89 protein-coding genes, 1 pseudogene and 1 riboswitch (1 of these 91 cut by a window edge) are annotated in these 91,163 nt (G+C 51.8%); of the genes and pseudogenes, 40 read left to right on the top strand and 50 right to left on the bottom strand.

Translation table 11 applies throughout. The features are described 5' to 3' along the window. From BW941_RS12485 to BW941_RS12505, 5 genes are all read right to left on the bottom strand, one after another. Positions 1-1,245 carry the 5' portion of a carbon-nitrogen hydrolase family protein gene (locus BW941_RS12485; RefSeq protein WP_076516537.1) on the bottom strand. The gene continues 279 nt to the left of window position 1, outside the view, so the window shows 1,245 of its 1,524 coding nt (coding positions 1-1,245); the start codon lies at positions 1,243-1,245; the stop codon falls past the left edge of the window. A 190-nt stretch (positions 1,246-1,435) separates the two neighbouring features. Next, positions 1,436-2,914 carry a carbohydrate-binding domain-containing protein gene (locus BW941_RS12490; RefSeq protein ID WP_076516539.1) on the bottom strand — a complete coding sequence of 493 codons (1,479 nt, stop codon included), beginning with the start codon at positions 2,912-2,914 and terminating at the stop codon, positions 1,436-1,438. After that, on the bottom strand, positions 2,911-3,612 hold the full coding sequence (locus tag BW941_RS12495) for a DUF4956 domain-containing protein (RefSeq protein WP_084188918.1): 702 nt from the start codon (positions 3,610-3,612) through the stop codon (positions 2,911-2,913). Before BW941_RS12495 ends, BW941_RS12490 begins: the two co-directional genes overlap by 4 nt. Before the next feature lie 77 nt (positions 3,613-3,689). After that, positions 3,690-4,412, bottom strand: a complete 723-nt coding sequence (locus BW941_RS12500; protein ID WP_076516543.1) for a polyphosphate polymerase domain-containing protein — start codon at positions 4,410-4,412, stop codon at positions 3,690-3,692. Position 4,413: 1 nt separating this feature from the next. Further along, positions 4,414-4,917, bottom strand: coding sequence for a lamin tail domain-containing protein (locus BW941_RS12505; RefSeq protein ID WP_076516545.1), 504 nt, complete (start codon positions 4,915-4,917; stop codon positions 4,414-4,416). A 395-nt stretch (positions 4,918-5,312) separates the two neighbouring features. Here BW941_RS12505 and BW941_RS12510 point away from each other — a divergent pair, with 395 nt between their 5' ends. Further along, positions 5,313-7,343: a metallophosphoesterase family protein gene (locus BW941_RS12510; RefSeq protein ID WP_245820102.1), complete on the top strand. Its 2,031-nt coding sequence runs from the start codon at positions 5,313-5,315 to the stop codon at positions 7,341-7,343. 65 nt (positions 7,344-7,408) lie between these two features. Here BW941_RS12510 and BW941_RS12515 read toward each other — a convergent pair whose 3' ends face one another. Further along, complete coding sequence (locus BW941_RS12515) at positions 7,409-8,281, bottom strand: LysR substrate-binding domain-containing protein (protein WP_076516547.1); 873 nt, start codon at positions 8,279-8,281, stop codon at positions 7,409-7,411. A 113-nt stretch (positions 8,282-8,394) separates the two neighbouring features. Between BW941_RS12515 and BW941_RS12520 the strand changes: the two genes are divergently transcribed. From BW941_RS12520 to BW941_RS12530, 3 genes are all read left to right on the top strand, one after another. Next, positions 8,395-9,516, top strand: coding sequence for an S-(hydroxymethyl)glutathione dehydrogenase/class III alcohol dehydrogenase (locus BW941_RS12520; protein WP_076516549.1), 1,122 nt, complete (start codon positions 8,395-8,397; stop codon positions 9,514-9,516). 17 nt (positions 9,517-9,533) lie between these two features. Further along, on the top strand, positions 9,534-10,367 hold the full coding sequence (gene fghA, locus BW941_RS12525; RefSeq protein ID WP_076516551.1) for an S-formylglutathione hydrolase: 834 nt from the start codon (positions 9,534-9,536) through the stop codon (positions 10,365-10,367). A 149-nt stretch (positions 10,368-10,516) separates the two neighbouring features. After that, a complete protein-coding gene (locus BW941_RS12530) occupies positions 10,517-10,960 on the top strand; it encodes a hemerythrin domain-containing protein (protein WP_076516553.1) in 444 nt (147 codons plus the stop codon). A gap of 44 nt (positions 10,961-11,004) precedes the next feature. Here BW941_RS12530 and BW941_RS12535 read toward each other — a convergent pair whose 3' ends face one another. Continuing rightward, positions 11,005-12,390 carry an aminotransferase-like domain-containing protein gene (locus BW941_RS12535; protein ID WP_076516555.1) on the bottom strand — a complete coding sequence of 462 codons (1,386 nt, stop codon included), beginning with the start codon at positions 12,388-12,390 and terminating at the stop codon, positions 11,005-11,007. Between the two features lie 113 nt (positions 12,391-12,503). Between BW941_RS12535 and ccoG the strand changes: the two genes are divergently transcribed. The 3 genes from ccoG (at position 12,504) to BW941_RS12550 (ending at position 16,266) form a co-directional block, all read left to right on the top strand. After that, the gene (gene ccoG, locus BW941_RS12540; RefSeq protein ID WP_076516557.1) at positions 12,504-13,826 is read left to right on the top strand and encodes a cytochrome c oxidase accessory protein CcoG; all 1,323 of its coding nucleotides are present in this window, start codon (positions 12,504-12,506) and stop codon (positions 13,824-13,826) included. 123 nt (positions 13,827-13,949) lie between these two features. Further along, a complete protein-coding gene (locus tag BW941_RS12545; protein WP_076516559.1) occupies positions 13,950-14,462 on the top strand; it encodes a hypothetical protein in 513 nt (170 codons plus the stop codon). A 121-nt stretch (positions 14,463-14,583) separates the two neighbouring features. Next, the gene (locus tag BW941_RS12550) at positions 14,584-16,266 is read left to right on the top strand and encodes a class I SAM-dependent methyltransferase (protein WP_076516561.1); all 1,683 of its coding nucleotides are present in this window, start codon (positions 14,584-14,586) and stop codon (positions 16,264-16,266) included. Between the two features lie 143 nt (positions 16,267-16,409). Here the strand turns inward: BW941_RS12550 and mtnC are convergent, their stop codons facing one another. The 15 genes from mtnC to dksA all read right to left on the bottom strand — a co-directional run bounded on the left by mtnC (position 16,410) and on the right by dksA (position 33,101). Continuing rightward, positions 16,410-17,117: an acireductone synthase gene (gene mtnC, locus BW941_RS12555; RefSeq protein ID WP_076516563.1), complete on the bottom strand. Its 708-nt coding sequence runs from the start codon at positions 17,115-17,117 to the stop codon at positions 16,410-16,412. 7 nt (positions 17,118-17,124) lie between these two features. Next, on the bottom strand, positions 17,125-17,670 hold the full coding sequence (locus tag BW941_RS12560; protein WP_076516565.1) for a 1,2-dihydroxy-3-keto-5-methylthiopentene dioxygenase: 546 nt from the start codon (positions 17,668-17,670) through the stop codon (positions 17,125-17,127). Positions 17,671-17,677: 7 nt separating this feature from the next. Next, positions 17,678-18,322, bottom strand: coding sequence for a methylthioribulose 1-phosphate dehydratase (locus tag BW941_RS12565; RefSeq protein ID WP_076516567.1), 645 nt, complete (start codon positions 18,320-18,322; stop codon positions 17,678-17,680). Positions 18,323-18,336: 14 nt separating this feature from the next. Then, on the bottom strand, positions 18,337-19,341 hold the full coding sequence (gene mtnA / locus BW941_RS12570; RefSeq protein ID WP_076516569.1) for an S-methyl-5-thioribose-1-phosphate isomerase: 1,005 nt from the start codon (positions 19,339-19,341) through the stop codon (positions 18,337-18,339). 291 nt (positions 19,342-19,632) lie between these two features. Continuing rightward, positions 19,633-21,291: a glucose-6-phosphate isomerase gene (gene pgi / locus BW941_RS12575; protein WP_076516571.1), complete on the bottom strand. Its 1,659-nt coding sequence runs from the start codon at positions 21,289-21,291 to the stop codon at positions 19,633-19,635. A 118-nt stretch (positions 21,292-21,409) separates the two neighbouring features. After that, positions 21,410-21,790 (bottom strand): aspartate 1-decarboxylase, encoded by a 381-nt coding sequence (gene panD / locus BW941_RS12580; RefSeq protein WP_076516573.1) that lies wholly within the window; start codon positions 21,788-21,790, stop codon positions 21,410-21,412. 119 nt (positions 21,791-21,909) lie between these two features. After that, a complete protein-coding gene (gene panC, locus BW941_RS12585; RefSeq protein WP_076516575.1) occupies positions 21,910-22,770 on the bottom strand; it encodes a pantoate--beta-alanine ligase in 861 nt (286 codons plus the stop codon). Next, a complete protein-coding gene (panB, locus tag BW941_RS12590) occupies positions 22,767-23,576 on the bottom strand; it encodes a 3-methyl-2-oxobutanoate hydroxymethyltransferase (RefSeq protein WP_076516577.1) in 810 nt (269 codons plus the stop codon). The genes panC and panB overlap by 4 nt, the downstream gene beginning before the upstream one ends. 60 nt (positions 23,577-23,636) lie before the next feature. Continuing rightward, a complete protein-coding gene (folK, locus tag BW941_RS12595) occupies positions 23,637-24,131 on the bottom strand; it encodes a 2-amino-4-hydroxy-6-hydroxymethyldihydropteridine diphosphokinase (RefSeq protein WP_076516579.1) in 495 nt (164 codons plus the stop codon). A gap of 5 nt (positions 24,132-24,136) precedes the next feature. Continuing rightward, entirely contained in the window at positions 24,137-25,504 is a 1,368-nt protein-coding gene (gene pcnB / locus BW941_RS12600) for a polynucleotide adenylyltransferase PcnB (protein ID WP_076516582.1), read from the bottom strand. Positions 25,505-27,176: 1,672 nt separating this feature from the next. After that, positions 27,177-28,580 (bottom strand): sigma-54-dependent transcriptional regulator, encoded by a 1,404-nt coding sequence (locus tag BW941_RS12605; protein ID WP_076516584.1) that lies wholly within the window; start codon positions 28,578-28,580, stop codon positions 27,177-27,179. Beyond that, positions 28,577-31,507, bottom strand: coding sequence for a sensor histidine kinase (locus BW941_RS12610; protein WP_076516587.1), 2,931 nt, complete (start codon positions 31,505-31,507; stop codon positions 28,577-28,579). The genes BW941_RS12605 and BW941_RS12610 overlap by 4 nt, the downstream gene beginning before the upstream one ends. Beyond that, complete coding sequence (locus BW941_RS12615) at positions 31,497-31,676, bottom strand: hypothetical protein (RefSeq protein WP_068439288.1); 180 nt, start codon at positions 31,674-31,676, stop codon at positions 31,497-31,499. Before BW941_RS12615 ends, BW941_RS12610 begins: the two co-directional genes overlap by 11 nt. Before the next feature lie 50 nt (positions 31,677-31,726). Then, the gene (gene gluQRS / locus BW941_RS12620; RefSeq protein WP_076516589.1) at positions 31,727-32,605 is read right to left on the bottom strand and encodes a tRNA glutamyl-Q(34) synthetase GluQRS; all 879 of its coding nucleotides are present in this window, start codon (positions 32,603-32,605) and stop codon (positions 31,727-31,729) included. A 61-nt stretch (positions 32,606-32,666) separates the two neighbouring features. Continuing rightward, positions 32,667-33,101 (bottom strand): RNA polymerase-binding protein DksA, encoded by a 435-nt coding sequence (dksA, locus tag BW941_RS12625; protein WP_076516591.1) that lies wholly within the window; start codon positions 33,099-33,101, stop codon positions 32,667-32,669. Positions 33,102-33,311: 210 nt separating this feature from the next. Between dksA and BW941_RS12630 the strand changes: the two genes are divergently transcribed. Together BW941_RS12630 and sfsA are read left to right on the top strand one after the other, a co-directional pair. After that, positions 33,312-34,508 (top strand): pyridoxal phosphate-dependent aminotransferase, encoded by a 1,197-nt coding sequence (locus tag BW941_RS12630; protein ID WP_076516593.1) that lies wholly within the window; start codon positions 33,312-33,314, stop codon positions 34,506-34,508. Further along, entirely contained in the window at positions 34,508-35,218 is a 711-nt protein-coding gene (gene sfsA / locus BW941_RS12635) for a DNA/RNA nuclease SfsA (RefSeq protein WP_076516594.1), read from the top strand. The genes BW941_RS12630 and sfsA overlap by 1 nt, the downstream gene beginning before the upstream one ends. 62 nt (positions 35,219-35,280) lie before the next feature. Here sfsA and BW941_RS12640 read toward each other — a convergent pair whose 3' ends face one another. From BW941_RS12640 to BW941_RS12650, 3 genes are all read right to left on the bottom strand, one after another. Next, on the bottom strand, positions 35,281-35,598 hold the full coding sequence (locus BW941_RS12640) for a Rieske (2Fe-2S) protein (RefSeq protein WP_076516596.1): 318 nt from the start codon (positions 35,596-35,598) through the stop codon (positions 35,281-35,283). Between the two features lie 349 nt (positions 35,599-35,947). Further along, positions 35,948-36,733: a Crp/Fnr family transcriptional regulator gene (locus tag BW941_RS12645; RefSeq protein WP_076516598.1), complete on the bottom strand. Its 786-nt coding sequence runs from the start codon at positions 36,731-36,733 to the stop codon at positions 35,948-35,950. Positions 36,734-36,830: 97 nt separating this feature from the next. Further along, a complete protein-coding gene (locus BW941_RS12650; RefSeq protein WP_068439304.1) occupies positions 36,831-37,178 on the bottom strand; it encodes a pentapeptide repeat-containing protein in 348 nt (115 codons plus the stop codon). Positions 37,179-37,233: 55 nt separating this feature from the next. Between BW941_RS12650 and BW941_RS12655 the strand changes: the two genes are divergently transcribed. Beyond that, complete coding sequence (locus tag BW941_RS12655; RefSeq protein WP_076516600.1) at positions 37,234-39,621, top strand: DNA polymerase II; 2,388 nt, start codon at positions 37,234-37,236, stop codon at positions 39,619-39,621. Between the two features lie 26 nt (positions 39,622-39,647). Beyond that, positions 39,648-40,616, top strand: coding sequence for a magnesium transporter CorA family protein (locus BW941_RS12660; RefSeq protein ID WP_076516602.1), 969 nt, complete (start codon positions 39,648-39,650; stop codon positions 40,614-40,616). Between the two features lie 26 nt (positions 40,617-40,642). Here BW941_RS12660 and BW941_RS12665 read toward each other — a convergent pair whose 3' ends face one another. Continuing rightward, positions 40,643-41,884, bottom strand: a complete 1,242-nt coding sequence (locus BW941_RS12665; RefSeq protein ID WP_076516605.1) for a cytochrome-c peroxidase — start codon at positions 41,882-41,884, stop codon at positions 40,643-40,645. A gap of 187 nt (positions 41,885-42,071) precedes the next feature. Here BW941_RS12665 and BW941_RS12670 point away from each other — a divergent pair, with 187 nt between their 5' ends. The 5 genes from BW941_RS12670 to BW941_RS12690 are packed head-to-tail and all read left to right on the top strand — an operon-like array spanning position 42,072 to position 48,704. Next, entirely contained in the window at positions 42,072-43,667 is a 1,596-nt protein-coding gene (locus tag BW941_RS12670; RefSeq protein WP_076516607.1) for an imelysin family protein, read from the top strand. Positions 43,668-43,674: 7 nt separating this feature from the next. Then, positions 43,675-45,129 (top strand): di-heme oxidoreductase family protein, encoded by a 1,455-nt coding sequence (locus BW941_RS12675; RefSeq protein ID WP_076516702.1) that lies wholly within the window; start codon positions 43,675-43,677, stop codon positions 45,127-45,129. Beyond that, positions 45,130-46,299 (top strand): DUF1513 domain-containing protein, encoded by a 1,170-nt coding sequence (locus BW941_RS12680; RefSeq protein WP_076516609.1) that lies wholly within the window; start codon positions 45,130-45,132, stop codon positions 46,297-46,299. A 6-nt stretch (positions 46,300-46,305) separates the two neighbouring features. Then, entirely contained in the window at positions 46,306-47,433 is a 1,128-nt protein-coding gene (locus BW941_RS12685; RefSeq protein WP_084188920.1) for an imelysin family protein, read from the top strand. Positions 47,434-47,474: 41 nt separating this feature from the next. Then, on the top strand, positions 47,475-48,704 hold the full coding sequence (locus BW941_RS12690) for a porin (protein ID WP_217693598.1): 1,230 nt from the start codon (positions 47,475-47,477) through the stop codon (positions 48,702-48,704). On the opposite strand, the gene BW941_RS12695 is transcribed toward BW941_RS12690, so the two are convergent. The 4 genes from BW941_RS12695 to gpmI form a co-directional block, all read right to left on the bottom strand. Continuing rightward, the gene (locus BW941_RS12695; protein WP_245820103.1) at positions 48,695-49,561 is read right to left on the bottom strand and encodes a divergent polysaccharide deacetylase family protein; all 867 of its coding nucleotides are present in this window, start codon (positions 49,559-49,561) and stop codon (positions 48,695-48,697) included. The two genes, BW941_RS12690 and BW941_RS12695, sit on opposite strands and share 10 nt — an antisense overlap. A gap of 14 nt (positions 49,562-49,575) precedes the next feature. Beyond that, positions 49,576-50,958: a S41 family peptidase gene (locus BW941_RS12700; protein WP_076516708.1), complete on the bottom strand. Its 1,383-nt coding sequence runs from the start codon at positions 50,956-50,958 to the stop codon at positions 49,576-49,578. Positions 50,959-51,073: 115 nt separating this feature from the next. Beyond that, on the bottom strand, positions 51,074-52,195 hold the full coding sequence (locus BW941_RS12705) for a murein hydrolase activator EnvC family protein (RefSeq protein ID WP_076516614.1): 1,122 nt from the start codon (positions 52,193-52,195) through the stop codon (positions 51,074-51,076). A 17-nt stretch (positions 52,196-52,212) separates the two neighbouring features. Continuing rightward, entirely contained in the window at positions 52,213-53,748 is a 1,536-nt protein-coding gene (gene gpmI, locus BW941_RS12710; RefSeq protein ID WP_076516616.1) for a 2,3-bisphosphoglycerate-independent phosphoglycerate mutase, read from the bottom strand. Positions 53,749-53,922: 174 nt separating this feature from the next. Here gpmI and BW941_RS12715 point away from each other — a divergent pair, with 174 nt between their 5' ends. Both BW941_RS12715 and secB read left to right on the top strand, forming a co-directional pair. Next, positions 53,923-54,336, top strand: a complete 414-nt coding sequence (locus BW941_RS12715) for a rhodanese-like domain-containing protein (protein WP_068439323.1) — start codon at positions 53,923-53,925, stop codon at positions 54,334-54,336. A 20-nt stretch (positions 54,337-54,356) separates the two neighbouring features. Continuing rightward, the gene (gene secB / locus BW941_RS12720; protein ID WP_076516618.1) at positions 54,357-54,821 is read left to right on the top strand and encodes a protein-export chaperone SecB; all 465 of its coding nucleotides are present in this window, start codon (positions 54,357-54,359) and stop codon (positions 54,819-54,821) included. Positions 54,822-54,890: 69 nt separating this feature from the next. On the opposite strand, the gene trmL is transcribed toward secB, so the two are convergent. Further along, entirely contained in the window at positions 54,891-55,355 is a 465-nt protein-coding gene (gene trmL / locus BW941_RS12725) for a tRNA (uridine(34)/cytosine(34)/5-carboxymethylaminomethyluridine(34)-2'-O)-methyltransferase TrmL (protein ID WP_076516620.1), read from the bottom strand. Positions 55,356-55,536: 181 nt separating this feature from the next. Here trmL and BW941_RS12730 point away from each other — a divergent pair, with 181 nt between their 5' ends. The 17 genes from BW941_RS12730 (at position 55,537) to BW941_RS12810 (ending at position 73,888) form a co-directional block, all read left to right on the top strand. Continuing rightward, positions 55,537-56,481, top strand: coding sequence for a type IV pilus biogenesis protein PilM (locus BW941_RS12730; protein ID WP_076516622.1), 945 nt, complete (start codon positions 55,537-55,539; stop codon positions 56,479-56,481). After that, positions 56,465-57,151, top strand: a complete 687-nt coding sequence (locus BW941_RS12735) for a hypothetical protein (RefSeq protein WP_076516624.1) — start codon at positions 56,465-56,467, stop codon at positions 57,149-57,151. Before BW941_RS12730 ends, BW941_RS12735 begins: the two co-directional genes overlap by 17 nt. Continuing rightward, complete coding sequence (locus tag BW941_RS12740) at positions 57,148-57,813, top strand: hypothetical protein (RefSeq protein WP_076516626.1); 666 nt, start codon at positions 57,148-57,150, stop codon at positions 57,811-57,813. The genes BW941_RS12735 and BW941_RS12740 overlap by 4 nt, the downstream gene beginning before the upstream one ends. Beyond that, positions 57,806-58,129, top strand: coding sequence for a general secretion pathway protein GspB (locus tag BW941_RS12745; RefSeq protein ID WP_139325839.1), 324 nt, complete (start codon positions 57,806-57,808; stop codon positions 58,127-58,129). Before BW941_RS12740 ends, BW941_RS12745 begins: the two co-directional genes overlap by 8 nt. A 10-nt stretch (positions 58,130-58,139) precedes the next feature. After that, positions 58,140-59,741 (top strand): pilus (MSHA type) biogenesis protein MshL, encoded by a 1,602-nt coding sequence (gene mshL, locus BW941_RS12750; RefSeq protein ID WP_175607908.1) that lies wholly within the window; start codon positions 58,140-58,142, stop codon positions 59,739-59,741. A gap of 1 nt (position 59,742) precedes the next feature. Then, positions 59,743-60,624, top strand: a complete 882-nt coding sequence (locus BW941_RS12755) for an ExeA family protein (RefSeq protein ID WP_076516633.1) — start codon at positions 59,743-59,745, stop codon at positions 60,622-60,624. A 10-nt stretch (positions 60,625-60,634) separates the two neighbouring features. Then, the gene (locus BW941_RS12760; protein WP_076516636.1) at positions 60,635-61,684 is read left to right on the top strand and encodes a tetratricopeptide repeat protein; all 1,050 of its coding nucleotides are present in this window, start codon (positions 60,635-60,637) and stop codon (positions 61,682-61,684) included. Positions 61,685-61,687: 3 nt separating this feature from the next. Beyond that, a complete protein-coding gene (locus tag BW941_RS12765; RefSeq protein ID WP_076516638.1) occupies positions 61,688-63,403 on the top strand; it encodes a GspE/PulE family protein in 1,716 nt (571 codons plus the stop codon). After that, a complete protein-coding gene (locus tag BW941_RS12770; protein WP_076516640.1) occupies positions 63,403-64,620 on the top strand; it encodes a type II secretion system F family protein in 1,218 nt (405 codons plus the stop codon). The genes BW941_RS12765 and BW941_RS12770 overlap by 1 nt, the downstream gene beginning before the upstream one ends. Positions 64,621-64,721: 101 nt before the next feature. Continuing rightward, positions 64,722-65,225: a hypothetical protein gene (locus BW941_RS12775; protein ID WP_076516643.1), complete on the top strand. Its 504-nt coding sequence runs from the start codon at positions 64,722-64,724 to the stop codon at positions 65,223-65,225. 17 nt (positions 65,226-65,242) lie between these two features. Beyond that, the gene (locus BW941_RS12780; RefSeq protein WP_076516645.1) at positions 65,243-65,710 is read left to right on the top strand and encodes a prepilin-type N-terminal cleavage/methylation domain-containing protein; all 468 of its coding nucleotides are present in this window, start codon (positions 65,243-65,245) and stop codon (positions 65,708-65,710) included. Between the two features lie 7 nt (positions 65,711-65,717). Continuing rightward, positions 65,718-66,182 (top strand): pilus assembly FimT family protein, encoded by a 465-nt coding sequence (locus tag BW941_RS12785; protein ID WP_076516647.1) that lies wholly within the window; start codon positions 65,718-65,720, stop codon positions 66,180-66,182. Positions 66,183-66,197: 15 nt separating this feature from the next. Next, positions 66,198-66,683, top strand: coding sequence for a type IV pilus modification PilV family protein (locus tag BW941_RS12790; protein ID WP_076516649.1), 486 nt, complete (start codon positions 66,198-66,200; stop codon positions 66,681-66,683). Beyond that, positions 66,683-67,510 (top strand): type II secretion system protein, encoded by an 828-nt coding sequence (locus tag BW941_RS12795; RefSeq protein WP_084188922.1) that lies wholly within the window; start codon positions 66,683-66,685, stop codon positions 67,508-67,510. Before BW941_RS12790 ends, BW941_RS12795 begins: the two co-directional genes overlap by 1 nt. Further along, positions 67,500-67,925, top strand: a complete 426-nt coding sequence (locus BW941_RS12800) for a hypothetical protein (protein WP_076516652.1) — start codon at positions 67,500-67,502, stop codon at positions 67,923-67,925. Before BW941_RS12795 ends, BW941_RS12800 begins: the two co-directional genes overlap by 11 nt. Before the next feature lie 185 nt (positions 67,926-68,110). Further along, the gene (locus BW941_RS12805; RefSeq protein WP_076516654.1) at positions 68,111-71,269 is read left to right on the top strand and encodes a DUF6701 domain-containing protein; all 3,159 of its coding nucleotides are present in this window, start codon (positions 68,111-68,113) and stop codon (positions 71,267-71,269) included. Then, positions 71,270-73,888: a DUF6701 domain-containing protein gene (locus BW941_RS12810; RefSeq protein ID WP_076516656.1), complete on the top strand. Its 2,619-nt coding sequence runs from the start codon at positions 71,270-71,272 to the stop codon at positions 73,886-73,888. A 38-nt stretch (positions 73,889-73,926) separates the two neighbouring features. Here BW941_RS12810 and glnG read toward each other — a convergent pair whose 3' ends face one another. Together glnG and glnL are read right to left on the bottom strand one after the other, a co-directional pair. Beyond that, positions 73,927-75,357 (bottom strand): nitrogen regulation protein NR(I), encoded by a 1,431-nt coding sequence (gene glnG, locus BW941_RS12815; RefSeq protein ID WP_068439358.1) that lies wholly within the window; start codon positions 75,355-75,357, stop codon positions 73,927-73,929. Beyond that, positions 75,354-76,436, bottom strand: a complete 1,083-nt coding sequence (glnL, locus tag BW941_RS12820; protein WP_068439361.1) for a nitrogen regulation protein NR(II) — start codon at positions 76,434-76,436, stop codon at positions 75,354-75,356. The genes glnG and glnL overlap by 4 nt, the downstream gene beginning before the upstream one ends. Before the next feature lie 137 nt (positions 76,437-76,573). On the opposite strand from glnL, the pseudogene BW941_RS18125 reads away from it, so the two are divergent. Continuing rightward, positions 76,574-76,675 (top strand): annotated as a pseudogene (locus BW941_RS18125) (hypothetical protein); the annotation flags it as partial. Positions 76,676-76,698: 23 nt separating this feature from the next. Here BW941_RS18125 and BW941_RS12825 read toward each other — a convergent pair. Beyond that, the gene (locus BW941_RS12825) at positions 76,699-77,250 is read right to left on the bottom strand and encodes a DUF4124 domain-containing protein (protein WP_175607909.1); all 552 of its coding nucleotides are present in this window, start codon (positions 77,248-77,250) and stop codon (positions 76,699-76,701) included. A gap of 99 nt (positions 77,251-77,349) precedes the next feature. Between BW941_RS12825 and dtd the strand changes: the two genes are divergently transcribed. Together dtd and BW941_RS12835 are read left to right on the top strand one after the other, a co-directional pair. Further along, complete coding sequence (gene dtd / locus BW941_RS12830) at positions 77,350-77,784, top strand: D-aminoacyl-tRNA deacylase (protein WP_068439365.1); 435 nt, start codon at positions 77,350-77,352, stop codon at positions 77,782-77,784. Positions 77,785-77,917: 133 nt separating this feature from the next. Continuing rightward, positions 77,918-78,295: a SirB2 family protein gene (locus tag BW941_RS12835; RefSeq protein ID WP_076516658.1), complete on the top strand. Its 378-nt coding sequence runs from the start codon at positions 77,918-77,920 to the stop codon at positions 78,293-78,295. An 80-nt stretch (positions 78,296-78,375) separates the two neighbouring features. On the opposite strand, the gene BW941_RS12840 is transcribed toward BW941_RS12835, so the two are convergent. From BW941_RS12840 to BW941_RS12850, 3 genes are all read right to left on the bottom strand, one after another. Then, positions 78,376-80,004, bottom strand: coding sequence for a methyl-accepting chemotaxis protein (locus BW941_RS12840; protein ID WP_076516660.1), 1,629 nt, complete (start codon positions 80,002-80,004; stop codon positions 78,376-78,378). A gap of 98 nt (positions 80,005-80,102) precedes the next feature. Further along, a complete protein-coding gene (locus tag BW941_RS12845; RefSeq protein ID WP_245820104.1) occupies positions 80,103-80,762 on the bottom strand; it encodes a 2OG-Fe(II) oxygenase in 660 nt (219 codons plus the stop codon). Positions 80,763-80,850: 88 nt separating this feature from the next. Continuing rightward, a complete protein-coding gene (locus tag BW941_RS12850) occupies positions 80,851-81,444 on the bottom strand; it encodes a TMEM165/GDT1 family protein (protein ID WP_076516664.1) in 594 nt (197 codons plus the stop codon). An 81-nt stretch (positions 81,445-81,525) separates the two neighbouring features. After that, positions 81,526-81,641, bottom strand: a riboswitch (yybP-ykoY riboswitch). Positions 81,642-81,758: 117 nt separating this feature from the next. Between BW941_RS12850 and BW941_RS12855 the strand changes: the two genes are divergently transcribed. After that, positions 81,759-82,820: a zinc-binding metallopeptidase family protein gene (locus tag BW941_RS12855; RefSeq protein WP_084188926.1), complete on the top strand. Its 1,062-nt coding sequence runs from the start codon at positions 81,759-81,761 to the stop codon at positions 82,818-82,820. A 32-nt stretch (positions 82,821-82,852) separates the two neighbouring features. Then, complete coding sequence (locus tag BW941_RS12860; RefSeq protein ID WP_068439377.1) at positions 82,853-83,200, top strand: hypothetical protein; 348 nt, start codon at positions 82,853-82,855, stop codon at positions 83,198-83,200. Here the strand turns inward: BW941_RS12860 and BW941_RS12865 are convergent. From BW941_RS12865 to BW941_RS17865, 13 genes are all read right to left on the bottom strand, one after another. Further along, a complete protein-coding gene (locus tag BW941_RS12865; protein WP_076516668.1) occupies positions 83,197-83,577 on the bottom strand; it encodes a peptidylprolyl isomerase in 381 nt (126 codons plus the stop codon). The genes BW941_RS12860 and BW941_RS12865 overlap by 4 nt on opposite strands. Positions 83,578-83,680: 103 nt before the next feature. Continuing rightward, positions 83,681-84,193: a paraquat-inducible protein A gene (locus tag BW941_RS12870; RefSeq protein WP_076516670.1), complete on the bottom strand. Its 513-nt coding sequence runs from the start codon at positions 84,191-84,193 to the stop codon at positions 83,681-83,683. Then, a complete protein-coding gene (locus BW941_RS12875) occupies positions 84,190-84,543 on the bottom strand; it encodes a HopJ type III effector protein (RefSeq protein WP_068439383.1) in 354 nt (117 codons plus the stop codon). The genes BW941_RS12870 and BW941_RS12875 overlap by 4 nt, the downstream gene beginning before the upstream one ends. 102 nt (positions 84,544-84,645) lie before the next feature. Further along, positions 84,646-85,134 (bottom strand): NlpC/P60 family protein, encoded by a 489-nt coding sequence (locus tag BW941_RS12880; RefSeq protein ID WP_217693599.1) that lies wholly within the window; start codon positions 85,132-85,134, stop codon positions 84,646-84,648. A gap of 3 nt (positions 85,135-85,137) precedes the next feature. Further along, positions 85,138-85,692 (bottom strand): YbhB/YbcL family Raf kinase inhibitor-like protein, encoded by a 555-nt coding sequence (locus BW941_RS12885; protein ID WP_084188928.1) that lies wholly within the window; start codon positions 85,690-85,692, stop codon positions 85,138-85,140. 43 nt (positions 85,693-85,735) lie between these two features. Beyond that, positions 85,736-87,094, bottom strand: coding sequence for a hypothetical protein (locus tag BW941_RS12890; RefSeq protein WP_076516674.1), 1,359 nt, complete (start codon positions 87,092-87,094; stop codon positions 85,736-85,738). A 144-nt stretch (positions 87,095-87,238) separates the two neighbouring features. Beyond that, entirely contained in the window at positions 87,239-87,853 is a 615-nt protein-coding gene (locus tag BW941_RS12895) for a MarC family protein (protein WP_076516676.1), read from the bottom strand. A gap of 93 nt (positions 87,854-87,946) precedes the next feature. Then, the gene (locus tag BW941_RS17860) at positions 87,947-88,102 is read right to left on the bottom strand and encodes a hypothetical protein (protein ID WP_175607910.1); all 156 of its coding nucleotides are present in this window, start codon (positions 88,100-88,102) and stop codon (positions 87,947-87,949) included. 152 nt (positions 88,103-88,254) lie between these two features. Beyond that, positions 88,255-88,638 (bottom strand): hypothetical protein, encoded by a 384-nt coding sequence (locus BW941_RS12900; RefSeq protein ID WP_076516678.1) that lies wholly within the window; start codon positions 88,636-88,638, stop codon positions 88,255-88,257. A gap of 93 nt (positions 88,639-88,731) precedes the next feature. After that, positions 88,732-89,037, bottom strand: coding sequence for a hypothetical protein (locus tag BW941_RS12905; RefSeq protein ID WP_076516680.1), 306 nt, complete (start codon positions 89,035-89,037; stop codon positions 88,732-88,734). Further along, on the bottom strand, positions 89,034-89,522 hold the full coding sequence (locus BW941_RS12910) for a hypothetical protein (protein WP_076516714.1): 489 nt from the start codon (positions 89,520-89,522) through the stop codon (positions 89,034-89,036). The genes BW941_RS12905 and BW941_RS12910 overlap by 4 nt, the downstream gene beginning before the upstream one ends. A gap of 96 nt (positions 89,523-89,618) precedes the next feature. Further along, positions 89,619-90,731 carry a hypothetical protein gene (locus BW941_RS12915; RefSeq protein WP_076516682.1) on the bottom strand — a complete coding sequence of 371 codons (1,113 nt, stop codon included), beginning with the start codon at positions 90,729-90,731 and terminating at the stop codon, positions 89,619-89,621. Between the two features lie 103 nt (positions 90,732-90,834). Continuing rightward, a complete protein-coding gene (locus BW941_RS17865; protein WP_175607911.1) occupies positions 90,835-90,975 on the bottom strand; it encodes a hypothetical protein in 141 nt (46 codons plus the stop codon). Between the last annotated feature and the right edge of the window lie 188 nt (positions 90,976-91,163).

The following is a 91,163-nucleotide window of genomic DNA, read 5'->3' on the forward strand; positions in this document are numbered from 1 at the left end:
ACGCGCGTGAGCGCAATGGCGCACACGCAGATAGCTGTTTTTGGTATCCGTCCAGAATGGAACAAACAGAATCTGCAGACCTTTCTCCGCCATCAGACGAGACAGTTCAGGGAACTCAACGTCGTAACAGATGAGAATTCCCACTCGCCCGGCGTCCGTTTCGAAGACATCTAACTTGTCGCCACCACGGATGACCCAGTCATTCTTTTCATGCGGAGTGATGTGAATTTTCAGTTGTTCATCGACGCGACCACTGCGATGGCAGAGGTATGCCGCATTGTAAATATGCCCATTCTTCTGCAGCGGCATCGAGCCGGTAATGATATTGGCGTTGTATTCAACGGCCATACGAGACATGGCGTTGAGTATTTCATCGGTATAGCTTGCAAGATGACGGATGGCCTCAGTTTGTGAAGACTGTGGCCCCAGGGCCATTAACGGTGCGTTAAAAAACTCTGGAAACAGAATAAAATCGGACTGATAGTCTGAAACGGTATCGACGAAAAACTCGACCTGCTTCAGCAGCTCTTCCAGAGATTCAACGGCGCGCATCTGCCACTGCACTGCGCCAACGCGAACCGTTGTTTTGCGCTGATCCAGCACAATATCCTGAGGTTCGTAGAGGATGTTGTTCCATTCAAGCAGCGTTGCGTAGCCGACCGATTCAGAGTCTTCCGGAAGGTATTTTTTAAGTAGACGCTTTACCTGAAAATCATTCGATAACTGGAATGACAGAATCGGGTCGTAGATCTCTTTGGTATCGACTTTCTGAATAAACTCCATCGGCGACATGGTGTCACGATAATTGTGATAACTCGGGATGCGGCCGCCGGCGAGTATGGCCTGAAAGTTATACTGGCGGCAGAGGTCTTTACGTGCGTCGTACAGACGGCGTCCAAGACGCAAACCACGGTGAGATTTCTTAATAACAACATCAAGGCCATACAAGGCATCACCTTCCGGGTCGCTGGAAATCACGTCGTTGGTGCCCACGATATCTTCATAGGTATGTGGGTTTGAGAAACGCTTGTAGTTCACCTGTACCGACAGGGCGATACCGACGAGGACGTCACCGTCCATGACGCCAATCTGTCCCTCTGGAAACTGATCGATCAGTCGCTTGATTGTATGAGTGGGCCAGGCACCACCCAGCTCAGGATAAGCCTCGTCCATCAGGACTTTGATGTCTGGATAATGATCCAGTGTCAGGTTGCATAATTCCAGCTGTAGACGTTCTGATGCCATTTGAATACTTCTCTGTCGGATAGCGCAAACAATAGACCTCAAATTTAGCAGGAATATCCGGAGGCTACCTCTGAATTATGCAGAGAGGGGCCGGATTGCGTAGCCAGTTACGCGAGCCAGAAACAGAGTCGGAATAATAAACAAGAGCGGAGTAAGCCATAAAAAAGGGCTCCGAAGAGCCCTTGGTCGATTATTCAGGACGAGGCGGACGCTCATCATCACTGCGGAACTGCCACCATGCTCTTTCGCCTCTTGGTCCACGCGGCCCGCGTCCGGCTTCGCCGTGCTTGGTAATCACTGATTCCAGAGTCATGCTGGCGATCTCTTTATCGGCAACGGTGACTGTGTACGTCTCACCGTTTTTCAGCTGAGCCGACGAATAGGTCAGTGACTGGAAATTGCGTGGAGCGACATAGTCCAGCAGTTGTTCGCCGTCAGCCGCTGTGATCACGAAATGATCGCCTTTATTTAACGCCTCATCGAGATTGATCTGCATAATCGGCTGCGATGAGGTATCGGACGGCGTTTGCGCCATGCCTTTGCTGCCATGAGCGATCAGGGTGCCGCCAGTCAGATTGAATGTACCGTCGACATCGATATAACCATCACCCTGACCAAGAGGGCCGTTCACTATCAGGGTGCCGCCGGTCATTTCCGCGTGCCCGTTCGAATCGAAACCGTCCCCCGATGCATGAATGACGATGTAGCCACCCTGTATGCTCAGAAGGCCATCAATCGCTTTACCATGACCACCTGGGCCGCCCGGACCACGACGCTCTCCGCTATCGCGGGCAGCTTGTCTTGCAGCTTCTTCTGCTGCTTTTTCTTCGGCGGTTTTCTTAATCGTGACGTTAAAACCGTCGTCCTTGGAGTTCACCTCAATATTGCCACTGTGAATCGTGACAAAACGACCTTCAATGGCTTCGTAGGACTGGGTAATACGCAGGTTGCCACCGCGGATATCGACTTTATTGGCAGCCATGATGCCGTCGTCACCGGCACTCAGAGTGACATCGCTATCTTCCAGATTCACAAAGCCTTTGTCTTCACGTTCCAGATTGTCGGATTTAATCGCGTCACCACCGGCCACAATATTCACAACCGAGCGGCGGATATCGACGCTGTCTTTGCCACGGATACCTTCGTCTTTTGCTTCGACTGTCAGGGTAAGGTTACGCAGATCCAGATCGTCTTTTCCGACGATGGCATCTTCACGCTGCCCCTTGACAGTCAGGGTGGCACCCTTCGCGCCTTCGATGCGTAAATCTGCACGCGAATACAGCGCGCCCTGTGGTTCATCGCTACCGACGCGTCCTGTGCTATCAGCAATCAGGTTGGATGTGTTTTCTGCAAGGCGCAGGGTGACATCACCGGATTTTTTTACATGCAGTGCAGCACTCTGTTTGCTGGTCAGCTGCGCATTATTCAGTAGCAGCGTGATTTCCTCATCGCCAGCATCAATGACGACAGAGCGACCTGCGCTGTCGCCGGACAGGCTGTACTCACCACCGCGTGAAATAACGATGCTGTTTTTTTCAATCTTTACTGCACCTGCAAGTGCTTCGGGCTGGCTCAGATTGATATTCTGGGTGGCAGCGTGTGCAGCGCCCGAGGCAATAGCGATACTGGCAAACAACGCACTGTAGCTGAATATTGAAAGAGGTCTCATTCTGCAAATTCTCCATGACTTGATAGAAGGGTACAGGTCGACACGCCGTTACTGGCTCGCAATGCATCCAGTAACGGTTCGTGTTGATCGGCTTTAACGCGCACTTCAATGACCTTTTCGATCAGCTTTCCTGCCGCGTTATTTTTAATGGTGTCGGAACGAATAAAGTAATTTTGCACCTGCTGTTTGTTTTCCAGATGCGCTTTAATGTCTGGCCATTGTCGACTGTCTTCGTATTTCATAATCAGCATGTAAGATGGTTCGAAATTCATGGAGCGTGATAGTCCCCACAGCACCGTGGCAATAAACAGACTGGCGATAATAGAAAGTTGGTAATACTCCACGCCGTTGGCGATTCCGACGGTGATAGACCAGAAAATAAAGGCGGTATCTCTGGGGTCTTTTACGGCAGTACGGAAGCGGATAATCGACAGCGCACCAATCATGCCGAGTGACAGCATCAGGTTTCCGCTGATGCCAATAACGATGGCGTTAATCGCGATGGCGACCATGACCAGCGTGATATTAAAGTTCTTCGAATACAGCACACCGTTGTAGGTCTGGCGGTATACCCAATAGATAAACATGGCCATAACAAAGGTGGCCGACAGCGAGATAAATATCTGTAACGATCCAAGCGTCGAGTCCAACATCAGTTGGCTTGAGTCGAATAGGGAGCTAAGGTCTGTTGGTGTCATAGTATTGTTTTGTCAGTCAGGTTCTATATCGGTTTTCAATTTGAGTGATCAATGTGAGTAACTCGTAGTAGCAAAGGCTACGCGCTATAAAACTCACGCATATGCATACGCCCGAGGCAATATTTGCTGATGGCTTGTGCCGTCGTACCGTTTAAGCGAAATATCTGAGGAAACCAGCTCGGCAGGCAGTGGTTGAACTTCACTTCCATAATGATGGTGTCGCCACGTTGAATCTGTTCCATTTCTAACTGGTCAGAAAATAAATCCGTTTCTTCGGTGCTGATTCTCAAGTTCATATCGAATGTGACGCGGATATCGTTGTAGTCCATCAGATAGACTTCACGGTCGTAGTCGATCATGGCGGTCGGGCGGAAATATCGGCGCTTAAGATCAAAGAAGATCGAACGCGCACTGTTTGACTCCATATCCAGCAGCCAGTCGTATTCGCCGTCGATCATCTGGTAAGCCTGATCTCGCGATATCCGTACCGAACTTTTATCAACAAACTGATTGTGTTTACGTTTGCGTTCTAACTTGGCCCACTGCTGATCCGGTGAGTAGACGCGGATACGGTATTTATCCCGTTCTTCAATACCATCCAGCTTGTCTTCGACGGCTGTATTCAGGATGTCGTCGAAATAAAGGCTGCGGATAAAGTACCCGCGCTCGTTCGTCTGATTCGGGTCGCGTTCCATCAGTTCAGCCAGAATCGATCGTGCGTATTCGTAATCCGCATGGCTGACAAAGAACTTGATTTCGTGGCGCTTTACGGAAAGCGCTTTCGCTTTGAGCATCGTCATATCAGTTCTGCGACAGTGCCGAGTCCTGGTAGAACACTTCGGTGATACCGGGGTCGCTGGTTGGGCGCCCCATGGTGAATCGGCCCTTATAGCCAGGTGGTGCCAGTAAGGTCATTCGATCGAGTCGTCGTTTACCATCAGGCGCTGTCAGAACCAGCGTCTCGCCGTTACCGAGGTTAAAGTTCAGGATCGCACTGCCAAATGGCGCAGTATCGGAAGATTTTCCAAATACCCTCAAGGTGTCGTGCGACTCAATGATCCAACCACTGGTGAACTGCCACTTAGTCGGATCGTCGATGTCGTCAGAGAGAAAGTAACCCTTCAGGCTAATGCTGTTCAGGGTTGGGTTATACAGATCAACCCAATCCTGCTTGTCGTTATTGGTAAACGAGGATTCCTTTATGTAGACGCTTCCCGCAGCCTTATTCTGTGTCACCCAGAAGAGTACTGGTGTAAGAACACATGAAATCAGGAATATCACCTGGATAGGGTGGATGCGAGTCATAAAGCTTCTACAGCATAAGTGGGTAAGCTGCAGTATTTTATTGCAATTAAGAATAATTCGTATTTATTTTTGTATAGAAGTGTGGGACGTCAGAGCGTTCAGTTAATAAATTGCGTTCTGCTGCTGGAACACATAAATGCTTGTTTCTTTGAATTATAGTCTCAGGAATGTCATACAAGCCGTGCTACGCGCGTTTACGCCTTTGTTATGTCGATAAGGTGACAACAACAGTCTGTTGCGAATAAAAATCAGTTATTGATGACATTGCATCAGTGCTTGTGCTCGTTTCCTTATCAGCAATCTGGCCTGTATGGATGTTAGGGGCGACCTGGCTGTCATAGAAACGACATTGCCTGTGGGCTTACTGAGTCCTCCAGAAATTTGGGGGACAATCCATGAATAATTCTAAAGTAATGGCTCACCTGGGCCTGTTGGCTGCCGCAATGGCACTGACAGCTTGTGGTGGCGATAGCAACAACAGTAGTAACAACACTGAAACACCCGATACCAGTCTCGATACGCCAGTCGTCGAAGCTCCACAGACAGAGGAGCCTCAGAATGAAGACGTCACCGAAGAAGCGCGTTTCGGTGCTTTCACGGTAGGCGTACTGCCAGATACTCAGGGTGGTTCAGACGCAACCGGGCAGGCCCATGTGGCGATGCACCCGATGGATGAGGTGCTCAAGCATCAGCTGGCAGCGGGTGTGGATCTGGTGATACCAGTAGGTGACCTGACAGACAAAGGCTCTGCGGTTGAATGGGAAGAGTGGACCAGCGTCGCGCGTCCGTACAAAGCGCAGGGCATGGAATTTCTACCAGTAATGGGTAACCACGAACTCAATTACTCGTACACCACCGGCTGGATTAACGCCATGCGTGAATTCATTCCGGAAGATGCGGTGCATATGCCGGGCTATGAATGGGTGAACTACTACGTTATCCGCGAAAACGTTCTGATCATCGGCCTCGCGTACTACAACCTGCCGCTGGCGATTAAGTGGATCGAAAATGTGGTCGAAGAAAACCGGGAAAACGTCGATCACATTGTTGTCGCCAGTCACGATGGCCTGATCGGTGCGAAATACGGTCTGACTCGTGAACAGATCGTCGAAGGCACGAAAGATGACGACTGGGTATACAGTGTCGCAGACGAAATTCGCGCGTTCTTCTCTGAACACGATGTGATTTACGTTCAGGGCCATGAGCACCAGTACCAGCGCTCACTGATTGCACGTGATACTGCGCAGACAGCGTTTCCGTCTGGTTCTACGCCTGAAGGCGGTAACTATCGCATGAATGTGTACACCCAGATTCTGTCAGGCAACGCATCATATAAAGGTTATGAATTCCGCTACGGTGAGCGTGAGCTGGTGCAGATGATCGTCTCTCAGAAAAACGCCACCATGAGTAAAGGTTCAGATCATTTTGATGTGAATTCAAGTGTGCTCGCGTTTGATAATGACCGTGTCGATTATTCGTCTTACTACGCTGAACATACGGCACAGAACAATAATGCCGATCAGGACTTCGATGCAGACTGGCATCTTATGGATCAGTTCAGCCGAACTACCAATCGCTGTGAAACCGTTATCTATCCGAACAATATCCCAGAGGGCACCCGTGCTGTGATGGTGTTCCAGCCGAGTTATGTGACGGACCACTGTCTGGCTGATGACGGCTCCTCGGCACGTCTGGTCGGCGGTACCAACGATACATTTAACCGCACGGATACCCGCACTCGTGATATGGGGTATACGCCCGGCTTCAGCCGTGCTGAAACACTGACTGACCTTACCCGCCTCGCCTATCAGTGGCTGTATCAGTATCACGAAAGCTGGACGCCAAACCTGAACTCCGGCATGCGCACTATTCCTGACGGCGAAGCAGGCGAACTGCTGATTCCGGAAGTGACCGTTGACCTGAAGGAGCATGTGACTCTGAGCTGGACGCCTGCCACTGACGCAACGGCTTCTGACATTCTTATTGTGTCAGGTACTCAGAACCAGACCGGAATGTATCAGGGCGACTACGGTGAACCAAAAGATATGCAGGCTGACACAGGTCTGACTGTGAAAGACGGCGACGGCAACGACATGGCGAAGCCAGCTGTGGTGCTGCCAGCCACAGCCACTGAATCCTGGGACATCTCTGACGCTGTGTCTGACCCTTACGCCGTTGCCTTTACCGCATCAGCAGGTGTGTCGGGTGGCAGTGTGATTCTGGCGCAACACAATGGCGAAGACTGGCAGCCTCTGGCTGATGCCAGTTGCATCATCGATGGTATGTGGCTGGAAAGCTATGTCGACACGCCGCCAGCGCGTGAAGGTGCCTGTGCTGAACAGCCGCTGCTCGGTTATGACAGCGACGACAATATCTGGTGGACGGTATTGAACGAAGACGCCGAGCTGGCTCTGATCAGCCGTTAATAGCCGGTATACGTTGCTAAAGAGAGAGCCCCGGTACGCCGGGGCTTTTTTATTTTCGTTAGAGGTTATTGCCCCAGATGCTCCGTCAGATACGTCAGTAACACCCGCACTTTCGGTGACAGCTGGCGACCCGGCGGATACAACGCCGAGATGCTTTCTTTTTCTGGGCGGAAAGGGGTCAGTACCTCAACCAGCTCACCTCGTTTTAATGCGTCACCCACGTAATGGTTCGGCAGCTGAACAATGCCTAAACCTCGCATTGCAGCATCGCACAGGGCTTCACCACTGTTGCATCTCAGGCGTCCATTCACCCGCAGAATGCGCTCACCCTGTTCATCGCGGAATCTCCAATAATCCAGCGTGCCGACAAGGCAGTTGTGATTGCGAAGCGCGTCGAGTGTCTCAGGAATGCCAGCATCATCCAGATAGGCCTGCGACGCACAGGTAAATAGCTGACGACTGCCCAGCCGTCGCGCGACCAGGTCCGGGGTATCAATTTTGCCAAGCCGGATCGCAATATCGTAGTCGTCGGCAATCAGATCCATCTTCTGGTTGGTCAGCTCACAGTGCAGGCGTATATCCGGATACTGCTCCAGAAAAGCATTTAACACTGGCGCCAGCTGGCGCTCGCCGTAGGTCACTGGGGCCGTCAGACGGATTAACCCCTGCGGCACACTCTGAAGCTGCTGCACCGCATGCTCCGCGCCCTGCAAAGCTTCTATTAACGGGCGACAGGATTGATAGTAGAGCTGTCCGGCTTCGGTCAGGTGTACGCGTCTTGTCGTCCGGTACAGCAGTTTGATGCCCAATCGCTCTTCCAGCATACGGACCTGACGGCTCACCTGTGCGGTTGAGATTGAAAGCTCAGCCGCGGCCTTGGTGAAGTTCTGCGATTCAGCGACCGCGACAAATTCGTTCACGCCTTGCCAAAGGTTCATTGTTACCAATATGTAATAGTGATTTTATAGAAAGCTAGATTATCTCTATTTGGTAACGAACTACAATGTTCGCAGTTAAAACACCGAATTCCGGAATAATAAGGAGACCTCCCATGTCCGAGACTATTACCTGTCGTGCTGCCATTGCGTGGAAAGCCGGCGAGCCGCTGTCTATTGAAGAAGTTCAGGTTGCACCGCCCAAAGCAGGTGAAGTCCGTGTGAAGATTGTCGCGACTGGCGTTTGCCACACCGATGCTTTTACATTGTCTGGTGATGACCCTGAAGGTATTTTCCCTGCGATTCTGGGCCACGAAGGCGGTGGTATCGTTGAGTCCGTCGGCGAAGGCGTGACCAGTGTGAAAGTAGGCGATCACGTGATTCCGCTGTACACCGCAGAGTGCGGTAAGTGTAAGTTCTGCCTGTCCGGCAAAACCAACCTGTGTCAGGCGGTACGGGAAACTCAGGGCAAAGGTCTGATGCCAGATGGTACCAGCCGCTTCAGCCAGAACGGCAAGCCGATCTTCCATTACATGGGTTGCTCGACTTTCTCTGAATACACGGTACTGCCGGAAATCTCACTGGCCAAAGTAAATCCAGAAGCACCTCTGGAAGAAGTCTGCCTGCTTGGTTGTGGTGTCACGACCGGTATGGGCGCCGTGATGAATACTGCCAAAGTAGAAGAGGGTGCGACTGTCGCTATTTTCGGTCTGGGTGGTATTGGTCTGTCGGCGGTTATCGGTGCGACCATGGCAAAAGCATCACGCATCATTGCCATCGATATTAACGAAAGCAAATTCGACCTGGCGAAACAATTGGGCGCGACCGATTGTATTAACCCGAAAGACTACGACAAACCGATTCAGGAAGTCATTGTTGAACTGACCGATGGTGGCGTCGACTACTCGTTTGAATGTATTGGTAATGTTGACGTTATGCGCTCTGCGCTTGAGTGCTGCCACAAAGGTTGGGGGGAGTCGGTCATTATTGGTGTTGCCGGTGCCGGTCAGGAAATTTCTACCCGTCCGTTCCAGCTGGTGACCGGGCGCGTCTGGAAAGGCTCCGCTTTCGGCGGAGTAAAAGGCCGTTCTGAGCTGCCGGATTACGTCGAACGTTATCTCGCTGGCGAATTTAAGTTGAGTGATTTTATTACGCATACCATGCCACTGGATGACGTTAATGAAGCCTTCCACCTGATGCACGAAGGTAAAAGCATCCGTACCGTACTTCATTACTGAACCCTGGGTATTAAGTCATGGAAAAAGTCAGCGAAAACCGTTGTTTTGACGGTCGTCAGCTACAGTTTACGCACCGTTCTGCGGTGCTTAACTGTGAGATGCGCTTCGGTATTTATCTGCCTCCGCAGGCTGAAGTCAGAAATGTACCTGTGCTCTACTGGTTATCTGGCCTCACCTGTACCGATGAGAACTTCACTCACAAAGCGGGTGCGCAGCGCGTGGCGGCCGAATTAGGTATGGCGATTGTGATGCCGGATACATCACCTCGCGGTGAAGGCGTACCCGACGACCCTGACGGCGCTTACGATTTTGGACTGGGCGCAGGTTTTTACGTGAATGCGACCGAAACGCCATGGTCTGAACATTACAAGATGTACGATTATGTCGTTAAAGAATTGCCTGAACTGATTGAAGCCGAATTTCCGGTGACGGATAAACGCGCTATCAGTGGTCATTCAATGGGTGGTCATGGTGCGATTATACTGGCGTTGAATAATCCGGATCGCTACACCAGTATCTCCGCCTTCAGCCCGATCTGTAATCCCATGGATTGCCCTTGGGGCGAAAAAGCGCTGGGTAATTACCTTGGCGCTGATAAGGCTGCCTGGGCGAAGCACGACGCCAGTTATCTGGTTCGTCATGCGGATAAGCAATTACCTTTGCTGGTGGATCAGGGACTTGCGGATAACTTCCTCGTCGAGCAGCTGAAGCCTGAAGCGCTGGAAGCAGCCGCCGCAGAATCCGGCTACGCACTGAAGCTCCGTCGTCATGAAGGGTATGACCACAGTTACTTTTTCATCTCCAGTTTTATTGAAGAGCATCTCCGCTTTCATGCGAAATACCTCGGTTGAGAATCTCGCATGAACCTTCTCTGAGTGTTTTCTCAGAGCTTCTCTTGCCCGGCATTGCCGGGCTTTTTTTTTGAACTTTCTGATTCTTATCGCAACTGAATTAAGGCAACCGCGATAAATTTCAGGAAGCATCAATTCAGGAGAACACCATGAGCACGATATTTGAAAAACTACGTGAAGACCATGAAGTACAACGTGAACTGATGAATAGCATTGCATCTACTTCGGGTGATGAATCGGTCAGAAGAGAGCAGATGAAGCTACTTAAAGAAGAATTGACCGAACATGCTGCCGCAGAGGAACGCCATTTTTATTCAAAGTTAATGGCGCACGATAATAGCCAGGATAAAGCGCGCCACAGCGTTGCAGAGCACAAAGACATCGATGATCTGGTAGAAGAGCTGGAAACTATCGACATGAGTAGCCCACAGTGGCTGCAAAAGTTTAAAGACCTGAAGCATCTTGTCGAACACCATCTCGAGGAAGAAGAGCAGGAAGTTTTTCAGGTGGCAGGTAAAGAACTGACCGATAATCAGAAAGAAGTTCTGGCTGAAAAATACGACAACGATATGGAGCGTCGTCGCAGCGCCTGATATCAGGTACTGAGTGTCTTAACTGAGCTAACTATCTGAACCAGCTAGCTGAGTAACTTACCGATCACCGACAGAGCCTTCTGTCGGTGGTCATTCCAGGGGTGTGCGAAACTCAGGCGAAGGTAGTTACTGAATTTATTCTTTGTTGAAAAAAGTGCCCCAGGTGCGATAAAAACGCCCTCGTTTTTCAATTTTGAAAACAAAGCCGAAGTATCCTGATCCGGCTCAAGTTCGATCCATAAAGTTAAACCTCCCTCCGGGACCTCAACATTCGTAACTGCAGTCCAGTCACGGACATGATTTAAGAGGTGTTCGCTTTGTTGGCGTAAGCATTTCTGTTGTCGTTTCAGATGCGAATCGTAGTCCCCATTGGAGATAAACTCCGCAAGCCCGTTCTGTACGCTTAAAGGGCTGGCTAATTGAGTAACCAGCTTTAATTGCAGTAATGCCTGTTGCCAGCGGCCACCACTGATCCAGCCGATGCGCAGGTCTCGGGATAAAGACTTTGAGAATGAGCTACATAGAATGACACGCCCAGACTGATCCAGTTTCTTAAGTGGATCAGGCGTATACGAAAGCGCCGTATCGGCATAGATATCATCTTCAATCACCGCAAAGTCCTGCTGTTCTGCTAGCTGCAAAAATTGCTTGCGCGCCGGATCAGGCATGACTGCCCCCGCGGGTGTCGAATAGCAGGGGGAAACGATACAGGCTTTAACTGGCCACTTTTCTGCGGCCTGCTGTAAAGCATCGACTGACATACCTGTCAGCGGTGATGAAGGGATTTCTATCACTTTTAACTGTAACTGCTCCAGCAGTTGAAGCGCACCATAAAATCCGGGTGACTCTACAGCGACTACATCACCGGCTTTGCAGGTCGCCATTAGTGCAAGAAACAAAGCATTCTGACACCCGGAAGTAACAATGAAATCTTCGTAAGTAAGTTTACAGCCGCGGCGCAGATATCGCATGGCGAGCTGCTCACGAAGAATGACCGAGCCCGAAGGGTCATCGTAGTAAAGGTGGCTTTGACCGCGTTGGCGTCGCATTACGCGATTGATTGAGCGGTTTAATAACTCCAGCCCTTGTGTGTTTTCACCTCCGGCGCCGGGTACTAAATCAAAAGCCGCTCCATTTTGCATTAAGTCCATCAGCAATGGACTGACCCTGGCGTTAACGGGTGCAGCCGGGCGGGGTGTGGCTGACACGGGAGCCCCGCGTTCAGTAACGTAATATCCAGACCGAGGTCTTGCGGCAACCAACCCGCGCGCCTCCAGGCGGCTCAGCGCGTGCAGCACAGTCCCCTTCGCAAGATCATGTCTCTCGCATAACACTCTTACAGAAGGCAGCCTGTCGCCGGCATTCAATCTGCCTTCGACTATCTGCTCAGCCAGTAAGTCTTCGAGAATCTGATATTGATGAATCTTCATAAGGTTAACTGTACCACTTAAATTTTATAAAAGTGTGCCTTTTGTGGTACAGATAGGGCGCGTACCCTCACCTCAGCATAGAGAGAAAGCTGTAATCTGAGGAGGTAACAGGTATGCAAAGAATTCCAGCACTGGATATTACTCCCGCTCAGTCCGGAGAGAAGATACACGTACGGTTATTCTCCGGCCGCTTTCAGACACTGCGCCGCCTGATCAGCTGGCCGCTGCTGCTCGCATACTTTGGCCTTGCCTGGGTCAACATCAATGGGCAGCAGGCGTTACTGTTCTCGATTGAAGACCGCAGGCTATATTTCTTTGGCACCCAATGGGGCTGGCACGACTTCCCGGTACTTGCGGGTGTACTCATTATCGCTGCCATTGCGTTATTTGCGGCATCGGCTGTGGTGGGCAGAATCTGGTGTGGTACAGCGTGTCCGCAAAGTGTCTGGACCTGGCTGTTCCTGCGCGTCGAAGAAGTGACCGAAGGCCCAGCCTGGACGCGTAAGCGCATGGATGAAAAAGGCCTCACCACAGAGCAACGCCTGCGCAGGGTCAGTAAACATGCACTTTGGTTACTGTTGGCCGCCGCGACTGCCATCACCTTCACCGGCTACTTTGTACCTGTTCGTGAATTAGTGCCTGAAACCCTACTGGGTGAGGCGAGCCTCACAACAGGCATCTGGCTCATCACCATGACAGCACTCACTTACCTGAACGCGGGGCTGGTGCGCGAAAAAATATGCCTGCATGCCTGCCCGTACTCGCGCTTTCAGAGCGTTATGTTCGATGACAACACCCGGACCGTTACCTACGACAAAACACGAAGCAGCGACTGTATTGATTGCAGCCTCTGCGTACAGGTATGCCCAACGGGGATCGACATTCGCGATGGCCTGCAGGCTGCCTGCATCGACTGCGGTGCCTGTATTGATGCCTGCGATAGCGTCATGGATAAAATTAAAAAGCCGCGAGGACTAATTACCTACAACTCGGTAGAAAAGATCCGCACGGGTAACAGCCCTATCCTGCGAACACGCACTCTGGCCTACGGCGTAGTGATTAGTGTGGCTGTGGTTGTTCTGGGTAGTTTTATAGCCCAGCGGGATAGCATCGTCGTTGATATCCAACGCGACCGCCAACAGCTTTACTACCAGACGGTGAACGACCAGACCTGCAACAGCTACCAGCTCGAAGTTGAATACTTTGCACCGGGCAGCCACCGCGTCGCTGTCGCGATACAAGGCCTGAAACAGGCCCAACTTTCGGGGCCTGCAACACTGCTCGTGCCAGAAAATGGTGTCGCAACGCAGCAATATCAGGTGTGTGTGGACACAGCGGCGCTGAGTCGCGGTGCGTATCGCAGTGATATTGAGTTTGTAATTGCGGCAGGCGATGAAAAGGTGGTGCGAGGGACGACGTTTATTGTGGGTCGATAGCCTGATTGCGCCATCATTTAGGGGACGTCCTATTCCCTGTCGCAGAATGCCAGTTTTCAATTGCTGTTAAGTCTCAGTTCTAACAAACTGGATTCACGAAAAGCGTTACGCAGGGAGAAAGCGATGTGTAAGAAACTAGATGGATTCGGAAATGCAAAGCTACCAACCGGATATGGAACAGTATCCTGCAAGGTCACCTTAAATGGCCATGAATTGGGCGTATGCTGGAGTAAACAGACAACCTATTGCGACGGTACCGAGCATGCGGAAGATGCTGTATGTGATCACATGCAAAGCATTTTGTTCGGCTTAGATGGTTTCCAGATGCCAGAAGGGGTAGTTGCGGATATCCGGCATGTTAGAACTCATGGAAACAATGAGTTAGAGATAACTGAATTGACAGCATCTCCATGTTCATCTTCTACGAACCCCAAGACTTCTTCTAAGCCAGATACTGTAGGGTGCACAGAACGACTGATCGAGTTGAAAAACATGTGGGAGAGTGATGGCTATAAGCTGACTATCTCAATTGAAGCAGATCATTTATATCAGCCCCGTATTAGGGGCGCTAAGGCTGCTTCCGTTGAAGCCGCCAAGGCTCTTATTGCTGCTGGAATCAGCATCAAAGTCGGTTAACTTTCAGCGTGCTGTAATGATCCAGAAGTGACCGTATCAAGCTGAGGTTGAGGCATGTTATACATAACGTCAATCGTCAGGTAGAGTGTTTCGAGTGAGGTAGTAAGGAGTATCACTCGTAATGGATGACCAAACGGCGAAGTTCTATAGCCATAATGTCAGCGATGTAATTAGTCGCTACGACGCCATCGATAGCCCGATATCGAAATATTTTTCACTGGCCTTTCCAAAGCCGGCTTCGCAGATTCTGGATGTTGGTTGTGGTTCTGGACGTGACCTCCGTGCACTGCTTGCTGCTGGGTATAATGCATTTGGAATCGAGCCTGTCGAAGAACTCAGGCGGGCTGCAATTCAACGTTATCCATCTCTTTCCAGCTGCCTTTGGTCTGGTGTACTTCCTGGGTTTTCAGTAGACGAGAAATTCGATGGCGTAGTGTGCAGTGCTGTCCTTATGCATATTCCTCAAGGGCAGCAGCTAGAGGCATTTCTCGATATCAGAAATCTCCTGAAAGTAGGAGGTCGCTTACTACTCTCGATTCCCGCTACCAGAGATGATCTCGATGAAGACTTCCGTGATCCTGATGGACGACTCTTTGTTCCTACTGATCCAGAACGAATTCGCTTAATTGCTGAACAGATTGGATTCACATTTATCAGTCATACTCAAGACACTGACAGTCTCGGTCGCCCTGGGTATGCGTGGAATACTCTGATTTTTGAGAAGTCCACTGAGGCTAATCGTCCTTTAGATCGCATTGAATCTGTACTAAGAAACGATAGAAAAGTCGCTACTTATAAACTGGCTTTACTTCGGGCATTCTGTGATATCGCAGAGCGTGATGAGAATGCAGTGACCTGGTTTCCGGATGGTTATGTTGGGATGCCGATTGAAGCTCTGGCAGAGTGTTGGTTAGCGTATTACTGGCCATTGGTCACGGCGCCAGTGCATATTCCGCAGAGCACTACCGATCATTCAGGTTCAGCGAGAGCGATTACCTTCCGGAGCGAGTTGGGTGAGTTAAGTCGTTTATGTCAGGAATATTTTGATCCAGATCCTGATATCGCATACACCTTATTTACGCTGGCATGGAAGAAGGGAACTCTGTCTAACGATATTGCCCGTAAATTGCGGCTTACCTTTTCTGCTATCAGAACCGCTCTGAGAGATGGTCCGGTTAAACATGCTGCTCAAGGAGGAATGTTCCGATATCAGTCCGGGCAGGTAATGCTGCAGGTGGATCTATGGCGGGAATTTTGTCTTTCCAGTCATTGGATCAGAGACTCTCTGATTCTACGTTGGTCAGAGCTTTGTGAAAAATTCTCAGCGACTAACGACCCTGCGATTCAGCGCGGTGTGACTTTACCTTATCTGCTGAAAGAAGGCTTACCTGAGCGCGAGCAGGGTATCGCCCGGCGTATGTATGAAGAGCGTGAAAACCTATCCTGTGTCTGGAGTGATAAGAAAATCACTTTGGCAACCATGGACGTAGATCATGCGTTGCCGTTCTCTCTCTGGCGCAATAACGATTTGTGGAATCTTTTGCCTGCCGCACGAAAAGTGAATAACGAGAAGCGGGATAAAATTCCGACACCTGAGCTTTTGCGCAGTCGAAAAGAGGCTATCGTCGACCTCTGGCAATTTGCTAATGAGGTTGAGCCAAAAGTCTTTCAGTTTGAGGTAGAGAGGACTTTAGGTAAGTTCCATAAGTCGTGTTGGGAGCAAGAGCTTTTTCAATATATGTCTGAGCGAGCAGCTGTGGCGATATATCGGCGTGGCGAGACTGCGTGGAATTATGGTGCTTGAGAGCAATTCAGGTGTGCACTGCAAACCCCATGGTTTATTCGAGAGGTTTCTTGATTACCAAAGCCGCGTCGGGGATATGATCCCCTCTCACAAGGGAGGCGCGGTAGGGTGCGCAGTGCGCGCATCAAACCAGTAGAAGAATCTCAGATCTCTGCAAAACCCTTCACGGCTTTATGCTCAGCATCCGCCGGTATGCCGTCTTCACGAACCAACCACACAGTCTGCATTCCGGCTTCTTTCGCGGCATCCAGTTCTTCTTTGATGTCTGACAAAAACAGCACGTCTTTGGCGTTTAATCCGGCGTGTGTTTTCTGCAGTTCAGCAAGGATATTCCGATAAGACTGAGTCTCGCGTTTGCCGCCCATCAAGGTATCGAAATGGCCTTTAAATAAAGGCAGCAGGTTGCCATCCTGCGAGTAGCCGAAGAAGAGTTCCTGGGCTTTTACCGAGCCTGAGGAATAAACGTACAGTGGCAGGCCGCTGTCGTACCATTTTTTCAGGTATTCGGTGGCGTCCGGGTAGATGTGCGCTTGGTAGTCGCCATTTTCATACCCGGTTTTCCAGATCAGGCCTTGCAGGGCTTTGAGTGGGGTGGCTTTGCGGTCTTCGCTGATCCATTGCATCAGTTTGGCGATGAGTGCATCCGTATTGTCTGCATTAATTGCGTCACCGTCTTCTGCAGCGAGTTCTGCCGTCTGTTGCAGGGCGGTCTGAACTTTTTCGTCGTTAATATTTTCTTTTACGAACGCGGGCAGGTGGTCTGCCGCGTACGGGAAAAGTACGTCTTTAACGAAAGAGATCGAAGACGTGGTGCCTTCGATATCGGTCAGGATCAGTTTGACGTTCTGCATAGCGGAATCAGTTTTCTAAACGGTTAAAGCGGTCGGCAATATCGCTGCCGGTGAAGTTCGCGACCCAGCCTTCCGGGTTGTTGAACAGGCGGATGGCGATAAAGTTCGGGTTCGGGCCCATGTCGAACCAGTGGGTGGTGTTCGCTGGCACGCTGATGAGGTCGCCTTGGGTGCACAGCACTTCGTAGACTTTTTCGCCGATGTGCAGGGTGAACAGGCCTTCGCCACCGACGAAGAAACGTACTTCGTCTTCGCTGTGGGTGTGTTCGCTCAGGAACTTCTGACGGAATTCGCCTTTCTGAGAGTGATCGGCGCTGAGGCTGATAACGTCCACCGTCTGGTAGCCATCGTTTTTCTTCAGGCGGTCGATGTCTTTCTGGTAGGCCGCGATGACCTCTTCTTGTGGCGCACCCGGCTCAAGTTCTGCGTCGGTTTCCCACTGTTCGTAACGCACACCAGCTTCTGCCAGTTTTGCGGCCATTTTTTCTTTGTTGTCGGTGGTGAACAACAGGTTGGTGACGTCGTGGTCTGTGTATACGCGGAGTACGCTCATAGTGGCCTCACGGTTGGCGTATTTTTAATAATTCGAGTTGGTAACCTAACAGGTGTTCGAGCGCCTCAAGATGGCGGTAACACTCTGCGAGTTCTTTGCCCCAGGTATAAACCCCGTGGCCACGGATCAGGTAGGCATGTCCCTGACCGTGTTCCTGCATATGCGTTTCTACCTGCGCAGACAGGCGGTCGATGTCCTGATCGTTTGGAAAAATCGGGAAGGTGACGATACCTTCGTGGGTGGTCTCGCCAGCGAAAGCTTTCTGCAGTTCCCAGCCAGTAATGCTCAGGCTGTTTTCTTTCCAGATCTGCGACAGTAACACGACGGTCGGTGAGTGCGTATGCAGCACGGCGCCGATATTGCCATCGCGTCGATACAGTTGCGTGTGCAGGCCGGTTTCTGCCGAAGGCTTACCTTCTGACAGTGGTTTGCCGTCCATGTTCACCGCCAGAATATCGGCTGGGGTCAGCTCGCCTTTGTGTTTGCCGGAGCTGGTGAGGGCACAGACGTCTTCGTTCAAGCGTACAGAGTAGTTTGAGCTGGTGGCGGGCGACCAGTTGTTACCGTAGAGAATACGGCCGTATCGGCAGAGTTCTTCGGCGGCTTTCTGGAAGTCTGCCTTGTTGAATGCGGCTTTGTTGTAAGCAGTCATAAGTCGCTACCTGCTCAGCTGTTGACCATAACGGCGATATTTTCCACCGTTGGATTTTCGACAAAGCCTTTCTCGGTCACGATAGCGTCGATCAGCTCCGCCGGTGTAACATCGAACGATGGATTGATCGCTTCACAGCCTTCTGGCGCAATTGGCTGGCCGTTAAGAGACGTCACTTCTGACATCGGGCGCTGTTCAATCGGGATGGCATTGCCGCTGTCGAGTGTCAGGTCGAAAGTCGTGGTCGGTGCGGCAACCATGACTTTCATGCCGTGGTGTTTGGCTAAAACTGCCAGGCTGTAAGTACCAATTTTGTTGGCAACGTCGCCGTTGGCGGTGATGCGGTCGGCACCGACAATCACCCAGTCTGCGCCGTTAGCACGGAACAGTTGCGCGGCTGCGCCATCACACACCAGTTTCACCGGAATATTATCCTGCATCAGCTCCCATGCGGTTAAGCGTGCGCCTTGCAGCCAGGGGCGGGTTTCACCGGCGTATACCTGGGTGATTTTTCCGTCGGCGTAGGCCGAGCGGATGATGCCCAATGCGGTACCGTGGCCACCGGTTGCCAGTGCGCCTGTGTTGCAGTGGGTGTAAATGCGGCTGCCTTCTTTAATCAGCGAAGCGCCAAACTGCCCCATAGCCAAATTAGCAGCGATGTCTTCTTCGTGAATCTTTTTCGCTTCGGCGACCAGTGCGTGTGGGTCTTCGGTACCCAGGCTGGCCATGCGCTCCAGTGCCCAGAACAGGTTAACGGCGGTTGGGCGGGATTCTGCCAATACTTTATAGGCTTCGCCAAGATCACGGCCGTTTAAAGCATCCAGTGCGTAACCGTAGGCGGCGGTGATACCGATGGCAGGTGCGCCACGCACGACCATGTCACGGATGGCATCAGCAACATCATTGGCGGTGGTGTATTCATGCACTGTGTGAGTGTGCGGCAGTACGCGCTGATCTAAAAGATGCAGCGATTGGCCGCGCCATTCGATGGCATGAAACGATGATGAATGCGCTGTCATAGGTAACACCAGACCGAGGGGTTAAAGCGCCGCATTTTACACCGGTTCAGCTTAACTTGTCGTGTGTGTCGCTGCCGCATGTTGGACTCCACCACCGCGGAGGTGATCGCGGTCTTGGGTGAAGCATGAAGCGGCCCTTGTTGGCATGGGCGCCGGCAATAAAATTATTGCGGAGGTAACAACTGCGCCAGAATGGCTGTTTGCAGCCTTTGCCAGCAGGGATGCTGGCACAGAGTTTACAGGGATGTATTTACAACGTGCTGCACTCAGACATTCTGGGGGTGTTCCGGGTTACAGAAGCTTCTGCATGCGATGGAAGGCGTTAATCAGACCATTGGTCGATCCGTCGAAACCGTCCGGCGCGCTTTGTGATTCCAGAGCATCGAGTACTTTGTTGCCGAGCTTTTTACCCAGCTCCACACCCCACTGGTCGAATGAGTTAACGTCCCAGAGCATGCCCTGTGCGGCAACTTTATGCTCGTAAAGCGCAATCAGTGCACCAACCACCTGAGGCGTCGATTTCGGGAAGTACAGCGTGTTGGACGGGCGGTTACCCGGAATCACTTTATGTGGCGCCAGCACCATGGCTTCGGCTTTGCTCATGCCTGAAGCAACCAACTCTTCGATGGCTTCGTCTTCCGATTTGCCCTGCAACAGCGCCTGGCTCTGCGAGAGACAGTTAGATACCAGCATCGCATGGAAGTTATCAATCGGGTTGTGACTGTTCATCGGCATGATGAAGTCACAAGGCGAGAAGTGCGTGCCCTGGTGCAACAGCTGGTGGAACGCGTGCTGACCATTGGTACCCACACCGCCCCAGATCACCGGGCCGGTGTTGTAATTCACTTTGCTGCCATCAATGGTCACGCTTTTGCCGTTACTTTCCATATCAAGCTGCTGCAGGTGCGCAGGCAGTGAGCGCAGGTAGTGATCGTACGGCAGGATGGCGTGTGAGTTCACACCGAAGAAGTTAACGTACCAGACACCCAGCAAGGCCATGATGACGGGCATATTGTGTTCGAGTGGGGCCGTGCGGAAATGCTCATCCATCAGGTAAGCACCGCGCAGCAGGTCGCGGAAGTTATCAATCCCTATGGCCAGTGCCAGCGGAAGACCGATGGCCGACCAGAGCGAATAACGACCGCCGACCCAGTCCCACATCGGGAAGATATTCTCTTCAGAAATACCAAACGCTGTGGCTTTTTCGACGTTTGAAGACACCGCGGTGAAGTGCTTGCACAGGTCGCCTTCGGTACCGCCGTTATCAAGGAACCACTGTCGGCAGGCATTGGCATTCTTCAGGGTTTCCTGAGTACCAAAGGACTTCGACTGGATAATAAACAGGGTGGTCGCTGGATCAAGTCGCTTCAGAATCTCAGTAATGTGCGAGCCGTCGATGTTGGCAAGGTAGTGAATGTTCAGGCGGCTGTCCCAGTAGGGCTTGAGCGCGCTGGAGGCCAGTTTCGGGCCGAGGAACGAACCACCGATACCGATGGATACCACGTCAGTAAAAGGCTTGTTGGTGTAGCCGCGCCATTGGTTACGACGGATCTTCCAGCAGAACTCTTCCATGCGATGAACTGTCTCGCGGATCTCTGGCATGATGTTTTCGCCGTCGACCATGATGTCGCGGTCGCCGAAGTTACGCAGAGCGGTGTGCAGTGCCGGACGGTTTTCGCTGCGGTTAATGGTTTCGCCATTGAACATGGCTCCGATTTTCGCTGGCAGGTCCTGCTCACGGGCAAGGCTCAGCAGCAGAGACATGGTGTCTTCGGTGATGCGGTTTTTGGAGTAGTCGAGGGTCAGGCCTGCAGCTTCAAGCTGGAAGGTGTCAAAGCGGTTGGGGTCTTCGTTAAACCAGTCACGCATGTGGTGATCACTGATGCGGCTGTAGTGTTCCTGAAGGTCTTTCCACGCTGCTGACTGCGTCAGGCTTCCTGTGTATCCCATTGGTTTTCCTGCACTTTTTCCGTAATTATTGAATTGAGTATACGGTGTGGGTAATCAACGGGCAAAAAAAGACCGCCCGGAGGCGGCCTTTGTGGTCAGTTTGGCAGTGATCGTGTGATCAGGCCACCTGAACCGGAATGTCGAAGCTGGTGTGGCTGACAGTGTTGTCTTCGTTCATGTACACCATCTTTGGCTTAAAGGTTGCCAGTTCTTCTTCGCTGTAGTTGCCATAAGCGCAGATGATGATGCGGTCGCCAACACTGGCGTGGTGCGCAGCTGCACCGTTTACAGAGATAATGCCTGAGTCGTCTTCGCCACGAATGATATAGGTGGTGAAGCGCTGGCCGTTATCAATGTTGTAGATCTGGATTTGTTCAAACTCACGCATGCCCGTTAGTTCGAGCAGCTTGCCGTCAATGGCACAAGAGCCTTCATAATTCAGCACAGAGTGAGTCACACGTGCCTGGTGAAGCTTGGCTTTCAGCATGATGGTTTGCATGGGTAAACCCTTCAAGTTCTCTGTTCGGACAATCCAAATCCGCGTTGAAACACGTGTTTCTGGCGGCTGTCTGAACTGTTCATTTTCTGGCCTATAGGCGTAAGGCGCGGAAGTATGCCCTAAACAATCCCGCGATTCAACGTTACGACCAGATTATCAATAAGGCGCGCATTGCCTAAAAATGCTGCCCCCAGAATGACCACCTCGGCAACCCCTGATACCGCTGGGCTCAGGTCTGTGGCGGATCTTACTTCGACATAGTCTGGGCGGAATCCGCGCTCTTCAAGGCGAAGACTAGCCGCGCTCAGGCTATTTTCCAGTGACTCACCGGCGTTCAGTGCGTCGGCAATTTCGTTCAGTGTCTTGTAGAGTCCGGTGGCAAGCTGGCGCTCTTCGTCCGTCAGGTAGCCGTTGCGTGAACTCAGGGCCAGTCCGTCTTCCGCGCGGGCAGTCGGGACGGTGACCACCTCCACTGGAATACACAGGTCGTTGACCATTTTCTTGATCACAGCGACCTGCTGGAAGTCTTTTTCACCAAAGAAGGCGGCATCAGGCAGTACCTGATTAAACAGCTTGGTGACCACCGTAGAAACGCCATCGAAGTGCCCTGGGCGACTGCCACCGCACAGGCCTTCAGAGACCACTGGCACGTGGACAATGCTTTGCTCGTCCTGGCCGTTCGGATACATCTCGTCGACGTCCGGTGCGAACAGCAGGTCACAGTCGGCCGCAGCGAGCTTTTCCTGATCCTGTGGCAGGGTGCGTGGATAGCGCTGTAGATCAGTTTTGTCGTTGAACTGGAGCGGATTCACGAAAATGCTGCTGACGACGTAATCGGTCTCAGCGTTGGCGCGATCAACCAGGCTGATGTGGCCCGCGTGAAGGTTCCCCATCGTCGGTACGAAACCAATACGTTTTCCGCTCATACGAGCGTTGCGGACGTGTTCCCGCAGTTCGGCAATGGTATGGACGGTGATCATGCATCGAATCCATGTTCTGGGGCCGGGAAGCTGCCATCGCGGACTTCGTCAGCGTAGGCTTTGATCGCCTCTGGCACATTGCGGCCACCGGTCATGTAGTTTTTCACAAACTTCGGGATGTGCTGAGTATTGAGGCCCAGCATGTCGTAGCAGACCAGCACCTGAGCATCTGTGTCTGAACCTGCACCAATGCCGACGACAGGTACGTTAACCGCTTCTGTAATGCGCTTCGCCAGAGGGCTGGGAACACACTCAAGCAGGATAATATCGGCCCCGGCTTCGGCCAGAGCAATGGAGTGCGCGACCATGGCGTCGGCTTTCTCTTCTTCACGGCCCTGAACGCGATAACCGCCCATTTTGTTAACTGCCTGCGGCGTAAGGCCGAGGTGGGCACATACAGGTACGCCCTGACGAGCCAGGCTTTCTACAAGTGGCACCAGCCAGTCATCGCCTTCGACTTTAACCATGTGAGCACCGGCCTGCATGACAGCACGAGCGCTGTCTACGCCTGTTGCTATATCACCGTAAGTCATAAATGGCAGGTCGGTCATGATCAGTGCCTGGCGTTCAGCGCGGGCGTTACCACGTGCTACAGCAGCCGTGTGATAGACCATTTCTTCCAGTGTGACTGGAATCGTACTGGTCTGGCCCTGAATTACGTTACCGAGTGAATCACCAACCAGCAGAGCCTCAACACCTGCATCGGCGGCCAGTTGGGCGAAGGTGGCATCGTACGCGGTCAGTACAGAAAACTTCTGACCCTTGTCTTTCATGCTTTGTAACGTGCGGATGCTGATAGCGCTCATGCTGTTTGTTCTCCGGTAATCCCGATACGCGGGTAATGGGCGTATGGTGCGGATTGTGGGTTATAAGTCAATAACGGGCGATTGCAACTTGTGCAGATCGCCGTCAAATTCAGGCTGGATCTGACTGAGCCTTTGCCCGTCAGGTAAGGTGAGATCCGGCGCAATCTCCAGTAATGGGGTCACCACGAAAGAGCGGTTCGCCATTTCGTGGTGAGGAAGATTCAGGCGTTCTGAATTCAGTGTTTCATTGCCGTACAGAAGGATATCGAGGTCGATGCAGCGTTCGCCCCAGTGGCGGTGTTTTATCCGGCCCTGGGTCTTTTCAATCGCCTGCAGGGCATCGAGGAGATCCAGAGGCGCCAGAGTTGTCTCAAGTTCGGCGACGGCATTCACGTAGTCGGGCTGATCTTCAGGGCCAAGCGGCGCGCTGCCATAAAGAGAAGAGCAGCGGATGAGCTGAGTCTCTGGCAGAGCTTTCAGTGTTCGCAGGGCGATATGAATCTGCTCGATGGGCCCGTCGATGTTAGCCCCAAGCCCGATATAAACCGTGGTCATTGGGGTCAGCTACGGTTGTTATTGCCGTTGCGACGACGACGCGGGCGACGGCGGCGTTGCCCATCATTGCGCTCGCCTGCACCATCGTTGCGTCTGTCGTGTGAACGACTCGCGGCTGGTGGATGGTCTTTCTGGATTTCGGTCCAGAAATCACACAGCTCTTGCAGGTCTTCGCCGGACTGCTGACGTAGCAACAGGAAGTCGTAAGCGGCACGGAAGCGTGGATGCTGAGTCAGCTCGGCAGCTTTGCGGCTGCGTGTTTTCGGCAGGCGTAGCTGCATTTCCCAGATTTCACGCATCGGAATCGAGAAGCGTTTTGGAATCGCGGTCGCTTTCACCTGTTCCTGAAGCACCTTGTCGGCGGCTTTCTGTTGGGCAGGGTGGGGCGCCATGCCATCGTCTTCGTACTTCTGACGCACTTTATTCAGCTGCGGCCAGAGCAGTGCAGCCAGGAAGAAATACGGTGTTACCGACTTACCCGACTGAATACGGGCATCGGTGTTACGCATGGTGTTCTCGATCAAAGACACGGCGTAATCGTCTTCCTGCATGCGTTGTTCCGCAGACGGGAACAGAGGTTCGAACAGGTGATAGTCACGAAGCATGCGCACAGTCTCCAGTGCGTTGCCTGCCAGAATAAGTTTCAGAGACTCTTCGAACAGACGCGCTGCAGGGATCTGAGTCATCAGTGGTGCCATGTCGCGAATCGGCGCGGCCGTTTTCGCTTCGATGTCGAAGCCAAGTTTTACCGCAAAGCGGATGGCACGGAGCATGCGCACCGGGTCTTCCCGATAACGTGTTGCCGGATCACCGATGAGGCGGATCTGCTTGGCTTTCAGGTCTTCCCAGCCGCCAGCGTAAGAGTGCACACTGAAGTCATCGATGTTGTAGTAAAGGGCATTGATAGTGAAGTCGCGACGCATCGCATCTTCGTCTTTGTTACCGTAGACATTATCGCGCAGGATCATACCCTGATCGCCCTGGCGGGATACTTTGTCCGAATGTTCGTCAGAGGGCGGGGCGCGGAATGTCGCGACTTCAATGACCTCGCGGCCAAATACCACATGAACCAACTTAAACCGACGACCAATCAGGCGTGAGTTGCGGAACAGAGCATTAACCTGCTCTGGCGTCGCATCCGTCGACACATCGAAATCTTTAGGTGACAAACCCAGAAGGTTATCGCGGACACCTCCACCCACCAGATAGGCACCATAGCCAGCTTTACGCAGTCGATAGAGCACCTTAAGCGCAGGCTCACTGATGTTTGTGCGGGAGATAGAATGCTCGTCGCGCGGAATCACACGCAGCTGTACATCGTCAGCATCGGCTTTCTGGCTGAACAGTTTTTTGACTCGGTTGATCAGGGTCACGATAGAAGTGGTTCTCTGGTTAATCTGCGAGCGAGTTTACAGCTAAGCCGGAGCGGACACAAAGTAAACAGTTGAGGCTGGCCCGGAGGGGAGGTAGCAGACAAAGAAAAAGCCGCACTGATTGGGGCCAGTGCGGCTTTCTGAGTCGGGTTGTGCCGGATGTTGTTATTGTTATGCCCGACTACCATGTCGACAGATGTTTTGAATGGGCATCCCCTGCCTCATTTTTTATTGTTGTTGTCGGCGCTCAATGCGCATTCAAAACATTTGTCACCCAGGCCTTTGTTATTTTTATTGTTGGCCCTTCTTCTCTACCCGATCCCTTCGGAAGCACTTTGTTATTTTTATTGGTGCGCTTCGTTTTGAGATCTTGTTGAGGCGTCGCATTTGTTATTTTTATAGTTTGCGTTGCTCTCTGATGAATATAAAGCGAATGGTGTGCCAACTTTTAAAAATCTATATTTATCAATGACTTACGTTTCATTGTCCCGGTTTTTGAGTTGTGCTGTGGCCCGAAGTGTTACGAAAGATTACGAATTGTGTAACCCACAGGTAACAAACTTCAGGAAACGTAACACTGAGTAAATGTTCAATCAGCCTTACGCCGGATGCCACTGAAGAGTAAACCGTCGAGAGGGTATGAAGAGGTCGGATCGGGTAGGGCGAATTTCAGGCAATAAAAAAGCCGCAGGTGCGGCTTCTTGGATTCTTTCTGCAGTCTTTGTTTGGACGCCTCTGTTATTTTTATTGTTAGCGGCCCAACTGTCTTATTTTTCTCTGATCTTCCGTACTTCTTATTGTTTGTGAAGGGGTCCTTCACTGGGCTTGCTGATTATTTTTATTGTTTGCGTTTCAGCGGCAAGCCCGGCAGTCCGACTTTGTTATTTTTATTTGTGTCGTCCTGCTGTACGTAAATTAATGCCAAGACCGTGCCAGTTTTTAAAAGTCTTTATTTTTCAATGGGTTATGGTTTTTCAATGGCGGGCGTCAGGCGCATTTTTACAGAAAGTGTTACGTAACATTACGCTGACATATGTCTATTGGTAACAGTTGGGCGAGTGGGGTAACACTTTAGTCGAAGTGTTCTGCCTGGGGTAACAAAGTCGTTACCGATCGGGAATGATTGCTGAGTCGGGTGCTGATGCCTGACGGACAGGCAATAAAAAAGCCGCTCAGGCGGCTCTTCAGGGGCGTTATTCTTATTATTCTGTGCTGCCACAGGTGTCATCGTCGTTTTGAATAGGCAGAGCTTCTGTTTTTATTCTTGTTTTGTCTCTGCTCATTCGAAACTAACAATGGTGGCCATTGTCATTTTTGTTATGAGGTTGGGAATTACCGGCGCTTTGTTATTTTTATTAGTGCGCCTCCCGCTTACCGGCAGTGTCTCTTTGTTATTTGTATTGATGGACACCAGCTCAGTACTGTCTATAAAGCTAAACTCGTGCCAGTTATTAAAAATACAATAAAAACAATGAGTTACGAAATTACACTTGTCTATAATTATAGACAGTTAGACTAAAGTGTTACGAACTGTGAGCCATTAGGTAACAGTTTTGATACCTGAGTAACACTCTGTAACTGGATTTGATACATACGTAACAGAAAAGACGAAAGGCTGTCCCGAAAAGAGTATGTACGAGCAGGGGTAACAAAAAGAGTGGCCGAGCTGGAATCAGCGGCCACCTTTTTTGCGTGGAATGCCAAGGCGCTGGCGACGTTCCCACAGCGATTTACGTGAGATTCCCAGCTTTTTCGCCAGTTCGGTCTCGGTCATGGACGCTTCGTTCTCGAGTACGAAGTGCACAAAGTAATCGTCCAGTGACAGATCACCCTGCTGCTCGTCGTTCTGGTCCGTAGGCTGGTATGGGTTGTCTTCGACCAGGCTGTTACGCATGGAGTCACTTATGTAACGATCAGGGCTGACTTCGATGCCCAGCAGGTCAGGTTCAACCTCATCAGACTCAGCGAGGATGACAGAGCGCTCAACAGCATTCTCCAGCTCGCGCACATTGCCGGGCCAGTGGTAATCACGAATCGCTTTCAACGAGGCATCGTTAAAGCGCATCGGCGCCTGAGCCATTTTCTCACAGGCGCGTGCCAACATAGCGGTGGCAATTTCAATGACATCTTCACCGCGGTCACGCAGAGGCGGCAGGTGCAGTTCCATTACGTTGAGGCGATAATACAGATCTTCCCGGAATTCGCCTTGTGAGGAGAGTTCTTTCAGATTGCGGTGCGTGGCAGCGACGAGGCGTACATTTACCTTCTGGCTTTGCACTGAACCGACACGGCGAATTTCGCCTTCCTGCAGAACGCGTAGCAGCCGCGCCTGAGCTTCAAGGGGAAGCTCGCCGATTTCATCCAGAAAAAGGGTGCCGCCATCCGCGGCTTCAACCAACCCCTGGCGCTGAGCGGTCGCACCGGTAAATGCGCCTTTCTCATGGCCGAACAGTTCGGACTCAATCAGGGTTTCAGGGATTGCCGCGCAGTTTACGGAGATCAACGGCTTGTCAGCGCGCCGACTCTGATTATGAATTGCTTTGGCCACCAGTTCTTTACCGGTGCCGGATTCGCCTTGAATCAGCACAGTGGCGTCTGTTGGAGCAACCTTGGCGATCTTTCGGAACAACAGCTGCATTGGCTCGCAGCTGCCGATAATCCCGGTTTTAGAGGATGGCACTGGCTCTGGCAGGTCATCCAGCGTGTCTGTCACTGCATCGGCAGTTTCTGTGCGCATTGCCAGGATACGCTCGACCGCCTGAATCATTTCGTCGTGATCAAAGGGTTTGGCAATGTAATCAACCGCGCCGAGCTTCATGGCATCGACGGCAGAACGCAGACTGGCGTAGCTGGTCATGATCAGAACCGGCACTTTTCCTGCGAGCTCAATAAGGTCAGTGCCATGGCCACCAGGCAGTCTCAGATCGCTGATGATCATGTCATAGCTGGTCAGGTCGAGCGCTTTGGCGGCATCGACAGAGTCTGCTTCAGTCACTTCATGATTATGGCGAGTTAACAGGCGACGCACCGCGTTGCGGATAATAGCTTCGTCTTCTACGACCAGAATATGACTCATGAATGGTGATCCGTTAACTCAGGTTGTTCACAACGTGGAAGACTGACTGTAACACAGGTTCCGCGTCCGCTGGCCAATGGGCTGTCGATTGCGATGTGACCGTAGTGCTCTTCAATGATGCTGTAGACTAGTGATAGTCCCAGTCCTGTCCCTTTACCCACGTCTTTGGTGGTAAAAAATGGCTCAAATATATGATCGAGCGTTTCCGCCGGAATGCCGTGTCCGTCATCGATCACGCGGATTCTGACCTGCTGTTCATCCATATCGCCCTGAACCCAGATGGTGCCGCCGGCTTCGGAGGCATCGCGCGCGTTACCCAGCAGGTTTACAAACACCTGCACCAGACGCTGAGCATCTCCCATAGTCATCAGTTCGGGCGGGCAGTCGTTAATAAAATTGATGTCCTGACTGCGCTTACTCAGCTTAAGAAGCTGGATGGCTTCGTTGATACAGTAGGTGGCGTCGACCGGCTCGTGTTCTGTGCTGTGATGTCCGGCGTGAGAGAAGTTCATTAGCGATTGCACGATTCGGGTAACACGCTTGGTCTGTTCCTGAATCTGGTCGGCCATTTCCAGTAATTCCGGGTTGTCGGTCTCGTAACGCATGCTTTGCGCCAGACAGTCGATCCCCGTGATTGGGTTGCCAATTTCGTGGGCGACGCCGGCAGCAAGACGACCGATCGACGCAAGGCGCTCACTGTGCATCAGCTCTTCTTCAAGGAGCTGAGTCTCAGTCTGGTCCTCAAGCAGAATAACGGTACCGCCGGGCTGGCTGCCGCTGGGTTGCAGAACGGCTTTGTGCATACCAAACCAGCGTGGACGACCGGCACTGTCGACCCGGTGCTTGTGTTTGTGCATGGCGTGGCTGGTCAGGAAGTCGGTCAGCATCGGACCCCATGGAGAAGGCAGACGACTGACGTGCGAGCCCGTCACTTCACGGGACTCGGTACCCGTCAGTTGCGACATGACCTGATTCCACATCAATACTTCGCCATCCGGAGCGAGTGAGCATACCCCCATAGGAAGGCGCTCAAGTGTCTGGCGGTGATAACGGCGCAGGTTATCGAGTTCGCTGGCAAGACCGCCCAAGCGGCTGTGGAAACCTTCAAGGCGCTGTTCCAGCTGGAAGATGTCTTCGGTCAGCTCAACGTCTTTCTGGAAGGGCAGATAGCGGTTCACCAGATCGTGAGCAACCGTTGGGCCCATCAGACCTGAGAGGTTGGCCTCCAGTCGGGCACGCAGGCGGCGCAGAGCGTACGGTCTGTCTTCGTAGGACGGAAGCTCAAGATCATCTAACGCCTGATAGACTTCGCGTTCTGCGACGTAGCGTCCCAATGACGGTGTTAACGCATTGATGACTTCATTGGTGTTTACCGCTTGCAGAGGCAGACGCGATGGGCGTGACACGTTATCAATTGAGCAGGCATCCGCGGCAGACTGCTCTTCGGCGCTGCGTTTGGTGCTCAGGCTGATAATGACAAACAACAGGAAATTGATACCAATCGCAGTGATGGCTGATAAGTGCCAGTTGCCTTCATCGGTGGGCGGTAAGAAGAACGGGATTTCCCAGCCCAATGCCAGCTCACAGAACGGCAGTAACAGACCATAGATCCAGGTGACGGTGCCGACGACCAGACCGACGATAAAGCCTTTACGGTTGGACTGAGGCCAGTAGAGCAAGCCGAGAATACCGGGCAGGAATTGCGAGCAAGCAACGAACCCGAGAATGCCCAGCTGGCTTAGATCCAGATCAGAGCCGACGATGCGGTAGAAGCCATACGCCAGTAACAGGATTACCCCAATCAGTGAGCGGCGCATCCACAGCAACCAACGATAGAAATCGTAGCGTGGTGCAGGCTTATAAACCGGGAGCACCAGATGGTTGAGGAACATGGCCGCGGTCGACAGGGTGGTAACAATGATGATGCCGGACGCAGCCGCCAGGCCGCCGACGAAAATCATTACGGTCAGAAATTCAGATTCCAGCGCCAGGCCAATGCCCAGTGCGAAGTAGGAAGGGTCACTGTCGACGTTCAGATAGTAGCCAGCCCACAGAATAGGTGGCACCGACAGGCTCATGATCAGTAGAAAAAGTGGAAAGCCCCAGCTCGCATGCTTGAGTGCCCCAGGGTTGGTATTCTCGGTGAAGGCCATATGGAACATGTGAGGCATCGCCACCGCAGCCGCAAAGAACATCAGCAGCAGGGTTCGCCATGGGCCATCCTGAAGTCTTACCTGTTCGCGTGCGAGCTGGGCCTGATTGTCTGATAACCACTGTTCCAGGCCGCCGACTTCAGGGAATACGCCAAACAGAACCACGCCGCCCAGCACAAGAATGGCGACCAGCTTCAGAACGGATTCAAAGGCAATGGCGAACACCAGCCCTTCGTGTTTCTCACGTGGAGACACATGGCGCGCACCAAACAGAATGGCGAACAGGATCATGATCAGACAGTAGGCCAGTGCCAGATTCTCAACCGGCCATTCGCGGTTCAGCAGATAAAGCGTATCGCCGATGGCTGTGATCTGCAGCGTCAGCATCGGGATCACAACCGCCAGCATGATCAGGGAGACGGTGATCCCTGCCCACCGCGACCTGTAACGGAAGGCAAGTAAGTCAGCCAGAGAGCTTAGCTGGTAGGTCCGGGTGATCTGCAGAATCGGCTTAAGCAGAATCGGGGACATGACAAAGGCCCCGGAAATACCCATGTAGTAGGCGAGGAAGCCATAACCGTATTGGTTAGCCAGACCGACAGAGCCGTAAAACGCCCAGGCGCTGGCATAGACACCCAAAGACAGCACATACACCAGAGGGTGGCGTACCCAGGCGCGGGGTAGCCAGTTGCGCTCGACGGCATAGGCCGCGAGAAAGAGAGAAAACAGATAGCCAACGCCGAGGAGCGCCAGCTGACCAAGGCTAAACGTCATCGTTGTCCTTCTGCTTGCTGTTAAACCAGATGTAGAGAGCAATCAGAAGCGCCCAGATACCGAATGGACGATACCAGGCGGCACGGTCGTCGAGCCACCAGTCCATCATGACTGGAGAAATAAGATAGATGCCAACCAGCATCAGCAGACTGAGGCGATAATCGTACATTTAGCGCTCTGGGTGTTTGGTTGCCCAGAGGTTATCACACCAGACGCTGATTATGTGCGTTGAAATGGCCCGGGCGCAGGCATGGATTGCTCGCCTTTCAAGGGCGCGGGGTTCCAGTGACTGACAGCCCAGTTTAAGAGTTCGTCCGCTGGCGCACCAAACAAGGTTTGTGGGGGCGACTGGCGTAGCCAATGCAGGGCCTGCCACAGGGTTTCACCTATGTGTGCATCAGCGAGTGGCAGAGCCAGATTCTGTTTACTCAATTTCTGGCCGTTCTGCTCGACGGCCACAGGAATGTGACTGTAATGGGGAATGCTGAGAGACAATGCCTGTTGCAACAGATACTGACGAACGGTGGAGTCGATCAGGTCGATACCGCGAACGACGTGGGTAATTTCCTGTGCGGCGTCATCGACGACGACGGCAAGCTGGTACGACCAGAAGCCGTCTCGGCGACGGATAACAAAATCGCCGATTTCATCTGCGAGGTCATAGCGGTGATCGGGTTGCAGGCCATCATGCAGGCTGGTTGCGCCGCCGGGGCACAGAAAGCGCCAGGCGAAATCATGATCGGCGGGTGGTGGGCAGACGCCCTGATGAAGTTCTCCACCAAGCTGCTTGCGGGAACAGGCACAGGGAAAGGCATCGCCCTGATATCGCAGTTTATCCAGCGCCGCCTGATAGAGTTCACCGCGCTCGCTTTGATAAACAATGTCACCGTCCCAGTGCAGACCATAGGCATCAAGAATCCTTAGAATCTCAGCAGAAGCTGTCGGATCTTCGCGGGGAGGGTCGAGATCTTCGATGCGGACCAGCCACTGCCCATGACAGTGTCGTGCATCCAGATAGCTGGCGAGTGCAGCCAATAAAGAGCCAAAATGAAGAGGCCCGGTCGGGGAGGGAGCAAAACGCCCGATGTAATCAGTCATAGATGTGTTCCGGCAGGCAGGTCATCGCTGCCCACCGGTCACTGAACTAAAGCGTCGGAGCTTATACGCCGAGTTGCTTTTCCTTGATCTCTGCAAGGGTCTTGCAGTCGATGCACAGGTCAGCAGTCGGGCGTGCTTCAAGGCGACGAATACCGATCTCAACGCCACAGGCAACACAATAGCCGTAGTCGTCTTTGTCGATCAGATCGATGGTCTTCTGAATCTTCTTCAGCAGCTTCCGCTCGCGATCACGGGTACGCAGTTCAAGGTTGAACTCTTCTTCCTGGCTGGCACGATCATTCGGGTCAGCGTAGTTGTTAAGTTCGGTCTGCATGTGCTCTTTTGTGCGGTCAACTTCTTCCATCAGCTCCTGACGCCAGTTGCCGAGGATTTTGCGGAAGTGATCCTGTTGCGCTTCATTCATGTACTCCTCGCCTTCTTTCAGGTCGTATGGAGTAAAGTCAGACAGGGCAAATTCTTTTTTCTCTTGCGGCATTTCTCTTGTGCCTCACCTGTTCAAATAATAGTCACGCATCAGCGCTTTTCTGAGCTATGCATCAGATGCGCAAAAAATACAAGGCCGGGAAACTATCAGATAACATCGCCAGCGCCAATACTTTTATGTGTTCATTTGTGAGTTCATATCCTGCTGTGCCAACACCTAATCTGGCACAATAGCCCATAAATCTTCAAAAATTTGAGAACTATGTCATCAACTTCGAAAAGAAGTGGCGAAATTAAGCCGTTTCAGGTCATGGCTATTCTGGCAGAAGCGCAGGCTCTGCAGGCCGCAGGACATGACATTATCCACCTTGAGGTCGGTGAACCAGATTTCACGACGCCGGAGCCTGTAACCGAAGCAGGTATTGCTGCCTTAAGAGCAGGAAAAACGGGATATACACCGGCACTGGGCCTGCCTGAGCTGCGTGAAAAAATCGCGCACTATTACCAATCGCGGTTTGGCGTCACCGTGCCCGCATCCCGTGTGGTACTGACGCCCGGTGCGTCGGGGGCATTACTGCTACTGACGGCAGCGAGGTTAAACCCGGGTGATCAATTGATGCTGGCTGATCCGGGATACCCGTGTAACCGACATTTCGCGCGCGTGTTTGAGGCTCATGGGCAACTGATCCCGGCAGGTCCTGAGCAGAAGTACCAGTTGACGGCGGCCGATGTCGAAAGGCACTGGCAACCATCGACTCGTGCTGCGTTGGTGGCGAGCCCTGCGAATCCGACGGGCACCGTCCTGTCTCTGGATGAATTGTCACATCTATCTCAAACCGTCGCTAAGCAGGGCGGCGAGCTTTGGGTCGATGAGATTTATCAGGGGCTGAACTTCGGAGCCGGTGAAGGCGGCGGAGCTGAAACCGTATTGTCAGTCGCCGACGATGCAGTCGTGCTGAACAGTTTTTCCAAATTCTTCGGCATGACGGGGTGGCGTCTGGGATGGGCTGTCGTACCTGAATCACTCGTTCCCGTGCTGGATACTCTCGCACAGAATCTGTTTCTGGCGCCACCTACACCGGCCCAGTACGCCGCGTTAGCCGCCTTTTCTCCAGAAGTCATGGCGACATTAGAAGAGCGTCGGCAGATACTGCACGAGCGCCGCGATTATCTGCTGAGCGTATTGCCTGAGCTTGGTTTCAAGGTGCCAGTGGTCCCTGAGGGAGCATTCTACGTCTATGCGGATGCCAGTCGTTTTACCGATGACAGTCTGGCGTTCTGTGCGCGGCTTCTGCGTGAAACGGGGGTTGCCATTACGCCGGGCGTGGACTTTGGCGAGCATCGTGCTGGCGAGCATGTGCGCTTCGCTTTCACGACCCGTATTGAGCGCTTACAGGAAGCGATAGGGCGCCTTGCTGATTGGTTGCCAGAATACGTTGCTGAACAGGGTGGTCGATAATGCAGTACGAATTACCTCTGATCGAAGGCACTCTGATTAAGCGTTATAAGCGCTTTCTTGCCGATATCCGTTTGCAGGACGGCTCCGAGATTACGGTGCATTGCCCGAACACAGGTTCGATGAAACGCTGCGCTGAGCCGGGGAGTAAAGTCTGGATTTCGGACAGTGCGAATCCGAAGCGTAAATACCGCTACACCTGGGAATGGGTCGAAGTCGATGGCAAGTACCGTATTTGCGTGAACACCTCCCGTCCTAATCAGATCATTGGTGAGGCACTCGAGGCCAGAGCGATAGAAGGCCTTACTGACCATGACTCACTGCAGCGGGAGCCCAAAGTCGAGGATGGTCGCCTCGACTTCTGCCTGATGTTTGAAGACGGTCGCCGGTGCTGGATTGAAGTAAAAAGTGTCACTCTGCTCGAAGAAGACAATGGTCTTGGCTGCTTTCCGGACGCAGTAACCGACCGCGGACGTAAGCACTTGCTTCGCCTGCAAGCCCTGAAAGAAGAGGGGGACCGGGCGGTACTTCTGTTTTGTGTGCCTCACGAAGGTATTCGTGAAGTGACCGTGGCAGAGCATATCGACCCCAGGTACGCTGAGGCGTTACGTGCGGTGGTGGCTTCGGGGGTTGAAGTGATGGCGGCGGAGGTCAGCTTCGCCGACGATGATTCAGGACTTGAGGTGTGTGGCGTATTGCCAGTAGTGCTCTGACAGTACTTGGAGAGCAATTTGAGAGTCATTTGAGAGCACTCTGATGTATTTCAGGTTACGGGTCACAGTTCTATCCAGATATCGTCATCGCGCACTTCGCAAGGGAGTGGCGTGAGCGACTGGCCGGTGCAGGGGCCGGATACACAGTAACCGCTTTCGATCAGAAACAGCGCGCCGTGCATGGCGCACTGAATCAGCCTGCCATCCGAATCCAGAAACTGATCTGGCATCCATTCAAGGTTTACGCCCAGATGCGGGCAATGATTACGGTAGGCGTAAAGAGTGCCTTGTTGGCGGACTATAAAAAAGGAATGTCCGTCGAGTTCAAACCCACGGGACTGACCTTCTTGCAGGTCGGAATCTTTGCAGATGGCTGGCACAGTACGTCCTGTTACTTCTTTTGATCGTAAGAAATGCCGCAACGATGTTGCCTTGCGGGATATAAAAACCGGAGGGCTATTCTAGCAAGTCGATCTGACAAGCGGGCAAAAAAACGCCCCTCGACTCTTCGTGAAAAGATAGAGGGGCAAAGCAACCGTGATTAGCCTGGCCTCTCGGCCAGTGATGAGAGAGATCATCATTCAGACCATGTCAGAATGCTGAACATCGCTGGTGATGAGCCAGCGACAGGATTCATACTAGGGTAGGTTCTAAATGCAGTCAAGAATAATTATCATTTAGTTTTGTAAAGAGTATGTCAAAGACGTTTCTTTGACCGGAGAGCGCCTTTCAGTGCTGCTCCAGTACCTGCTGGTTCATCATATTGATGCGTCGTGCCAGGTTTTCAATCAGGTTTACCGCAGCCTGCGGCTGAGCCTTGATCAATACGGTGAAGTCCTGCTGCGGCACAGCCATCACGGTACACGCCGTGGAGGCGATGATGGATGCTGAACGCTTTTCGCCGGTAAACACCGCCATGGCCCCAAAGACTTCATCTTCACCCAGTTCGCCGACAGACACCCCGTCAACAATGACATCAGCATTGCCGCTGATGATGGTGTACACCATATCGGCATCGTCGCCTTGTTGAATAATGGTATCGCCCGCTGAAAAGTTCAGAAATCCGGCCGCAGGCTTGAGCTGCTCTTTCGACAGAGCGCCAAGGCGTTCTGTCAGTAGCGAATTGAGGGTGACCAGGTAATGGCTCCAGCAGTGCTGGCGGCGCTTATCGTTGTAGATATGAAGCAGAAAATCATCGCGATTGATGGGTTGTAGTTCGACATAGCCATCGGTCATGAGTGTTGGTGATGGCAGGTGGAACGACTGACTGATTCCGATCAGGTCGCCTTCTTCACAGGAGAACAGGGTATTTTCGTTGCTGCAGATATTGATGATGCCATCTTTAACAAGGAACAGGGTGTCTTCGTCAAAGTGCTCGTAGAGGTCATCCACTGATTCAAAAGTGACAGTATTCTGCGTGTAAGCGAAACCCAGCAGCATCTCTCTTGCGAGTTGCTGCAGCCGGGGGGAGTTCGCTTCAAATCCTGTCGCGGGTTCAGTTCCATTCTGATACATGGTGCCTCTCTTGCTTCTGTGAGCAATTCGTTGATGACACTACTTTACCCGATTCGGCTGAGATGTAAGCAGCCTCAGTCGCTCAGTGATAACTGAGTCACATATTGCTCGTGTGGCGCAAACGTGTCCCCATTGTCACTGATAAGCGGATCTCTTCGGCGCTCAGTTCGGGCGGGAAATAGCAACCGCTGATTTTTGCATCCGCCAGACTCGCGCCTCCGAGTTGGCAGCCCCGGAAGTCGATACCACGCAGATCCGAGCCGCGGAAATACGTATCTGTGAGGTCCATACCGGATACGTTGAGCTTACGCAGATCCAGACCTCGAAGATCACACCCGGTAAGATCACAGGACTGCCCGGACTCGCGCGCCTGATTAAAGCCCTCGACGTTATCGTCGCGCAGCATCAAATACATCGGGTCCTGACTGATTTGAGGTGTGGTCATGCAGTGGCTCCTGAAATACACTTTGATGCTCTCAGTATAGGCACTGGTTCTGACATTGCTTTCCACACCGCTTCCCGCATTTCTTCTCAGCAGTCGCTGGCAGGATGAGGGCGATACAACACAACTGATTTTCTGGTGGGCGACTTCCGAAGGCGCCGTCCGTACCTGTATCGAACAGCCCTGCGTTTGCTTTATTCCGGCGAAACACAGGGGGCGTGCTGAAGAAGTTATATCGGCCCTTGGCTGGCCCATTACCTTGCGGGAAGTTAGCTTAAAGCTGTTCAGTCAGGAACAGGCCGTCGCCTGTTATCTTCCTTCTGCTTACCTTTACCGCTGGCGCGATGTCCTGAGCGACCAGAAAATTCAGGTTTATGAGTTGGATATCCGCCCCACCGATCGGTATCTGATGGAGCGTTTTATTGCCGGGTCGGCTCAGATACATGGTGGGGAGTGGACGTCTTTCTCGCAATCCGCTACCTGGCACTCTGCGAACGGTGTGCAGCTTACTCCTGGTGATTATCGTCCGGAACTGCGTTACCTGTCGGTGGATATCGAAACTTCGTTCCCGCGCACGGACGAGCCTGACCGGCTGTTTTCTATTGCTTTTTATGCACCTGATTTCTCTCACGTTCTGATGATCAGTGACCAGGAAGGCGATAATCAGGAAGGCGATAACTATGAAGCCGTTGCCGATGAGCCTGCGTTACTGACACGTTTTCTGGATGTCATCGCAGAGTATGATCCTGATGTGCTGATCGGCTGGAATTTTATTCAGTTTGATATGGCGTTTCTTAAGCGTAAGTATGCCGAGCACGATATCCCGTTTGCCCTTGGTCGCGATGGCAGCCTGCTCGACTGGCGCCAGTCTGCACAGAACCCGGATCGTATTTTCCTGCACACGCCAGGGCGGGTGATCCTCGATGGAATAGAGTGTCTGCGTACGGCGACCTGGCAGTTTGATAGCTTTGCGCTTGATGACGTTGCTGACCAGCTTCTGGGCGAAGGGAAGTTACTTCATGGCGAAGAGCGCGGTGGTGATATCGAGCGGCTGTTTGTTGAAAATAAGCAGGCGCTTGCGGCTTATAACCTGAAAGACTGTGAACTTGTCTGGCGTATTTTTGAGCACACGGATTTGTTCAGTTTTCTGGTTGAGCGCTCGCGCATGACGGGTCTGCTGATGGACCGTATGGGTGGCTCTGTTGCCGCCTTTGAATACATGTATCTGCCTCGCATGCACCGGGCTGGCTGGGTTGCACCCAATATGGGGAACGGTTACAGCGCGGAAAAAAGCCCAGGCGGCTATGTTATGGACTCACAGCCGGGCTTGTTCAGGCATGTACTTGTGCTGGATTTTAAAAGTCTCTACCCCTCTATTATCCGGACATTCTGCATAGATCCGGTTGGTTTGATTACAGGGGAGCATGCGCCGGCTGAAGAGGTTATTCCCGGATACTTTGGTGGCGTATTTCATCGGGATCAGCACATTCTTCCTGATTTAATCCGACATCTTGGTGAGCTCAGGGAGGAGGCAAAAAAGCACAATAATCAGCCGCTTTCTCAGGCGATTAAAATCATCATGGCGTCGTGTTACGGCGTGCTGGGGTCTGACGGATGCCGCTTTTACGATACAAGACTGGCGGCCTCAATCACCAAACGTGGTCATGACATTATTCAGCGAACAACGGCTTATATTGCTGAGAAAGGCTATCAGGTTATTTACGGCGATACTGACTCGGTTTTCGTTTGGCTGCGTCAGGACCTCGATGATCACGAGGCCGATAAGCTAGGGCATCAACTGGCTGAAGATATTAACCAGTGGCTTTCCATTGAACTGAAAAACGAATTCAGGCTCCAAAGCTATCTGGAACTCGAATACGAAACGCATTACCGACAGTTCTTTATGCCGTCCATCCGCGGTGCCGAAACTGGAAGTAAGAAGCGCTACGCTGGCATCAATGCGAGTGATGACCGATTAGTATTTAAAGGCTTAGAAGCGGTGCGGAGCGACTGGACACCGTTGGCTCGTGAGTTCCAGAGAGAGTTATACCGCCGGGTGTTCTGTGGCGAGCCCTGGGGACAGTGGCTAAAAAATCAGGTCGGTGAACTTTTTGATGGCAACGCAGATGACATGCTGATATATCGTAAGCGCTTGCGACGACCATTACCTCACTACCAGAAAAGCAGGCCGCCCCATGCGAAAGCCGCGGCGGTGATGGATCGTTGGCTGGAGACCCAGAGACGTCCTCCCAGATATCAGGACAGGGGAGGTTGGATCAGTTATGTCATGACAGTGAACGGGCCAGAGCCAGTAGAGGTGCGACAGTCGGCCATCGACTATGACCACTATCTGGAAAAACAACTTAAACCAGTAGCTGACTCTATCTTTCAGTTTACTGGCCATAATTTTGATCAGGAAGCCGGCCAGCAGCACCGACTGTTCTGACCGACAGAATAACGACAGGAAATACTATGATCAGATGTATGCTCGAAAGTAGCGACGGTTCAATCCTTACTGGTGGTTCTGAATTGCTGATTGAGTGGCAGCGTAACCGTGAGGGTAAGTTCTGGCTTGATATTCAGGAAGAAGATACGTCCGGTGAGCGCAAGTTGCTGGAAAAACTGGGCCTGCATACTCTGGCCGTACAGGATGCCCAGCGTGATCGACATCCACCTAAACTCGAAGAGTTCGATGATTTTACTTTTGTTCTGTATCGCGGGATTGCCAGCTTCAATGCAGAGTTAGTGCATGACTCTCAGAATATTGCGTTTTTTGTTGGTGATAACTTCCTCGTTACCCGTCACCCTAAACCGGCAGTCAGTATTGAGAAGCTGTTTTCTGAACAAGGCTCAAAGTTACTGAAACAGGGGCCGGGGTTTCTTGCACTGCGAATTATGCATACGTCGGCGGGGTTGTACCTTGATGCGCTCCTTGAGTTCGAAGAGCGCCTGAGTGACATCGAAGATGCGCTGATGAATGATGGTAACGATGATCTGATGCGTGAACTGGTGACTTACCGAACGCGCCTGGTAAAGCTACGTCGCTTGTTCAATTATCACCGTAATATTACCGATGAACTGCGCAGCGATGAGTACCTTGCTCTGAATTATAAAGACGATCCGATGGGGCACGCGATCACAGATCTTCATGATCGATTTGATCGCCTGTATACGCTCGCGGAAATTTTCTACAGCATCAGCGGTGACTTGATTGACGGTTATATTTCGATAGCTTCTCATCAGCTGAACCGCACTATGCAGGTACTGACGGTGATTACTGCGATCTTTGTTCCTCTCGGGTTTCTGGCGGGGCTCTATGGCATGAACTTCGAGTACATCCCTGAGCTTAAAATAGAAAATGGCTACTTTATTTTATTAGCGGCCATGGGCTCAATCGCGGTGGGCTTGCTGGCACTGTTCCGCAAAATACGCTGGCTGTAATGCTAATCGGGTGTGGACTCGGGTGGTCAGAGTCCACATTCTTCGGCATCTTCGGGAAGCAGGTGTTCGTACTGCTCATCAGTCAGGCTATAAAGGAAGCAGACCACCCCTTCGATATCGTTCTCACTCAGAGCTGTGCCCTGACGTAGCTCCGGAAAACTCACGTTTGCGGCGACTTCAGGTGCCGCCCATTCCACACCGGTTTCCGGGTTTATGCCGTTAGTTGAGTTTGTCAGGTGGCGGTCGTAAAAGCGGATGACGGTATCCAGAGACTGAAATACTCCATTGTGCATGTAGGGCGCTGTGACGCCCACATTGCGTAAGGTAGGCACCCGGAACTTACCTTCCAGCTCACTCGTATCAGGCTCGTCTGAAACAGCGTCGATGGCAGCAAGACCCGTATCAGTGAAGCCTTCATCACTGCCGTTTGCTGTGCGAAGTCCGGTATTTACCGGGACACCAATATTGTGAAACTCGTAATTACTGAATGTCTCGCCTTCATTGCCATTTGGCCGGAGCTGGTGGCAGGTTGCGCAGTTTGTAAACTGCTGCGAGAAAAAGCGAGCCTTGCCCAATGCTGCTTTGGATACCGGGCTGTATTCGTATTCGCCGCGGAGGAATTTGTCGTATTTTGAATTGAAGGGCGACATGTCAGCGCTGCGCTCAAACGCTGCAATGGCCTGAGTCATAGCAAGATAGGCCTCGTCGATATCATCAAAAATGTTGGCGCCGAAGAGTTCAGTAAAGTTTTCTTCGTAGCTGACATTTTCTCTCAGGCGAGCGACAACAGTGGCCTTGTCGGGCATATTCATCTCGACCGGATTCAGCGGTGGGCCGCCGGCCTGATCTTCCAGTGTCGCTGCCCGGCCATCCCAGAACTGGCCACCTATATAACCAACATAGTCTTCCCTTGGGCTGTTAAAACGTTGATGGGTACCGTAGGTGAATTCCGGGATGCTGGCTGAATACAGCGCGGTTGGCGTATTCCGGTCGCCGAGAGACACGCCATCATCACCGACGGAAGCAGAGCGCACGTTGCCGCTGCCATTGATAGACGGGTCTGTGAACGCATGATCCGGGTCGTGGCAGGTCGCGCAGGACTGTGTGCGGTCAAGTGAGAGGTTGGTGTCGTGGAACAGGGTTTCGCCCAGTGCGATCAGTTGATTCTCAGAGTCTCCCGCTGAAGCGGAGTCAGAGCTTCCGCTGCCCCCGCAAGCCGTTAACAGCGCCGGAAGCAGCAACGCCAGCGTTAGCAACTTCAGCTTCATGTTCCACACCATGTACACATCACTAGTTACAACTATTTGAGTCATTGATCAGAGTACTGAAATAATAGCAGATGATAGTGATTTAAATCATGAAACGGGTTACGTTTGTTATTGAAAGTAATTCGCATTGAGTTTACTGTACTCTCACTTTTCTAGCCCCAGTGGCTCTCAGATGATGGAGTAACGTATGAAGCTTTCTCGACTGGCGATCGTTGTCGCGGCCGGATTCACACTGGCTGCCTGCGGTGGCAGCAACAGCAGCAGCACGGATGACATTCTTAACCTTGATAACGTAGGTAAGGTACTGGAAACCAACGCCGACATCGCCTACGCCGCCTATCAGGATTCGGTAACGACCGCTCAGGCGCTGAAAGCGGCCCTGGCTACCTTCCGTGCTGATCCGAGCGAAGCAAACCTGCAGGCAGCGAAGCGCGCCTGGCTGGTAGCTCGTGAGCCATACGGTCAGACTGAAGTTTACCGTTTCCGTAACAGCCCGATTGACTCGACTGATTACAGCAGCGAAGACGGCCCTGAAGGGGCGATAAATGCCTGGCCTTTGGGTGAAGCGCTGATTGATTATGTGAAAGTCCTTGATACTGAGATGAACATCAGTGCTGATTTCGGCACAAGCCAGATTGGCGTAACTGACAACGAAGTGTCAGGTTCTAATGGTCGCGTTGGTGACGAAAACGTGACTGACGATGGGACACTCTACGAAATCACCGCCGAAGACTACGATGAGTCCGACAACATCATCTCGCGCACCGATATCGAGATCAATGCAGACCTACTGGAAAAATCGGCCACTGCCGAAGATGAGCATGACGTGATCTCCGGCTATCACGCGATTGAATTTCTGCTCTGGGGCCAGGACCTGAACAGAGAAGGTAACACCACCGACGGCACTGATCGCGACGAAGCCGTCAAAGTTCTCGATGTAGAAGATGCGGAAGACGAAAACTCTTTCTACGCAGCCGGTGGTGATCGTCCTATTACAGACTTTCAACCGAGCTATTACGATGCCGAGACCGCTGCTGAAAGTGAAGGTCTGGTTGATGCAGCTTACGATTCTGACGTCGAATCTCACCGTCGTCACAGATTCCTCGAAGTCGCCGTTGATAAGCTGATCGCTGACCTTGAATCTGTTCGTGATGGCTGGGCGCCGGGTGCGACTTACCGCACCGCATTTACTACAGTCACCAACGAAGCTCAGGCAAAACAGAAATTAACTGAAATTCTGACCGGTATGGGTACGCTGTCTGAAGGTGAACTGGCGGGTGAACGTATGCAGATCGCTTTCTCTGCGAACTCTCAGGAAGACGAGCACTCATGTTTCTCTGACAACACGCACCGTGATATCTGGTTGAACGCAGAAGGCGTGTCAAACAGCTACTATGGCGAATACGCAGGGTATGACAGCACGCTGAATGGCGTTGATGATGTGACCACCAACGCGGTAAATGGTTACGGTATCGATGACTGGCTGAAGGATTCTGGTGAAGCTGAACTCGCAGCAGAAATCGCAGTGGCCCTGGCGGCGACCGAAACTCAGTACGTTGCCATTGATACTCAGGCGCGTGCTGGGTCCCCGTTTGATGTTCAGATCATGGAAGAAAACGCAGAAGTTTCCAGTGCGGTGGCACAAGCCATTATTGCCCTGAACGCTCAATCGGCATTGATCGCAGATATCGCTGAAAAAGCAGGTATCGACGGATCTGTCGTCGTAGACCCTGAAGCGTCGGCGTGTGATACCGAAGACCCAACCGCGAGCTGTGACGAGTAAGTCTGCCGTGGTAAATAAAAAGCCGGCGCTTCGCCGGCTTTTTGCGTTAGCAGCGGCCAGTTCTGGGCTGGCCGCTCTGACGCTTCTTGTTGGTTGTAACGACAGTAGTACGCTGGATCAACAGATTCTGGCGGGCGGTGTTGCCACCTATTCAACGACGCACCTGACCCGCTTCGATTTACCCGCTCCGACGCTCACGGACGGAGAAAAGGCGGATTTTTATGCTGGGCGCGCGTTAGCACATCAGCCGTGGGTGAAGGCACCGACAAGCACGACCGCGCGCGATGGCCTGGGGCCGTTGTTTAATGCCCGCAGTTGCCTTGGCTGTCATATCGAAGGTGGACGCGGCACATTGCCTGCCGACGACACAGAAGCGGTCTTTACTGCCTTTGTCCGTCTGAGTATTCCCGGTGAAGAGCCGCAACTGGGTTCTGTGCCTGAACCCACTTATGGTCAACAGATTCAAACACAAGCGACGGGCCTGATGGCGCAGCTGGGGTTACCTCCCGGTCCTGACGACCTGAAACCTGAGGCTGACCTGAGGATTGACTGGCAGTATCACTCGCATACCTATCCTGACGGCAGCGTGGTTGAATTGCGAAAACCTCAACTGGATTTGCGCCAGTTAAGTGATGGTGCGCTGCATCCAGATACCTTGTTCAGTCTGCGTCAGGCACCAGGCATGTTTGGGACCGGACTGATTGCAGCCATTAAACAAGCCGACATTGATGCTCTGGCTGATCCGTCTGACACTAATAAAGACGGTATTTCAGGTCGGGTTAACCAGGTATGGAGTGCCTCTGAACAGACGATGGTTCCTGGTCGCTTCGGCTGGAAGGCGAATCGCCCCGATCTTGAAGTCACTGTCGCCGCCGCGTTTGCAGATGATATCGGTATTTCTAATCCGCTGTTTCCTTCGCAACCCTGCACTCGAGCCCAGCTTTTGTGCCAGCAACAACCTAATGGCAATAATTCGGATGGCTTCGAAATTCCTGCTGATTTATTAGAGTTAGTCGTCGAATTTCTGCGTCACACCGGAGCGCCTGCTGCACGCCTGACTGAAAAGCATAACGCTGGCCAGATGGCGTTTAATCTCGCTGGTTGCCAGCAATGTCACGAGCCCTCGTTCACGACCTCTGAAAATGCTCCTGCTTCACACCTTGCGGGTCAACGTATCTGGCCATACAGTGATTTTCTCCTGCACGATATGGGGCCTTTGCTGGCTGATGAGCGACCTGACTTCCAGGCGACGGGCTCTGAGTGGCGAACGGCGCCTTTGTGGGGGATTGGGCTTCAGAAAACCGTGGGGGCAGACCTTTCACTACTGCACGACGGGCGAGCCCGTAGCGTTGAAGAAGCGATTCTTTGGCACGGTGGAGAAGCAGCTAAAGCGCGGGCTCTTTTTGAGGCTATGTCTGCAGATACCCGGCGACAACTGATCGCCTTTGTGGAGGCGCTCTGAATGGCGACGTCTGACATGATGACGAGAAGGCAGATCCTGAAATCAGGCTTGTTCGGCAGTACGGTTCTTTTACCTTTGCATGGCCTTGCTTTGGGTCATTCCTCTTCGGTGATGGAGAGTGAATATTGGGGCTCAGCAGTTCTATCTGAGGATCAGACCGGATTTGCTTCTGTATCCCGCAATCAATCGGCTGCCCTTGAGCAAACGGCATTTCGTGGTCACGGGGTGTGCCTGAATCCTACAGATAAAAATAGCCATTCGATACTGATGATGGCTCGCCGTCCGGGCAGTGAGGGAATTATTTTTGACCTGGCGACTGGCGAAGAATTATCGCGCTTTTACGCGCTCCCTGAACGTCAGTTTCAGGGCCACGCCTGTTACAGTGAAGATGGCTCAGAAATATACGTGACACAAACGATATTTTCTCCCGGCCACCCTGATCACGGCAAAGGCATGATCAGTGTTCGTGATGCCAGAAACTTCGTTCAATTACGTGAGTTTGAAACGGGCGATCCCGAGCCCCATGAAGTGCTGCCTATGCCTGACGGAATACACCTTGTCGTTGCTAACGGTGGTCGTTTTCCGGGACAGGATGGGCGAAGTAACGACGCCACAGAGATGAGCTCGTCACTGGTGATCATCGACAGAACTACTGGAGAAATCAGTCAGCGCCACACCCTGACGGAGCCGAAAGCAAGCATCCGTCATCTTGCCATCAACAAGGAGGGCAGTGTGGTTGCTGCTTTGCAGGTGCAGCGTCAGGCGATGAAAGACACCAGACCCCGCCCCTTAGCAGCGGTGCTGACATCAGCAGGACACTTCGACTATTTACCCGCCCCGGGAAACCTGTGGTTGGGAGCACATGACTATATGGGCAGTGTTGCGGTACATGCTTCTACAGATATTGCCTGTATGACGACCCCGAAAGGGAATTTCGCTGCTTTCTGGCATGTGAGTTCGCATACGTTATTGGGTTACTTTCAGATGCACGATGTATGCGGTGTGTCTGTCAGCGAATTAAATGATTGTTTTGTGCTGAGTAATTCCGCAGGCGAATTACGATTTATTGATCCCGTAACCCAACAAGAAAATACATCGCTACGCCAGAGTTATTCTGATCTGCGTTTCGATAACCATTTATCTCAACCCGTGATAATCCGAAAAGGCTGACCAACTTTGAATAAGCCAGAAACATTACTCAACTGCGTCCGTATTGATGACGGGTACCGCAGACATTATTTCAGGACCGCAGCCGCGATATTACTGGCTGGACTGCTTACCGCCTGTGGCGGTGAGCGCAAAAATGATCCGCTGGTCCTGACAGATGACACACTGAATACTGCATTGACGCGTATCGTTGATCAGACCGTCATCCCCAATACGCAAGCCTTTGCCGAAGATGCGGAGGCTCTGGTTGTCGCCGCCTCCAGTTTCTGTAATGCCCCGAACACAGATGGGTTGCAACAGACCCAATCAGCCTGGGAGGCGAGCAGTACTGGCTGGTATCGTATTCTGCCATTTTTGTTCGGGCCACCAGACGATAATTTACTGACCCCCGGTTATCTCTTTATCGACTCGTTGCGCCAGCGTGGAAACGATTACACCTCAACTATACGTACGGAAATTAATGAATCTGTATCTGGTAGCGAGCCTCTTAATGGCGCCTATTTTGATGGTCTGAGTTTTACCAAGGTAGGACTGTTGGCCTTAGAAGTCGCTCTATTTGAAGACGCCTCCGAAAGCTCAGCTGACTCAGACATCGTTGCTGGGTTTATTGCCCATCCCCGACGCTGTGACTACCTGGAGGGCTTGGCTCAACTGCAGGCCGAGTACGCCAATGACTTTTATCAGGGGTGGACAAGTGATTATCAGAACTCCGGTGAAGCTTACCGTGAGCGCTTTCTTCGCGGCGCGACGGATGATGGCTCGGCGCCACTCACACTGCTTCTCACCAGTGCGCAGGAGCATCTGAATTACCTGAAACAGCGCACAGTGGCTGATCAGGCAGGCCAGATATCAGGTATAAGCTCGGCACTTATGCAGGCAAGTATCGAGGCGACTGAAGCCATTGTGGAGGGTGACCAAGGCTCCGTTGTGACTCTTGCCTCGCTTATGCTGGCAGCTCAGGAGGAGTCGGCATTATTGTCTGTACGCGATAATTTCGAACGTGCTTATGAGGCGATTGATGACCAGAGTAATCTGGATTTTTATACCGCTGCCGGATTGTTAGATGGCAATTTTAAACGAGAAATTCCCGATGGCCTGGCCGTAGAGTTAGGTATTAATTTCAGTGATGGCGATTAATAAATTGCACCTTCGCTACGATCAGATACAGGACATACACAATGAAAATGAACACGAAAAAACAAGCGCATTTTTATAAGCCGATGCTGACGACACTGTCTGTCGCTATTATGACAATGTCAGGACTGAACGCATCTGCACAGGAAGCAGGGGATGAACCGGTTTCACGCGCAGAGCTGGAACAGCGTATTTCGGAGCTTGAGTCTTTGTTAAATGAGAGGCTGGGTGCTCTCGCAGATACCATGGATGAAAACCTGGCGCAGGAGTCGACGAAGCAGGTTCATCTTGGTGGTTATGGTGAATTGCATTACAACAACCTGAGTACTGACGACGAAGATAAGCGCCAGATAGATCTGCATCGACTCGTTCTGTTTATCGGTTACGACTATTCCGACTCGATACGCTTTGTTTCTGAATTTGAAGTTGAGCACACCCTGGTCAGTGGCGGTAGCCAGTACGGCGCGGTAGAAATTGAGCAGGCCTATATTGAAATGGATGTTCTTAACGGTGCCCAGTTCCGTACTGGTGTTATGCTGATGCCTATCGGTATTGTCAACGAAACACATGAGCCGCCGACATTTTACGGTACCGAGCGTCCCATCATAGAGACCACCGTCATTCCATCGACCTGGTACAGCGCGGGTATCTCGCTGTCAGATACTCTGGATAACGGTCTGAGCTACGATGTTCTGATCACTGAAGGATTTAAAACCGAAGACCCGACCACCAATGACGCGGCAGACCCCTTTGACCTGAAAGCTGGCAAGCAGAAGTCGTCTTATGCTTCAGTATTTGACCCAGCGATAACGGCTCGCCTGCGTTACCGTGGAATTACCGGCCTCGAGATTGCGGGTTATACACAGTACCAGCCAGACCTTGATCAGAGCGCTGAAGAGTCTTACGCGGACTCTGCATTACTGCTGGGCGGTCACGTTATTTATACCCTCAAAGACACAACGTTTACGGCACTGTATGCCCGTTGGGACCTGGAAGGCGATGCCGCCGAAGAAGCAGGAAAGTCCGAGCAGTATGGCGGCTATGTTGAGGTATCTCAGCGCTTAGGCGAAAAGTGGGGCGTGTTTGCCCGTCAGAGTAACTGGTCGCAATCTGAGGATGATAGCGCTGCTCAGACTGATTTTGGTGTGAATTATTATCCGCACCCTGACGTTGTATTTAAAGCGGATGTTCAGATGCAGAACGACGACGCCGAAAGTCGCGGTGATATTAATTCAGGCAGTGGTTTCAATCTTGGGATGGGTTATCAGTTCTGATAACTCAGGTCGTTAGGCTGAGCCTCTGTCTTGTTTTTCACTGGCAGAGGCAACCGCAGCTCGAGTCGGGACCTCAATTCAGCGTTATCGGCTGTGTGAACAGGATTCAGCCATGCCTCTTCCTGAAGATGTTGATCAGCTCGGGTAATAATCACTTCATCGGATGCGATCAACTCGGGTAAAACGACTTCGAGAAAATCGAGTGTCTCAGGGTAAGGGTGACCGATTAAAATGGCGCTGCCTTTACGCTCTGCAATATCCATTGCGCGTTGAAACTGAGCAAAAAGACCGTCAAGACTGCGATCATTATCGAGAAAAACATCGCGCCGGTCGGTTGGTATTCCCGCCTGCAGGGCTTCACTCTCGGCCACGCTCAAGGGGTTTGTGAGGCTGTCTATAAAATAGAGTCCACGCTGCTGTACCACCTTCATAATACTGTTCATGGCAGTCTGGTCGGCGGTAAGAACACTGCCCATGTGGTTATTCACGCCTTGCACATGGGGGATGGAATCCAGACTTTCTGTCAGTGTTTGCTGCAGTTCTTCAGGTGTCATCTCCTGTGTCAGAGCACCCGGCCCCAGGGCTGCACCTGTGGCGTTAGCCATAGGGGCGTGGAGCATGATTCCTTTATTATTTTCTGCGGCTATGCGGGCGAGACGCGCTGCATGTGGGGTGTGAGGGAGAAACGCCAGTGTTACCGGGCCAGGAAGTGCGACGGCACGATCACCTAATGGGCCGTTATTACCAACGTCATCAATGATAATAATCAGTGTAGGAGTGGCGAGCACCGGTGAGGAAATAAAAGCGGTGAGAGTCAGTAAAAGCACAGCAAGTGGCTTTTGAATGATGTTTCTCACCGCGCGGACCATCCTTATTCAGCAGTCGTACTGCTTTTGGTTTTTTTCGGACTAAGGATGGTGACACCACGGAGCAGTGTGTGTGCTTCATAGAGCTGAAAATCACGACGAATCAGGTCATCGCTTTTATTTTCATTCTTAGCGTCATTTTTAGCGTTATTCTTACTTTCAACATTGCTCTCTGAGGCGGCTTTGCTGTCCGGATTCTCAAGGTGCCCCGGAAGATCTGATTCCTTGTAGTACTGCTGCTCGCTCGGCGTTACTTCGCTTTGCTCGACAACGATATCCGGCACAATGCCTTGTGCCTGAATTGAGCGGCCGTCAGGCGTAAAGTAGCGGGCGGTGGTCAGCTTGACAGCGGCGGTCTCTGAGACTGGCAATACCGTCTGAACTGAGCCTTTGCCGAACGATTGAGTACCAACAATGACGGCACGGCTGTGGTCCTGCAGGGCTCCGGCAACAATCTCAGAAGCCGACGCTGAGCCACCGTTGATCAGTACAACGATTGGAATATCAGGCATCAGAGTATCAGAGCGCGCTTCGTAGCGGACATCTGACATGGGCGAACGACCTTCCGTGTAAACAATCAGACCTTCAGAAATAAAGGTATCAACGACTACGACGGCCGCCTGTAAGACGCCGCCAGGATTATTACGCATATCCAGAATCACGCCGTTCAGGTCGGTATCGTTCTGCCAGGCGCGCAGAGCTTCCTGGAGTTCAGAACCGGTGTTTTCCTGAAACTGGGTGAGACGAACATAGCCGATTTCGCCGTCGAGCATTTCGGTGCGAACACTGGCCACTTTGATTTCAGCGCGTTCAATGGTGAAGCTCAGTAGTTCGGCTTCTCCTTTACGGCGCACTTCTAAGGAAATCGGCGTGCCGGGTTCGCCACGCATCAGTTCAACAGCATCGCTCAGTGACAGACCCATGACGGGTTCGCCGTCGAGGCTGACAATAAGGTCTCCAGCCCGGATGCCCGCGCGCTGTGCCGGGGTATCGTCGATCGGCGTAATGACACGGACCAGGCCATTTTCCATACCGACTTCAATGCCCAGTCCTCCGAATTTACCTGAGGTGTTTTCCTGAAGGTCGGAAAAGTCGTCTTCCTGAAGATAGGCAGAATGGGGATCGAGCGAATTAAGCATGCCTTTGATCGCGTTGTTGAACAGTGTCTGGTCATCGACCTCTTCAACGTACGAGCTGCGGATGCGTTCGAATATTTCGGTGAACGTGCGAAGATCCTGAAGGGGCAGTTCCTGCTGGATTTGCGGGCTGCTTTCAATTGCCGACTGGTCCTCAGTGATATCTACTGCGGTCTCTTCAGCGATACCTGATAACGGCATAAAGATGACTGCACTGGCAATCAAGGGGCGGAGCAGATGTTTCCTTAGCATGTTCACTCGCTCTGTATAACGTGCCGCAAGCATGGCACAAAACTGTCTGGCTGTTAAGAATGGCCTGTTCTGAGGCGTTTTGCTTAACAATTCTGTTTCTTTCTGACGTAATTCTTCAGCCGCGTTTCAGCCAGGCGGCAGGGTCCTGCGGTTGACCTTTATGACGAATCTCAAAATAGAGGGCGGCACTTTGTTGGCCGCCACTTTTTCCGGCTGTGGCAATAATTTCACCGCCATTGACCCAGCTGCCAACGTCCCGGAGCAGGGTCTGATTATGCGCATAAAGACTGAGGTAGCCATCGCCGTGGTCAAGAATTAACAGCAGGCCAAATCCTCTTAACCATTCAGAAAACACGACCCGGCCATGGTGTATCGCGCGGATATCGGCACCTTCCCGTGTGCCTATCTTCCAGCCTTCCCAGCGTGCATTGGGGCCGTTGCGGTTGCCAAATGCAGCGAGCACCGGGCCGGCAAGTGGTCGGGGGAGCTTGCCACGCATCTTACGGAAAGGGACTTCATCGTTATGACGTGGACTGTTACTGACCAGTGTTTCAACTTCGGCCAGCAGAGATTCAAGTCGTTTGCGGTCAGCTTCACGCTGTTTCAGGCGTTCACTTTCGCTGCTCATCTGGCGATCAAGCTTAGCGAGCAGAGTCTGTTGTTCTGCACGGCGCTTCTCGAGTTGCTTGTTTTCCCGGGTCAGGCGCGCATCACTTTGGCGGAGCTGTTCTTCCTGCTCTGCAATTAATACTTCCAGGTTATCCAGCCGGTTAAGTTCGGCAATTGTTTCGCTGAGGTTCTCGAGACGGGCACGGTTAAAGTAACCGAAGTAGCGGGTCATTCGCTGGTTCTGGGCCGGATCGTCCTGAGCGAGCCAGAAGCGTATGGCTGCCTCATCGCCCATCTGTCGGGCAAGGCGTATCTGTTCACTTAATAGTTTCTGGTGGCGGTTACGGAGCTGACGAACCTGAGCCTGCTCCGCCTGGAGCTTTTTTAGGCGAATCTGCTCCTCACGCAAACGAGCGCGGGTGGCTTCTATCTCTTTGATCTGCGCAGCGATTTCCTGATCGGATTTGCGCAGTCGCTGTTGCAGATCATCATGCTCTTCACGGGCTTCCGTGAGCCAGCTTTGCAGCTTTTTGATTTCGGCCTTGATCTGATCCAGACGTGCCTGATCATCAGCCTGAACGGTCAGACTGATGATCATAGTGAGGACTACAACAACAGAACGTAGCATGAGGTCTTCAGTTTGGATTACTTGGTCAGTAGCGAAACACCGGTCATTTCAGCCGGTTGCTCAACGCCCATAATGTCCAGCAGGGTAGGTGACACGTCACACAGGCGTCCGGTGTTCAGGCCGCCTTCTGCGCGGTTATGGACGTGAATCAGGTTCACTGGTCCGGTGGTGTGCTGAGTCATCGCCTGACCATTTTCATCCAGCATTTGCTCAGCATTGCCGTGGTCGGCAGTAATCAGGCATTCGCCACCTACTTCCAGAATCGCGTCAGTTACTTTCTGCAGGCAGTCATCAATGCATTCCGCGGCTTTAACAGCAGCGTCGTAGACACCAGTGTGACCGACCATGTCGCCGTTTGCATAGTTACAGACGATCAGGTCGTAGCCCCCATTTTTGATGGCGTCGACCAGTTTGTCGGTGACCTCTGGGGCGCTCATTTCGGGTTGCAGGTCGTAAGTGGCAACGTCTGGTGACTTCACAAGAATACGGGTTTCGCCGTCGTACTCCTGTTCGCGACCACCTGAGAAGAAAAAGGTCACGTGGGCGTACTTTTCAGTTTCAGCAATACGCAGCTGCTTCATGCCTTTGTCAGAAACGTATTCGCCAATGCCATTCACCAGCTTTTCTGGTGGGAAAGCACAGCTGGCTGGAATGTCAGCGGCGTATTCCGTCATCATGACGTAGTCGCACAGGGCAGGGCGAGCCTGGCGTTCAAAACCTTTGAATGTATCGCCTTCAACGAATGCGCGGGTGATTTCACGGGCGCGGTCAGGGCGGAAGTTGAAGCAGATGATGGCATCGCCGTCTTCCACTTTGCCCGGCTGGTCGCCAATCACAGTCGCTTTAACAAACTCGTCGTTTTCGTCACGCTCATAGGCGGCTTTCAAGGCATCAACACCTGTAGGTGCTGAGAATTCGGCCTGACCGAGTGTCATCGCATTGTAGCCCTGCTCGACACGATCCCAGCGGTTATCGCGGTCCATCGAGTAGAAGCGACCAATCACCGTCGCAATGGCGGCGTTACCGAGCTTCGCGCAATGCGCTTCAATTTTGCAGAGCGACGGCTCGGCCGAGCGTGGTGGCATATCTCGGCCGTCGAGAATGGCGTGGATGCAGACCTTGCTGACACCTTTCTCTTTGGCCATATCAAGCAGGGCAATCAGGTGATCTTCGTGACTGTGAACACCGCCTGGCGATAACAGACCAAGCAGGTGCACGGTCTTGCCTGTTTCTGCCGCTTTGTCCATCGCTGCCGCAAGAGCTGCGTTACTGGTCAGTTCACCATCGCGGATGGTTTTGTTGATGCGGGTGTAATTCTGATACACGATGCGACCAGCACCGAGGTTCATATGGCCAACTTCAGAGTTACCCATCTGGCCATCCGGCAGACCAACGGCTTCGCCGGATGTCTGAATCAGAGCATTCGGGTACTCATTCAGAAGGCGATCCCAGGTTGGGGTGTTGGCGTTGGCAATGGCGTTATTCGCGGTTTCTTCGCGGTAGCCCCAGCCATCAAGAATAATCAGGGCGGTCGGTTTTGGTCGCGTGGTCATGTCCGTACACTCAGAATTACAGCAAAATGGCAGTATACCTTACCCCCGGGCGACACTGAACAAAGCGCCCGCGAATAATTGTCATATACAGGAATGACAATGCGTCGGCGGTGGAGGCATAGCGCCAGTGACGGTATACTCCGGCCTCCATATTGAAAGACAGTAGACAGGCTAATGGATCAGTACATTGAATTTGTCGTAAATCACTGGTGGCTGGTAGGCATCTGGGCAGCGTTTCTGATCGCTTTGCTCTGGGATAATAACCGCCGCAACGGGCAGACTGTGTCCACCGCTGAAGCGACGACTATGATCAACCGCCAGAACGCATTGGTTCTGGACATCCGCGACAAGGCTGACTTCAAAGCAGGTCATCTTGTGAATGCGGTCAACATTCCGTATGCCAGCCTTGCTCAGCGTATGAATGAGCTGGACAAAGAACGCGAGCGTCCCATTGTTCTGGTGTGCAAAACAGGCCAGACCGTCAGCATGGCGGGTAAAATGCTGCGTGAGAAAGGCTTCAATGCTGTACGTATGAAAGGCGGCATGATGGAATGGAACAGCCAGAATCTGCCAGTCGTTAAGAATTAAATCTGATAAGGAACCAACTAATGGCCGAAAATAAAGAACAGGCGCAGTTCGCTCTTCAGCGTATCTACACCAAAGACGTGTCATTCGAAGCACCTAACTCTCCAGCGGCATTCACTAAGCCATGGAAGCCTGAAGTAAAGCTCGACCTGAACACCAATGGTCGCAAAGTCGATGAACAGCACTATGAAGTTTCAGTAAAGGTAACTGTGACCGCGAAAAACGACGGCGACACCGCGTTTTTGGTTGAACTGGTACAGTGTGGACTCTTCGTTGTGGCGAATATTCCAGAGCAGCAGATGGGTCCTATGCTGGGTGCAATGTGCCCTAACATCCTGTTCCCGTACCTGCGTGAAAACGTCGATAACCTGGTGATCAAAGGCGGTTTCCCTGCGCTGATGCTGGCTCCGATCAACTTTGACGCCCTGTATCAGCAGCGCGTGAAAGAAGCGCAAGCTCAGCAGGCTGGCGAACAGCCAACGCACTGAGAATTGCTATTCCAACAAAAACGCCCCGTCTATCGGGGCGTTTTTGTTTCTTTAACTAGATACCCTGGCTTACTGCCCACCTTTATAGCCGAGCTGGCGCCACGCCTCATAGACCATGACGGCTACGGCATTCGACAGGTTCATACTGCGACTGTGTGAGAGCATCGGCAGGCGCAGCCAGTCTTCTTTTGGGATAGTCAGTCTGACATCTTCTGGCAGGCCCCGGGTTTCTGGCCCGAACATCAGATAGTCCCCCTCGGTGAAAGCAACATCGGAATGACGTGTATTGCCTTTGGTCGTCAGAGCGAAGAGTCGTTGTGGCTGTTCGCCGGCAATAAATGCTTCGTAGTCTTTATGTATCTTCACACTGGCCCACTCACTGTAATCCAGACCGGCGCGGCGCAGCGCTTTCTCTTCCATATCAAAACCCAGGGGTTCAATAAGGTGCAGGTGACAGCCGGTATTGGCACACAGACGGATGATGTTGCCCGTATTAGGCGGTATTTCTGGTTCGAAGAGGACAATGTGAAACACGATAGAAGTCCGGAAATCAGAGGCGGAGCGCGAGGCATCCTGGAATAGAAAGTTTGTTTCTATGGGCCATATATCTGTCTGGCTCCGGGTCATTATAGTCAGGCGTGTCGCCTCAGACCATCGCTTTTCTCACCATGGTCTACACTCAGATTCAGTAAGTTGAATTTGTGTGAGGGTTGCCATGCAGCTGCCGTGGCTGAAACAACGTCGAACCGCGCAGGGATGTCTGGGTATAGAGATTAATCATGGTCGTGTGTGGGCTGTACACCGCACCCAGCGTGGGGTCGTATCCAGCTATATCGCAGAAACTGATGAATCCGGTTTTGCTCAGTTATCTGAATGGGTTGAAGCTCAGGGGCTCGCGGGTTCTCCCACTGTGGTATGCATGGACAGCGAGCGTTACGAGCTGCAATTAGTCGATGCTCCCCCTGTTCCACCGGAAGAGCTGACCGATGCGCTTAGCTTTCGCATTGATGAGTTAGTCGGGGCGCCAGCTGCCGATAAGGTGCTGCAGGCATTCCCTCTTCCCGGAGATGCGTATCGCGGCCGCATGAGCATGGCGTTTGCGGCGATCACAGACCGTGCCTATCTCAAAGAAATCGTCGATTTCTGCCGTGACAGCGATCTCCAGCTGGAGCAGATCATTATTAATGAATTGGCGGTTCTGAATCTTCTGGCCAGTATTGAGCCCGAAGACAGCGTGGCTGTTGTGCGTCTGGAAGGCAGTAGTGGTGTGATTTATCTCTACCGTGACGGTGCTCTCTATTTTACCCGTCAGATATCACTGGGGACGGATGACCTTGGTTTGAGCTCTCTGAATGTCGAAGAGGGTGGGCTGAGTATGCAGCCAAACAGCCGCATCGATGTGCTTGCCCTTGAGCTGCAACGCTCGATGGACTATTTCGAGAGCCAGCTGGGCCTGGGCGCCGTGTCTCAGCTTTGGATGATGAAATCGGATCTGGTCGATGTCACCGATGCGCTGGGCGAGCTCGAAGAACGAGTGAATACGCCGGTTCGGCTTATGTCGTTAGAGAGCTTCTTTAATCGTCAGGAAGACGATCGCCCACTTACAGCCTCTCTTGCTGTAGCACTTGGAGGGGCGCTTGGCTATGAGTTGGGAAATTAAACAACGCGCTAACTTTTACCTCGAAGAATTTCAGCCACCAAAGATCCCGGATGACCTCAGGGCCATTCTCATCGGTGCGGGTCTGCATGTGGGGATCGCCGTGATCGCTCTGCTTGGTCTGGTTATTAACTGGCACTGGCAGGGGCACAGACTGCAAGGAATGGTTGAGCGGCAAACGATTGTTGAGCAACAGGTTGCCAATATAGAGAGCGAGCGACCTCCTCTGAAATTGAATGATGCGCTGGTGGCTCAACGTACCAAGTTACGTGAGGACCTCGAAAGTAGTCAGCGTATCCTGCGCTATCTGACGCAGCAGGAGCTCGACAGCAGTACGTCATTTACCACTATGGTGAAAGAACTGGGTGATCAGGACGTACGCGGTGTCTGGCTTAAGAGCTTTGCGTTCTATGATGAAGGGCGTCACATCAATATCTCAGGCTACACCGATGACCCGGCGAAAATATCCCGTTATGTGTCAGACCTGCTGAAGCGCAGCGGTTTCTCTGAGCAGGCGTTCCGGTATGTGGATGTTCGCAAAGAGGAAGAGAGCCGCTGGTTGACCTTCAGGCTGGACACCCGCCCGCGTGAAAAAGAGAAAACATCTGAGCCTCGTAATACCGCAATGACATCTGCAGAGGTGCTGCGTCGCGTGCGGGAGGGCACCCTATGAAAATGATCTGGTGGCAAGACCCACGCATTGTTACTGGGTTGGAAAAATACCGTGAGCTGAGTGCGCGCGAGAGAAAACTGGTGCTGATCACTGCGCATGTTGTGGTGGCAGCCGTCGTACTTTTCTTTATCGCAGGCCCTATCTGGAGCACCGCATTAACCGAGCGTATGCAAGCGAACGAAATTGAGTCGAATGCTCTTCGTCTTGAAGCGCATTTGCAGCGTTTGCGCAGTACGCCAGTGCTTGACCCGAATGACGCCGTGCGCGATGACATAGAAAAAGTTCTGGGTCAGAAAGACGTCGTAGATGAGCGGATTCAGAGTCTTACCGATACCCTGGTCGCCCCTGAAAATATGCCGTCGGTACTGGAATCGATGATGACTCAGGACACACGACTCAAGCTGGTCAGTCTCGAAAATAGTGAAGGAGAGAGCATCGCACTCGGCTCTGAATTCAGTGACGTCGACCTTTATCGCCATGGCATGAAAATTCGCATGTCCGCTGACTACCCGTCGCTGATGAGTTATCTGCAACGTCTGGATTCGATGCCATGGAAACTCTACTGGCAGTCGCTTGACTACACGGTTGAAAACTACCCCAGCGGTGAGCTTTATCTTGAAGTCTTTACCCTCAGTACCCGTGAGGAGATTCTCAGTGATTAGATCAGTCGTTATGGCGCTTTGCCTGAGCGGACTTTCCCTGAATGCGATGGCGGCCAGTGATCCGATGAAGCCGCCACAGTTCGCTCCTGCAGCGGTCGAGCAATCAGCAGTAAAGAAAACAAGCTTTACGCTACAACAGATAAAAATGAGTCAGAACGGTGCGTCTGCGGTAATTAACGGCAACTTAGTTAAAGAGGGCGATATGGTTTCCGGTGCCCGGGTTGTAAGAATTACATCAGACAAAGTTGTTCTGAAATACAGGCAGAAACTGAAAACACTGTCTTTACTTAGTAATACGAAACATTCTGGTAAGTAGGATGCAGACTGTGAATAAACATAGAAGTAAAACTTTTGACCGAGCTGCTGTCATCATATTCAGCATGCTGATGGCGTCTTGTGCGACGACCTATACGCAGAAGCAGCCAGAGCAAAAGGCAGACAAAGACGCTGCACCGAAAAAGCTGCTGCAGGCAGATGCGCCTGCACTCGCAGGGCTTGATCCTAAAAGCCTGATGCCAGAAATAGCAATGCCGGAGAAAGCAGAAGAACGATTCGATGTCACTGCGAACCAGGTTCCTGCGGGCGCCTTCTTTAACAGCCTGGTCGAAGGCACCGGTCTTAACATGATCGTTCACCCTGATGTCAGCGGCAATATATCTCTGAACCTGAAAGATGTTACGGTCAGAGAAGCCCTGATGGCCGTTCGTGACCTGTATGGCTATGACTTTAATGAGTCCGGTTACGGTGTTCAGATTCTACCGAAAGCACCACAAACCCGTATCTTCCCGATCAACTATCTGAATGTGATGCGTTCTGGTCGTTCGGGTATGAAGGTCAGTAGCGGTATGACCAGTTCTGATGCAGAAAATGGCGCGGCGACTTCTGTTTTTGGAGAGTATGACGGTAACCAGACAAACTCGTCTGAAGTCGAAACCCTGACAGGGTCTGAGTTCTGGAAAGACCTGCGTTCGACTCTGTCTCTTATGATGGCATCCGAGGAAGGTGCTTCCGTCGTTGTTGATGCTCACGCTGGTCTCGTTATTGCTCGTGCTATGCCGGGCACTCTGACTCAGGTTCAGAGATACCTGGAGCAAGCCGAGCTGACGGTTCAGAAGCAGGTACTGATCGAAGCAAAAATTGTTGAGGTGACACTGAGCGATGGTTACCAGAGTGGCATTAACTGGAATACGATCGCGGCGCAGACCGGTAAAAATGACGTCTGGGCAACGCAGACATCGGCCGCGCTGAACGACCCGAACGATATTGCGGGAATTTTCAGCCTCAATATTGATGCCGGTAACTTTGCCGGTGCGCTGAGTCTTCTCGAGACCCAGGGCGATGTTGAGGTGCTGTCGAGCCCACGCATTGCGACTGTTAATAATCAGAAAGCAGTTATCAAAGTTGGTAACGATGAATATTTCGTCACCGATGTGACCAGCACAACCACGGCGACGGTCACAGGCACATCTGATACGCCAGAAATTGAACTTACGCCATTTTTCTCAGGTATTGCACTCGATGTGACACCACAGATCGGTGATGACGAAGACATTACGCTGCACGTGCATCCAAGTGTTACCGAAGTTCAGGAAAAGCAGAAACGTATTCAATTGAATGATGATGAATACTCTCTGCCGGTAGCAGCCAGTACCGTTCGTGAGACAGACTCTATTGTGCGCGCACGCTCCGGTCAGATCGTTGTGATTGGTGGTCTGATGCAGAATAAATCCAATGATGTGGTTCATAAAGTTCCGGTGCTCGGTGATATCCCGCTCCTGGGCGGCTTATTCCGTCAGACGCGCCGTGAAACCGTACAGAGTGAACTGGTGATTCTTATCCAGCCTCGCATTATTGGCACCCAGCTCCCCGCGGAGCGAATTGAACAGTTAAACAGCCGCTACTCACGCGTGTTATTACCGGAGTGGTGAGATGGATGTTACTGACATTAAGCAAGCATGTGAGTCGCACTATGGGCTGAGTGATACGCCTTTCTCATTAACACCCGATACCGGGTTCTATGTCGGGCTGGAATCCCATGATGAAGCTTTCGACTCGGTTCGGTACGCACTGGCAGCCGGTGAAGGTTTTATTAAAGTCACGGGTGAGGTGGGCACAGGCAAAACGCTTCTGTGCCGGCGCCTGCTGAATCATCTCGAATCTGCAAAAAGTGATACCGCGTATATTCCGAATCCTACGCTGTCGCCGACAGCGTTATGGCTCGCAATCGGCGATGAACTCGGCTTGTCCGGACATTCCCGGTTGAGTCAGCTGCGCGCAGATATTCAACGCTATTTATTAAATATTGCTCAGGAAGGGCGGCGTCTGGTACTGGTTATTGATGAAGCTCAATGCCTGCCTCCAGAAACCCTGGAAGCACTGCGTCTGATTTCTAACCTTGAAACTGAGCGCCAGAAACTGGTGCAGATCGTTCTCTTCGGTCAGCCGGAGCTGGATGACATTCTTAGTGAACAGCGCTTTCGCCAGCTGCGACAACGCATTACAACGTCGGCACATATCGAAGCACTACGTACCCCTGAAAGTGTCAGCCACTACCTCAATCATCGCCTGGTGTGTGCTGGGTATTGCGGCGAGCCATTGTTTACCCGAGGTGCCGTGCGCTTTTTATGGATCACCAGCGGCGGTACGCCAAGGCTGGTGAACGTTCTGGCTGCCAAGTCTCTGCTGGTGGCTTTTGGTCAGGGCAGTAAAGCGATTCATGCGCAGCACGTCGAAAAAGCAGCAGCAGACACAGAAAGTATTCAGCAGCCAATCGGCTGGCATGAACGCCTGAAACTCGTGATCGGATTGTAAGGAGCGAATTATGAGTCTTATACATCAAGTGCTCAAAGATCTTGACGGTCAGCGGGAAGTAACGCCGGGCGAAATCATTGGTTATGCAGATCATGAAGACCGTCAGAGGCTGATGATCTGGCCGGCATTGGTTATCTCGATATTTGCCGCTGTCTCTGTGTTGTATTTCAGCCAGTACTTCGAGTCGGACCCTTCTGTGATTAACCGCAATTCATTGCCTGTGATTCCTGTTTCCGGAAAGAACCCCGCAGTTGTACCTGTAATTGCTGAAGTTTCTCAACCAGAGATAGTTACCGGGAATCAGACCTCCCTGAATACCGTTGAGCGCGATAAACCAGAGGTTGTCACTCTGGCCGTTGCGCCATCGCCCGAAGTAGCAGGAAGCGCAGCACTTCTTGATGAGGTTGAGACAAAAGCAACGACTTCGAAAAAAACAGATGCCAAAGTGGCAGTAGCCTCTCCCGTAGTGCAGCAGCCTGCAGAGATGCAGCGTGAAGTCGCGCCGGCCATTCCTGAAGCACTTATCGTTGATGAACCTGAAGTGGTGCAAAGGACAGTTGCGGTTAAGCAAGACAGCGCACCTTCGGCTGCCAGTGTGACGCGACGTCTGGACCCTGAGAATTTCTATATCCGTGCGGTAACTTACTATCGCAATGGCGACTGGCAGCGCGCGTTGTCTCAACTGGAAGAGGCGATAAAGCTGGGAACCGCGATTGAATATCCCGCACTTCAGGCCCGTATTTATCTGGAGCAGGGGATGCGTGATGAGTTTATTGCTGCGTCCGAAAAATACGCCACGAATCAGAGTCGCACCTGGCTCAGTACGATTGCACCGGGCCTGCATATGTTTGGGCAGTATCAGGCGGCCGCAGAATACTACTCGCGTCTGATACAACAGGAGCCTCGCAATACACAGTGGGCTATTGCCCGTACTCAGGCACAAATAGATGCGGGTGCGATTAGCAGCGCACAGCAAAGCCTTGAGTTTCTCACCGAAAATTACCCTCTGAGTAAACCACAGCAAGACTGGGTTAAGTATCAGCAAGGGCTGCTGGAGTAAAACATGGAAGCAAGATTACGTCGTAAGGTTCGTGTCGGCGATCTGCTACTTGAAAAGCAGTTAATCGATCAGAAACAGTTGCAGATGGCACTGGTAGAGCAGAAGCGTACCGGTAAAAAACTGGGTAAAGCGATCACGGATCTCGGTTTCGTTTCCGAGATTAAATTACTTTCGATTCTGTCTGATTATTTTGGTTATCCATTTATCGATCTGTCGCGTTTTCGTCTGGATAACGCGCTGATTCAGCAGTTACCTGAGACTCAGGCCCGTCGTTACCGTTGTCTGTTGTTGTCTGAAGAGCCTGGCGGCTTGATGGTAGGTATGGCAGACCCGACCGACCTTATGGTGATTGATGATCTGCAGCGAATCCTCAAAAAGCCGGTACTGCCCGCATTTGTTCAGGAAGATGAACTGCTCTCTATTCTCGACAACGTCTATCGTCGACAGGAACAGATGGCCTCGATTGCGGGTGAGCTCGCAGGTGAATTACAGAGCAGCGACTTCGATATCAATGCCATTGTTTCAAGCTCTGATACGTCAGAGGCTCCTGTCGTACGTTTGTTGCAGAGTCTGTTTGAAGACGCCGTACAGGTAAAAGCATCGGACGTGCATATTGAACCGGAAGAGAGTCAGCTGCGGATTCGTCTGCGTGTCGATGGTGAGCTGCAAGAGCAGATCATGAAAGAGAAACGCGTTGCCTCGGCACTGGTTTCGCGTCTGAAAATTATGTCGGGCCTGGATATTTCAGAAAAACGTTTACCGCAGGACGGTCGTTTTAACATCCGCGTACGCAACAAGAATATCGACGTACGTCTGTCGACTATGCCGGTGCAGTTTGGTGAGTCGGTGGTTATGCGTCTGCTTGATCAGAGCGGCGGTATTCTGAGTATGGCGTCATTGGGTATGCGGGATCAGATCCGTAAGCGCTTTGAATACCTGATTACTCGTCCTCATGGGTTGATTCTTGTTACCGGCCCGACGGGTTCAGGTAAAACAACAACGCTTTATGCGGCACTGACTCAGCTGAACCAGGCCGAAAAGAAAATCATCACCGCCGAAGATCCTATCGAGTACAGGCTTCCGCGAATTAATCAGGTCCAGGTAAATACCAAAGTGGGTCTCGAATTTTCGACTGTTCTTCGTGCGGCTCTGCGTCAGGACCCGGATATCGTTCTGATTGGTGAGATGCGTGACCACGAGACGGCAGAGATCGGCTTGCGGGCAGCAATGACAGGTCACATGGTACTCTCGACTCTGCACACCAATGATGCGCAGTCGGCAGCCGCTCGCCTTATGGATATGGGCGTTGATAGCTATTTGGTTGCTTCTTCCCTCAGAGCAGTACTGGCGCAGCGACTGATTAAAAAGCTGTGCCCTCACTGTACACAGAGCTATGAGCCCGATGATCAGGAAAAAGCCTGGTTAGAAACCATGGAGCCGGACAGCTCGTCGCGTCAGTACCTTAATGGGCGCGGTTGTCACCACTGTAATAATACCGGCTATCAGGGGCGTGTCGGTATTTACGAGTTACTGGAGCTCGATGCCAACATGATAGGTGCATTGCGTAAGGGGGATTCTCAAGGATTCTCTGAGGCAGCGCTTAAGTCACCGTATTTCCGGCCACTCGCTATGTCAGCTCTGGACTTTGCGACTGAGGGGGTGACCTCTCTGGATGAAGTCTTCCGCGTTTCTGCGACTCTGGACGGCGAGGAGATCTGATGGCTATCTTTCTCTATCGCGGTCGTGATAACTCGGGAGCGGCGGTAGAGGGCTCCCTACAGGCAGGTAGCCGGGAAGTCGCAGTATCCCAATTGATGCAGCGTGGCATTACCCCGCTAAAAATTCAGCAACAGAAAGCCTTACCGACAAAAGACGGTAAAACAGTCCAGCGTTCACGAAAAATTAAATCAGAAGAACTCGTTCTGTTCACCCGCCAGTTGTATGCACTGACGAAAGCCGGGGTTCCTATCATACGAGCGCTGACCGGGCTGGCCGAGAGTGCCAACAACGATCAACTGCGCACGGTATTGCAGGACATCAGCGAGCAACTGGTCGGTGGTTCTGATCTGGCTTCGGCATTTCGAAGACATCCTAAACTCTTCTCTCCTATTTACGTCAGCATGATCCATATTGGTGAAAGCACCGGTAATCTGGATGACGCTTTGCTGCGCCTGGTCGGGCACCTGGAAATGGAGCGTGAAACTAAAAAGCGTATCAAGTCCGCGTTGCGTTATCCGATCATGGTCGTCAGTGCTATTACGATAGCCATGGTGGTGGTCACCATGTTTGTTATTCCGAGTTTTTCATCGGTTTTTAATAAGTTAGGCGCGGATCTGCCGTTTGCTACTTTGATCCTTATTTCTGTCTCAGAATTTATGCAGAACTGGTGGCACTTATTGCTGGCAGGTCTGGTTGTCGGCGGTGTCGCGTTTCGTCAGTTTATATCTACGGACGAGGGCGCGGTCTGGTGGGATCGCACTAAATTAAATATTCCATTGATTGGCAGCATCTTTGAGCGTATCGCGTTGGCACGTTTCTCACGTTCGTTTTCTATGATGTTAACGGCTGGCGTGCCAATCCTGAATAGCCTGTCTATTGTAGCGGCCAGTGTCGGTAATCGTTTTATCGGGAATGCCGTCAGCGATATGGGGGATGGTGTCCAGCGTGGTGAAGGTCTGACAAATACCGCACAAAGAACTGGCCTGTTTACACCACTTGTACTCCAGATGATGTCAGTGGGCGAAGAAACTGGCTCTGTAGACCGGCTGCTGGATGAAGTGGCCGACTTCTACGAAGAAGAAGTCGATTACGAGCTCAAACAGCTGTCAGACGCGATAGAACCTATTCTGCTCGTCTTTCTTGGGGCTCTGGTACTTCTCCTCGCTCTGGGTGTGTTCCTGCCCGTCTGGGAGCTTAGTGGTGCGGTGTCACGTTAGACACTGACGCCACAAATGTAACAGAAGTTCTTGTAATTCTATATTTGTTTATTTTCGTTAAATCCAGCTTCAAAAATTCAATTGTTGACTAAGGTTTAAGTATGCCAACGACGTTACTGAACGTCGGCGGGAACAGGGGATTTTCCCTCCTCCAGTCGGCGATCGCATTGGCGGTAATGATGGTCGGGATACTGATTCTGGTGCCTCGGATGAACGACATTATCGAAGATGCCTGGCGTGCACATGTTCAGTCGGTAGGTACGTCCCTGCAGACCGGAGTCATGATTTTCCGGAAAGTCTGGATGACCGACAGAAACAGCACCCTGCAGGAAGGGCTTGCCATTAATCAATATGGCTGGCCCGTGCCGCAGGAACCGGGATGGATGCCCGGGGCGGGAGTAACTACGACACTGAGTTGTGAAGCGCTGTGGAATAGTCTTCTGGATATAGAAGTTCCCACACTGACCGCTGGTGATAATGCCAGCGCCGATTTCCGGGTCGAAGTCGTAGAGGGACATTGTCGGTACTACCACAGAGCAAGTGGCGACAGATTTTACATTGACTATAGCTCGGCCGATGGCCGCGTAAGCTGGAATATCCGATAACACACAGGAGTCGGGACATGAAAAAACAAAGAGGTTTTACACTGATCGAACTGATCATGGTAATTGTTATTCTCGGTGTGCTCTCTGCCTTTGCGCTGCCACGGTTTGCCGATTTTGGTCAGGATGCGCGGGTCGCTAGTCTGAATGCGTTGGCGGGTGCCCTGAGAGCCGCAGCCAATATTGCGCATGCGCAGCAGTTGGCGGACGGTGCAACGCCGGGAACGGCAGTGGTTCTTGAAGGTGCCTCCATTGCCATGGTGAATGGTTACCCTCAGGCTGTTCAGGCGGGTATCACCGATGCTGCTCAAGTGGCGGGTGACTACCAGATTGCCCATGGTGCTGCCGCCGGTGGCGAAGAGGCTGTCTATACACTGACAACTGGCGCCGGTTGTACTGTGACTTATACCGCTGCAACCGCTGCAACGGATAACGTAAACCCGATCACCGCAGCGCCGCAGGTGGTTGTTAATCCGAACGGCTGCTGAGGCTGACTTGATCCGCCAGCAAGGCTTCACACTGGTTGAGATGATAATGGTGATCACCCTGATCGCCATTATCTCAATCGGCGCAAGCAGCCTTTTCCTGAATACCGATCGCTACACCACAATCGCAGCGCGTGAACAACTGGTCACGGTTGCGGTACTGGCCCAAAGAAGGGCCCTGGCAAATGCAGTGGCGGCAACTCCGGTCAATCTCACGGTTTCTCAGACCAGCTCTGATTGGCTTTTCACTGTTTCGCAGGGGACAACCAGCTTTGGCACGCGGGAAGCTCCGCGCGCAGGGGCAGCGCTGGCCATTAACGGTGCTACTCTGGCTAACGGTGGCAGCACAACGATTAATTTTGATATCAATGCAGAAACCGGCGCTGCGAATCAGTTTGTTTTTTCCGCTGGGAATTCTCACTCACTCTGTATTTCTGCCAGTGGTTTCGCCTATATCGGCAACTGCCAGCCCTGAAGGAGGCACGCACTTATGCTAAGAATGCGCGGCATGTCTCTGGTCGAAATGGTCATTACTATCGTCATTATTTCTGTCGCCTTAGTTGGTTCTCTGCGGGCGTTCAGTGTTCTTACCGGGCGATCTGCTGACGTTCTTATTCAGACCCGCTCCGTCGATCTGGCTCAGCTTTATTTTGATGAAATACTGTCGCGTCGCTATGACGAGGCCACAGGGACGAATGGTGTTCCTGCCTACACTGGGGCGTGCCGGATTACTAATGACGGCGAAAGCCGTGACAATTACGATGACGTCGATGATTACGATGCCGTCACCAACGAATCCCCGGATACGATGGACGCCTCTCTTGCAACGGATTACAGCGGCTACACGGTCTCTATCAACGTAGTCTGTGATGACTCTATTGGTGTGAACACCGGTGGCGCTAAGCGTATAGAAATCACGATTGACGACCCGACCGGCGATACCTCGGTATTCTCTATGTATAAGGGGAATTACTGATGGTAACAAAAGCGATGACCTTAACTGATCTGCGGCGTCAGTCTGGATTTACCCTGGTTGAGCTGGTGATGACATTGGTGGTGGCTGCGGTGTTGGGCATCATGTCGGTTCAGTTTATCCGCTCTACCAGTGAAGGTTTTATCTCAAGCAACGGTCGTGAACAATTAGCGGCGGCTGGCTATGTCGTTAACGAACAGATCAGCCGCGGATTGCGCGACGCTCTACCGGGCAGTATCCGTACAACCGCTGACGGACTGTGCGTTGAATATATGCCTGTAGTCGCCGCTTCGATGTACACCGATTTATCGGTTAATTCGGCAGTTACCTCATTCCGTGCCGCACCATATTCTGTATCCGACGGTGCGAGTGGTTACGTATCTGTTTATCCTATCGGGTCGGCTAACCTGTACGCCCAGAATGATCCGGGACCTCTGACGCCGGATATCGGCTCAGTGCCCGCGGGGACAACCGAGGTTGATGTCACGCTTGCGAGCTCTCATACCTTCCCATCAGATTCGCCGGAGCGTCGCTACTATTTAACGTCTGCGCCTGAAGCCGTCTGTCAGGATGGAGCCTATCTCTATCGTTACCGCAACTACGGCTTTATCAGTGACGTCGCTAACCTAAAGGCAGCCTTACCTACCAATCGGGCTGGCGGTCGCACCGTTCTGGCATTTCCACTTCAGGCAGGATCCATGACATTTCGCTTTCAGAATCCAACGCTGGCGCGAAGTGGCCTGGTGGCATTTGAGTACGTGCTGCAACACCCGACAACAGGCGAGACGCTTTCCATGGGGCAGCAGGTGAGGGTTGTTAATGTTCCCTGATGATGTGAAACGGATAGCTCTATCCCCGCAGCGCGGCTTTGGTCTGCCAATGGCGCTGTTTGTTATTACTGTGCTTGCTGTGATCGTCACGGTAATGGGGTCTATGCAGACGACCAGTGGTCAGTCGAGTGTGCTTCATATTCAGGGGAAGCGCGCTTTTTACGCTGCTGAATCAGGTACCGAAGCGGCTCTTAATGTACTGCTGCCTCCGGATGGTTCTCCCGGGCGAGCCTGTGCAACTTCCCCATTTTTTACTGCGACTTTTACTGCTCCTGGTCTGCGCGGATGCAGTGTTTCCGTCAGTTGTGTTCAGATGACCGTCGATGGCGAGGATCTCTATACCCTGATATCGCAGGGTTCTTGTGGCACCGGACTTGATCAGGCGTCACGAACGCTAGAAGTTCGGGCTCGGTAGTGTTTCCCGCCTATAGCTAGATTGCCGTTACATAGCGCTGTGATTACGAGGTTAATACAGTCCATCGTGACGTTTTGTGAAAGAATAGAAAAAGCCAAACTGAAGAATATCATTTAGTTATATCGGGAAGGTTTAGCAAGGTGCTGCAGGTTTTGCCGTAACCAAAGGTTAGCTGGAAGAATATTATGCTGAAATATGCGCTGCTGTCTTTATTGTTTACCTCCATGAGTGCCATGGCTCGCATCGATTTATGGTCGGACGACTTCGAGCGGAGCAATCTGAACGGCGGTCCTCAGAAGTACACAGTAACGCCTATTGGTTCTCGTGGTGAGGCGGGCATTGGAACTTACATCGCAAACTCCGGTTCCCGCAGCATGTTTATTTGTTGCGATGAGGTTTACGTTACTTCAGATCCAATGGACCTGAGTGCTTCGAATTACGCAGAAGTTAATTTCTGGTTAAGAAGCGGTTCTGATAACTACAGTGAATGGCCTTCAAGCAGTGATGATCTCCGCCTGGATGTTTTGCTGGATAATGGCAGCTGGCAGGCTTTGCAGTTATGGGAAGGTGGCGGCTCGTCAGGAGGGGATACCTACAACGTTTATGCCAGAATTCCTGTTGCAGGCTTACACAGTAATTTCCGTTTTCGTTTTTACCAGGCTGACGGCTCAGGAAGCTCTTTTACCCGTCGGGACTTCTGGCATATTGATGACCTGAAGGTGACCGATTTTGAAGTGGGCACCACTCGCTATCCACTTTTCGAAGATCAGTTTGAACGCAATTTCCTCTTGTCACCACCTCCCGGCGGAACATTACCTGATTGGTACGTCATCATTTTCGACGGTAATTTTACATCGCAAATCAGTAATCACACCGCTGAAACTGGCACCCGTAGCATGTTTACCTGCTGCGGTGAGCGAACCACGACCACACGTAGCATCGATTTGTCCGGAGAGACGTTTGTCGAACTGGAGTATTGGATTCGCTACGGCGATGATAACTTCAGTGGTACGGATGCAATCACACTAGGGAATTACGACAGTGAAGACCCATCAGCGGCTGAATTGTATGTGCAGATTTATTTACCTGATGGCACGTGGCGTACGATCGATTTCCATGATCCGTCGGCATCCAATTCTGGGGAAATTTATCGGTATGAGGCGCGGGTTCCTGATGATGCTTTACACAGTAATTTCAGGCTCAGATTTTATCAGGCAGACGGCACGACCTCTTTGTTTCGACGCTATGATTTTTATCATATTGATAATGTCTACGTAGGTACACGCGACGATACCTCATCGGCGGTTCATCACTTCCGCTTATCTTACAATTCGGCCGCCCTGACCTGTAATCCGCAGGACGTAACAATTCAGGTATGTGAGGACGCCTCCTGTTCGGGTCTTTATACAGACCCCGTCGATATCGTCTTATCCCCGACAGGGTGGGTTGGTGGAAATGCCGTCACGATAACGGGGGGGAGTGGCGTTGCTTCACTGGCCCGTACCACAGCTGGAACCGTTGATCTGGATGTCGTTTCTTCAATCCCGTTGATGACAGGCTCCAATAATCGTTGCTCTATTGATGGCGGCCCCTATACGCCGTCTTGTTCTCTGACCTTTGCTGACTCGGGTTTTCTGGTCGACGTACCGGATATTATTGCGGGTAAGGGCACGGCTGCAGCGACGATACAGGCAGTACGTAAAAGTGATAACGCACCACAATGCGTACCTGCCTTTGCCAACGTCACTAAAAATGTGGACTTCTGGACCAGCTACGATATTCCGGCCTCGGGCTCGATGGTGACAAGTATGGGCGGCGTAGCGGTATCAGGAAATAATCTATTGCCGACAACGCTGTCGCTGAATTTCGATAGTAATGGTGAGGCGGTATTGCCTTCATTGAATTATTACGATGCCGGCCAGAAGTCACTCTACGCCCGCTACGTAGGCACGGGTGCTGATCTCGGTCTGATTATGGAAGGAAGCGACCCTTATATTGCACGCCCAGCCGGGTTGTGCGTGGATACGGGCAGTAGTTGCACATCAGGGGCAGCAACGTGTGGAGTCTTTGGCACCGCGGGAGCTCCTTTCCCCGTTAGTATCACTGCGGTTGCATGGGAGTCAGATTCAGATAGTGATTTCTGTAGCGACAACAGCGGGACGCCAAATTACAACTCCGGTGGCAATATTACGCTGAGTTCCAACCTCTTGGCGCCTATTCCAGGTAACCCCGGTGTTACAGAACCGATGGAGTATAATCATTTATCGTCTAATGGAACTGGCGGCGAGAATGTCGTTTCGATGACGCAAAGTGAGGTGGGCGTTTTCACCTTCAGTGCGACTCCACCTCTTTACCTGGGCGCGGCCTTAGGGTCGACATCAAGCACAACACCAGTGACTTATACCAGTCAGCCAACCGGCCGCTTCATACCCGATCACTTCGAAGTCTCGGCCAGTGATGTCGGTGAGTTTTCTCCTGCCTGTCCGACGGGAAATACCTATACAGGTCAGTCATTCGACTGGTTAATTGCTCCTACAATCGCTATTACTGCGTTTAATGGGGCGAGCCCTAAGGCAGTGACTGAGAATTATACTCACGACGATTTCCGTCGCCTGGCAGCGGCAAACGTCGCAGATAATATTACCTATCCCACAGAGGACAACGCGACGGATGGTAACGATGGCAGCCGGATGCAGCTCTCTGGAGTGCCTGACACACAGTTTAATGACGGATCAATAAGTGTCTCGGGAGCAGGGCAAATGGAATATGTATTCTCGGCAGCGGATAGCCTCGCCTATTTGCGCAACAGCGCTGCTGAAATAAATACATTCAGTCCTGACCTGGTCTTTGAAATTGGCTCGGCTATCTCTGATGGTGAGGCGAATGTAAACAACACGGTCAACTTCACACCCGATGGAAGCTCTGTTGATGTCCGCTTCGGCAGGATGATAGTTGAAGACAGTTACGGCCCTGAAAACAGTAATTTGACGTTGCCCATGTCTATGGAATATTTCGCTGATGGTGAATACGTCCTTAATACCTTTGATTCATGTTCGACCTGGAACAGTGCTAACGCCAGTGTGGATAGCTTAAGCTCGATCCTGCCGGGGTCAGGGGCAGTGTCTTCGGGCACGACGGGTAGCAATGGTCTGGAATTAGCAGCGCCCACCACCGTAGCAGGGACTCCTGACACAGGTGATGCCACCGTGACCTACGATGCACCCTTCTGGCTGGAGGGTGATTTTAATGGTGATGGAAACTTCAACAACGATCCATCCGCAACGTCGACTTTCGGCGTTTATCGTGGTCACGAGCGGGTTATCTACAAAAAAGAGTTGAGATAAATGCGCCTACGTAAAAAGCAGGTTCGTGTGCGGCCCAGAGTCTGGGTTATTTCAGTATTGTTTTATCTATGCGCTTCATCGGCTGCTGCACTTCCTGTGCTGTTTAGCTTGCTCAATAGTGCCGTTGTCGGTGTAGACTGGATTGCCAGTAATACTTCCCGGGTGGTGATTAATTCACTGGGCGAACTCAATCTTCGTAATGGTTATGTCGAAGTCGAGTCACCGGTATTTGATTTCTCTGAAGCAGATTCTGTTGATATTAATTTCGATGTTTACGTACCATTTAGCGTGGGATTTGGGCTTATAGGTACGGCACCTAACCCGGGAGAAGATCTGGTCGTTCAGTATCGGCGCAGCAACGGCGGTTGGCAGACACTGACGACCTTCGTTGCAGACAACGGCTTTCTTGGGCTGCTCTCAATAGGGGATAACTATTCCTATTCAGCGTCGCTACCTGCGAACGCTTACCATGATAATTTCCAGCTACGTTATGTCATGACCGGCGGCGGGATCACTTTCTTCGATCTTCTCGGTGATAACTGGTACGTCAGTGATATTGAGATCACAGCGGATCTACCACCGGCAGGTCCGGATCATTTCCGGTTGTCCTATGCGTCTGACGCGTTAACCTGCAAGCCTCAAACCGTCGATATTCTGGCGTGTGCCGACAGCGCTTGCTCTAGCCTGTACACCGACGATGTGAATATAGCCTTGTTGCCCGCCGGTTGGGTCGGCGGTAACACGCGAACGCTGTCGGGGGGGAGTGGCAGCTTTGAGTTACGCCAGACGGTCCCAGGCACAACTGTAGTTGGAATCTCATCATCGTCACCTGCGAAAGTTGGCGGAAGCAATCTCTGCTCGGTGGACGGCGGCAGCGTATCTGTGACGTGTAACCTGGCGTTTGCCGATGCGGGTTTTGTAGTCAGTGTTCCTGATTTTATATCCGCGAAAGGACCCGCTTCGGCGACTATACAGGCAGTCAGAAAGAGTGATAACTCACCTGAGTGTGTGCCGGCTTTCGCAAACGTATCGAAGGATGTGGATTTATATTCCCGTTACGACGCGCCTGCTTCTGGCAGTAAAGCTGTGCAAGTCGCAGGCGTTGATGTGTCCACTTCACCTGTAAGCCCAACAAGCCTCTCTCTTGCCTTTGATGCTTCCGGCACCGCCTCGCTGATGTCCTTTAACTACGACGACGCCGGGCAGAAAACACTGTTTGCCAGTTATACCGGAAGTGGTGCTGATGCTGGACTGATCCTGAATGGACAAACCAGCTTTGTAGCGCGCCCGGTGGGGCTGTGTATTGATCCAGCTAATGTCTGTAACGAGCCTTATGAAGACTGCCCAGTGTTTGCGCTCGCAGGTGCGGCATTCCCGGTTAATATTCGTGCGGTCGCCTGGGAAGCAGATAGCGACAGTGATTTCTGTTTGGATAACATCACGACACCAAATTACAGCTCAGGATCGCCGATTACTTTGTCTTCAACCGTTGTCGCACCAGCCGCCGGACAAAATGGCACACTAGAACCCGCTGAATATATTCACCCTGCGAGCGTCAGCGGCGTTTCGAGTATTAATCTTACGCAAGGAGAAAGCGGTGTATTTACTCTAAATGCAACGCCGCCTTTGTATTTTGGCGCAGCGCTCGGCACCTTGTCTGATACCAATTTAGCCACCTTCTCAAGTGCGCCGCTGGGGCGGTTTGTTCCCGCGTATTTTGAGGTGAGTGTGGCAGACTCTGGCGTATTTTCTGGCGCTTGTAGTACTGGAAATAGCTATACCGGGCAATCTTTCTCATGGCTGGTGGCACCGGCAATCATTGTTTCTGCCTACAACGCAGCGGCCGATGTTGAGATTACTCAGAATTATACTGACACTGCTTTTATGCGTTTATCGGCCGGTGACGTATTTAACGGAGTTTCATTCCCGTCAGTCGACCAGAGTGTTGTGGGCAACGATGGCCTGGCGCTCTCTTTGGCTGGTTCTCCTACTACTGATTATCAGGCTGGCTCATTAACGGTAAGTAGCCCTGGGGTAATGGAGTATGTCTTTTCACCACTAGATAACATCGCCTATGTGCGTGATTTAAACGCTGAAATAAATCCTTTTTCTCCGGAGCTGCAATTTACGCTTACCGGTGTCACTGACGGCGAGGCAACTCAGTCTGCCAACGTTGACTTCACACCCGATGGCAGCGGGGTGAGTATGCGCTTTGGCCGTATGCGTTTACAGGATACCTTTGGTGCCGAGACTCACGACCTGACGGTAAGGCTGATTACAGAATATTTTCAAGATGGTCGGTATATACAGAATACAGAGGATGACTGTACCGTCTGGGACAGTGCCAATGCTTCTGTAGACGGCATCAGTCAGATCACTGCCAGCTCTGGTCAGTTAACTGAGGGTAGCAGTGGTAACGAGGGAATTACCTTACTCGCCCCAACACTGGTACCCGGCACACCGGATACAGGTGATGCGTCTCTGAGCTACACTGCCCCGCAGTGGTTACGAGGCGATTACGATGGAGATGGTAGTTTTGAATCGCCCTCATCAACCGTCAGCTTCGGTGTCTTCCGTGGGCATGAACGCATTTTATATCGCAGGGAAATCCGGGAGTAATAGGCTCCCGGTTGTTTTGTCGCGGTCAGCTGAAATAGTCAGTCATCGCCATGATCATCGTCATGATGATCTTCGGTGTCCATCTGCAGCTCTTTGATCTTTCTTGTCAGGGTGTTCCGGCCCCATCCCAGCAGGTTTGCGGCATCGCGACGACGACCCGCGGTATGCTTAAGTGCGGTCTCAATCATAATACGTTCAAAGATAGGAACTGCGGTATCAAGCAGATCCGTCATGCCCGAGGCCAGCTGTTGATCAGCCCAGAAACGCAGATTCTGTTCCCAGTTACCTGAGGTCTGAATATCACTTTTCTGTTCCAGAAGCTCAGGTGGCAGATCTTTTACTAGCACTTCGCGACCAGATGCCATCACAGTGATCCAGCGACAGGTATTCTCGAGTTGGCGGACGTTACCCGGCCAGTCCAGGGTAGACAAAAACTCTTCGGTTTCTGGTCGCAGCGACTTAGTCTCTACTTCAAGCTCTTCGGCTGCGCGTTGCAGGAAGTGCGTCAGAAGTTTCGGGATATCTTCACGACGATCGGCGAGACGAGGCAGGTGGATACGGATAACGTTAAGACGATGGAATAAATCTTCGCGGAATTTCCCGTCTTTTACCAAACCTTCAAGGTCCTGGTGCGTTGCAGCAATAATGCGCACATTCACCTTGACCGGTGTCGTACCACCTACGCGGTAAAACTCACCATCAGCCAGTACACGAAGCAGTCGTGTCTGGGTGTCAGCCGGCATATCACCGATTTCGTCGAGGAATAAGGTGCCACCGTTAGCTTGTTCAAAACGTCCACGACGTTGGCCGCCAGCGCCGGTGAAAGAGCCTTTTTCATGGCCAAAAAGCTCTGATTCAATCAGATCTTTGGGAATTGCAGCCATGTTCAGAGCAATGAAAGGCTCAGGAGCACGAGGGCTATGCTTATGAAGTGCATGAGCGACGAGTTCTTTACCCGTGCCTGATTCACCGTTAATTAAAACAGTAATATTCGATTGCGAGAGACGACCAATGGCGCGGAAAACTTCCTGCATTGCGGGCGCTTCACCGATGATCTCCTGCGTTGGCATCTCAGGTTCAACCGATGGTGCCTGTGCTGAAATTTCAGAGAAGTGATCTATGGCACGTTGAATCAGGCTGACCGCTTCGTCGACATCGAAAGGCTTTGGCAGATATTCAAAGGCACCACTCTGGTACGAGCTGACCGCGCTCTCAAGGTCAGAGTGCGCTGTCATAATGATGACTGGTAAATCAGGATGTGCCTCGTTGGCGTGCTTCAACAGCGTGAGACCATCCATACCCGGCATGCGGATATCCGTAATAATGGCGCTGGGATGCTCTTTTTTCAGTTGATTGAGTGCAGGTTCAGCCTGCTCAAATACTTTGGTATCAATCCCCGCCTGTTGCAGTGCTTTTTCTAAAACCCAGCGGATGGATTTATCGTCATCAATGATCCAGACAGTGCTCATAGTGGTTCCAAAGGCAGATAAATTGAGAATGTGGTGCGTCCGGGCTCGGATTCAAATTCAATGATGCCGTCGCACTGATTAATAATGGATTGTGAGATCGAAAGGCCAAGGCCTGTACCTTCAGGGCGTCCCGTAACCATCGGATAGAAAAGACTCTCCTGAATCTCTTCAGGAATGCCAGGGCCGTTATCAGTAATATCGACACGAACAACGAGGCGGTGACGGTGATGGCCAATCGTAAACTGGCGCATCGATCGGGTTTTCATTGTTAGTGATGGTGGTCGCTCCGGGTTTGGATTTTCCATCATCGCCTGCATCGCGTTGCGGCAGATATTCAGCAGGGCCTGAACCATCTGACCGCGATCCGCTTCCATTTCAGGAATAGACGGGTCGTAATCACGGACGACTTCAATCTGATGTTCAGATTCAACGTCGACGAGCTGGCATACCCTCTCAAGAACTTCGTGAATATTAATTTGTTCGGTCTGAGGCAGAGTACGGGGGCCGAGCATCCGGTCCACGAGGTCACGAAGACGGTCTGCCTCTTCGATAATAATATTGGTGTACTCGGCCAGATCGGCCGTTGGTAATTCACGCTCAAGTAGCTGGGCTGCGCCGCGAATCCCACCGAGTGGGTTCTTAATCTCGTGGGCCAGGCCACGCACCAGGTTACGTGTTGTTTCCTGCTTGGCGATCAGCTGCTCTTCGCGGCTGATGCGCATCAGGCGGTCACGCCCTTGCAGTTCAACCAGCAGACAGGGCAGTCGCGTTTCAGGGTGTGATAACGGACTTACGCTATAGTCCAGAGTCGCCTGCTGCTGGTTATGAAGCTCAATCGTCGCTTCACGTTTGGTATAAGAGTGCCCATTGATCAGAGCATCACGAAAGGCCTGTGTCGCTTCATCAGACTCTCTGGCGAGCATGGTGAACTCAACGCCTCTTCCACGCTGGCCACTGACTTCAAGCAGGGCTTCGGCAGCGGGATTCATGAAAATAATACTCAGATCAGCATCCAGCAGAACAATCCCGGTATTCAGGTGTTCCATCAGGCGTTGATTGAGGTGTGGGCTGGCGAGCATAGCTATCTCCATTTGCACTCAGTTCAGCAATAATTGAGCCAGAAGTGAGTTTTGCACATAAATGGCGCGGAGTCGCTTCTGACATGCTGCGTGAGTGTTCAAATGAAGAAAAACAGCCCCTTTAATGCACCAAATGTGGGCGAGTAGCGGTGTCGGTGAGTCGTTTTGGTGCCCTGTGTCAGTGCTCTGGACCGTATAGAAGGTTTTTTAGCCTTCATCTGATTTTGTCCTGGCTCTGAAAGTAGGCCTTGATGGGGGAGGTTTAGCGAGCCAGGGAAGATGCCCGTTTCACATGAAGAGTAATCGACTGGCTGCTGATGCGCACGTCGCCGTCAGGACCTCTGACTTCCATATGCAGTCGATGTTCGCCGCGGTCCAGATTATCGAGCTGAAAGCTTGTCTGGCTACCGCGAGCGATCTCGATACCTGCATCCAGCAGTACGATGCTGTCTTTCTTCTGCAGCGCTGGTGTCAGCACGCCTGAAATACGGACATCGCCATTTACACCAATGGGCAGGGTAGTGCCGTCAGCCGGAGAGATAATACTCAGGCTGGTATAAGCCGGTGTGACGGGCTCGTCGTCTGATTCTTCAGAAGGACGCTCAGGCTGAGGGACATTAAACGCAGGCATGGATGGAAGCTCCTGAACCACATGGGTTTCTGAGCCGGCGCTTTTGCGGTCGCTGAATACCGGGTTGCCGTCGGCATCCCGGGTAATATACACCTTTGTCTGAGCGGTGGCAGGAAGCGCACTGGAGACTGTAACAACCGCAGTTGCTAAAAGAGTGATCAAGGTGGTCATTGAGTGTCGCATATCCATATCTCCGGGTGCTTAGGCACGTATTTGATCTGAGTATAGAACGCGCTATCCTGCGCCCGCAAACCGCAGCGGTATTTCAGTGGGAGTTTTTCAATGATTGGCTTGATACAAAGAGTGTCTGAGGCAAGTGTTCGTGTCGACGGCGAGGTGATTGGCAGTGCCGGGCGCGGTTTACTGGTATTGCTTGGAGTTCAGAAGGAAGACGACAAAGAGAAGGCTGACCGCCTGTTAGATAAAATTCTGCGCTACCGGGTCTTCCCGGATGATGAGGGGCGCATGAACCGTAGCATCAGCGATATTGATGGTGATCTTCTGGTTGTTTCTCAGTTTACTCTGGCGGCAGATACCCGAAAGGGCACACGCCCCGGATTTTCGGGGGCGGCGGCACCGGACGACGCCAGCGCCTTGTATGAGTACTTCTGCAGCCGTGCCAGTGAGAAGGTAACTACGGGGACCGGACGGTTTGGCGCCGATATGAAGGTCTCTCTGGTAAATGATGGCCCTGTCACCTTCTGGTTGGAAGTCTGAGGTCCGGCCTCACGCTTATTGATATTGATCAAGTATCATTACACCGGTCATCTGCTATGCTTCGCGGCTGTTCTGCCGCCACGTATGCAGACTGGCCCCATTTAAAATAACTAAATACTGAAGGAAATCCGTCATGTACATGGCTCTGAAGCACTCTCATATTGGATTTGTCTACTTATCATTTATTCTCTTCGTCGTCCGCTTTGTGCTGGCTAATTACAAGCCACTGCTGAACAGCAATAAAGCCTTGAACATTGCTACACATGGCATCAATACTTTGCTTCTTATTACCGCCGGTGCGCTTTGCGTAACCCTCAGCCAATATCCGTTTGAAGCGGCATGGGTTACTGCCAAGTTGCTGGGCCTGATTGCATACGTTGTGCTGGGTGTGATCGCAATTAAGAAAGTAAACGTAAAAGCGTTTGTTCTGGCGCTGGTGGTATTTGTTTATATCTTCGGTGTGGCAAAAGCGCACAGTGCGCTTTCGTGGGTGGGCATCCTGACCGCCTGATCTCTACTTTTGTTTTGATCCATTGGCATAAATAAAGGCAGCCTCGGCTGCCTTTTTTGTGCATCACGCTTATACACATCTCAGACTTTGAAGTTAGAGACGCTCTTGCGCATATCAGAGGTGTTCTGTTCAAGCACATTGACAGAATCGACCAGCTGGCGGGTACTCGCCTGATTCTCCTGGCTCATATTACGTGCTTCTGCCAGGTTCTGGTTGATGTTATTAATGACCGACGTCTGCTCTTCAATGGCTGATGCCACTTGTAATACCTGATCTTTAATCCGTACTAAAGAGCCCGATACTTCGCCAATGTTCGATTCTGAGGCCCGTGCGGTTTCTACAGAACGTTCTGCGGTCTCTTCGCCACCCTGCATACTGTTAACCGCGCGGTTCACACCACTCTGTAGCTTATCGATCATGCTGTTAATGTCTTCGGTCGCCTGCTGGGTCTTGCTGGCCAGACTCCGGACTTCATCAGCAACCACCGCAAAACCACGACCTTGCTCACCCGCGCGGGCTGCCTCAATAGCAGCGTTGAGAGCCAGCAAGTTCGTTTGTTCAGCAATGCCTTTAATGACATCAAGCAGTGAGGCGATCCCTGTGGTTTCCTGTTCCAGTTCGCGGATAACGCCGGCGGATTCACTGACGCTGCTGGCGAGGGCGGCAATATCAGTAACCGCACTGCGGAATTGTTCGGCGATTTCACGGACGTGTTTCTCAGCGTTGGTCGCTTCTTCGGCGACACGGGTCGATGACTGGCTGACCTCGCCAATGGCCTGTTCCATTTCACGGTTAGCGTGAGTCACATGTTCAAGCTCAGCAACAAACTGAGCCGTGGTTTCCTGACTTTTCTGAGCACCTTGTTCGAGCTGTTCTGTGGTCCCGCGTACCTGGGTCGATACTGTCTGTACGTTGGTGACCAGGCTTTGCATCCCCTCAAGGAATTTATTGAAGGTCTTCGCCATTTCACCAATTTCGTCGTTACTTTCAACCGTGAGCCGGCGGGTCAGGTCGCCTTCACCACGTGCCAGTTTATCCAGCGCTGAGGTGGTTCGTTTTATTGGACGAGTGAGTAGTGGCGGCAGGAATACGATAACAGCAACGATAATCGCGACAGAGAGAAGCGTGAGAATCAGTAGGTTCCGGCGAGCGGCCTTATTCAAGGATACGCCTTCAGCATGCAGTGACGCCGCAGATTCAGCCAGGTTTTCACCAACGGTATCCAGAATATCACGGGTGGCCTCAAATTCTTTTTCCAGCGCGCCTGTACTGAGTGCCTCTGCCTGTTCATACGAAATTCGCCCCGAGGTAACGTCCTCTACCATTTTTTCTGATTTAGGACGCCACTTCGCGAAGGCGGCAAGAAACGCTTCGGCCTGAACCCGCGTTTTGTCATTCACTTGCATGTCGATGACAGCATTGAGGCGATCATAGACCTGGTCCAGGTTCTCTTTATGAGATGCCTTCAGGCCTTCGTTGTCGCCGCCGAAAGCCAGAGTGCGTTCAGCAATCTGAGCCTGATACAGATCGCGGTCAGCGTTAAGTACTTTATTCAGAGCTGGGGTGTAGGTACCGTTAATCAGTTCGGATGTAGTGGTTACCCCACTCAGAGTATTTAGCTGTAACACACTGAGGATGATCAGAAGAACGCCAATAACGGCTAAAGGTATACGTAACTTCAGTGTGAGGCTCAGATCGCGCCAGTTCATACGTTTCTCCACAGAACAGGGACTATCCATTGAGGATAGTTCAAGTTAGGCCTGCTGCCAGAGAATTATGTAACCGGTTTACCCGCTGAGCGCCATGGTCATGCGGGTAGGCTGAGAATGTCGCGGCTGTTATTAACGCGGAACCAACCGGCAATGCTGTAGCGATGATTCTTTGCGGGCAGCACTTCGTGGGGAAATTCTTCTGAGAGAAAAATCACCAGACGATTTAACACGGGCTGAACCCTGGTGATCAGCTGATCCTCAGCATCATAAATAGCGAGTTCGCCACCGTCGCCGGGCTGCCAGTTCTCGTTCAGATAATACACAGTACTCAGTACACGGTTTGACTGCCCTTTGAACGCGTCGTAATGCTTTTTATAACCCGCGCCCGGTGGATAGTGAGCAAAGTGACTCTCGTACTCAAACAGCCCGAGCAGCAGCTCCCGGTTAGCGTAGCCACGCAGATGCTCCATAGCCGTGAGCCAACCTGTTTCTGACGCTACGGATCTGTCCAGCCAGTGAATCGAATCCTGGCGGATGCTGCGCGCAATTGTGTGATCATCACGCCGTCCGATGCCTGCCTGCTTAAGGTCCCCGATTCTCTTTATCTCAGCAACCCGTTGCTGCAATGCGTTTGCAAGTGCAGCGGGGAGGGCGTTGTCGATGACAACATAACCATCGCTACGCAGTGCATCCATGATGGTATTCAGCAAAGGAAGGCAACGAGCAGGCACAGCACTGTTAATAACGGCGTTCACGGGCGGGTATCCAAATAAGCGAGGCGCGTTTATACCCGCCGGAAATCACGGCGTACAACGAGAAAACTTTGTCGTAACGATCAGTGAGTCAGCTACTGAAAAGCGTATAGGCCGCCAGACTGAGGAATACGACAGCCGTAAGGCGACGTGCCAGGTCTAACGGTAATCGGTCCATTAACCACTGTCCCCAGATCACTACCGGTGCATTCGCGATTAACATGCCCAGCGTGGTGCCCGCGGTAACCCAGAAAAAACTCTGAAATTCAGCGGCGAGAATCACCGTGGCTATCTGAGTTTTATCTCCGACCTCGGCAATAAAGAACAGCAGCGTAGTGGCGATAAAGGCACCGTACTTAGCGAAGTTATCGTCGTCGTCATCTTCTTTATCCGGAATCAGCACCCAGAGTGCCATCAGGGCAAAGGACCCGGCCAGAATATAGTCGGCGACTCTGCCTGATAGCCAGCTGTCCATATTTTCGCCTAGCCAGATACCTCCCCAGCTTGAGAGTCCGTGATTCAGCAGTGTGGCAAGGAGAATGCCGCCAATGATCGCCCACTTATTGCGGAAACGGGCAACCAGTAGCAGAGATAACAGCTGGGTCTTATCGCCGACTTCAGCGATGGCAACAGCGACGGTAGAGGCAAGAAATGGCGAGGCGCTAAAGGTTGTAATATCAAACATAAAAAATTTTCCGGGCGATGATGAGCACAAGATAACGCCACAGCATCGCCCAGCGACTGTGTCGTTATCTCAGGTCTCATCAATCCCGATGACGGGACGTCTGCACCATGAGCTTGAGGCTCAATTATGTTGATACAGACACCAGAATCAGCAGCCAGAATGGCCGTGACGGCAGATTACTCCCCTAAGAGAGCGCTCATAGTAACATTTTCTTATCTGCACGATAAATAAATCTCGTTTTACCTCGAACGGCACAGGTGCAACTATCTGCGCACCTTAACCATACCAACCAGTACCTACAGAGGCGGACTGCCGTGTTATCTCAATCATTTCGTGATCTTCTGACCATCCTTGCGCGTGCGCCGTCTGTGGTGGGGGCAGAGCATTCGTTTTTCCGGGTATTGCAGCGAGCGCTGGAAGAACGCGGAGCAGATGTGAAATGGTACGAGGGCGTACTGGTGGCGCAGGGTAAGCGCCCGCATTCTTTAATGCTGTCGGCCCACATCGACCGTCATGGCCTGATCTGTACAGGCCCGAACGAGTTTCAGTACGCGGCCTTTGTGTCAGGCGGTCGCTCTGACCTGTTGGGTAATTCTGTTTCTGAAGAACTGATGCAGCTGATTGTTGACCGCATGGGTGACGAGAAGGTTTTTGCTTATGAGCCCTGGTCGGGCATGTACCGTGGCCGTGGCAGCATTCGCCAGACGTACGTGTGCCCGCACCGTAATAACCTGATCTTCGAACTTGAAGGTCTGGAGCATGTGGTTGCTGGCACGCCGGTCGCGTTTCAGGATGACCTGCGCATTACCGATGACAGTGTCACCGGTCAGATGGATAACGTCCTGACGGCGGCCATTCTGGTGTACCTGTTTGAACTGGGATTTGAAGGCACTGCCTTCTTTACCGCGCAGGAAGAGGCCGGTCGTAGCTGGCGATATCTGCTGGAATGGTTCCGTCGCTTTGGTGGCTCAACCAACCAGCTGGTGGTGGTCGACACCAGCCCGTTTCCGGATGTGCCTACTGCGCGTGAGCACACTCTGACGCTGCGTCACCGGGATGCTAACGCGCCCTTCAATGAAGAGCTGACTCAGCAACTGGCCGACACCTGTGAGCGCATGGGTATCAGCTACCAGTTTAAAGACAGCTACATTCAGGCGCAGAACGCAGCACTGGAAGCGCAGGGCGAATCGCCGAAGTCTCTGGGTTCGACAGAAATGGGCCGCATTATTTCGGCATCTGGCGGCCTGGTAGACGGTACGACTCTGCAGATACCGACAACCGGGTATCACACCATGGATGAGAGCGCGTCTGTGGTAGCCTGTGAGGCGTTTATTGATGTGCTGTGTGATCTGGCTGGCATTCAGCCAGACGAGTGATACCGAATGACAGTAGGTACCTGTGAGAGACTATGAGTAAATTACCAACGCCTGATCTTAATGATCAGGCAGATAATTGCCTGCTGATTGCCCGCGGTGATGAAGTATCGCCGCATTGGCTGGTGTACGAAGTGCACCGGGATTTTCTGTCGGCACCGCGCACCTTTGCGGTGTTCCGGTTATGGTCGGAGTACGATTTTGACTGGCTGGGCGATGAATTTACCGAAGGTCTGACCTGCCTGAGCAGCTCAGACCAGCACTGGCGTATCAGTCTGCCACGGCTGCGTTTCGAATGCTGGGGTGAGCTGGAGTTTGTACAGACCTGTTACGGCGCGGCCTCGGCGTCGGAAGCGTTAGTGCGGGCCTTGACCCCGGATTAATCTTCTTCCTGTGGGTCGATTTGTTGTTTTTCGATCTTCTCTTCTTCGTGCTGTGCATCGGTGGCCTGAAGGTCATCGATGCGCTCGCGCAGTTCACCAATCTGACCGGCAGGGCGGATGATATGAAATCCGTAATGCGTCTTCACCGGGCCAATCCATGGGCAGCTGCCATCGTATTCCTGCATGGCCTGAATCATTTCTTCGGGGAGATCGTCCACATCGTGATTTCCGGCAAACCCCTTGTTTGAACCTGATGGGCACGCGGAATGCTCAGCCGCCAGATCTTCAAAGCGAGCACCCAGTGTCAGCTCTTTCAGAATGTCGTCAGCCAGCAACGGGCTTTTAAGGAGAATATGGTTCAGCGGAATGATGGTCACTGGAAGCCTCCGGGATTTAAATCGTTGGCTTCCAGTATAGACGTTATCTGAATAACGTTAGCGGGGCAGGTGGGTTTATATCAGCCCGTCTATTTCAGCGGTTTTATTTGGGTAGCCGATGCTGAGCCAGTAGTTGCCCAGAAATAATCGACAGAATACAGAAACTCAGAAACCACCAGAATCCATCCAACAGGGTTGCCTGCATTTCAGCGGTCGCTTTGGCGGTTAAAAATGCCACCAGAACACCGACGACAAATACATCCACCATTGACCACTTACTGATCGCAGCGACAACGCGCCAGCGCAGATCGCTGGGCCACAACCAGGTGAACAGAGTGACCAGGCCTTTCAATACCGGGATAACCACACTAAAGGTCACGATCAGAAAAGCCACTAACGCGTATCCCTGTTTATTCAGAGACGTCACTGTCTCCCAGATGGAACGGGTTTCGTTGAACAGTTCTGCCTTCAGGCCAAACATATTCACGCTGGCCTTAATCGTCATGATGGGCTCGGTAACCCCAGGCCAGAGCACCACATAGCTGGCAATGGCAAGCAGCAGGCCCAGGCGCTGTGCCCAGGTCGCTTGTTGCAGGCTATTGACCAGACGGTTCATGCCTTCGCCTTCAGCGGAAACTGATCGAAGGTGATGTTATCGGTGCCTTCGCGCAGAACGCGACGCAGGTTGTGGTGGTTATCCACGTCAGGCGTGGCCAGCACATCACGGTAGTGTTCGCCGAACAGGCGCAGAGTGGTTTCTTTATCGAGTTCCAGCAACTGGCTCAGAGCAAAAACCTTAGCGCTGCCCTGATTCTGGTCTGCGCTGTTGATCACGCCACCGTTATTAAACGCCGTCGGTGTGAAGTCGTACCAGCCCTCGATAAACGCAAGTGTCGACGCAAACATATGCTCATCGGTGGTCAGTGAATCCAGAAATTCAGACTTGGCTTTGGCGAAATCGGTCATGAGCGTCCTCAAAATATAGGCTTATAAAAGTAAGAATAAATACGAATTTACGAGAGGCGACAAATTATCAGAAATGCCGCAGGGCTGCTATGTCTGAACAGGCTAGTGTATGGGCACTCGCCGGGCGTGAGTAAAGCGCTTCTTCCAGTAATCGGAGGTCAGATACGAGACCATAACCCCGCGACTGCTCGACACATGCAGAAACTTATCTTGCTCAATGTAGATGCCGACATGTCGGGAGTTCACGCCCGTATCAAAAAATACCAGATCCCCGGAGCGCAACGAGTGTCGCGAGACCGGAACACCCTGGCTGGATTGTTGGCGGGTGCTGCGCGGCAGTTGGATATTAAACTCATCACGAAACGTCACGTACACCAGCCCTGAGCAATCAATCCCACGCTCTGATAAACCACCAAGGCGATGGGGCGTACCCTGCCATTGCTGGTATTCATCGTAGAGACGAGAGCGCACATCCGGATTTTCGAACTGTGCGCTGCTTTGATTGCCCGGGCCAGGTAATGCCTGAAAACCCGAGCAGCCGGCCAGTAGCGTAGAGGCCATTAGCAGGCTGCAATAGAGTCTGGCACTCACGGATTAACGGCCGTACATACCCGTGATCGAGGTTTTCTCGATGGTGTTGGCATTCACCATGTATCCGATCAGAGCGGCGCTGGCGTCTTTGGGCAGGTCCAGCTTCTCAACAGACAGGGCGTGAACGGTGAAGATGTAGCGATGAGGATCATCACCCACTGGCGGACATGCGCCACCAAAGCCGTAAGTGCCAAAATCTGAGCGACCATGCACGGCGCCATCAGGCAGGTTTTCACCACCGGTCACGCCTGCGTTGGTTGGCAGAGTCGTAACATCCGCCGGAATGTTATAAACAATCCAGTGCCACCAACCCGAACCCGTCGGTGCATCCGGGTCATACACATTCACAGCATAACTTTTGGTGCCTTCAGGGCCTGCGGTCCAGCTCAGGTCAGGAGAGATATTTTCCCCTTCACAGCCAAAGCCTTTAAACACCTGGGTATTCGCCAGGGTGCTGCCGTCGGCAAAGGTGTCACTTGAAACAGCAAAATCGTCAGCGAGAGCAGTACCTGACATCAGTGCCAGAGTGGTGCCCAGAAGGGTTGCGGTGCGACGCATAAAAGTCTCCTGTTGAGTTACAGATAAGCCGGTTTCTAACCTATCAGTCTTTTAATAATTTTTCATAAACTTCTTGCGGAGTGGTCGAGACGGTAATCAACTCACTGATAAAACCAATGATCTGATCACCCCAGATATCGTTGTGCCCGTCCATCAGCGCTTCATCGACAATGATATTCATATAAGGGTTCCGGGCTGTGGTGCGCTGCTTACTGAACAGATCCACCGTGGTGTAGATATCCGGCTGCTTCGGATCATGCGCTGACCACTCGAAATACGCACGCTCCAGATCAAAGGTCGTGGGTGCGTTCTCTTTCGGCGGCTTTAAATAATGCGTGTGGTAAGGCTCGAAGTGGCCGATGGTATTTTTATCGGCGCTCCATTGTGGAATGGTTACCGGCTTATGATTCACCATGCCGGGTTTCGGGCACTCGTAGCGCTCCATATCACGGTGCCGCTCGGTCAGGGTTGAGAAAAACCGACCCGCCGGAAACGCCCATTTTGTTGCCAGGTCTGTCTCAGACGTCAACACGGCGAGCTTAGGCAGCTGACCGGGGAAATAACCCCGGCATCGTTCTTGTGATAATTCCAGCAACGACGAAAACCGCAATGCTTCAAATGCTGGGTTCATCAGAATCACCATGTCACCAAAGCCCTCTGCGTTGCCTCCAAAGTTTTTCCCCTTGCGCGAATTAATAAAGCGGTCGTTGAGGATTTTCTGCAAAGAGCTGTAGACCACGGCACCGCCGAAGCTGTGTCCTATGACGACAAGTCGGCTGGTGGACGGTGGCTCGCCATCTTTAAACGTGTTTCTTACGTTTACCAGCTCTTCTAAGCGGAGCAGGGCTTCGGTCACGCCTTTACGGCCGACCTCGTGGGCGGTGGCTTTCCGGTCCCAGAAGGTCGTGTGATTCACTAATGGGATCGCCAGAGAATCGCCACGCCAACCAATATAAACCCCCAACACGGGTCTGCGGTCACGATTATGCTGAGCGCTGGAAGCGGCTTCCTGTGCCGATACCGAAGCCAGCATGTCGCGGAACTCAGCCACATTGGTATCGCCGGGTTCGGCACTATGATGCCAGCCATGAATAAAGGTCAGCACGATGACATCCTGCATCCCAGCTAGCCTCAGATAGCGGTCGAGTACCGAATCCTGTTGTTCGCGGGCCCATAGTTGGCCCTGATCATCGTATTCAATAAAGCCAAGGCGATACTCAGAGTCTGTGCCGGTTCCGCCAATCTGAAGCGCGTTCCCGGCACAGTCACCTTTCTTCTTGAAGGTACACTCGTCCGAATAATTGCCACGGTAGATACCGTTATGGCTGCAGGCAGAAAGGAGTAGGGTGGTAGTCAGCACACCTATAAAGGTGCGCATCTTATGGATCGTTCTTGATGTCATAGCGGCGTCCCTGCTGATCAGAAAATAAACTGAAAAACAGCTTACAATATTCTGAATCGCAGCAAACGCATGCTGGCCTGTTGCTGGTTAACAATGCCAACGAATGGCGCTATGAGTCTATTCGTTCAGACGCAGCGGCTCGTATCAGGGGCCGATATTTGCCCATTGCTCGACACCTATGGCGTTCATCACCAGCTGAACGGATAAGGCCGCCAGAATCATCCCCATGATCTTCGTCAGCAGAGATGCACCACCACTGCCAATCACCGCAAGAATACGGTCTGAGAAAAACATCATCACCCAGGTAATGGCCAGCGTTACTACGACAATAAGCCCCGTCATCAATTGCTGAGTAATCGGGTAGATCTGGTTATCGGTTAGCAGAATCACCGCAAGAATAGCGCCGGGGGTTGCCGTGGCTGGGATCGCAATCGGGAAAATGGCCACATTGTGGTCAGGCTCTTTGCCCGAGCTCTGGTCGTTTTCGGTAAAGATCATCTGCAAACCGAACAGGAAGAGGATAATGCCACCCCCCAACTGGAACGACAGCAAACTGATGCCCATGGCTGTCAGCAGGACCTGACCAATCAACAACGAACCAATCAGAACGCCGCCAGCATACAGCACAGCGCGGGTCGCGGTTTTGCGACGCTGGGTAACAGACATGCCCGCAGTTAAGGCAGAAAATATGGCAAGCGTGCCAATAGGATCAATGGTTGCCCAAAGAATCAGGGCATCCTGTACGGCTTTATCAAACATAGGTGGTATCAAGCATAGTGGCGTTCCGGAACAGAACGCCGACTATAGCAGACCGTCTGTACCGTAGGGCAGACGGAGAAGTGCAAAGCTACGTCAAATCTTACAGGCACCGCCTTCGCAGCCATCGTCTTCCTGCTCCTGATAGGACTCAGGATCGATCTCACCTAACTCCATATCATCCAGGAAGGATAACTCATCCCAGTCGTTGGATTCTTCGGTTTTCTTTGGCTCTGCTACGGGTTCGCTCATGATGGCCTCGCATAAAAACGTTGCTGTAAAACTCAGCCTAAAGAATGCCTGAATCACACCACAGGTCAAACACTGGCTTAAGATGGCACTCAGTGTTGCAGTGGTGGGCGTACGAAAGCTGCTTTGCGGTCACAACGAAAGCTACAGAGCCCTTATACATCGCTACCTGTAACCTCAGAGATCGTCGAGCGAAGGTGGTTTCCGTAGCTATCGTCCGGGCAGCAGTTCAACATGTACTGCACTAGCTCAGACTGGTCTTGTTTCGGTAGCTCTCTTAATAAGAGTGAGAATGCACTGCATGTGTAGCTTTCTGGGTTCTTACTGAATGTTTTAATCAGACCTGGTGCTAGTGAGTACAGTTGAAACGCTGAAATAATATTCGCAGCCACGACTCGCTCTCGCCAGCCCATACTTGAGGACAGCTCTATAACAATGTCTGTAGCCTCTCCCGAAGGAATAATAATCAATGCCTCTGCTACGGCTTCATCCCACGCCCTAAGGTATAGAGCTTTCACGTAATCAACATACTTGGTCATGACAGAGAATTATTTGTTAGAGGGTGAGTGGAGTGAGCCTTGGTGATAGCCACACTTATTTTGGCCGTAGCGAATTTCAGTGATTTCATTGATCTATGCTTGATCCGAAATATCTTCCCAGATTTGGCTATATCCACAATCTGACATCAGAACATCTATCTCATACGAGACATCAGCTACCATTGACGTATTATCCTTAGCTCCTAGAACCTCGATACCGTTTTCTCGGTCTTCAGCCATGCTATCGATCATCTTCCATATAAAATGGCTAAAGTGCCTGGCGTCATCTTCTGACTTTAATCCGGACTCAAGAATTTCCAAAACTCTTTGATCAGAAATCTTATTTGCATAATACGAAACAAGATCTCGCACATGAGAATATCTAACAGTCAGAATCACAGCGTCTCTCCTGAATCTTTAATAACGGACATCCGGTCTGCTATCCACTTAAGTTTCTCAACAAGAGAACTAATTTTCATCCGCTCGTTTACCGTTAATAAATAATGACCTTTTGCCGATTTTGAAGCACGCCTATCTGGCTGGAATGACATGCCTGAAGGAATATCGGCCCTGGATAATACCCAGAACACATCTACATTCTTACCAGCAACACGAGATATCATTTTATGCGCACTTTTTAGGTGCTGCCAGCTTGAAGAAAATGATAACCCCATCTGATCGTCAGGTAGAACCCACTGACCATCTTCAGATAACGTGTAGTCACAAACGCGGACGCCGCAAACTGTACGATATCGTCCGTCGAGAACTTCAGGATACAGCGTCGGGTGCTCCCCACGGGCAGTAGGTCTTGCATAATACCCATCTAGCTCGCTGATTATTTCCCTCAAGTCAGTGAGGCATTTAAATTGCTTAGTTTCATCCATGTCCATGACATCCATCTCGAAAAACTTTAACTCCACGCTCTGTGGGATTTGGGAGCGCCAGGGAGTAAAATTTCAGTAGAAGCGCTTTACTAGTGATCATTTTGGCAATTTTGAAAGCACCTTCCCAAGTGCATCAGTAACTACCCTCAACGCATGTTCGTCGACTACTTTTGAATCTTCGTCATCCGTTGAATTCTGACCGAAGATTCGCTCAGCTAATTGCTTTTTAAGCTCTTGCTGTTGCGTTAGTTCTAGAGAGTTTATGAATGGGTCAAAGGCCTTTACTTCCAATGCGAACCATCTCGCCCTTTTTTCGATATTTCTATGTCTAGTTGATTGCTGCGCGGAATAGGCTGCGCCCCATAGAAGAACTCCCGATATAGAAAAAGCGATAAGCATGGCATGCCAAGAAAAGCCGTTGCTCTGCAATGGTTTTAACTCCATACTATCTTTTTCCAAAGCAGCTTCATTTGATTGATTTTTCTCGTTATATTCTTGCGAAATCAATACATTTGGAGCTACTTCAATATCACTCCATGTTTCCGAATTATAGAAAAACGAGAATACTAGCCATATAACTGTGACACCAATAAATCCAACCGATACGTTTCTCCATCGATTAGCTTGTTCCTTTTCGTTATCTGCACTTTGAATATATGCCGCTCCAACACTGTCACCAGCCGTCAATTCATACAAATCAAGTATGGATTGGTGTTTAGACTTGGAATCTTCTATTACCCGATCAAGTTCCGTCTTAACTATCCTCTCCTGGCTATCTAGAGTTTCATCGTGCTTATCAATAATTTCTTGTACTTCTTTATTTTTTTCTGAGACAAAAGCATCTCTCCACTTACTAAATTCTTGGCTTCTAGACTCTTGTGCAGAAGAGAATTGGTTTTGCCAATCCGATGTAAGTTTACTCAATTCAGATTTTTTTTGTTCTATATCCTTTGAAAATGAATTAAGCTTTTTAGCTTGTTCTTCAGTTAAAGAAGAAATTTTAGTCAATTTAGCATCAAGATTTTCTTTTTTGATTGATAGCCCGTTAATTGTACTATCAACAACGCTATCAATGTAGGATATTTTTTCTTGTGACTCAGAGTCATCGGAAAGTGACTGAATTATAGATAATGGAGTTAGCTGTTTAGAGACATTATCATTAATGATGGCCAAATGAGTTGCTTTGCCACTTTGTACATAGGCGTTCACTTGGTTAGTAACATTCTGATGGCGCAAATGATTGTTTAACAAATCTATCTGGTTGACAGGAACTATTTCAGGGTCGACCGATGCTAAAACGAATCGATATCTCTCAATTATTTTTTTTTAGACGACGTTGTTCCTCAACATCACCTTCAGAAAGGTTTTCAACATTCGAACTAGCTGCGTCATCCAACCACGAAAGCGTTTCATGAATAGGATGTTTTTCAAAAGCTTCTTTCCATCGATTCATTTCTTCTCCAAGATATTATTCTCATACTCACCGCATCACTAACGCTCCGCTAGACGGCGAGCGAAGCGAGTCCTAGTGAAGGCCATGATTTTCTTGTGGCCGTAACGAATTTCAGCGGCTTGTATGGTTCAATTTCATTGTTAACCGCTATTCCCTCGACAGTTTTATATATAAGGTGAAGCCCGTAG

Origin of the sequence: Thalassolituus maritimus, from assembly GCF_900156675.1 — a bacterium.
Taxonomy (GTDB): Bacteria; Pseudomonadota; Gammaproteobacteria; order Pseudomonadales; family Oceanobacteraceae; genus Thalassolituus; species Thalassolituus maritimus.

Bases quoted from the DNA above. Each gene is read 5' to 3' on its own strand.
- BW941_RS12490 (WP_076516539.1), bottom strand. From the start codon at position 2,914: ATGAGACCTCTTTCAATATTCAGCTACAGTGCGTTGTTTGCCAGTATC.
- BW941_RS12495 (WP_084188918.1), bottom strand. From the start codon at position 3,612: ATGACACCAACAGACCTTAGCTCCCTATTCGACTCAAGCCAACTGATG.
- BW941_RS12500 (WP_076516543.1), bottom strand. From the start codon at position 4,412: ATGACGATGCTCAAAGCGAAAGCGCTTTCCGTAAAGCGCCACGAAATC.
- BW941_RS12505 (WP_076516545.1), bottom strand. From the start codon at position 4,917: ATGACTCGCATCCACCCTATCCAGGTGATATTCCTGATTTCATGTGTT.
- BW941_RS12510 (WP_245820102.1), top strand. From the start codon at position 5,313: ATGAATAATTCTAAAGTAATGGCTCACCTGGGCCTGTTGGCTGCCGCA.
- BW941_RS12515 (WP_076516547.1), bottom strand. From the start codon at position 8,281: ATGAACCTTTGGCAAGGCGTGAACGAATTTGTCGCGGTCGCTGAATCG.
- BW941_RS12520 (WP_076516549.1), top strand. From the start codon at position 8,395: ATGTCCGAGACTATTACCTGTCGTGCTGCCATTGCGTGGAAAGCCGGC.
- fghA (WP_076516551.1), top strand. From the start codon at position 9,534: ATGGAAAAAGTCAGCGAAAACCGTTGTTTTGACGGTCGTCAGCTACAG.
- BW941_RS12530 (WP_076516553.1), top strand. From the start codon at position 10,517: ATGAGCACGATATTTGAAAAACTACGTGAAGACCATGAAGTACAACGT.
- BW941_RS12535 (WP_076516555.1), bottom strand. From the start codon at position 12,390: ATGAAGATTCATCAATATCAGATTCTCGAAGACTTACTGGCTGAGCAG.
- ccoG (WP_076516557.1), top strand. From the start codon at position 12,504: ATGCAAAGAATTCCAGCACTGGATATTACTCCCGCTCAGTCCGGAGAG.
- BW941_RS12545 (WP_076516559.1), top strand. From the start codon at position 13,950: ATGTGTAAGAAACTAGATGGATTCGGAAATGCAAAGCTACCAACCGGA.
- BW941_RS12550 (WP_076516561.1), top strand. From the start codon at position 14,584: ATGGATGACCAAACGGCGAAGTTCTATAGCCATAATGTCAGCGATGTA.
- mtnC (WP_076516563.1), bottom strand. From the start codon at position 17,117: ATGCAGAACGTCAAACTGATCCTGACCGATATCGAAGGCACCACGTCT.
- BW941_RS12560 (WP_076516565.1), bottom strand. From the start codon at position 17,670: ATGAGCGTACTCCGCGTATACACAGACCACGACGTCACCAACCTGTTG.
- BW941_RS12565 (WP_076516567.1), bottom strand. From the start codon at position 18,322: ATGACTGCTTACAACAAAGCCGCATTCAACAAGGCAGACTTCCAGAAA.
- mtnA (WP_076516569.1), bottom strand. From the start codon at position 19,341: ATGACAGCGCATTCATCATCGTTTCATGCCATCGAATGGCGCGGCCAA.
- pgi (WP_076516571.1), bottom strand. From the start codon at position 21,291: ATGGGATACACAGGAAGCCTGACGCAGTCAGCAGCGTGGAAAGACCTT.
- panD (WP_076516573.1), bottom strand. From the start codon at position 21,790: ATGCAAACCATCATGCTGAAAGCCAAGCTTCACCAGGCACGTGTGACT.
- panC (WP_076516575.1), bottom strand. From the start codon at position 22,770: ATGATCACCGTCCATACCATTGCCGAACTGCGGGAACACGTCCGCAAC.
- panB (WP_076516577.1), bottom strand. From the start codon at position 23,576: ATGAGCGCTATCAGCATCCGCACGTTACAAAGCATGAAAGACAAGGGT.
- folK (WP_076516579.1), bottom strand. From the start codon at position 24,131: ATGACCACGGTTTATATCGGGCTTGGGGCTAACATCGACGGGCCCATC.
- BW941_RS12605 (WP_076516584.1), bottom strand. From the start codon at position 28,580: ATGAGTCATATTCTGGTCGTAGAAGACGAAGCTATTATCCGCAACGCG.
- BW941_RS12610 (WP_076516587.1), bottom strand. From the start codon at position 31,507: ATGACGTTTAGCCTTGGTCAGCTGGCGCTCCTCGGCGTTGGCTATCTG.
- BW941_RS12615 (WP_068439288.1), bottom strand. From the start codon at position 31,676: ATGTACGATTATCGCCTCAGTCTGCTGATGCTGGTTGGCATCTATCTT.
- gluQRS (WP_076516589.1), bottom strand. From the start codon at position 32,605: ATGACTGATTACATCGGGCGTTTTGCTCCCTCCCCGACCGGGCCTCTT.
- dksA (WP_076516591.1), bottom strand. From the start codon at position 33,101: ATGCCGCAAGAGAAAAAAGAATTTGCCCTGTCTGACTTTACTCCATAC.
- BW941_RS12630 (WP_076516593.1), top strand. From the start codon at position 33,312: ATGTCATCAACTTCGAAAAGAAGTGGCGAAATTAAGCCGTTTCAGGTC.
- sfsA (WP_076516594.1), top strand. From the start codon at position 34,508: ATGCAGTACGAATTACCTCTGATCGAAGGCACTCTGATTAAGCGTTAT.
- BW941_RS12645 (WP_076516598.1), bottom strand. From the start codon at position 36,733: ATGTATCAGAATGGAACTGAACCCGCGACAGGATTTGAAGCGAACTCC.
- BW941_RS12650 (WP_068439304.1), bottom strand. From the start codon at position 37,178: ATGACCACACCTCAAATCAGTCAGGACCCGATGTATTTGATGCTGCGC.
- BW941_RS12660 (WP_076516602.1), top strand. From the start codon at position 39,648: ATGATCAGATGTATGCTCGAAAGTAGCGACGGTTCAATCCTTACTGGT.
- BW941_RS12665 (WP_076516605.1), bottom strand. From the start codon at position 41,884: ATGAAGCTGAAGTTGCTAACGCTGGCGTTGCTGCTTCCGGCGCTGTTA.
- BW941_RS12670 (WP_076516607.1), top strand. From the start codon at position 42,072: ATGAAGCTTTCTCGACTGGCGATCGTTGTCGCGGCCGGATTCACACTG.
- BW941_RS12680 (WP_076516609.1), top strand. From the start codon at position 45,130: ATGGCGACGTCTGACATGATGACGAGAAGGCAGATCCTGAAATCAGGC.
- BW941_RS12690 (WP_217693598.1), top strand. From the start codon at position 47,475: ATGAAAATGAACACGAAAAAACAAGCGCATTTTTATAAGCCGATGCTG.
- BW941_RS12700 (WP_076516708.1), bottom strand. From the start codon at position 50,958: ATGCTAAGGAAACATCTGCTCCGCCCCTTGATTGCCAGTGCAGTCATC.
- BW941_RS12705 (WP_076516614.1), bottom strand. From the start codon at position 52,195: ATGCTACGTTCTGTTGTTGTAGTCCTCACTATGATCATCAGTCTGACC.
- gpmI (WP_076516616.1), bottom strand. From the start codon at position 53,748: ATGACCACGCGACCAAAACCGACCGCCCTGATTATTCTTGATGGCTGG.
- BW941_RS12715 (WP_068439323.1), top strand. From the start codon at position 53,923: ATGGATCAGTACATTGAATTTGTCGTAAATCACTGGTGGCTGGTAGGC.
- secB (WP_076516618.1), top strand. From the start codon at position 54,357: ATGGCCGAAAATAAAGAACAGGCGCAGTTCGCTCTTCAGCGTATCTAC.
- BW941_RS12730 (WP_076516622.1), top strand. From the start codon at position 55,537: ATGCAGCTGCCGTGGCTGAAACAACGTCGAACCGCGCAGGGATGTCTG.
- BW941_RS12735 (WP_076516624.1), top strand. From the start codon at position 56,465: ATGAGTTGGGAAATTAAACAACGCGCTAACTTTTACCTCGAAGAATTT.
- BW941_RS12740 (WP_076516626.1), top strand. From the start codon at position 57,148: ATGAAAATGATCTGGTGGCAAGACCCACGCATTGTTACTGGGTTGGAA.
- BW941_RS12755 (WP_076516633.1), top strand. From the start codon at position 59,743: ATGGATGTTACTGACATTAAGCAAGCATGTGAGTCGCACTATGGGCTG.
- BW941_RS12760 (WP_076516636.1), top strand. From the start codon at position 60,635: ATGAGTCTTATACATCAAGTGCTCAAAGATCTTGACGGTCAGCGGGAA.
- BW941_RS12765 (WP_076516638.1), top strand. From the start codon at position 61,688: ATGGAAGCAAGATTACGTCGTAAGGTTCGTGTCGGCGATCTGCTACTT.
- BW941_RS12770 (WP_076516640.1), top strand. From the start codon at position 63,403: ATGGCTATCTTTCTCTATCGCGGTCGTGATAACTCGGGAGCGGCGGTA.
- BW941_RS12775 (WP_076516643.1), top strand. From the start codon at position 64,722: ATGCCAACGACGTTACTGAACGTCGGCGGGAACAGGGGATTTTCCCTC.
- BW941_RS12780 (WP_076516645.1), top strand. From the start codon at position 65,243: ATGAAAAAACAAAGAGGTTTTACACTGATCGAACTGATCATGGTAATT.
- BW941_RS12790 (WP_076516649.1), top strand. From the start codon at position 66,198: ATGCTAAGAATGCGCGGCATGTCTCTGGTCGAAATGGTCATTACTATC.
- BW941_RS12795 (WP_084188922.1), top strand. From the start codon at position 66,683: ATGGTAACAAAAGCGATGACCTTAACTGATCTGCGGCGTCAGTCTGGA.
- BW941_RS12800 (WP_076516652.1), top strand. From the start codon at position 67,500: ATGTTCCCTGATGATGTGAAACGGATAGCTCTATCCCCGCAGCGCGGC.
- BW941_RS12805 (WP_076516654.1), top strand. From the start codon at position 68,111: ATGCTGAAATATGCGCTGCTGTCTTTATTGTTTACCTCCATGAGTGCC.
- BW941_RS12810 (WP_076516656.1), top strand. From the start codon at position 71,270: ATGCGCCTACGTAAAAAGCAGGTTCGTGTGCGGCCCAGAGTCTGGGTT.
- glnG (WP_068439358.1), bottom strand. From the start codon at position 75,357: ATGAGCACTGTCTGGATCATTGATGACGATAAATCCATCCGCTGGGTT.
- glnL (WP_068439361.1), bottom strand. From the start codon at position 76,436: ATGCTCGCCAGCCCACACCTCAATCAACGCCTGATGGAACACCTGAAT.
- BW941_RS12825 (WP_175607909.1), bottom strand. From the start codon at position 77,250: ATGCGACACTCAATGACCACCTTGATCACTCTTTTAGCAACTGCGGTT.
- dtd (WP_068439365.1), top strand. From the start codon at position 77,350: ATGATTGGCTTGATACAAAGAGTGTCTGAGGCAAGTGTTCGTGTCGAC.
- BW941_RS12835 (WP_076516658.1), top strand. From the start codon at position 77,918: ATGTACATGGCTCTGAAGCACTCTCATATTGGATTTGTCTACTTATCA.
- BW941_RS12840 (WP_076516660.1), bottom strand. From the start codon at position 80,004: ATGAACTGGCGCGATCTGAGCCTCACACTGAAGTTACGTATACCTTTA.
- BW941_RS12850 (WP_076516664.1), bottom strand. From the start codon at position 81,444: ATGTTTGATATTACAACCTTTAGCGCCTCGCCATTTCTTGCCTCTACC.
- BW941_RS12860 (WP_068439377.1), top strand. From the start codon at position 82,853: ATGAGTAAATTACCAACGCCTGATCTTAATGATCAGGCAGATAATTGC.
- BW941_RS12870 (WP_076516670.1), bottom strand. From the start codon at position 84,193: ATGAACCGTCTGGTCAATAGCCTGCAACAAGCGACCTGGGCACAGCGC.
- BW941_RS12875 (WP_068439383.1), bottom strand. From the start codon at position 84,543: ATGACCGATTTCGCCAAAGCCAAGTCTGAATTTCTGGATTCACTGACC.
- BW941_RS12885 (WP_084188928.1), bottom strand. From the start codon at position 85,692: ATGCGTCGCACCGCAACCCTTCTGGGCACCACTCTGGCACTGATGTCA.
- BW941_RS12890 (WP_076516674.1), bottom strand. From the start codon at position 87,094: ATGACATCAAGAACGATCCATAAGATGCGCACCTTTATAGGTGTGCTG.
- BW941_RS12895 (WP_076516676.1), bottom strand. From the start codon at position 87,853: ATGTTTGATAAAGCCGTACAGGATGCCCTGATTCTTTGGGCAACCATT.
- BW941_RS17860 (WP_175607910.1), bottom strand. From the start codon at position 88,102: ATGAGCGAACCCGTAGCAGAGCCAAAGAAAACCGAAGAATCCAACGAC.
- BW941_RS12900 (WP_076516678.1), bottom strand. From the start codon at position 88,638: ATGACCAAGTATGTTGATTACGTGAAAGCTCTATACCTTAGGGCGTGG.
- BW941_RS12910 (WP_076516714.1), bottom strand. From the start codon at position 89,522: ATGGATGAAACTAAGCAATTTAAATGCCTCACTGACTTGAGGGAAATA.
- BW941_RS17865 (WP_175607911.1), bottom strand. From the start codon at position 90,975: ATGAATCGATGGAAAGAAGCTTTTGAAAAACATCCTATTCATGAAACG.